Origin of the sequence: Pseudomonas sp. Irchel s3f19, assembly GCF_900187555.1 — a bacterium.
GTDB lineage: Bacteria > Pseudomonadota > Gammaproteobacteria > Pseudomonadales > Pseudomonadaceae > Aquipseudomonas > Aquipseudomonas capeferrum.
The window spans coordinates 57062-138235 of record NZ_FYDW01000014.1; the positions used below are offsets into that span (position 1 = coordinate 57062).

Below are 81174 nucleotides of genomic sequence, written 5' to 3' on the forward strand. Positions count from 1 at the left end.
CGCTGCTGCTCACCACCCACCAGGGTGACGTGGTGGAACTGGCCCCCAGCCGCATCGACGGCCAAGGCCTGGGCAACATCACCGAAGGCACTGGCAGCTACACCACCGGTGGCTCGACCACCGCGACCAAGCTACCGCTGACCCTGCGCGAGACGCCCCAGTCTGTCAGCGTGATAACCCGCCAGGCCATCGACGACCACGGCTCGCAAGACATCGGCGAAGTGCTGCGCAACACCCCCGGGGTTTCGGTGCAGGCGTATGACAGCGAGCGCATGGAGTATTCCGCGCGCGGCTTTGCCATCACCAACTACCAGTACGATGGCGTCAACACCATCTATGACGGCGTCTACGACGAGGGCGCGACCCATGTCGACATGGCCGCCTACGACCGCGTGGAAGTCATCAAGGGCGCAACCGGGCTGATGACCGGCTCCGGCGACCCCTCCGCCACGGTCAACCTGATCCGCAAGAAGCCTACCCACGACTTCAAGGCCTCGATCACCGCCAGCGCTGGCTCCTGGGACAACTACCGCACCGAAGGTGACATTTCCGGCCCGCTCAATGCCAGCGGCAGCGTGCGCGGCCGTTTCGTCGGCGCCTACCAGGATCGCAAGTCGTACCTGGATCACTACAAACAGAAGAAGGACGTCTACTACGGCATTCTCGAAGCCGACCTGACGCCCGACACGCTGCTCACCTTCGGCATCGACAACCAGACCACCACCCCGCGCGGCTCCTCCTGGACCGGTAACCCGACGTACTTCTCCGATGGCAGCCGCACCGACTTCTCGCGCTCGCACAACCCCGGGGCCGACTGGAGCCGCCGCGACTTCCAGTCCACCACCTACTTCGGCTCGCTGGAGCAGGCGCTGGCCAACGACTGGAAGGTCAAGCTCAGCCTCAACCACATGATCAGCGACCATGACACCCGTCTGGCATCAGCCAGTGGTGGCAACCCCGACGCCACGACCGGCGAAGGCATGTTCTTCTATTGGGGGCGCTGGGAAGGGCATCGTGTGCAGAACACCGCAGACCTGAGTGTGTCGGGGCCCTTCACCCTGTTCGGCCGTCAGAATGAGCTGGTCGCAGGCTTCATGACCTCGCATTCGCGCCTGACCGGCGACACCTACGACGGCAGTGCCTTCGCCCAAGTACCGGGCTCGATCTTCGACTGGAACGGCAAGGTTGCGGAACAGGACTTCCCGAAGAACGGCGACTACACCACCACCCAGAGCCAGAACGGCGCTTACGTGGCCACACGCCTGAAGCCGACCGACAACCTCTCGGTGATCCTCGGCACCCGGGTCAGTACCTTCAAGTACAACGACGACCAGGACTACTACCCGACCTCGCCCCTGGATGACACCCACGCCAGCTACAAGCAGCACGGCGTCGTCACCCCTTACGCCGGCGTGGTCTATGACCTGGATGACACGTACTCGGTGTACGCCAGCTACACCTCGATCTACCAGCCGCAAGTCTACAAGGACGTCAGCGGCGCCACCCTCGACCCGGTGGAAGGCGATGGTTATGAGGCAGGCCTCAAAGCGGCCTATTTCGATGGCAGGCTGAACGCCACGCTGGCGTTCTTCCGTATCGAACAAGACAACGTCGCCTCTTCGGTGGGCACCAACCCGGTCACCAACGAGGGCATCTACACCGCCATCGACGGTGCCACCACCCAGGGCGTCGAACTGGAACTGGCAGGCGAACTGGCCCCGGGCTGGAACATCACCGCCGGTTACACCTACGCCCGTACGCGCGACGCTGACGACAACCGCCTGTTCGGCTTCCCGCTGGCGACCACCAAGCCTGAGCATGTGGCGCGGCTGTTCAACACCTACCGGTTGCCCGGCGTATTGGACCGCATCACCGTCGGCGGTGGGCTGCGTTGGCAGAGTGGGTTCTACGGCAGCATCTACAGCCCGGCCGCCAACGACTACACACGCATCAAGCAAGGCGGTTACACCCTGGTGGACCTGATGACCCGCTACCAGTACAGCGAGCACCTGAGCTTCACGGTCAATGCCAACAACGTGTTCGACAAGGTGTACCTGACCGGGCTTGGCAACTTCGGCACCACCTACTATGGCGAGCCACGCAACCTGATGGTCACCACCCGCTGGGACTTCTGAGCAAGCCCCCACCTGCAGCGCCCCTCATGAATCAATGGCTACGCATTGATCGCGGCCAGATCGGGCTAGCTGGCCTGTACGATGATCTGGCTCTGCAGGTCCCTGACCATCGCCTCGATGGCCGGCTTCATGGCGGCAAAATCTTCAGGTGAGCAGACCACATCCGGGCGGCTGAACTTGAAATGCCGCTCGATCACTACGGCATTGCCCTCCTGGGCATACTGCGCGCTGTACTCAACGTTGGCGTCCTGCAGACGCACTTGTTTGGGGATCGCCAGCACACTGACCTCAGGCGGGAATTCGAAGCGCGACTTTTCCACGGTGTCATTGGAAATGCACACGAAGCGCTGGCTGCGTTCCTTCTCCATGGCAAAGCTGTAGACGTTCTGTGAGATACCCCCCGCCAGGCTGCTCAAAGCCACCATGCCCACAGGCCCTGGCAGGTTGACGAGGTTTTCCGTGCGCCCATCGACGGCGCTGACAAAGTCGCCATTGGCGTTGCTCGGGCGCACCTCGAAGGTACCGCTGCCACGCTGCCCATAGGCACCGAGTACCTTCTCGACGAGCAGGTCGCGGTCCGCCGGTTTCATCGATTTCACACCGTAGCGGCTGACCTCGCTGGCCCAGCCTTGCACGGTCGCGACGTGGGTGAAGTCTGCGCCACCATCGCCCTTGACCTTGAACTGCAAGTCACTGGAAACCTTGTTGAGCTGGATGGCCGGGGTTCGCCCGAACTCACCCGTCGCGGTCAGCAGCACCCGCTTGTTCAACACGGCCAACGGCAGGTAGCCTGCGGCGATCGACGGGTCGGTGGAGTCCAGGTACAGGTCCAGGCTCGGCACATAGGTGATCACATGGTTCAACACCCCCAGCGCGGGCACCTTGGGGAACACGTAGGCGTTGCCCAGGTTGATCAGGGCCGGCGTGCTTTTGATCCCCGCCGCCGTCAGCAGCGCCTCAAGCAGGGCAACATGGTCCTTGCAGTCACCGTAACGGTTGTCCAGCACGGTTTGCGCCGCGTGCGGCACTACCCCGCCAGCGCCGACATACACGGCGACATAACGGATGTTTTCACGCACCCAGTCACTGAGCGTCAGTGCCTTTTCCCGCGTGGTGGGCAAATGGGCCGTGAGGCGTTGCGCCAGTTCGCGGATCGGTGCCGTAACCTCGACCTTGGCGCGTGCCTGGTAGGCCTGGGCGAACGCTTTGAAATCGGTGAATGTCGACACCGCCAGGTAGTGCCCGTAGTCCAGGTAGGACACCGCACTCGCCTCGATCCGCGCACGGTCCGCCGGCACGTAATCCCAGCGATAGACCTTGCGCCCTGGCGCAGCCGCCGGCAGCGACGCCTTGAAGTTGCGCGCATCAGCCTGCAGGGGCATGCCCTCAGGCATGTCATAGATGAGCGTGAACTGCCCGACCGGGTGGAATTCCGGCACGGTGATGTCTTCGAACTGGCCAGGGAACAGCGGCGTGAAGCGGTTGCGCTGATAACGCAGCACCAGACGGTCCCCCACCGCAACCTCAGGGAAGATGATCACCTTGTTGACGCTGTCCTGAAACATCGGCGCCTGCGCGGATGCCTGCTCCTGCTGCTCCTTGATGTGCGCGGCGTCCACCATCACCTTGCGCCCATCGGGCTTTTGCGTGTACGCCTCGATCACATCCAGGGTTTCCAGCGCCCGGTTGTAACTCACCGGGCGCTGGGCACTGGCCTTGATCGCGCGCTCCTCGTTGATCAACAGCACACTGTCGACATCCAGACGATTACTGCCATCCATCTGCACCACGAAGGTCTGCTCGACCTTTTCCAGGGTCGCGGAGTGGTCGGTGCCGTCGGTGAAGGCGTGCGCCAGGGCGCACCAATTCATGGTAACCGGCAGCAGCACAGCCACAAGGTAAGACTTTTTCAGCATGGAGTTCCTTCTCGATCCAGGTGTATCAAAGTTGCCATCAATCGACAATGATACTCATTGACGAATACAGATGGCAAAATGATTGCACCGCTAGCGCCTTTTGCCCTCACCCGTGCAGCGAGGCCAGCACTTCAGCAGCGGTCGTCACTTGGCCAAAGTGATGCTTCCACAGGTCGATGCCCAACTGGCCGGACCTGTCCAGCGATGACCCTACCGTCATGTCGGTCACCAGCGTAGGCGCCAGCCCTGCATCGAACAGGGCGAAGCCAGCGGCAAGCACGCAGGTTTCGGTTTGCATGCCACACACCAGTACCCGCTCCACGCCCAGCTGCTTGATGTACTCGAGGGTTTCGACGGTCTGCCCGTAGCCATGCTTGACGAACACCTGGTCCGCCTCGATCAGGCTCTCGTCCTCGGCCGCCGGGTGCCAGCCAAGCTGGCGCTGAAACGGCGTGATCTGCTCATCGTGCAGCTCGACCGAGGCGACGGTCGGGATGTTCGCCGACAACCGCCGCAAACCGTCTACCAACCATTCGGGCGGGCTGAAGGTGGATTGAACATCGACGATAAGCAAAACCTGGCGCATAGGGCTCTCCGGCCACGGGCAAAAGGCGCCAAGTATAACGTGGCGCCCGTGCTGGGGTTTGTTGATAGCACGGGCGCTCTACCCTCATCGAGGCTACCGACGATGCGCCCTGCATCGTATACGGTGCATTTTTCTGAAAACTGCCTTATATGCATCGTATTTGATTCATAAGAACCTGCAGTTTTTACATCGCGCACGCACGCGTAGAGGTGAACAAAAATGGACTTGCGATCAACCATACGACTCGCCCAGCCCGAGGACGTCGAGGCGCTTTTTGCGCTGGACGCGATCGCTCGGGGTGATCGGCAACGGCAAACATTCATTGCACACGCAGTCACCTGCGGCCAGTGCTGGGTGGCCGCAGACGCGCACGATACATCGCAGCTGACAGGGTATGGCGTGCTCAACGATACCTTCTTCGATCAACCGTTCATTGCGCTGGTCGTGGTGAAGGAATCGGCACGCCGCCGCGGTATCGCGGCGGCCATCATGCGCGCACTGGAGTCGCAGTGCCGGGGTGGCAAGCTGTTCACGTCAACCAATGCTTCAAATGCGCCGATGCAGGGTGTGCTGGCTCAACTCGGCTTCATCAGGAGTGGGCAGATCGACAACCTGGATGACGGTGATCCAGAGCTCATCTTTGTCAAATTCCTCTCCTGAAATCGCGCCGGTCACCAATCGTAGGTCATCTCCACCGAGGCCACGCGCTCCTGGCCATAGTAGCAACCGAACGCATAGTTGCAGTCCGACACGTACTCGCGGTCGAAGATGTTCTGCACGTTCACGCTGGCCTGCAGGCCGCGCAGGCTTGGGTCGAGTTTGCCCATGTCGTAGCTGACGGTGGCGTCGTACACCGCATACGCCGGTACGTCGAACGAGTTGGACGAATCACCCGGTTTGCGGCCGGTATAGCGTGCGCCTGCGCCGAATGTCAGGCCATTGAGCATGGCCTGGGTGAAGTGGTAATCCACCCACAGCGAGGCCGAAACCGGCGCTTGCGATTCGCTGCGGTTACCCTGGTCGCCATAGTTGCTCTTGGTATAGAACGAGTCGATGTAGGTTGCAGCGGCCAGCACATCGATATTGTCGAGGGTGGACTTGAGCTCCAGTTCAATGCCGCGCGAACGCACCTCGCCATCCTGCGCCTGGTACTGGGGGTTGTCGTCGTCCTGGGTAAGCACATTCTTCTGCGTGACCTGGAACACCGAGGCGGTCAGCAATGTGCCCTCGGCCGGCTGGTACTTCACCCCCACTTCGTACTGTTCACCCTCGGTCGGTTCAAACGACTTGCCCGCGGAGTCCGTGCCCAGCGTCGGCAAGAACGACTGCGAATAGCTGACGTAAGGCGCCAGACCAAACTCGGTGACGTAGGTCAGGCCGATACGGCCGGTGAACTTGTTGTCACGCTGTGAGGCGATGCTCTTGGCCAGCAGGTCCTTGTTGTCGATTTCGGCCCAGTCCTGGCGGCCGCCCACGGTCAGGATCCACTGGTCCAGCTTGATCTGGTCCTGCACGTATACACCGGTCTGGCGAACCGTGTTGTCCCATTGGGTGTCCAGCACCGGGGTCACGCTGCTGGTGTCGTAGTTGTTCTTGCCATACAGGTCGACCGGCAACACGTTGTAGGCGTTGTAGCCATCGTATTTGCGCGAGAAGTGGCGGTAGTCCACACCCGCGAGCGTGGTGTGCTGCAGCGCGCCGGTGTTGAACTTGTATTCCAGGTTGTTATCGAGGGTGTAGGCGATATTGTGCTGGCGCCAGTCGAGCTTGACCCGGTTGGCCCGGGTGTAATCGACGCTGTCGCCGTCCGAGACGAAGCTGCGCAGGTAGAACCCTTTGTAGCGATCCCGCACATCGGTGTAACGCGCCGTCGAACGCACGGCCAGGTCATCGCTGAAGCGGTGAGTGAAGTCATAGCCGAAGATGTACTGGTTGCGCTTGTAATCGTTGTAGTGCGAGTCGCCCGAGAAGAAGTCGCGGTCGATGTGCTGGCCCGTCGGGCCACGCTTGAGCGAGCCGATCATCGGCAGCGACTGGTAATCGGCAGCGCCATCGTCACGCTGCACCTGCGCCAGCACGGTGAAGGAGGTGTCCTCGTTCGGCGACCAGGTCAGGCTGGGTGCCAGCAGCAGGCGTTCGCTATGGGCGTGGGCCACCTGTTCGTTGCCCTTGTTGGCAACACCGACCAGGCGATAGGTAAACTCGCCCTGCTCATCCAAGGGGCCGCTGGTGTCGAAAGCACCGTTGGCGCGGTTGTAGCTGCCGGCGCCCAGCTTGACCTGGCTACGCTGTTCGCGGGTCGGGCGCTTGGAAACCATGTTGATCAGCCCGCCCGGCTGGTTTTGCCCATAGAGCACCGACGAGGGGCCTTTGAGCACCTCGATGCGCTCCAGGGTGTAGGGGTCGATCTGCGGTGCACCGCCCAGGCTGCCGGCATACGGCACGTATGCGCCGTCCAGGTACAGCGGGGTCGGGGCAAAGCCCCGGCTGGTGATTTCGTCGGCAATGGTGTTGCGGTCGGTGAAGCCGCCCGTGGCCAGCCCCGGCGTGTAGCGCAGTGCCTGGGTCAGGTTGCGTGCGCCCTGGGCCTGCACCTGGTCGGCGGTGATCACGTTGATGGCCTGGGGTATTTCCAGGATCGGTGTATCGGTCTTGGTGCCTGTCGCACTGCGGGTGGCGACATAGCCGTTTACCGGGCCATAGGCCGATTCCACGGCGGTGCCGGTAATGCTGGTGCTGTCCAGTTGCAGCGTCGAGGCATCGCCGACCATGGGCAGCAGCGAGTAGCTACCATTGGCCTGGCGCAGCACCTGCAATTTGCTGCCCACGAGCAGTTGGCGCAGGCCGGCCTCGGCACTGTAGCGGCCATGCAGGCCCGGCGAGCTCAGCGATTGGACGTAGGACGGCTCGAAGGAGACCGTCACCCCTGCCGCTGCCGCGAACTGGGTGAGCGCCGAGCCCAGCGGGCCGGCCGGGATGTCGAACGCGGCATCGGCGCGGGCCTGGGCGACGGCGGGCTGGGCAATCATCACCGCAGCCAGCGGGGTCGCCAGGGTGATGCTGAACAGTGCGCGATGGACTGAGCGGGCCAGTGCGGTTTTGGCGGCGTTGATGAGGATGACGGGGGTGCGAGTGTCTGTGGGGAGCATGGTATTCCTTTCGCCCTGCGGCAGTTTTTTATGGCGTCAGAGGCGCCTCTACTTACAAGTCGAATGAGAATCGGAATCGGTAACCCCCCTTATGTAAAAAAGGGCGCGTTTATGGAATGGGGCTTGGCTGCGATTTTCTGGTTGGGAGATGGGTAGAGGCGACCCTGTGTTTGCCACGGCATTTTCAGCGCCTGTGAGATCGAGCGCCGCAGGTGCCAGGCTTGGCATTTTCAGCGCCTATGAGATCGAGCGCCGCCCGCGCGGCGCTTCGCGGCGCAAGGCCGCTCCCACATCTGTTTCGGGCCAGTGCGGCCAGTGGCATTTGCGCGCGACCGCCTTGTTTGTACGACGCGATATTGAGGGGGGCACCAAGGGGCCGCGCGCCAATCCCCCAGGAATAATTGGCCCGAAACAAATGTAGGAGCGGCCTTGCGTCGCGATGCGCCGCGCGGGCGGCGCTCGATCTCATAGGCGCTGAAAATGTCGTGGCAAACACATGGCACCCCCTCAATACCCTCACCCTCAAACCGCCTCAACACGCGCCCAATAACGGCTGAACCGACGAACACGCACCGGCAAGGTAGTCGTGAGGTTATCCAGCACAGTGTCGATATTGCCCAAATGAAAAGCCCCAGACAGCCGCAGCTCACTGACCGCCTCATCACACCCAAGGTGCCCAGGCCGATAGCGTTGCAATTCGCTGACAACATCGCCAAGGCGCCAGTCATCCACCAGCAGCATGTCGCGGGTCCAGGCGTCAGGCAGCGCGGTGGCGGGCTGCACCAGCCCTACGCCATCGGCGCGAAAACTCAGTTGCTGGCCGGCCTCGACGCGCGTTGCGGCCAACGCATGCGCGCTGCGCACCTCCACGGCATGCTCCAGCACACAAACCCGGGTGCTATCGGCATCGCTGCGCACGGTGAACCGGGTGCCCAGGGCACGGATGCTGCCTTGATCGGTATGCACGATGAACGCTCGGGCCTGCTCGTCGCGGGCAGTTTCCACCGCTATTTCACCGCCCAACAGGTGCAATGCTCGCCATTGGGCGCTGTAGCGGATATCCACCGCCGTGGCCGTGTTCAACTGCAAGCGGCTGCCATCCTGCAAGCGCAGCGAACGGCGCTCGCCAACCCCTGTGCGCTGGTCGGCCATCAACCGCGCAACGCCCCCCTCGTTCCAGGCCAGCCCCCCTGCCCCGCCCGCAGCCAGCACGATCGACATCACCTTGAGCACCTCGCGGCGCTTGGCCCTGGCACTGCTCAGGGTCGGGCGGGCGATGCCCGGTGCCACCTGCTCGAACGTGCCCTGCAAGCGCGCCAGGCGTTCCCAGGCCTGCAGGTGCAGAGGATGGCTGTGCAACCAGCGCTGGTGCGCCGCGCGCGTGGTTTCATCCGCATCGCAACGCAACTCGACATACCAGCGCGCAGCGGCTTCGAGCACACGCCGGTCCAGGGGCTGAGCCTCGGCCACGGTTCAGTCCTCGGCCAGCATCAGGCAATGGGTCAGCGCACGCACGGCGTGCTTCTTGACGGTGGTGACCGAAACGTCCAGCCGCCGCCCGATCTCGACATAACTCAGCCCATCGAGTTGCGCCATCAGGAAAATTTCACGGGTGCGGGCGCCCAGGCCGTCGAGCAGGCGATCGATCTCCAGCAACGCTTCGATGATCAACGTGCGCGCCTCGGGCGAAACCTCGAACTGCTCGGGGCGGGCGGCCAGCGTTTCCAGGTAGGCCTGCTCAACGGCCCGACGCCGGAACATGTCGATCATCAGGCTGCGCGCGATACTGCTCAGATAGGCCCGTGGTTCACGCAGCTCGGCCGCCTTGCGCAGGGTCAGCACGCGGATGAAGGTGTCCTGGGCCAGGTCTGCGGCATGCTCGACACAACCGAGCTTGTTGCGCAGCCACCCACACAGCCAGGGATGGTGCTCGGCGTAGAGCGTGTGCACGGTTTTTTGCAGGGAGGGGTCAGCGCAGGACATGGAGTGAACCGGCAAGGGCGTCTTTAGTAATGACTCTCATTTAACCTGAGTCGTCTGGGGCTTCGCAACCCTTCATTCATGCCGCTACTGCCACGCCGCCAGGCTGTCTGCCAGACCGGCGGCTGCCCCTCACATCACGCCTTGGTCAACTCACCGATCTTTTCCAGCCGAGCCCGCACGATGTTGCGGCTGATGTTCAACAACCGCCCGGTCTGCAACTGGTTGCCGTGGCAATAGCGGTACGCGGCCCGGAACACCGTCTCCTCGATGTGCTCGTAGAGGTTCGGCACGTTCTGCTCAAACAGCGCCAGCAACGCACTCTCAAGGTTGGCCGGTGGGGCGATCGCCGGTGCTGCGCCGGGATGCGCGGCATACACCTGGGCCGCGCCTTGCGGCCTCATGTCCACCAGGTGCAGGTCCGCAGGTGCCACGACCTGATAACGGCACACCAGCAGCGCATGGTGAATCGCGTTTTCCAGTTCGCGAATGTTGCCCGGCCAGCTATGGGCCAGCAATTTGCGTTCGGCGTCCGGGCTGAGCGCGGCACGCTCGTAACCCAGGCGCCGGCAATGCTCTTCGATGAAAAATTCTGCCAGTGGCAGAATGTCACCCGGCCGCTCACGCAGCGGCGGCAGGCGGATGGTAGCAACGTGCAGGCGGTAGAACAGGTCTTCACGAAAATGCCCCGCCACCACGGCATCAGCCAGGTTGACGTTGGTCGCCGCCACCAAGCGCACATTGATCGGGATCGGCGTGCGCGAGCCCAGCCGCACGACCTCGCGCTCCTGCAGCACGCGCAGCAACTTCACCTGCATGTTCAGCGGCAAGTCACCAATCTCGTCGAGGAACAGCGTGCCGCCGTTGGCAGCCTCGAACCAACCGGCCTTGTTCGAGGTGGCGCCGGTGAAGGCACCTTTCTCATGGCCGAACAGTTCGCTCTCGACCAGGGTTTCGGCAAACGCACCGCAGTTCACTGCCACGAACGGCTCGCGGCCACGACGGCTCAGTTGATGGATATGGCGAGCGACAAGTTCCTTGCCGGTTCCGGTTTCGCCGATGATCAGGGTATTGGCCTCGCTGGGCGCCAGGCGCTCGATACGGCTGAGCAACTCCTGGGAGCGAGGGTCCTTGAACACAAGCACGGTGGCACGTACCGACTTGGTCAGCTCTCGGGCATTAGGATGGGTGATCAGCGACATGGGGGCATTCCTGGCAATTGACGCGCACCCCCATAGTGCCCGAAACAAATTAGATCAAAAAATTATTAATTAATCTTTATATATTCTAATTTGAAATATAAAAATTTCCAGCAACCGGCTGCTGCTGGAGCAGCAACCCGTCAACACTCCCCTGCCTGCCGATCAGCAGGCAAGGCTGCCCAACGTACCCTCCATACTCGCTGAAAGCCCCGCCGTTAAAGGCCTGCAGCGCGCTTTGCAAATCATGGCATGTATTTCGCTCTTGGCCTGTCAACGCCTGGTCCGCTGCAACACGCGGCCCAAACCTGTTGAACCCTGCCTGGAGCTGCACATGAACAATCTTTGGCGTTACGGCCTGGCCCTGCTGGGCGGCCTGCTCCTCAGCCTGACCGCACTGGCGGCCGAACCACCGGCTGCGGTGCGCATCGCCATCGTTGCCTTCACCCAAGGCGGCGCGCCGGTATTCGGTGGCATCCCGGGGCGGGTGATCGAAGACGGTTGGCTCGAACAGCAATTGACCGCCCGCGGCGTGAAACTGCAATGGACCGCCCTGCCCCACGCCGGCGCCGGCCCGCAAATCAACGAAGGCTTCAGCAACAACAGCCTGGACTTCGCCGTGCGCGGCGACCTGCCTTCGGTCATCGCCGGGGCCGGCCAGGTGCCCGGCAAGCTGATCGTGCCTGGCGGCAGCGGCAACAACATCTACCTGGTGGTGCCCAGTGACTCTACGGTAAACAGCATCCAGGACCTCAAGGGCAAGCGCCTGGCCCTGCACCGCGGGCGCCCCTGGGAGTTCGCCTTCAGCAACTTCCTGCAAAGCCAGGGGCTGACGCTCGGCGACTTCAAGGTCGCCAACCTCAACCCGCAGGTTGGCGCCGCCGCCGTGGCAGCCGGCAAGGTCGATGCAGCCGTGCTGCTCAACGAGGCCTATGCCCTGCAAGACAAAGGCGTGGCGCGGATCCTCTGGTCGACCAAGCAAGGCGCCAATGACTGGCGGCTGGTATCCGACCTGTGGGGCACCGACCGCTTCGTGCAGCAGCACGCCGACCTCACGCAGCTGGTCGCCACGGCCTGGGTGCGCGCGGCCTGGTGGATCTCCCAGGAGCAGAACCGCGATGGCTATTACGCGCTGTCCTCGCGCGCGGGCGTGGCCGAAAGCGTGCTGCGCCGTGACGACCAGGACGACCCGGTGGCGTGGAAGGCGCGCTGGGCACCGAAGAGCGATGCCCAGCTCAAGGCCCACTACGACGCGCTGGGCCAGTACGCCCTGGCCAACCGCCTGATCCGCACGCCCTACGACATCACCCACGACCTGGCCACAGGCTTCACCCGCCAGGCACTGATCGACCTGCAGCTCACCCACTATTGGCCGTCCCTGGACGCTCAAATCAGCCAACAACCTTGAGAACATCACCCATGAAACTGCCTGTTTCCGTCATCTTCGGCCTTAGTGCCCTGGCCTTTTCCATTGGCGCCTTGGCCGCCGACACCTACGCCCCCACACCCGACCCACAACAGGGTGACGGCCGCGTTTCGAGCTTCTACACCTGGACCAAGGCGATCCCCGCCACGCCTGGCAAACTGCTGCGCAGCGAAGCACTGGACCCGGCGCTGAGCCTGCCCAACGCCGCCAGTGCCCAGCGCATCCTCTACACCTCGCTGGACGGCATCGACGGCAAGACGCCGATCGTGGTGTCCGGCGCGCTGTTCATTCCCAAAGGCAAGGCGCCGGCCGGCGGCTGGCCGGTCGCCAGCTGGGGCCATGGCACCGTCGGTGTGGCGGATATCTGCGCACCGTCGTGGGCCGGGCGCTCCTACCGCGATGTGCAGTACCTGAACCGCTGGCTCGAAGAGGGCTATGCCATCGTCGCCACCGACTACCAAGGCCTGGGCGTGCCAGGTGGCCACCCGCTGCTGAACAACCGCATGGCCGCCTACGGCATTCTCGATGCAGCCAAAGCCGTGGTCGCGGGCGTGCCTGGGCTTGCCGACAAAGTGCTGATCGTCGGCCAGTCCCAAGGCGGCGCCGGTGCGTTCGCAGCCGGTGCCTACGCGGCAACCTACGCGCCGAAACTGGGGGTCAAGGGCAGCATCGGCACCGGCGTGATCTACACCGTGGGCCAGAAAAACGTCGGCGAACAGGACCCGAACAAGGTCGACCCGGCGCTGGCGTACGGCTTCTACACCCTGCTTGCCGCGCAGCAGTACGACCCGAGCATCAACCCGCGTGATTTCTATACCGACAAAGCCCTGCCGCTGTTCGAGCAAGCGCGCACCAGTTGCCTGTCATCGCTGGTCAGTGACGTGGTCGGCACCGGCCTGACCCCGGCCAACGCCAAGAAGGACTACCAGGGCGATAAGCTCAAGCCATGGCTGGCACAGGTGTCCTACCCCACCCTGAAACTGGCCCAGCCGATCTTCATCGGCACCGGTGCCGAGGACAAGACCCCCGCCGCCGCCACCCAGGTCGCGCTGATGCAGGACGCCTGCAAGGCAGGCTCGGTGGTGCAAGGCCATCTGTACAAGGGCCTGGGGCACAGCGAAACGGTCAACGCCTCGCTCAAGGACTCGATCCCCTTCGCCCGCCAGGTCATCAGCGGCCAGCCGGTCACGCCCAACTGCAGCCCCAGCGTCCAGTAAGGAAGCCACCTCATGAGCCTCGAATTCTTCACCCGCCTGCCGCTGCATGGCGAAACCCAGTACCTCCCAGGCGACCCCCGCAACCGTGGCGACTGGCACGCGGGCGGCGCCAGCAGCGGTGCCGTGTCCGGGTTTGCCGTAGGTGATCACTTCACCTATATCGACTACCTCGGCCAGATCGCCCGCGCAGCGGAAATCAACGGCTTCGGTGGCGCGCTGATGGTCAATGCGCCCACCGGCGAAGAGCCGTGGACCGTGTGCTCGCTGCTGGCGCGAGAAACCCGCACCCTCAAGTTCGTCACCGCGTTCCAGCCCTACCACTACACACCCTGGGTGGCGGTGCAACAGGCCGCGACCTACCAGCGCGCCACGGGCAACCGGCTGGTGTGGAACATCATCAACGGCGGCTCCGATGCCCTCCAGCGCCAGGTCGGCGACTTCGAAGACCACGACCAGCGCTACGCCCGCGCCACGGAGTTCATGGACGTGGTGCGCGGCTACTGGCACAACGAGCAGTTTCACTACGAAGGCCGCTACTACCGCGCCGAGGGCGGCGGCCTGCGCGGGCCGCTGAAAAAAGCCGAGCTGCCGCTGATCTGCACGGCTGGTTCGTCGGTGGCGGCGCGCGAGTTCGCTGCCAAGCATGCCGACTTCTACCTGATGCGTGCCGAACACCCGGACGAGATCGCCTCGCTGATCGCCGACATCCGCGCCCGCGCCTTGAAGTGGGGGCGTACCGACATTCGTTTCGGCCTGTCCATCGATGTGATCGCCCGCGACACCGAAGAGGCCGCGCGGGCCGAGGCCAAACGCTTCTTCGACGAAGGCGTGGCCAAGGGCACGGTCAAGGCCCGCGCCGCCCACGCCGGCCTGCGCACGGCACGCAAGCTGAGCTACGAGCACGGCTACAGCGACAACGACGAGCAACAGGCCTTCGACGACTTTTTCATCCACCCCAACGTGTGGACCGGCTTCGGCTACATCGGCATCCCCCCGGGCTGCGCGCTGGTGGGCAGCTATGCCAACGTGGTGGCGCGCATCCGCGAGTACCACGGCATCGGCATCGACCTGTTCTTCCTCGCCGGCTACCCGCACCTGGAAGAAGCCTACCGCATCGGCGAGCACATCCTGCCGCACTTCCGTGACCAGCGGGCCGCCCTCACCCGTCCGGCACCCACCCCTGTGCAACTGCACGCCAGCAACGGAGCCTGATGCCATGGCCTGGGACGGTTACCCACTGAACCGGCGCAGCTTCCTCGGCCATGCCGGCGTGCTGGCCGGCGGGCTGCTGGCCGGCTGCGGCCCAAGCGACAGCCCCGGCCACGCGGTTGCCGACCTGCCGCGTCATGGCGGGCGCCTGCGCCTGGGCATCATCGATGGCAACCAGAGCGGTAACCTCGACGCCCACAAGCCGGTCGGCAGCGGCATCGTGCGGGGCTTTGCCCTGTACAGCAAGCTGTGGGAGTGGGACGAGCAGATGCAGCCGCGCCTGGCCCTGGCCGAACTTGCCGAGCCCAATGCCGACGCCAGCGGCTGGACCCTGCGGCTCAAACCGGGGCTGGAGTTTCACCACGGCAAGACCATCGACGCCGACGACCTGATCTTCTCCATCCGGCGCCTGACCGACCCGCAGCTGGCCTCACCCTACGCGGCGCTGCTGCACTGGGTCGACCGCGACAACCTGGTCAAGCTCGACTCACGCACCGTGCGCCTGGGTTTTCGCGAAGGCCGTAGCTACCTGCCGCTGCCCGAAACCTGGGTCAACTTCGGCGGCATCGTGCCGGTCGATTACCACCCCGTCACCAACCCGGTCGGTGCCGGGCCTTACAAACTCAAAAGCTTCACCCCGGGCCAACGCTCGCTGTTCACCCGTTTCGACAACTACTACAAGCCCGGCAAGCCCTACGCCGATGAACTGGAAATCATCGACTTCAAGGACCAGACCGGCCGCCTGGCGGCCTTGCGCGCCGGGCAGATCGACATGGCCAACGTGATGTCCACCGAGCACCTTCAGGTGCTGCAGGCCGACCCGCGCCTGCGCCTGTTGAAATCGGTGAGCGGCAACTGGTTGTCGTTCGACATGAACACCGCCAAGCCGCCGTTCGACGACCCACGGGTGCGCGAGGCGTTTCGCCTGCTGGCCGACCGCGAAGAGCTGGTGCGCCGCGCGCTCAATGGCCAAGGCCGCGTGGCCAACGACCTGTACGCACCCTTCGACCCCACCTTCGACCACAGCCTCGGGCCACGCCCGCATGACCCACAACGGGCGGCGCAGCTGCTCAAGGACGCAGGCCAGGAAGGCCTGCAGGTGGAACTGGTGACGACCCCAGGGCCGGGGCTTGCCTCAGCGCTGGTGCTGGCCGAACAGGCGCGGCGCATCGGCGTGACGATCACGGTGCGTCAAGTGGACCTGGCAACGTTCCAGGGCCCGCAACGCGACGACTGGACCTTGAGCACCGGTGGCAGCATCGGCGCGCCGTTTCTGGCCAGCGCCATTCACACCGACGCGCCGTTCGCCGTGGCCAACAAGACCCACTTCCACGACCGCGCCTTCAGCGAAGCCTTCCTCGCCGCCATGGCTCAGCCTGACCTGGAGAAACGCAAGGCGCTGGTGCACCGCGCGCAGCGCATCCAATACGAACGCGGCGGCATGCTGATCTGGGGCTTTGCCGATTTGCTCGACAGCGTCAGTACCCGGGTGGGTGGGGCGCAGGCGGAGCAATCGCTGTTCAGTACCTGGAGGTTCGAGAGCCTGTGGCTGAGAAGTTGAGCATCAGGGGCGCTTAGCGCCCCCGGCAATCCGCCGATAAACCCATCAACCGCAGGCGCGGCTGCGCCCCTCGCTTTTCCCATTCCCCGAATAGTACGAGGCCCAGCCCCATGCCCCGCGTTGCCTTGCTGCACCCCAAATTCCAGCCCAGCTCGCTGGCCCTCGCCATCCTGGCCGCTACCGTGCCCATGGCGTATGCCGAAGACACCCCCCTGCAAACGGTCACCGTGCAAGCCGAACAAACTGACGACGACGCCCTGCCTACGCGCCCACCCGCCTCGATCTACGGCGGCCTGGAAACCAAGGTCCTCGACACCCCACGCTCGGTCACCCAGATCAACGCCGAGCAACTGGCCCGCGACCCGATCCAGAGCGCTGATGACCTGGTCAAGTACGCCCCCGGCATTACCCGCGGTGGCGGCCAGAACGCCGGTATCGCCCCGCAGATGCGCGGGCAGAACTCCGAGGTGTTCCAGGATGGCCAACGCGCCTACGGCGTACGCCACCCCGCCAACTTCAACGCCTACGAGGGTGCCGACATCGTTGCCGGGCCCTCCTCGGTCACCTACGGTTCGGTCAGTGGCAGCGGCGGCTACGTCAACTACCTGAGCAAGAAGCCCGACTTCAACCGCTTCCGTACCCGCCTCAGCGGCGAAGTCGGCAGTTGGGTCCCCGACGGCGAATCGCGCGATGCCAGCAAATTCAGTGTCGACCACACCGGCCCCATCAGTGACAGCCTGGCCTACCGGGTCAGCATCACCCGCCAGCGCCAGCAAACCTTCTACGACAACGTCGACAACAACTTCGACGCGTTCTACGGCGCACTCGCCTGGCGCAACGACAACCTGCGGGTGGACTGGAACGCCGCCTACGACGACTACTACGACTACAACATCACCCACGGCTGGAACCGTGCCACCCAAGACCTGGTAGACCACGGCAAGTACAACGCCGGCCGTGCCACGCCGATCATCCAGAACGGCAACAACCTGTGGTCGCCGGTGCTGTCGTCCGCTGCCAGCGACGCCCAGGTGCTGGGCTGGGTGCAGCGCCAGCGCAACGCGCAGGGCCAGTACCAGGTGGTCGATGGCAGCTTCCAGGGCGCCTCACCCAACACCCAGGCAAACCCAGGCAGCCTGCGCGGCTGGGTGTACGACCCGGCGCTGGCAGGCAATGGCCAGACCTCGCTGTCGGCGCAGACCGGCCAGCGCGCCGAGGACCAGAACCGCTCGCGGCGCTTCACCACACAACTGCGCGTCGAGGGTGACCTGACCCCGTCGATCACCCTGGCCAACAGCACCTTCTACCAGCGCTCGACCGACACCACCGATGCTGTGGGCGCGTTCCAGGTGCAAGGCAAGGACGACATCTTCGACAACCGCTTCGAGTTCCGCGCCCGCGGGCAATGGCAACTGGGCGGCCTGACGCTGGTCGACGACAGCAACAACGGGCTGATCTACCGCCGCGAAAGCAACGAGTCGATCGCTGCCAACAACAATTTCGGCTCCACCATCAACGCCTACGACCTCACCCTCGACCCGACCCTGAAAAACCCGGGCGACCTGCTTGGCCTGGCCGGGCGCAACCCCGCAGGCGGCAACGGCGCCTGGATCGGCCAACCCGGCGTGCCGCAGCTGTCCAGCTATTACGGCTGGCTCAACCTGCCGGCCATGTACCCGGCGGGGCACGGCCTGTACGCCGAATCGGTGGCGCCCTACACCGCCGACAGCACCTGGACCACCAAGACCCTGTTCAGCCAGCACAACCTGCGCCTGGGCGAGCGCGTGGGGTTGAATGTGGGGGCCAGCCGCAGCTGGATCGATGCCCGCATCGAAAACCCCTTCGTGCTCGCCGGCGGCAACCCGCGCAAGGACTCGGACAACTACCGGCTGTTCTCGGTACAGGTAAGCCCCTACTTCAAGCCCACCGACAACAGCACCCTGTACTACACCTTCGACCGCTCGCTGGCCGTCAATACCGGCTTCTTCACCAATGGCCTGGGCTGGGGCAGTGGCACCGGGGCCAACCAGCTCAACCCGCTGGCGTTCGAGAGCCTGAGCGTGCTGCACGAAGTAGGGTTGAAGGTGGAGGCCGTGCCCGACCAGCTGTTCTTCACCCTGGCCGCCTACAAGCAGGCACGCGACCAGGCGCCGGACAGCAACAACAATATCGCCCGGCTGATCGTCAAAGGCTGGGAAGCGACCCTGCGTTACCAGGACGAGCACCTGCGCGGGGGCCTCAACCTCAGCCGCATCAGTGCCTACAACGAGTTCACCAGCCAGGCCGGGTTTGCCTCGGCCGGTTTCATCGCCGACAACGGCACCGTGTTCGGCGACAACAACAGCCTCAACCAGCGCCCGTCCGGCAAGTTCGATGCGGTGCAGATCCCCGAGTACAACGCCGGCGGCTATGTCGACTACCGCTTCGATTCCGGCTTCGGCGTGGAGCTTTCCGGCTGGTGGACCAGCAGTTGGTACCTGAACCTGAGCAAGACGGTGAAGGTGCCCGACGAATACAACCTCGACCTTGCCGTGTACTACCGCCAGCCCCAGTGGGGCGTCACGGTGCGCATGCTCAACGTTACCGACGAGCTGAATTTCGTCAGTGGCCTGGCAGGTTCGACCAACACCTTCCTGCAACCGATGCCCGGGCGCACCTTGCTGGCTCAGGTCGATTACCAGTTCTGACCCCATCCTCACCGTAAAAGGCTTAAGCCATGTCCATTGAATTCGTCGGTATGATCTTCCCCCGCCAGTGGTCCGAGACGCGCGGCGTACGCTCACCCGACTTCGACCTGCCGTTCATCCGCCACCATGCCCGCGCCCATGAGCAGGCCGGTTTCGACCGCGTGCTGATCGCCAGCGGCCCCGGTAGCGCCGACAGCCTGCAGATTGCCGCCTATGCGGCCGCGCACACCGAACGCCTCGGCTTCATGATCGCCCACCGCCCGGCGCTCACCGCGCCGACGGTGGCTGCGCGGGCATTCGCCACCCTCGACCACACCACCGGCGGCGGGCGCATCCGCTTGCACGCGATCACCGGCATCACCGCCGAGCCGCAGGAAGGTGACACCCTGCTGGACAAGACCGAGCGCTACCGGCGTGCCGACGAGTACCTGGAGATTGTCCGGCGCACCTGGACGGCCGAGGAGCCGTTCGACTTCGAAGGCCGCTTCTTCAACATCCAAGGGGCCTTCTCGCCGGTCAAGCCGCTGCAGCAGCCGCATATCCCGATCTCCTTCGGTGGCTCGTCCGATATCGCTTACCAGATCGCCGTCAAACATGCGGACCTGTATGCCCTGTGGGGTGAACCGCTGGCCGGTGTGGCCGAGCAGATCGCCAAGCTCAAGGCTGCAGCGAGTGCCGCAGGCGTGGCGGCACCCCGGGTGAGTTTGTCGGTGCGGTTGATTCTGGGGGCCACCGAGGAGCTGGCCTGGCAGCGTGCCGAGCAGATCCTCGCGCAGATCAAGGCCAACCCGCAGTTTGCAGCGGACAGCCCATGGCAGAAGCGCATCAAGGGCACCGGCTCCGAGCGGCTGCTTGCCGCCGCCGCCCGCGCTGACCGGCATGACCGGGCGTTGTGGATGCCGACGGCGACGGCGGTGGGGGCTTATGGTGATACCACGGCGCTGGTGGGCACGCCCGAAACGGTGGCGCAGGCCTTGCTGGATTATGTTGATCTAGGCGTGAGTACGTTTCTCAACCGTGGGTATGACCCGCTGTATGACACGGTGGATTACGGGCGCTGGGTGATCCCGGCGGTACGCGAGGAAGTGCGCCGGCGCCAGGCTCGATTCGCCGGGTAACTGCAGTTTCCAGGGTGCTGTGGGAAAGGGGCGCACAGCGCCCCCAACGGTCACAACGAAAACGGATAACTCACGATCAACCGCGTCTGGTCGAAGTCACCACTGAAGCTGCGCCGGTTGCTGGCGTTGTTCAACCGAATGTTGAGGTTCTTCAAGGTGCCACTCTGGAAGGTGTAGTTCACCTCGGTGTCACGCTCCCACTCCTTGCCATTGCTGCCCGCCCCCGTGGTGGCATTCTCGCCGTGCCCATAGCGCACCATCGCCAACAACCCTGGCACGCCCATCGCGGCAAAGTTGTAGTCATAACGCACCTGCCAGGATCGCTCATCGGCGTTGCTGAAGTTGCCATTGAACATATCGTTGCCCAAGGTCCGGCCACTGCTGCCATACACCGACATCCACTGGCTGTCGCCGCTGACCTTCTGCAACCCAAGGTACACCGTGTGCCCGCTGTGCGAAGCCGACACCAAGCCATACGCCGTGCGGCTCTGGATATCGCCAATGCGCGCCTGACCGTCTTCCTTGTCGATGAAATAACCCAGGTTGGCCGCCAGCGTCCAGTTACCCAGCGGCTGCGTGTGCAGCAGGTTGAAGTAGCTTTGCTGGTAGATGTCTTCGAGCTGCGAATGCCAGGCACCGACCAGCGTGCGCTGCTGGTTGAAACGGTACTCGGCACCGGCGTAATTGAAGCCGTCAGCCATCACCCCCGGCGCCGCCCAGGCCGACAAGTCCTGCATGTTGGACGAGTTGCGCAGGCTCACCTCACGGTACTGGCCAGCCTGCAGGCTCAGGCCTTCTATCTCGCGCGAGTCGAGCATCGCCCCGCGAAAGGTCTGCGGCAGCAAGCGGCCATCGTCGTAGCGCAACAGCGGGATGTCGGGCATCAGCTCGCCCACCTTCAGCTCAGTTGCCGAAATGCGCAGCTTGGCCGCCAGCCCAGCCCGCCCATAGTTGTCTGCCGCACGCCCGTCATCGTGCACCGGCAGCAACTCGGAGCCACTGGCATCGCGGCTGCTGTCCAGCTTCATGCCGAACAGGGCAATGCCATCCAGGCCGACGCCGACCAGGCCAGGGGTATAGCCGGAGGTGAACTTCAGAATGAAGCCCTGGGCCCACTCGTCGACCTTGCTCTTGGCCGCACCCGAATCGCGAAAATCCCGGTTGAAGTAGTAGTTGCGCAGCGTCAGCCCAGCCTTGGCATCTTCGAAGAAGCCGCCCTCCTCGGCCCAGGCAGGCAGGCTCAGGCCTGACACCAGCGAAACGGCAACGGCCGTACGGGCCAGGGTGCAAGACGTGTCGATCATTATTATTGTTCTCCGCTTTTCATAGACGCAGCCGGCCCCTGCGGGCGGCTCGGCGCCCGTCATCGGGTGGCTGCTGGGGTGCCCGGCCGGGCCGGGCAGCACTCAGGGGTTCAGTGCATCAGAAGGGGTACGCGCGCGGCGTGTGCTGCACGCTGACCCAGTGATCGCGGGTGAACTCGTCGATCGCCCAGTCACCGTTGAAGCGCCCGAGCCCCGAGTTTTTCTCGCCACCGAACGGCGCATTGGCCTCATCGTTCACCGGGATATCGTTGATGTGCGTCATGCCCGCACGCACCTGGCGCGCAAAGCGCACGGCACGCTCCAGGTTGCGGCTGAACACCGCGCTGGAAAGCCCGAACTCGCTGGCGTTGGCCAGCGCCAAGGCATGGGCTTCATCGCGCGCACGCAACAGGCCGACCAGGGGGCCGAAGATTTCATTGCGGGCCAGGTCCATGTCGACCGTGACTTCGCCATACACGTGCGGCGCCAGCAGGTTGCCGGTCACCCCACCCTCGTACAACGGCTCGGCGCCCTCAGCCCGGGCCAGGCTGATTTTCTCTTGCAGGCCCTGCAGTTGCCGGGCGTTGATCACCGGGCCGATCACCGTTGCCGGCAAATTCGGGTCCCCCACCACCAACGCTTTGACGCGTGCGACGAAGCGCTCGGCAAACGCGTCGTAAAGGCTGTCATCGATAATGATCCGGTTCACCGCCATGCAGATCTGCCCCTGATGCAGGAACTTGCCGAACACGGCAGCGTTCACCGCCTGGTCGAGATCGGCATCGTCCAGCACCACGAACGGGCTATTGCCGCCCAGCTCCAGCGCAACATGCTTGAGGTGCTGGCCACCGCTGGCGATACGGCCGATGCCGCGCCCCACCGGGGTGGAACCGGTAAAGGTGATCAACGAGGGCAGCTCATGCTCGACAAAGGCATCGCCGATTTCACTGCCTGCACCGACCACCACGCTGAGTACGCCCGCCGGCAGCCCGGCTTCTTCGAAGATGCGCGCCAGCAGCAAACCGCCGCACACCGGCGTATCGCTGGCGGGCTTGACCACCACGGCATTGCCCAGCGCCAGGGCGGGTGCAATCGAGCGTTGGGTCAGGTGCAAAGGGAAGTTCCACGGGCTGATGACCCCGACCACGCCCAAGGCGCTGCGGTACACGCGGCTTTCCTTGCCCGGCACGTTGGAGTCGACGATACGCCCGTGCACCCGCGACGGAAACGACGCAGCCTCCAGCGCAATCGCCCGCGCCGCGCCCCATTCCAGTTGCGCCTTGAGCCGGGTGCTGCCGGACTCGCGAATGATCCACTCGACAATTTCTTCGCGGCGACGGTCAAACACCGCCACCACCTCATGCAGCACCGCCGCCCGCGCCGCTGGCCCCAGGCCCGCCCATTGCGGCTGGGCCTGGGCGGCAGCGCGGTAGGCCGCATCGAGGTCATCACGGTTGGCCTGTGGAATCTGCAGCAACAAGGCGTCGTCGAACGGGTTGTGCACGTTCAGGGTCTTGCCGGCAGCGCCGGCGCGCCATTGGCCGGCAATCGGCTGCAGGTGAAGGTCACGGTAACGCGGGCAGGTATCAGACATGAAAGGCTCCTTGGTCAAAACGTAGGTTTGTTGGCCGCTTCCGGCGCGTCGGCCGGTTGCGGTGCACGTACGTGGATGCAGACGATGGCCAGCGCACCGATCACCCCCGGCAAGGCGAAAGCCAGGAAGTTCTGCTGCAACGGCAACTGCATGGACAGCAGGCTGCCACCGAGCATCGGCCCTGCAATCGCACCCAGGCGGCCGATGCCGGCGGCCCAGCCGACGCCGGTGGAGCGGATGTGCGCGGGGTAGGCAATCGAGGCATAGGCGTGGATGACTGCCAGGGTGCCGATGGTGGTGGCCCCGGCAACCAGCAACAGCAGGTTCAGCAGCACAGGGCCAGGCTGCAGGCCCAATGCCGCCAGCGACAGGGCGGCCAGCACGAAGAACAGCGCCAGGGTGCGCTGCACCCCAAGCCGGTCGGCCAGCCAGCCGCCGAACAGCGCGCCCAGCGTGGCGCCGATGTTCAGCGTCACCAGAAACGCAAGGCTCGAGCCCAGCGGATAGCCACCCTGCGCCATCAACTTGGGCAGCCAAGTGTTGAGGCCGTAGCTCATCAGCATGCACATGGCGAAGGCCACCCACAGCAGCAAGGTTGCCAATGCCTGGCCCTTGCCGAACAACTGCGCCACGCGCGCCGTGCGCACTGGCTGGCCGGCGCCCTGCAGGCGCAGCTCGGTGCCTGGGCGGAACGTCGGGTCGACCTTGACCAGCAGCCGATCAAGCTCGTCACGGCGGCCCTTGAGCTCAAGAAACGCCGCCGACTCAGGCAAGTACCGCAGCATGAACGGCACCGCCAGCACTGGCAGCACGGCCACGTAGAACACCGCCTGCCAGCCCCACTGCGGGATCACCACGATCGCCAGCAGGGCCGACAGCACCGCACCCACCGAGTAGAAGCTGGACATTATCGTGATCATGGTGCTGCGCCGCCCCTGGGGGGCGAATTCGCTGATCAGGTTCACTGCGCTCGGCACCAGCGCCCCCAGCGCCAACCCCGTCACCAGGCGGCATGCACCGAGCTGCAGCGGGGTGCTCGCATGCCCGGTCATGAAGGCGGCGCAACTGGCCAGCAAGGTGGTCAGGATAATCAGCTTGCGCCGCCCGTAACGGTCAGCCAGCGGCGCCAGCAAGGTGCCGCCGAACAACATGCCGAACAGTGCACAACTGCCCAGTGTGCCGGCTTCGATTGCACTGAGTTGCCACTCTTGCATCAGGCGCGGCACCACCGAGCCGTAGATCACCATGTCATAGCCGTCGAACAGCATGATGAAACAGCCCCACAGCAGTATCAGCAGGTGGGTGCGATTAAAGGGTGCAGCATCGATCACTTCACTGACGGAAGTCGTCTTCATAGCCACCTCGGTTTTTTATTGTTGTTGTGTTTCGCGCCACGCGCGGCGGTTGCCCGATGCTTCAGGGAGCAATGGTCTGGGTCGGTACCTCGATCAGCACGGGGCGGTTACCCGCCAGGGCCGCGCTGAACGCACGGGCGAACTCGGCGCCGGTTTGCGCCTGCACAGCCTGTACGCCGTACCCCTGGGCGATGGCGCAAAAGTCCAGGCCTGGCACGTCCAGCCCTGGCGCATCGCTCACGTTCAGCACATCAGCGAACCAGCGCAGCGCCCCATAAGTGCCGTTCTTCAGAATGATGAACACTACCGGGATGTTGTACTGCGCAGCCGTCCACAGCGCGGTGATGCCGTAGTTCGCCGAGCCGTCGCCGATGATGCCGATGACGCGCCGCTCGGGGGATGCCAGCTGCACGCCGACCGCCGCTGGCAGGCCGAAACCCAAGCCCCCTGCGGCCGGGAAGAAGTAGCTGCCCGGCTCACGCATTGCAATACGCCGCCAGAAGGCACCGACCGTGGAGGTGGACTCCTTGACGTAGATCGCGTTGGCGGGGGCCAGGCGGTCGATCAGCTCAAAGACCGTTTCCGGGTGCAGCTGCCCGCCGTCGTCGGCCACCGGCTCCGGCTGCGGCAAGGCCACCGGCATGGGCCGCTCGCTCGGCGTCACCCCCGCCACCAGGGCTTCAAGTGTCAGCGCGATATCCGCGACCAGGGCATCACCCATCGGAGCGCGCGCGGCCTCGCCAGGGTCGCAGGTCAGGTGCAGCAGCTGGCAGTCGGCAGGCAGGTAGTCGCCCGGTGCATATTGGTGATAGCGAAACACCGGTGCCCCCACCACCAGGATGAGGTCGTGCTCCGCCAGGCAGCGGCTGATGCCCGCGATCGAGGCCGGCAGTACTCCACGGAAACACGCATGCCGCGTCGGGAACGGGCAACGTGAGGCCGACGGCGCCACCCAGGCGGTCATGCGCAGCTTTTCCGCCAGTTGCACCGCCAGGCCGTTGGCCCCGCAACCATCGACATCCGGCCCCAGTACCAGCACGGGGTTGCGCGCCGCCGACAAGCGCTCGCACAGCCCCTGCACCTGTGCCGGCGAAGCCAGCCCGGCACTGGCCACCTGTCGACGGGCCAGATGCTCGACGCCCTTCGGTGCTTCGCAGGCCCAGTCGTCATAAGGGATCGATACATACACAGGGCCGCGTGGCGGCAGGCTGGCAGCATGGATCGCCTGGCTGAGGGCACGCGGCACATCCTGCGCCGAGGCCGGTTCGTGGCTCCACTTGACCAGCGGCTTGGGCAACTGCGCCGCGTCCACATTGGCCAGCATGGCCTCCACGCCGATCATGCTGCGTACCTGCTGGCCGGCGGTGATCACCAGCGGGCTGTGGGAGTACCAGGCGTTGGTCAGTGCGCCCATGCCATTGCCGGTGCCGGCGGCGGCATGCAGGTTGACGAACGTCGGCTGGCCGCTGGCAAGCGCATAGCCGTCGGCCATGCCCACTACCGCCCCTTCATGCAGGCCCAGGACATAGCGAAAGTCTTCTGGGAAGCCCTTGAGAAACGGCAGCTCGTTGGAGCCAGGGTTACCAAAGATGGTGGTCAGGCCATGCTGGCGGAGGATGTCGTAGGCGGCGCTGTGAACAGTTTTCATAAAGACCCTTGCAGCTCGTTTTTAGAATTTGGGTTACTTTTGCAGCCGCTACCAAATTGATCAAATCGATACTATCTTTGGCAAAAATAAAACTGATCTATATGACCATGCACGACGCGAGTGCCCATGAGCCACATTGACCTGAACCTGATCCGCACCTTCGTCACCCTTTACGAAGCCCGCAGCGTCACCCTCGCTGCCGAGCGTTTGTTCGTCACCCAGCCTTCGGTGAGCTATGGCCTGGCGCGCCTGCGCGAGCTGTTCGACGACGCCCTGTTCAGCCGCACCCGTGACGGCATCCAGCCGACGTTCGTTGCCGACCAGCTGTACGCGACGCTGCGCGACGCACTGACGCGCATCGAAAGCGCCGTGCAGAGCACCCGCCAGTTCGACCCTGCCAGCACCGAGCGCAGGTTTCGCATCGCCCTCTCCGACCTTGGCGAAATGGGCTTTTTGCCGCTGATTCTGGCGCGCCTGAACCGCGAGGCACCGCAGGCCGAGGTCGAAGTGCTGCCCTTGCAGGTCGACCAGGTGGGCGACTGGCTGGCCAGTGGCAAGATCGACGCTGCGATTTGCCGCCCACCCGTGCCCGGCACCCGCAGCCAGGTGCTGATGCACGAGCGCTACGTCTGCCTGCTGAGCAGCGCCCACCCGCGCATCGGCGACAGCCTCAGCCTTGAGCAGTTCGTTGCCGAGCGCCACATCACCGTCACCCGCACCACCGGCCACGGCAGCGTCGAGGATGTGCTGAACAGCATGCAGGTGCAGCGCCGCATCAGCCTGCACGTGCCGCACTTCTCGGTGCTGCCCAAGATCATCCCCGGCACCGACCTGCTGGCGGTATTGCCAGCCCAGATCGCCAGGCTGTTCATGCAGGACGGCGGCTTGAAGATGCTCGAATTGCCCTTCCAGGTGGCCGCGTTCGATGTCTCGCTGAACTGGCACCCCAACAGCGACAACTCTGCCGCCCTGCAATGGTTTTGCGCGACGGTCGCCGAGGCGATCATCGATGGCCAGGCCTAGGCGTCGACCATGGCGGGCTGCGCCGGCCTTGCCGCTGGCCTGAGCAACAGCAGGCAACCTGCGGCCAGTACGAAGACAATGGCGAACACCCCGTACAGGTGCAGCGGTTGCCAGCCACCATCGAGCAACACGCCGGCCACGGTCGGCGACAGGATGGCGCCGATCCGGCCGATGCCGATGCCCCAGCCCACCCCGGTGGCGCGCACTGAAGCGTCATAAACCACCGGCGACAGGGCATACAGCCCCGCCACGCAGCCGTTGGAGAACAGCCCGATCAGCAGCCCCAGCGCCAGCGCTGCGCTGACCGATGAACCGCTCGCCACGAACAGCACCAGCAGCCCGGCGGTGATCAGCATGAACATCGACAACACGCGGCTCAGTGGCCAGCGCGACGACAAGCCACCAATCAGCGCCGCCCCGAGGATGCCGCCAACGCTCAGCAACACCCCGCCGGTGATGCCCTGCTGCGCCGACAGGCCTGCGGCAACCAGCAGTTTTGGCGTCCAGCTCATGACGAAATAGAACCCGAACATCACCAGGAAGAACAGCAACCAGATCACCAGGGTGGTGCGGCGCATGTCGGGTGTCAGCAACTGCCTGAACCCGGTGGCAGCGCCTGGCACCATGAGCTGTGGCGCCGGCAATGCTGACAGTGCCGGCTGCCCCAGTTTGGCCGCCAGGCGGTTGACCCGCGCCAGGGCATTACGCGGGCGACGCGCCAACAAGAAGTCCAGCGATTCCGGCAGCCACAACAGCACCAGGGGGATCACCAGCACGGTGACGATGCCACCGAACAGAAACACCGAGCGCCAGCCCCAATGGCCCAGCAACCATACCGCCAGCAAGCCGCCAAGCGTGGCGCCCAAGGCATAACCGGTGGACTGCAGGCTCACCGCCAGGCCGCGCCAGCGTTTGCTGGCATATTCGCTGGCAATCACATTGCTGCTGGCCAGAATGCCGCCAATGCCAAGCCCGGTCAGGCCGCGCAGCAGCGCCAGTTGCAACGGGCTCTGGCTCAAGGCCGAGAGCAGCATGCCAACGCCAGAAAGCGCCAGGCAGAACAGAATCAGCGGGCGCCGGCCGAAACGGTCGGCCCACGGCGCGATGAACAGCGACCCGGCCGCCATGCCGAACAGGCCGGCGCTGAGCAACAGCCCCACCTGCGCCCCGCTCAGGCCCCACTCTGCAGAAACCGAAGCCGCCGTGAAGGCCATCACCAGCACATCGAAGCCATCGATCATGTTCAGCACGATGCAGATACCAATGGCCAGGCACTGGAATCGGCCCATCGGGTCATTGTCCAGGCGCTGCTTGAGGTCGGTGTTCATGGGGTCACCTGCCGGCCGATGCTGACCACAGACGAGAGAGAAGACGTGCACACGCAAGGCGAGCAGCAGAAACCGTGACGGTTCCACGCCCGTGATAAGCCATTCATGACTGGACCCTTCTTGTAATTGTTGTCGCGCACGGCCGGAGGGCTCTGGCCGTCGTCAGGCGCTAATCAACCAGATAATGGATCCATAGACAATATGGTGAATTTTGGCTAAACCACCACACGGCACAGAAATTGGCAGTCACCCAAAAATATCTATTATTTTTACCAGTATTTTCAATTACTTATGAATTTAGCAATTTTTAGTTTTTCCGTTCGTTTACCGCACACCTGTTTTTATGGATCCACAAAGTACCTTTCTGCGAGCCATTCATCACGCCAACGAGCGCAGCCATGAACAAATCTTCATGTTGCCCGTAAGCACCCTGATCACGGGGGCCAACGGCCGATCGCCAGCCCCCGCCAACGCCTGCCTGCCTTGAGGGAAAAGGACGCGTTGCGTAGCATCGCCGGCCCTGGGGCCGCTGCCCGGCCACACCGCTACCCCTCAGAGTTCCCCATGCCCCAACCCATCCCCCTCAAGGACCACGAAAAGGAAAAGCACCTGGTCAATCGCCGGCTACTGGCCTGCGCTGCCCTGGTCTTCAGCCTGGTCGCCGTCCTGGTGGGCCGCCTCTATGTGCTTCAGGTCGTGCAGCATGACCAGCAAAGCGCCGTGTCGGAAAACAACCGCGTGCACGTGCTGCCCATCGCCCCCGAGCGCGGCCTGATCTACGACCGCAACGGCGTGGTGCTGGCAGACAACAAACCCAGTTTCGACCTGACCATGACCCGTGAACGGGCAGGCGATTCGGCCAAAGTGCTCGATACCCTGGCGCAGGTCCTGAGCCTGACCGAGGATGACCGTAAACAGTTTGACAAGGACCTGCGCCGCGGCCGCAAACCGTTCGAGCCGGTCACCCTGCTGGTCGGCTTGAACGAAGAACAGATCGCCCTGATTGCGGTCAACCAGTTCCGCCTGCCAGGCCTTGATGTAGAGCCGCAGTTCATTCGCGAATACCCCCTGGCCGAGCATTTCGCCCATTCGGTGGGGTATGTCGGGCGCATCAACGAAAGAGAAGCCAAGACCCTCGACAGCACCGAGTACCGGGGCACCCAGTCGATCGGCAAGACCGGCATCGAGCACTTTTACGAAAGCCAGCTGCACGGCCAGGTGGGCTACGAAGAAGTCGAGACCAACGCCCAGGGCCGGGTCATGCGTGTGCTCAACCACAAGGCACCGACCCCCGGCAAGGACATCACCCTGAGCCTGGATGCCCACCTGCAACTGGCCGCCGAAAAAGCCCTGGGCGATCGACGCGGCTCGGTAGTGGTACTGGACCCGGCCAACGGCGACGTGCTGGCGATGGTCAGCAACCCAAGCTTCGACCCCAACCTGTTCGTCAAGGGCATCAGCTTCAAGCAGTACGCCGCCCTGCGCGACTCGATCGACCGCCCGCTGTTCAACCGCGTATTGCGCGGCCTGTATGCGCCGGGTTCGACGGTAAAACCGGAAGTGGCCATCGCCGGCCTCGACAGCGGCGTGATCACACCTGGCAGCCGGGTGTTCGACCCGGGCTACTACGAACTGCCCAACTACGCGCACAAGTACCGCAACTGGAACCGCAGCGGCGACGGCTGGGTGGACATGTACACCGCGATCATGCGGTCCAACGACACCTACTTCTATGACCTGGCGCACAAGCTGGGGATCGAGCGCCTGCACGATTACATGGCCGAGTTCGGCCTGGGGCAGAAGGTGTCGCTGGACATGTTCGAAGAAGCGTCCGGGCTGATGCCGTCCGCCGAGTGGAAGCGTGCCACACGGCGCCAGGCCTGGTTCCCCGGCGAGACGTTGATTTTGGGTATCGGCCAGGGCTACATGCAGGTCACCCCGCTGCAGTTGGCCCAGGCCACCAGCCTGCTGGCGAGCAAGGGCGTGTGGCACCGCCCGCACCTGGCCATGACCGTGGGCGGCGAGACGCCGGTCGACCCCAACCCCATGCCCGACATCGTGCTGCACGACAAGCACGCCTGGGACCAGGTCAGCCAGGGCATGCAGATGGTCATGCACGACCCACGCGGCATCGCCCGCGCTTCGGCAGCCGGCGCCCAGTACCGCATCGCCGGCAAGAGCGGCACGGCGCAGGTGGTGGCGATCAAGCAGGGCGAGCGCTACAACCGCAACAAGACCCTGGAGCGGCACCGCGACAACGCCCTGTTCGTCGGCTTTGCACCGGCTGATCACCCGAGTGTGGTGGTGGCGGTGATGATCGAGAATGGTGAAGCGGGCGGGCGCGTGGCGGGGCCTGTGGTGCGTGAGGTGATGGATGCCTACCTGCTGGATGAGCAGGGGCATCTGAAACCGGAGTATGCGGGGAATGTGGCGAGCAAGGCGGTGCCACATAGTTAGAGGGGGTTGTCGCGCAACATCACACGAACCCGGCTGATTGCGATTGGGGAATTGATGGTGAACAAGCGGCGTGACCAGGCGCAGCAGGCGCTGGATAACCGGGTGGTGCGGCTGTCGATCTGAGAGGTGCGTTGCCAGTACCCGCGAAGAGGCCAGTACTGGCAACTCAAAATCTACGTGCGGTCACCTCCATGATCGTCTCCGACATCATGATCGGGACCGTCGTCCGCGCCGTGCCCTACACCGTGGGCCTCTCCCACATTGTGGTTGGCCTCATGGTTGGCACCATCATCGGCCCCGTTACGTCCGCTGTCACCCCGACCTGAGCTGGCATGTCCGCCGCCGTCGCCACTGTGTCCGCTGCCACTGCCGCCATGGCCACCGCCACCGCCGCCACTGCCGCCGCCACCACCGTGACCACCGCCACCGCCGTGGCCTCCACCTCCACCTCCGCCGCCATGGCCACCACCACCGCCACCATGACCGCCACCTCCACCGCCGCCATCCTTCGCATACGCACTGGACGCACCGCCCATGGAGTCAGGCACCAAAACTGCCGACGCTGACAAAACCGCGCCGATCGCCAAAGCCAACAAGTATTTCTTGAGCATGATGTGCCTCCGCTTGGAGTAGCACGGGGTTGCACAGGGCACCCCATGAGTTCCGGCACCCCGTGGGGCGACCTGCAACCAGTGCGGCCTTCCATCTGCAGCGAGTGAACGAGGTCCTTCAGGGCCAGCTGGCCAGTTATTGCAAAATGTTTCTTACGTCCTGAGCGTAGTCATGCCGCCCGGCTTGTCGCCGACCAGTCATCCGAATGGCGCCTAAACGGTCGCTGTGCGCGGCATCAGGTCGTACGGGTGCTTCCAACCGGGTGTGCCCTTGATACGCGCTTTCCAGGCCTCGATATGGGTGAATTCGGCCAGCGCGATACCGGTGTCTTCAGGCATGAACACATACCCCGCCAGCGATAGGTCGGCGATGGTCAACCGCCCGCCGACCATGAAGGGGGTTTTGGCCAAGTGCGCATCGACGATGCGATAGGCCGCCGTGGCGCGGTCACGCAAGAACTTGGTCACCTCCGTTTCGCCCATCTTTTTCAGGCAGTAGATGAACCGCAGCGCCGCGTAGTAGCTGGTGAACTTGTGGTTGTCGAACAGCATCCAGCGCCAGATTTCACGTTTCTCGTCCTCATCGCGCGGGCCAAACTGGCCGGTCTGTTCGGCCAGGTATTCGAGGATCAGCGCGGATTGGGTGAGCGACTTGCCAGCGTGCTCCAACACCGGCACCTCGCCCTGCTCGTTCACGTCATCGCGCCAGGATTGCTCGCGGGTCTGGCCGTTGAAGAAGTCGACGAACACCGGCTGCCAGGCCTGGCCGGTGAGTTCGAGCATGAGGGCGACTTTGTAGGCATTACCGGATTCTGCGAAGCAGTGAAGTTTGTATTCGGACATGGCAGACCTTCAGTTTCCTTTGAATGATCGTTGGCTGCTGGGGGCCGTTGCATGGGCCAATCACCGGCCAACCGAGCAAATCACGAGCAACTCGCAAAGGTCAATTCAAAACCTCCCACGACCCGTCACTCCCGTTATATGCCCGCCGCGTGCGTCGTGCGACAGTGAGGAAAACAACACGGATAAACCCCATGTACAGAAACACCTCTACCCCTGCGGACGACAACGGTTGCGGCTGGTTCCACCTCAGCCCCCGGCGCCAGCCCTGCGCCGCGCATCGGGGGCGGAGCGAAGCGCGCTGGGTGGTGCTCGGTGCCGGCTTCACCGGCCTTGCGGCAGCACGGCAAATGGCGCTGCATCACCCCGACGACGAGATCATCCTGGTGGAAGCCCAGGAAGTCGGCTTCGGCGCCTCGGGGCGCAATTCGGGCTTTGCCATCGACCTGCCCCACGACATCGGTGCGCCTGACTACATCGGTGAGCTGGCCACTGCGCGAATGAACCTCAAGTTGAACCTGCGCGCGCAGTCGATACTGCACAAGCTGATCGGCCAACACGGCATCGACTGCCAGTTACGCCCGGACGGCAAGTACCAGGCCGCCGTCGAAGACAAGGGCTTGGCCGTGCTGGAAGCCTACCGCAGCGGCCTGGAAAAACTCGGCCAGCCCTACCAGATGATCGATGCCCATGACCTGCCGGCACACCTCGGCACGTCGTTCTACCGCAAGGCGCTGTACACGCCCGGTACCCAGTTGCTGCAGCCGGCCGCCCTGGCCAAAGGCCTGGCGCAAAGCCTGCCCGGCAACGTGACACTGTACGAACACACCACCATCACCCGCCTTGAACAGGGCTCGCGCATCACCCTCAAGCACGCCCACGGCGAAATCGTTGCCGACCAATTGCTGCTGACCAACAACGCCTTCGCCTCATACTTCGGCTTTTTGCCGGGCCGGCTGCTGCCGATCTTCACCTACGCCAGCATGACCCGCCCCCTGAGCGAAGACGAACAGGCACGCCTGGGCGGCAAGGCAAGCTGGGGCATCATCCCCGCCGACCCGTTCGGCAGCACCCTGCGGCGCACCCCGGACCAGCGCCTGCTGGTGCGCAACAGCTTCAGCTTCAACGCCGACGGCCGTGCCAATCAGCGCCACTTGCAGCGAGCCGTTCGGCAGCACCGGGCGTCGTTCGAACGGCGCTTCCCGATGCTCTTGGGTACGCCGTTCGAGTTCACCTGGGGCGGCGCGATGTGCCTGTCGCGCAACCACCTGTCGCACTTCGGCACACTGGCACCCAATGTCCATGCCGCGCTGTGCTGCAACGGCCTGGGGATTACCCGGGGCACCGCTACCGGTACCTTGCTGGCCGATTGGCTGAGCGGTGAACGCGACGAACTGATCGACTTCCTGCTGAGCTCGGCGGGGCCTAACCGCAACCCACCGGAGCCGCTGCTGAGCATGGGCGTGAACCTGAACCTGCACTGGGGCCAGCGCCGTGCCGGCCTGGAAAGCTGACAAGGAGGCATCATGCATAGTCTGGGTATTCTCGGGGTCGGCGAGCTGACCGAAAAAGTGGTGATGGGCCTGCGCAGCAGTGGTTTCGACGGCGCGATCCTGCTGTCGCCACGCAACGCCCAGCGCGCCGAAGCGCTGGCCCACACGCAAGGTTGCCAGGTACTGCCGAGCAACCAGGCGGTGGTCGATCAGGCCGAGCTGGTGATGCTGGGCGTGCGCCCGGCAGCGCTGGCACAACTCGCCAGCGAGGTGCGCCTGCGCCCCGGGCAACGCTTGCTGTCGTTGGCGGCGGGTGTGGGCCTGGCACAGTTGCAAGCGGCCTTCCCTGCGGCCCACTGCGTGCGCGTGATGCTGTCTTACGCGGCGCAACACAACCAGGCCACCGTGGTGGTCTGCCCGCCGGACGTGCCTACCGAGCAGGGCCTGGGCGCGCTGGGCAACCTGGTGGTGCTGCAGGATGAAGCCGCGTTCGAGCTGGCCACGGTTGCCGCGTGCATGAACGGCTGGTTCTACTTCCTGTTGCACGATTTGCAGCAATGGCTGACCGACAAGGGTCTGCCGGCTGCCGAAGCGCGTGCTCTGGTGCTGGGCAACCTGCACGACTGTGTGACCAGTGCCCAGCGTCAGCCCGAGCACACGCTGAAGGCGTTGGGGCAGGCGATTGCCACGCCAGGCACCTTTACCGCCGATGGGCTGGCGGTACTGATGCATCAGCCAGTGAGTGCCAGCTGGGGCGCGGCCTGCGAGGTGGTGCTGGATGGGCTGTTGACGCGGTCCAGGTAACGTCCTCTTACGTACCGTCCGCTTGCCCGGCCAGTGCAACCTTGGGTGGCAGCTGCAACAAGCCACGCGGCAAGCGGAAGCCTTTGAAAGGCTGTTGGGTAATCGGGTTGAAGGCTTTTTCAGCATTCAGCCGATAGCGCATCACGCCGTCTCCGGTCCTGAAGCTCAGGTCCACGCTGGTTGCGGTGCGCCCATTGAGCGAGCCGCGGCTAAGCAAGCGGAACATCGACCAAGGCCCGCGGTACTCCAGGCTGCTGCTATTGCCGTTCTGCCGGAGCAACGTAAGGTTGCTGCGCACTTTGCGCCCCAGGGTATTGGGCCAGACAACCCCGCTGATCTGGCTTGGACCATGGGTGTAAGCAATCAACTGGCCATCCAGGTCCAGCAGACTGGTACGCTGATTGGCGCTGAGCCCCAACGGCTCGATGCTGAATTGCACACTCAGGTTGCCGCGCTGGTCGAAGAAGGTCTCGCGGATGCGGTCTGCCAGCGCCAACTGTTCGATCACGTCGCTGCGGATCAAGGACTGCCCCTGACCTGACTGCAGGGCTTCGAGGTTGTCGTTCAGGAACACCTTCAGGTACTGATCATTGAACTGTTGAAGGCGACCCTTCGGCCCAAAGAACGCCTCGAAGTCTTCCAGAGAGGCATCGGGCGCTTTCACCACGAAGGGGTAGCGCCCCGCCAGGCGTTGCTGGAAGAAGCTGTACACTTCAACGTCCCAGCGTCGCTCCAGTTCACGCAACGCTTCCACGTTCAACACCCGCGCGGTTTGATCCGCGACTTTTCTTACCTGGAAGTTGAGGGGTTCCGGCAACCCCGTCGCAACACGCTGCAAGGTACCGATCGGGTCGTGCCCCGTCATCGAGAAGCGCTGATGCACCGCTTGCAGGGCTGCCTTACCTCGGTCGGGGCTGTCCTGCACCGCCTTGGCATAGTCGTGGACGGCGGCAATGGCGGCGAGCGTTTCATCGTAGTAACTCGGTTTATCGCCTGTTGACTGCAACATGGCACTGAGGCCCGCGAATGCCCGCTGAATCGCTAACGTCTGTTGTTGCGCGGGTGGGCGACTTGCAGGCTGCAGCGCAGCAGCCTCACTCGGCGCTTCAATGCCTGCTGCCGAGGACAGCGACGTGTTTTCGCGCACGGTATCCAGCAGCCGCTGCAGCGGCGCCGCAGGCCCCGTCAGCTGTTGCAGGATCACGACAGCATGATCCAGGTCGCGAAAGTCAGCCACCGCAAACGCATTCAGGGCACGCCGCCAGCTATCGATGTAGTCGGTGCTGTACAGATTGCGCAAGCGTTCGCTCAGCGCCTCCCGGTCGGCGTCCGAATAGTCAAGTTGAGCGCGTTCGCCGAGGGCCCACTGGTCGATCATCGCCATCTCGGCGAACCGCTGGCTGCGCGGTTCAAAATACGCCGTGTAGCCTTTGGCGGTCAGCATGGGGGCCAGCAGAAGGTTATCCTCCCGTCCGGCCCCAGCAGACGGTTGGTAAACCACATCGAACGCCGGGCCCACCTGGTGACGCAGGTCCAAGCCGGTGTGTAGCTGCTCCTGGGCCTGTTGCTTGAGGCCCGCATACACCCGCTGTGGCAATGGCACCTTGCGCAATGCCTGCTGCACTTCACTGACCCGCTGGCGGAACTGCGGCAGATCTGCATCGGCATACGCCAAGGCATATTCTAGGTGCTGCATGAGGTCGCGCTGCAGCTGCCCCTGGCCTGGAAACGCCTGTTGCCACTGCCGTGCCATCCACTCCTCGACCCATTCAGGCCGGCGGCTCTTGCGGTCTTCGAGCATACGGTAAACCCTGAGCGCCGCCATTTGCTGCTCACTGCCGGGGGGCGCCGCGTTCATGGCATCGATCACTCCGCTGGCCAAGGCCGGCAAGAAGCGCTTGGAGAGCAAGCTCAGGTAGGCTTCGTCCACCCGGGGCCCGATGGCGCGGCCCTGATACAGGCCCAAATCCGCCACACCAGGCCACGCAGCACGGTAATCGCCAAACACCGATACTGCATCACGGATCTGGTCCAGTGGCTCCAGCAAATTGCGGCCGGTCGGGTCCAGGCGCTGATCCACTTCGTGATGGCTGTACTCCCGGCTCTTGGCAAGCACCCCGGCGGCCTTGGTGCCATTGATATCGAAGTAGCGTTGCCAACTGGCAATGGCGATGCAGAACGCAAGCAGGCCTACGCCAGACCCCACCCACAGCAATTGGCGCTTGCTGCGAGCCACCTTGACATTGTCCCCGGCAAGGCCGGCCTCCTGGTAGATCACCCGCGCAAAAGCCCGTTGGACGAAGTAGACCAGCGCCTTGCCTGGCGCCTTACCTTCACGCAAGGGAAGCTTCGTTTTATAGGGCTGAGCCGCTTCTCGGATGAAAGCGTTACGCATTTCGCCTTGCTGCGTGACGGATGACCAATACACACCACGGACCAAGGCCGGGGTGGTGAAACGGTCACTCGCCAAGGCCTCGCGTAGAAACCCTAGCAGTATCGGCCGCAGCCCGATCAACTGCGCATGCAAGGAAAACAGCCGTGCGCGCAGGGGTGCACTGCCCACTGAATCGATACGGTCCACGACCTGCTCGAACAGCTGGCAAATCAAGCGATCGTAGTGTTCAGCGTATTCGTCCAGCCAGGCGTCGAACGCTTCGACCGCATCCAGCTTGAACGTGAACCCCAGCATGTTTGCGCGGCTGGCCGCTGAGAGCTTGCTGTAGAAAGGATCAAAACCATCGAGCAGATCGAATTTGCTGAGCACCACATACAGTGGCAAGCGCGAACCCAGCTGACTGCTTACCTCGTGCAAGCGTGTGCGCAACACATGGGCCAATGCCGTGCGTTGCTCAGGTGACCCATGCAACAGCCCGGGCAGGTCGACAACCAGCAACAAGCCATTGAGCGCTCTCTGGCTTCTATTGCGCAGCAACCAGCCCAACAGATGGCTCCACAACTTGCCCTGGGTGCCTTCAGATACCGCGGGCTCACTGTTCGGCGAGCTTGCCAGCGCGCCCTGACTGATGAAGGCGCCGGGTGGGTCGATGATCACTGCATCATTGCTGATCCACCACCCCACCGGGTAAGCAAGCGTTTCGGCCTGCCGGCCGCGTGCCTGGGCCTTGTCGATACGCGTCAGGGAAAAACTCTGATCGGTGCAATCGATGAAGCTGCTCTTGCCGGCATGCTCATCACCCAGTACCAGATACCACGGCAACCGATACAAAGCCCGTCGACCGCCTGCATTGTCCAGATACCGCGCAAGGCCCTGGTTCAACGCCTTCTCTTGGGCGTGGACGAAGGGCAGCGCAGGGTCCGACTCGGCAGCCGTTGCCAGAGCCTGCTCAGCTTGCAGGCGGCGAAAGCGCGCACGCAGTATGACCAGCCAGCACACCAAGGGCACCAGCACGAGCACCAGGCTCGCCAGACTGCGATGGGCCACGCTCGCCAGTGGCTGTTGTTCACGCCATGTCCAGTGCGGGCCAAGCCACCAGATGGCAACCAACATCAGCGCAGCGCCAATAGCCAACAGCAGCGGCAGTGCCAGGCCAATGCGCGTAGCCACCGGCAAGCCCCAGCGTTTGAGTTGCTTCCATAGTTGATTCATGAGGGCTCCTGGTCCTTGTTCTGGTTGGCCAACGCTGGGGCTGTGGCGTACTGCTGGAGCCGCTGGAACACCTCAGGCTCCCAGGCGTCGGCGGTGGTTTGCTGCATCGTGCGGGCCACACCGGCGCACAGGTCCTGGGCCAGCCAGGACACGCCCCGCGCCGCCAGCAAGTCAGCAGCAATCACGGTGGTATGGCAGCGATCACGAGGGGCACGAAAATCTGCCTGCAGCGCTTGCAAGCGGAGCAGAACCGGCTCTACGCCGCCGCTTTCCAGTTGGCTGACCAACTCCTCGCGCAAGCCGCTGAACTCATGAGTGGGGGCACCCTGCTCGCCCTGCCCCTGACCGCCCTTGAGCCAAGCCAGGCATTGGTCATCGACAAATACCCTGCCGTCGCTGAAGCCCAACTGCTGCAGGGCGGGCATACGCTGTACGAACCGCGCGGTGGTCGCGCGGATCGCCTCAGCGACCTCGCCCATCGCCAGCCGCGAAGCGGTAGTCGCGGCCAGAAAACTGCCGCGAATCCAGAAGGGGCATGCCGCCACACTCTTTTCGATCCGCTGCAGCAACCCCGGGTCAATCACCGTGCCGGCGATAGCGTCTTCGTAGGCCCCTGCTATATCCAACGGAACCGCCATCAGTTCCGTACGGTTGCCGCCCTGCCTGGCTTGGGGTGCTGCCTGGAGGTGCGCCCACAAGCCAAAACGACGTAACTGATAGCCGGTCGGGTCGTACGGGTCCTGTTGATTGATGAGCTCGGCCATGGTCAACACGGACCGCCGTGTCTCTCGCTCGTTGCCCATTGATACACGTGGCATGGGTGTGGCGATGACCTCGGCCAGCGGCGCAACATCAATGCTTGCCGCAGGCGCCTTGGGTGCAGCAGGCTCGCCGACGCCGTCGGCAACCGCCGTGTGTTTACTAAGCAAGCGCTGCAGTTCGCCCAGCAGGCCCGCGTCCAGTTGGGCGATGCCCTGCTGCTGTTGCAGGCACGTCAACGCTTGCTGCGCCGCCGCCGCAAGCGCCGGCGTATAGGTGAAGCGGTCAAGGCGCGGCAACGCTTCGATCAAGCGGTTGAGCATCAAGGCCGCCAGCTTGCGTTTGCCCAGGAAACCTTTAGGGCCGGGCTTTGGATGAGCGGGTTCCCAGTAGTGTTCGACCATGCCGGCCAACAACGCCAACGTGTAGCCCCAGCGCTCCCAGCAGCCACTGCGCAACCACGCAACACTGAGGTGAGAGACGATGCGCAGGTGCTTGCATTGCTGGCTCAGGTAAAGCCGGGACGCCTCTTCAATGTAAACCCAGTCGATCGAAGCTTCCTGCAGCCCGCCCAGCTTGACCATCTCCTGGTCAATGGCCTGGTAGGTTTCGTCCTCCACATCGAACAGCCCAGCAGGGACCGCCGGATCAATCGGTGCAAGCAACCCAGTGATGTGCTGCGCAGGCACTTGCGCTACCACCGGCATGTGCTTCGCACCTGGCGGATCAAAGGGTCCAGACCTTGCGCATCAAAAATCAGCCCATCGACTTCGTTGTGATCACTCACAACTTCGATGCGCTGCGCCCCTATCAGCTGCTTGATCTGCTCGATCGCCGGCAAACCTCGCCCCGCGTCGAGCACTTGCCCGTTCTCCATCACCTGCCAGGGCGTCGCATTCGTAGACCCGCCTTCCCCCTTCAGGCGCACAGTCACCCAGCTGGCGCCGATGGGCTGCCTGGCAATCAACTGCAGGCGGGAGATGTTCTGTATGCAACTGATGGCCAGATAGGAAGGGTCATCGCCTGAGGCAATGGCGGGGGCCGAAATGACCCATTCAGGTGCGCGTTCACTGCCCTCGCTTTGGCTGCCAATGCGAAACGTCAGGTCATCTGCCGTACGTGTGGCCTCATTTGCCATCACCCGTAACACGCTGGTTGCCTCCAGCTCCGGTGCTGACCACTGTTTTTTCGCCTTGTGCGCAGGTGTGCCGGCCGCCTGGTCGAAACAGGCCAACCGCTCGATGTTAGACACGATCGCGGGGCAGTCCTGAATAGGGCTTGCCAGCACCGGCTGCAGGAAAAACACCAACGAAAGACCGGCGCCATAGGCACAGCGCATATTCATTCCCCTCCACTCTCTGCAAATATTCTTATGACCACGGCCACTTGTTAAATGTAAAAACTTCGCAAGCGCACACACGCACACCACCAACTAAATCGAAGTGATCACGAGCCTAGTACACAGTACCAACCGCACACAAACAAATATTTTCTTACACTTTCTCACTCGACCAAAAGACACACCTGCATGCATGTTTTTATAAAGAGCGCATCAACCGCCGCGAAAAATAACAATATGTAGGAAGCCTCCTACACAACAACTAATAACATTAAACACATGATAAACATTGCCTTGCATGGACCCATAAAAAAACAATCAAGGAGTTGAGTTTCGATGTCAAAAAACACAGGTTCCGTAGCGCCTAAAGAGCGCATAAACATCAAGTATGTTCCTGCCACCGGTGACGAACAGGCCGAAGTAGAGCTGCCCCACAAGATGCTCGTCCTGGGCGATTTCGGCTTGGATGACAGCCGGGCGCTAGAAGACCGCGCGGTCATGCGCATTGATAAACACAGCTTCAACAACGTCCTGAGCGACGCCGATGTGCGCTTGGACATGTCAGTGCCCTCCCTGCTCAGCACCGCCCCCGACGCCGAGCTGGCGGTCAGCCTGCAGTTCAAGTCCATCCATGACTTCGGGCCGGACCAGATCGCTCGACAGGTACCCGAACTGAACAAACTGTTGGAGCTGCGCGAGGCGCTGGTCGCCCTGAAGGGCCCGCTGGGCAACGTGCCGACATTCCGCAAGCAACTGCAACACCTGTTGAGCAATGAGCAGACCCGCAAGCAGCTCGCCAAAGAACTGGACCTGGTGCTTGAGGCGCCGAAAGAAGACTGAGACAACGGAGCGAACCCATGCCAAAGCAAAACAGCACTACCGTCGCCGTTGATACCCCTGCCGAAACGTTGAGCCCAACCACGCTGCTTGACCAGATCATGGCGCAAACCAAATTGGTGCCTGCGCAAGAAGGCTATCAGGTCGCCCGGCAGGGTGTATCTGCCTTTATTGCCGACATCCTCAAAAACCATGACCCAGAGCAACTTATCAATAAGCACCGTGTCGACCAGATGATTGCGGAACTGGACCGGGTGCTCAGCAAGCAGATGGACGCCATCGTGCATCAGCCCGCGTTCCAGCAGCTTGAGTCTTCATGGCGCGGGCTGAAACTTCTGGTCGACCGCACGGACTTCCGCGAAAACATCAAGCTCGAAGTGTTGCATGTCAGCAAAGCCGATTTGCTCGATGACTTCGAACATGCGGCTGATATCACATCCAGCGGCATGTACAAACACGTTTACACCGCCGGTTACGGCCAATTCGGTGGCGAACCGGTTGCGGCCATGGTGAGTGACTATAACTTCGGCCCGTCCTCACCGGACATCAAACTGCTGAGCTACATGGCCTCGGTGGGCGCCATGGCGCATGCGCCCTTTCTCGCAGCGCCGTCCCCCGAATTCTTTAACTTGAGCAGTTTCGAAGAGCTGCCCAATCTCAAGGAAATCAAAGACATTTTTGCAGGGCCTCGGCATGCCAAGTGGCGGGCTTTCCGTGAAAGCGAGGACGCCCGTCACGTGGCCCTGACCGGGCCGCGGTTCATGCTTCGCTCCGTCTACCACCATCAGGACCAGCCGATCAGCAGCTTCAGCTACGACGAGAACATCGACGGCCGGCATGACAATTATCTCTGGGGCAGTTCCGCGTTCCTGTTGGCCAGTTGCATCAACGACAGCTTTGCCCGCTACCGCTGGTGCCCGAATATCATCGGCCCGCAGTCGGGTGGCGCCGTCGAAGACCTGCCGGTTCATTTGTACGAATCCCTGGGCCAGTTGCAGGCCAAGATCCCGACCGAAGTGCTGATCTCCGATCGCAAGGAATTCGAGCTGGCTGAAGAAGGCTTCATCGCCCTGACCATGCGCAAAGACAGCGATAACGCGGCGTTCTTCTCCGCCAACTCGGTGCAGAAACCCAAGCACTTTCCGAAAACCGCTGAGGGCTTGCAGGCCCAGACCAACTACAAGCTTGGCACCCAGTTGCCCTACCTGTTCATCGTCAACCGGCTTGCCCATTACATCAAGGTGCTGCAGCGCGAACAGATCGGCAGCTGGAAGGAACGGCGGGACCTTGAATCCGAGCTCAACAAATGGATCAAGCAATACGTCGCCGACCAGGAAAACCCTTCCGCCGATGTTCGCAGCCGCCGCCCGCTGCGTGCGGCCAGGGTTGAAGTCTCGGACGTTGCCGGTGACCCGGGTTGGTACCAGGTTTCACTCGCCGTGCGCCCACACTTCAAATACATGGGTGCCAACTTCGAGATCTCCCTGGTCGGGCGGCTCGACACGCAATGAGTGGTCTTTTCAGCCGTTTGAAGGTGGATCAGTCAGTTAGCCGCGAACCCTCCCTGCAGGAGAACGCTTCCCAGAAGTTCGCCGCCATCAAGTGCCACCTGGAAACGTTGCTCAACGCTCGCCAGGGTTGCTCACAAAGCAGCCCTGAGCTGGGCCTGCGTGACTTCAACGGGCACGACGTCAGCAGTGGCGACCTCCTGAAGCAAGTGGGCGCAGACATCCGCCGCACCCTTCAGCGCTTTGAGCCGCGTGTGCACGTGCGAACGCTCAAGGCCATGCCCGATTGTCATGCCCCGCTGGAACTGCATTTCAGGCTGGACTGCCTCGTGCAGGTCAACAACCACACGGAGCAGCTGCAGCTGGAGCTGCTGGTCAACGGCCACACCCGCCACACCCGCGTGAGGTGAACCATGTCACTCAAGGATCGATTCAGCGAAGAGTTGCGTTACCTGCATGAATTGGGGAACGACTTCGCGCAGGACAACCCACAGCTTGCCCGGCTGCTCGGCAAGGGTGGCAGCGACCCGGATGTCGAACGCCTGATGGAAGCCTTTGCGTTCCTCACGGCCAAACTGCGGCTCAAGCTGGAAGACGATCTGCCGGAGCTGACGCACCCGATGCTGCAGCTACTCTGGCCCAATTACCTGCGGCCTCTGCCAAGCGCCACGATCATTCAGTTTACGCCGCGCAAGCAGTCGCTCAGCCAGTCGCATCGTATCCCACGGGGTTCACGGCTCTTTTCCAAACCCGTGGACGGAGTGCCCTGCGAGTTTCGCACCTGCACGGCGGTGGACATCCATCCATTCGAGATCGACGCGGTGGGTGCAACCCAGACACTGGACAGTTCGGTGGTTCGGCTCGACTTGCGAACCTTGGTCGAGCGCCCATTGAACACCCTGGGCTGCGCGAGCCTTGAGTTTCATCTGAGCGGTGATATCCAGACTGCCCGCACGCTGTACCTGTGGATCGCTCAATACCTCAAGCATGTAGCAGTGACAGTCAATGGCGAGGTCCGCCGGCTGCCGGCCGACAGCATCGTCTTCCCCGGCTTCAATCCAGACGAAGCGCTGCTGCCTTACCCACAGAACGTCTTCGACGGCTACCGAATTCTGCAGGAGTACTTCATATTTCCCGAGCGTTTCCACTTCTTCAACGTAACCGGGCTGGAGAAGGTCTGGCCCGACCAGGCGACTCAGCAGGTCGTCCTCGAATTTCACTTCACCCGCCAGTTACCTGATTCACTGCGTGTCGGCAGCACCGACTTCAGCCTGTTCTGCACCCCTGCGGTAAACCTGTTCAGCCACAGCGCAGAGCCTATCGACCTGTCCAGCCGGCACGCCCAGGTCGAGCTTATGCCCCGAGGCGAGCAGCCGCACGCCTATGAAATCTTCAGTGTCGATCAGGTCATCAGCACCCGCACCACGACCGACGGCAGCACCGGCCAGCACCTGCGAACCTTCCGCCCGTTCGAGTCGTTCGCCCATGAAATCGAGCATGTGCAAGGTCGCACCGCGCTGTACTACCGCTACAGCATCGAAGACTCATTGCGGGGCGATAGCGTCACGCACCGCATCGCATTTGTACGTGCCGACGCCAATGCCTACATCGGCGAGCTGGAAACTGCGTCCATCGACCTGACCTGTACTAACCGCGACCTGCCGCTGGCGTTAACCGTCGACGACATCAATGTGACTTCCGAGGTCACGCCGCCCTTGGCCACCTACACCAACCTCTGTCCTCCCACCCGCCCCTACCGGCCGGTACTGGACGGCCAGTTGCAGTGGGCCCTGATTTCCAACATGTCGCTCAACTACCTGTCGCTGCTCTCGGCCGAGCCGCTGAAAGCGGTCATCAACGCCTATGACTTCGCTGCCCTGCATGACATTCAGCAAACCCGCACCACCCGCAAACGCCTCGATGGCATCCGCGATGTTCAAACAGAACCCCTGGATTGGCTGATCAAGGGCCAGCCCATTCGCGGCTTGCGCACACGGCTGAAGCTGGATCAAAGCGCATTCCTCTGCGAAGGCGACCTGTACCTGTTCGGTTGCGTGCTCGCACACTTTTTTGCCCTGTACGCCAGCATCAACTCCTTCCACCAGCTGGAAGTGATCAACACCACCAATAACGAGCACTACACATGGCCCATCCAGACCGGCAAACAACCGCTGATCTAGCCGACAAGCTGCTCGCCGAGGCGCACCAGTACAACTTCTTCCAGTTGCTGGAACGCCTGCACGGCTTGCACGGGGATGACCTGGAACCGCGTTGGCCAGCCCCCACCGTACGCCGGCGCGTGCGGCTTGCCAGCGACCCGCGGCTGACCTTTCCCGTGTCCGACGTGTACAAGGCCGAACGCATGCCTGGAGCAGAAGATCGCTACCGCGTGTGCACCACGTTCATGGGGCTGCACGGCACAGACTCGCCCTTGCCAACCTATTACCTGGAAGAAGTGTCGTACGAGCATGCCCACGGCATCGGTGTGCGGCCAGCCTTCTTCGACTTCTTCAACCACTACCTGCTGAGCCTGTTGCACCGCATCTGGCGCAAGTACCGCTATTACATCCGCTTCCAGCCGGGCGCGACCGATGGCTTCTCGCAGTACATTTTTGCCCTGCTCGGCTTGAACGACAAACAGCTGCGCGGCGACACCCCGCTACCCTGGAGCCGGCTGCTCAGTTTCGCCGGGGTCATCGCCAGCCGCAGCCGTGCACCGGGCACGGTCGCCGGCATCATTGCCCACTGTTTCGACTTGAAGCAGGTGCACATCCGCGAGTTCGAAACACGCTCCGTCCCTACCATGGCCACGCAACGGGTGAGCCTTGGCCGCAGCAACGGCGAACTGGGCAGCTCGTTCATGGTCGGTAGCCGCACGCGAACCCGCAGCAGCAAGTTCACCATCGTGATCAGCGAGCTTGATCAGGAACAGTTGCGTGACCTGTTGCCCAGCGGCATCAACTTCAATCGCTTGCGTGCTCTGATCGACTTCCTATTGCGTGATGGTCTGGCCTACGACCTGGAACTGCGCCTGAAGCAGAACGCATTGTCGCCCTTCTGCCTGCACCCTACCAAAGGCGCCTACTTGGGCTGGACCAGCTTTGTCGATGATCGCCACGGCCAGATCAGCCCTGTCGTGCGATTCCGGGGGCGCTCATGAGCACATTGACCTTGAGCATCACCAACCTTGATCAGTTGCAACACAACGTCACTGGGCGACACCAGTTCGATTGCACAGGCGGCACCATCGGCAGCGCCAGCGCCACTTGGCGGATCAACGATCGGGAGCAGACCGTTGCACCGATTCACTGCGAGATTCGCTGGATCGAGGGCAGCTTCTGCGTCATTGACCGCTGTCAGCGGACCTACCTGAACGACAGCCACGACAGCTTGGGAGCGCTCGCCCCCAGACGACTGCTGGAGGGTGACCAACTGCGCGTTGGCGCCTATCGACTACAGGTTCAACTTGCGCAGGCCGATGCACGCTCTCTGGAGGACCTGTTCAGTCCTGAACAGCGAACCCTTGATCACTGGCTAGTAGAGGTTCCAGCCAACGCCCGGCAACCCACTTCAAGCGCCACGCAGGTTGTCGCAGACATCTGCTCGGCCTTCGCGCCAGGTATCGGCAACGATCCCTTGGCGGCACTGAACACAGTGACAGGACCTGCCCAGGAAGACCCGCTGGAACAGCTGATTGCAGGAGAACGCCCATGATGCGTCATTCATTCGTGGTCGTTCTACTGACGGCACTGATCGGACTCTCGGGCTGCACTGCTCTGAGCAAAATCGGCCAAGTGATCAAGGATCCCTCGGTGCCCGTCGGGGCGACCAAAGAGCATCCCACCCAAGTCGCGTTCAGCATCAACGCCAGCCCGACGCTCAACGGCAACCCTCACAGCGTCGAAGTGCCAGTTGAGCAGCCTGGCGTTCTGGAACCCAGTCCCTACGCCGTCAGCTTAAGCGCTGGCGACCCTTACGCTTTGACCGAGAAAGTCGGGACGCTGCTCGAATACCTCCAGGAACAGTTCCCGGCAATGTCGCCCGTCGCAATGCCAGTGGACGAGGACACTGAGCTGGCGCGTTCGCCCATGGAGGAAAGTACGCCCGGCCGCTACGAAGACCCGACCGTGGTGTTGACCCTACCCCATACCACCACTGTAGCCAGCGAGCCTGTCGCTACGCCCATGGCCATCAAGATCCTGCAGCTGCGCGACGACTCCCTGCTGCGCAACAGCGTCTACGCACTGCTGGACAAGGACCCGGCGAAGGCGCTGCGCAGCACCTACATCCGCGATGACGACTACCTGCTGCGGCCTGGCCAGTTCAAGTTCATCCCCTTTGCGCCCATCGAGCCCGAAACGCGCTTCGTTGCGGTGATCGCCGACTACCGCAACCAGGAAAACGCCACCTGGAGCCAGGTGCTGCGCATACCGCCGCGCGGCCACCAGATCATCCTGTCGGTGTTGCTCAACGACACGCAGGTCCTGCTCAAGGAAGAAGACTGATGGCACCCAGTCCTTCTCACTTACTCACGCTGACACGGAGCGCTCATGAGTTCACGTAATCCCGTTTTGTGGCCTGAAGGCCTGTTCGTCAAACCGCAGCATTTCCAACAAGCAGCCAGAGCCAGCGAAGCGGCCCTGCACCAACGCCTCGGTAGCCTGAATGCCGCCTTTTACGGTTTCAGCGAACTGCAGTTGAATGACGAGTACCTGAGCCTGGGCAAGATCGCCATCACCCGTGCGCGGGGCATCATGCCGGACGGCACGGTGTTTGATATTCCTGCTGACCTGCCGCCCCCTCCACCGCTGGAAATCGAGGACGACGGCGCCAAAGACAGCGAGATTTTCCTGTGCCTGCCGCTGCGTACCGAGGGTGGCCGCGAGGTGAGCTGGCCCGACAATGCCGCCAACTTCCGTTACCGCGCACACGCAGAGGAAATCAAGGACACTCACAGCGCCGACGGCGACCTGGTGCAGGTTGACTTGGCAGTGGCCAACCTGCAGCTCAAACGCAAGGCTGACGATAGCAGCGCTTACACACGGCTGGCCATGGCACGCATATTGGAGCGCCGCCCCGATGGCAGCTTGCAGCTGGACGAAGGGTTTTATCCCACCAGTGTTTCGGTGCATGCCGTGCCGGCGCTGCAACGCCTCCTGGAGGAGATCACCAACTCCCTGCGCGAACGGGCACGCAACCTAGCAGCCCGTATCGGCGCCTCAGGGCAATCCGGCATCGCGGACATCCGCGACTTCAACCTGCTGCAAGCCATGAACCGCTGGTGGCCGTGCTTCCAGCACCTGGCCAGGCAGGGGCAAACGCACCCCGAGCAGCTTTATCTGTGCATGAGTCAAGCCTGTGGCGAGTTCGTGACGTTTACCGACGAAAGCCGGCTGCCGCAGGAATACCCTGCCTATCACCACACAGCGTTGCGCACGTCGTTCAAGCCGTTGGAAGACACCCTGCGCCGGGCACTGAGCACGGTCCTGCAACCCCGCGCCGTTTCGCTGCCACTGGAGACGCTGGAGTACGGGGTGATGACGACCACACTGGAAGACCGTCGCCTGATCGACCAAGCCGATTTCATCCTGGCCGTGCGCGCCAATCTGCCACCGAAAACGTTGCGCCAGATGTTCGTGCAGAAGGCCAAAGTCGTTTCGCTGGAATCGTTGAACGAGGTCGTGCCGCTGCAACTGCCGGGTATTCCACTGGTGCCGCTGCCCGTGGCACCACGGGACCTGCCTTTCCATGCAGGCTTCATCTACTTCGAGCTGGACCGTCGCGACCCGACCTGGGCAGGCATGAAGACCTCCAATGGCTTCGGTATCCATGTTGCGGGTGAATTCCCTGGGCTTGAGCTGCAGTTCTGGGCAATCAGGAGTGAATGACGTGACAGACAACAACCCCACTGATGCTGCACAGATTGAAAGTAAAAAACTGCAGACGATGCTGGAGGAGTCATTGTCCGGCGACTCACCCGCAGAAGCTGAAGGTTCCGAACAAAAACCCAAACCAGATCCTGTGTATGCAGGTTACGCAGCCGACCCAGACTTCCAACTGCGAGGCGGCTTCGCAAACCTGATGCTGGACGCTGCCGCCCCCTTGTTCGGCTTGGTCATGCGTCTGCGCACTTTGGATGAACTACCCAACATCCGGGACGTGCACCGACAGGTGCGCAATCAGGTTGAGAACATCAGGGAAGAGATGCGTCAGCACGGCTATGAGCACACGCAGCTGCTGGCCTACTCATACGCTTTGTGTCTGTACATCGATGAAGCGGTCATGGAAACACCCTGGGGCCAGACCAGCTGCTGGAGCCAGGAACCGCTGCTCAGCATCTTCCACGACGACACCTGGGGTGGGGAGAAGATCTTCACCGTGCTCTCGCGCCTGATGCAGGAGCCCGAACGCTACCCGGACGTGCTTGAGTTCATGTACTTCGCGCTGTGCCTGGGCTTGAAGGGCAAGTACGCCATCGCGCCGAAAGGCGAAGAGTCACTGAATGGGCTTATTCACCAGCTTCACGGGATCATTCGCGAACTGCGCGGCCCCGTGCCGGAATCGGTCGGCGATCCCTACACCAACGTGGCCCCGCGCAATTTCCGCATGACCCGGCAATGGCCGTGGTGGAGCCCGCTGGTGATTTCCGCCCTCGCCATGGCGGTGGCCTACGGCATCTACAGCTACCGCCTGCACCTGATTACCACCGAGGTGCTGGAGTCGCTCAACGGCATTTTGCAGCAGTAAACAGCCGGCAACCGATGCAATTGAATTCAACGAATTGACGAGGCATTTGCTTCGTTGACAAGCCCATCGTTCCCGATGGCCACGCCACTCCGAGTGCGCGTGATTTATCCACATGGACGCAGGAGAGACTGCCATGCCAACACCCGCTTACATCAAGATCACTGGAGAGAAACAAGGCAACATTACCGCAGGCGCATTCACTGCGGACTCCGTTGGTAATGTTTACCAACAAGGCCATGAAGATGAAATCCTTGTGCAGGAAATCAATCATGAGGTCACTACGCCTACTGATCCACAAAGCGGCCAACCCAGCGGTCAGCGCGTACACAAGCCGTTCAAGTTCACCAGTTCGCTCAACAAAGCCACGCCGCTGATGTATCAAGCGCTGGCCAACGGCGAAATGCTGCCGACCGTCGAAGTCAATTGGTACCGCACCTCGACGGAAGGCAAACAAGAGCACTTTTTCACGACAAAGCTTGAGGATGCAACCATCGTTAGCATCAATACCGTCCTGCCCCACGCTCAAGACAAGGAGAACGAAAACTATACGCAGCTGATCGAGGTGGCACTGGCCTACAGGAAGATCATGTGGGAACACGGTGTAGCCGGTACCGCTGGCTCGGATGACTGGCGCGCACCAGCCGCCTGACAGTTGCGAATGCTCCGGGCGGGTTTACCTGCCCGGACTTTGTGTCACCTCAGACGGCGGACAAGGACTTCTCATGCCTAGCCAATCTGACTTGCGTTACAGCTTCCAACCCCTGGTTGGCCAAGCTGAATTCGAAGTGGTGTCATTCGAACTCCGTGAGGGGATCAGCATGCCCTTCGAATTGGAGCTGACACTGATCAGCTTCGAAAATGATATCGACTTCGGTCATCTGCTCGACAAGCCCGTGCTGTTCACCATCTGGGATGGCGAACGCCCAGTGCGTTACGTGCACGGTCTGGTCAGTCGTTTCAGCCAGGCGGAAAGTGGCTTCTACCGCACCTACTACCACGCGCTGGTCGAGCCACAGCTGGCCCGTGCCGGCCTGCGCTCGAACTGGCGCATCTTCCAGCAGAAGACCGTGCCGCAGATTCTTGAGCTGATGCTCAAGCGACAAGGCATCAACCAGTACGAACTGCGCGCCAGCATGGACCATCAGGTCCGCGAGTTCTGCGTCCAGGCCGGTGAGACGGACCTGGCGTTCATCGCCCGCCTGGCTGCTGAAGAAGGCTTCGTCTACCGCTTTGCGCACAGTGAAAAGCTGCACAAGCTGATCATTACCGATCGGCTGCAATCATTCGGGCTGATCAGCCATGGGACCATCAAGGGCGAGGAGGAAGACGAGGGCTTCTTTGATGGCGACGAGCCTGTAGACCCAAATAGCGTGCTCTACCAAGCCAACAGCGGTGGCGATCAAGCCAAACCCTGCCTTCGCCGCTTGCGCTACAGCGAGCAGGTGCGTACCGCTCGCCAGGTTCAACGCGACTACACCTTTACCAACCCGGCCTACCGCCAAGAGCACAGAGCCGCCGGCCCCTTTCTGGAGCATCAGTCCAAAGAGTACGAGCGTTTCGACTATCCCGGCCGTTACAAACGCGATGCGGTCGGCAAGCCGTTCACCGAAAACCGTATCACCGCGCTCCGCCATGATGTCCGTATTGCCGAGGTCCAAGGTGACGATGTTCGCCTGCAACCAGGCCTGAGCTTCACTCTGGCAGGCCACCCACGTGATGACCTCAACGCGCATTGGCGGGTGAACACGGTTACCCACAAAGGCAAACAGTTCACCAGCCTGCAGGAAGAAGCCGCCGGCGCAGATGTAAGCACGCGCTACGAGCAAACTGCCGTGCTGGTGCCCGGCCGGGCCGAATGGCGCCCTGCCCCATTGGCAAAACCACGCGTTGACGGCCCGCACATGGCAACCGTGGTCGGTCCGAAGGGAGAAGAGATCTATTGCGATGAGTGGGGCCGGGTCAAGGTCAGCTTTCCCTGGGACCGTGAAAGCCAGAACAACGAGTTCAGCTCTTGCTGGGTGAGGGTTTCACAAGCCTGGGCCGGCGGCAGCTGGGGCGCGATGGCCATCCCGCGGATCGGCCAGGACGTGATCATCCAGTACGTCAGCGGTGACCCCGATCAGCCGATGATCACCGGCCGTACCTACTGCGGTGACCAACTGCCGCCCTACGACCTGCCCGACCACAAGACCCGGATGACCATCAAGAGCCAGACCCACAAGGGTGATGGCTTCAACGAGTTGCGTTTCGAGGATGAGCTGGGCAAGGAAGAAGTGTTCGTCCACGCCCAGAAGGACCAGAACACCCAGGTCAACAACAACCAGTCTCTCACCGTCGGTGTTGATCGGACCCAGAGCATTGGCCAGGACGAGTCCATTGCCATCGGCCGCAATCGCCTGCGCGTGGTGAAAGCCAATGACACCTTGAAAGTCGGCGGCGGCAAAAACGACCTCATCGCCGGCGACTACGAGATCGAAGCAGGCAACACCCTGCGCCTCAAGTGCGGCAAGACACTGATCGAGATGCAGGCCAACGGCACGCTCAATATCACCTGCGAGACCTTCAACCTCACCGGGCAACAGACCGGACAGATCAACACGCCCGCAGCGAAGCTCGACCTCAACCCTGACGGGGGAGTGGCAGGTGCCACAGCGGATGGACGCGATAGCAGTGCACTGAAAGCCGATGTGGATGGGCACTTCAAGTAGCTGCTTGCACTTGCCCGTACGTAAAGACCTCCTGAAAGGACTCCCACAATGACGGAATACCTGACTCACGACCTGATCCTCAATCTAGGCGAGGAAGCACCTGAAGACCTGACGCTCAACATCCTGCGCTTTCGTGCCCGAGACACCACATTGGTGATGGCCCGCAGCCCTGTCGCCAATGACAAAACGTTGGACGAGGCCATCGACGACCAGCTACGAATACTGCGTGAAAAGTCCAAGGCAATAGCCATCACGCCTGCAAAGATCGCGCATTTGGGTACTGATGAACACCCGATTGAAGCTCGCGAGATGGCCATTGAATTAATGGTGGGTGACAAGACTCAGTTCCAGCTCCAAGTAGCCTGCCTGATCCCAGGTCAGCACCGCCTGTTAGTGCTGAATTACAGCAAGCCAGGCCCACTGAGCACCGATGACATTGAGCACTGGCGCGCAATAAAGCAAAAGCTTCGATTCAACTAAGGCCCTCGCCTGCGCAAACGACATCTAACCCATCGCTTGGAGCTAACACCCCATGGCGCAGATCGTTCACGCCGCCCGCATGGGCGACGAAATACTTCATCCCTCCCTGCTTGCCGAAGTGGTCAGTGCGGTCGCCGAGGCGGTCATCTATGCTGCCGCTACCGCAGCAGCCGCTGCCGCAATAAGCCTGGCTGTGTTGGGCACTGTCGCCACTGCCGGCACAGGAGGCATCGTCATCGGTATCGTCGCAGGGGCGGCGATCGGTGCGTTGAGCACTCTCTCCGTTGATGACAACCAATCTATCGGCGATGCCATCTCCAGTTTTTGCGACGATCTAGGTAACAGCGTGCAAGGACCCACGCCCTTCGGAAAGATCGAGAGCGGATCAGATAAGGTATTGATCAACAGTAAGCCCGCTGCGCGGGCTGCTGGAATCACTGGGCCACCTGGCGGAGGAGCGGCCGATGCCGAGCAGGTCGAACCCACAATTCTTGAGAACGTGGGTTCCATGGCCATGGCAGCGGTGCCGTACCTAGTCCCGTTTGTGGGTTTAGGCATGGCGATCCGCGATATCTTCTATCCACCCGTCACCACCCGAAAGGACGCTGGCGCGCAAGACAGAAGCAAGGATCAGATCTCCTGCAGTCGCCACCCGCCCATGCCCGAAACCTATATTGCACAAGGGTCGGACAAGGTCTTCATCGACAGTCAACCTGCAGCGCGCTCGGGTGACAAAACCACCTGTGATGCCAAGATCGATGTAAACGAAAATGTCTCACCGAATGTGCGCATTGGTGGCGGCACAGCAACGGTACGGGATATTCGCAATGGCAAGAGCAAGATTGCGATGTTTACGGGGATCATCGCAGGCATAATCATTTCACGACGATTTGGGCGTATTAAAGGCTGCAAGGCTGGCAACCCTGTTGCTGTAGCCACGGGCAGCAAATTCCAGGGCGGTCCCGAAGACACTGACTTCAGCCTCCCTGGCCTGCTCAGTATCGAATGGGCTCGCCGCTACGATAGCAGGGACACTCGCAATGGCGGCTTGTTTGGCAAGGGCTGGAGCGTTCCTTATGAGGTGGAACTTGTCCGAGTCCCCCATCCTGAGGGTGGCGAGCTGTTGGTCTACATCGATGATGAAGGTAATCGGCTGGAACTAGGCCGCATGAAGGCCGGCGATGCCTTTGTCAGTGTCCTGGATGGCTTGGCTTTCTTCCAGCTGGAGGATGGCCAAACAGTTGTCGAGGACATTTACGAGGGGCGCTACAAAGTCTTTGATATCGACCCTCACCAGCCCAGCCGTTCAAGACTCATCAGGCTGGGCGACCGCAATCTCAACTACGTTGATGTGCTTTACGACAAACAAGGTCGCCTGCAAGCGCTCTATGACAAGTACGGCCAAACGGTTGTCCAGCTTCACTATGAGGCTGCGCATACAAATCGTGTATCCAAGGTCTCGCGGATCTTCCTGTCGAACAACGGTGCCCCCGCTATCGAGCGGAACGAGCTACTGGTCAGCTACAGCTATACCGACAGAGGGCAGCTGCAGGAAGTCCAGGATGCGACAGGTCAGGTGGTGCGCCGCTTCAGCTATACCGAAGAGGGCTATCTGAAGCGCCACCAATTGGCTAGCGGCGCCGTTCGCGAGTACGAGTGGGAGTGCTACACCATTCCTGAAAAACGCCCTTTGCCTGTAAGAGCAGATGGCACACCCTATCGCCTGCCACCTTTGCTTGAGCCACAACCTGACCACGAATGGCGGGTCGTTCGCCACTGGGGTAGCGATGGTGAGGAATACAGGTTCAAGTACAACCTCGAAGAAGGCGAAACCCTCGTAACAGACGGACTGGGACGCACGGACCGTTATCTCTGGGGCCCACTGTACGACGTTTACAAGCATGTCGACGCACTGGGGAACTGCTGGCAAGCAGAGATCATCGCTGGGCAGTTGATCAAACGAACTGATCCACAGGGCGGCGAGTGGCAATACAGCTATGACGATATCGGCCGTCTGATCGAAACGCGCGATCCCCTTGGGCGAAGCGAACGCATCAGCTATCTGCGCCACTGGGCGCTACCCGTTCAGGTCACCGACGGAGCCGGGCGTACCCGACGCTACGGATACGATGCTCATGGCAATCTGTTATGGGAGCAGGATCCACTGGGCCGCAGCACCCACTATCAATACAACCCGGAAGGTCGCGTTACCCGCGTCACCGATGCCCTCGAAAAAGCCAAGCACCTAAGTTGGAACACCCGTGGCCAGTTGCTCAGCTATCGCGACTGCAGCAACAACCAGACGCTTTACCACTACGACTTGCAGGGTCGCTTGAGCGAAAGCATTAACGCGCGCGGTGAGCACACCCGCTTCCGATATGACGCTCGTGGCTACCTGATAGAAAGCGAAAGGCCCGATGGTCGTATTGACCGCTACGAAGTCGATACTGCTGGCCAGTTGACGCGCTACATCGACCCTGCGCAAAAAAACCTGCAATTTCGCTACGACCTCAGTGGGCGCATGGTCGAGCGCCTGGACGCCATGGGTCATAGCGTCAGATTTCGCTATGACGCCTATGGCCGACTGCTACACCTCACCAACGAAAACGACGAATCATATCGCTTTGGCTGGGACAAGCTTGACCGCCTGATTGCGCAGGAAGACCTGGATGGCAGTGGTCGCATTTATGAATACGACGTGTTGGATGGGGTCACCAGCCTTACTCACGTACCCTCTCCCCATGAACAAGCACCATTGTCCGAGAACGCCCCAGCAACGCGGACAACGCCGATTCGCCAAGATTTCGAACGCGATGCAGTCGGCCGCCTGCTGAGCAAGCGCACCGAGGATGGCATCACCGACTACAGCTACGACACCGCCGACAATCTGTTGTCCATCACCTTCACCAATAATCAGGGTGAAAAACAGCAGCTTGAATACACCTACGACCCCGCAGGGCAACTGTTGAGCGAAACTAACAGCGCCGGGCTGTTGCAGTACCGCTACGACGAGTTGGGCAACCTGCAGACGCTCACCCTCCCCGATCAACGCAATCTCAATTACCTCTACTACGGCAGTGGGCACCTGCACCAGATCAACCTGGACGGCCGGGTCATCAGCGACTTTGAGCGTGATGCCGTGCATGACGAAGTCATGCGCACCCAAGGCAACCTGATCACACGCACACGCTATGACAAAAGCGGGCGCTTGAGTGGCAAGGCAATCCACTATCGAGATGCCGCCGCTGAAGTCCTACCACTATTGGACAAGACCTATCGATATGACGCAGGCGACAACCTCATCGCCGAAGTGCTGACTCAGACCCAGCGCAAAGGCATGTCCAGCGCTGCAAACGATGAACATGCCGACCTCGAAAAAATAATTGGCCGATTCCACAGCCTGCCCCACACAGGCAGAAGCTATTCGGGCAGCAATCGATATGGCTACGATCCCAACGAACAACTTCAAACCGTCCAGCACTACCGTCCCGATTGGCAGGCTTCACAGGTAGAGGATTTCAAGTACGACAAGGCCGGTAATCTGTTTGACGGGCCCAAGCTCAATGGATTCATCAAGCACAACCGTGTACTGGTTTACCAGGACAAGCGCTACCGCTACGACCGCTTTGGCCGCTTGTGCGAGAAGCGAATCGGTAGCCATCGGGTTCAGCGCTTCGAGTATGACGCCGAACGGAGGCTGGTGTGCGTAGAGCAGGAGCGGTATGGTGAGATAGAGCGCATTGTGTTCGGCTACGACCCGCTGGGACGACGGATCAGCAAGGCGATCTACAAGCCAGGCGAAGCCGAGCCGATATACCGGACGCTGTTTCACTGGCAGGGATTGCGCTTGCTGCAGGAAGTTCAGAGCGGGCTGCCCAGCCTGTATGTCTATACGAGCCCGAACAGCTATGATCCGCTGGCACGGATAGACGGGAAACCGGGTCAGGAAGACATACAGTATTTCCACACCAATCTGGCCGGACTGCCCGAACAGTTGACGGATCAACAGGGTCATACACTCTGGTGCAGCAATTATCACGGCTGGGGCACCACACGGGATGAGTGGCGTACTCAACGGCAAGAGCGTGAGCAGAACTTACGGCACCAAGGACAGTATCTCGACCAAGAGACGGAGCTACACTACAACACATTTAGATATTACGATCCTGACATAGGTTGTTTCATTCAAATTGATCCGATAGGGCTAAACGGCGGATTAAACCTTTACCAGTACGCACCGAATCCGCTGAACTGGATCGACCCGCTGGGTCTTACTAAATGTTCGCCTGGGAAAGATGATAGTGCTCACAACGATGACAGTGCTCACAACGCAGCGGACTACCAGAAGCTTAAAGATTATTATACTCAGCATGAAAAATATGGTTCTGGCGGCGTAAGAGAATTACAGAATGGCCGTTACCGTTTTTATGACGAAATTAAACCGTCTCGAAATCCAGGCGAAATGAAAGGTGCCAGATTAGTTAGAGAATGGGATCCTTCTACCGGCAATAAACGTACATGGTATGAAACAATAGACCATACTGGAAATATATGAAGCGTGGCTCCAAAGCCCGTTACCCATGAAAAGAACCATCATATATTTGATATTGATGGTAGTTATAAAGGAAGGAGATAGCACTTTGAGCACTCAACTTCAACGTATTGATATAATTCATAAAATATCAGACATATTAGCAGGTAACGCAAAGAGAGACGATGTTTCCGAATGGGCATTTAATATATTTGATGATGACTCATTAAGACTGGAAGATCCCGTAGTTTTAAAATATCTAAAATTGCTAGGAGCTGTTGATTTACCTTCTTCAGATCGAGATTTTTTATATACGGATGATGATCTTCGCCACTGGATAACTGAAATCGAGAGTCAATAATAAAAGCCGGAAGCGATCTCTACGATTCTTCCGGCTTTTTACCTTCAGCCGCTGACCTGAGCCAGCAACGTCGGTCGCGGTAGGAATGGCAGTCACCTGCCACCCCCCGCACAGATCCGTACGTGCAGAATTACCGCATACGGCTCCTGCCTTGGGTTTTGACGCCGAAGCGGGTTATGGGATAAAGATGCATTGTTAGCTCACGCGGATACGGGATGAACAGCCTTGCCAGCGCAGTCATGCGCTCCCAATTCAGTCGGTGTCGCTGACTCCTTCATTTGAGGGCCTACCTCCATGCTCCGATAACTTCACGGCGAAAAGCATCCAGCCGTTTTGTATTACCGGGCACATGATAGTAATTGCAGTAACCCGTGAACAGTCGATTCAGCCACTTTCCGATCACGGGAACCGGTTCGTGCCTACGCTTATGCAGTTGTCTGCGTATCTCTTTGAGTGTTGCTCTCATACGCTTGGCGATGGTCTCCCGCCCGACCTCGAACATCCCATTCTTGGCTTGACTACAGAAATGCGTGAACCCGAGGAAGTCGAATGTTTCTGGTTTTCCTTCCCCACGCCTCTTGCGATCTTCCACCGCGAACCAGCCAAACCGCAGCAAACGTGTTTTCTCTGGATGTAGCGTCAAGTTGAATTGAGCGAGTCGAACGTCCAATGCACGGCGAAAACTCCATGCATCTTCACGCTTTTCAAACCCGATTACACTGTCGTCTGCATACCGCACGGCAATCATCTGCCCCCCTGCAGTACGCTCGCGCCATTGCCTGACCCATAAGTCCATCACGTAGTGCAGGTAGATATTGGCCAATAACGGTGAAATGGGCGCACCTCGTGGTGTGCCCTGCTTCGCAGAAATTCGCTTCCCGTTTTCGAGAACACTTGTGCGCAGCCATCGTGCTATCAGTGCTCACTCTCGTCTATCCGCAATTCGGTGTTGCAGGAAACACATCATCCACTCGTGATCAATGGTGTCAAAGAACGCACGAATATCCACGTCCAATATCCACTGAACTCGACGACCAGGGCGAAACCCATACGAGAGTCCAAGGAAGCTCTGCTCATAGATGGCGTTGAGCACTTGTACGACGGCGGCTTGGACGATCTTGTCCTCCAACACCGTTACGCCCAGCGGACGCTCGCTGCCATCTGCCTTTGGGATAAATACCCGCCGAACAGGTTTGGCTCGATAGCGGCCACTGTGCACGTTGTCATGCAAAGCTTTCAGCTTCTCCTGAAGATCTTGCTCGTAATCTCGCCACGATATTCCGTCTACACCACAGGCCGAGTCTCGCTTGAGAGTATAAAAACTCTCGCGCAACAGCTCGACCGTTACGTGGTGCAGCAGGTTCGTGAACTTGACTCGGTAATCCCGCCGAGCTGCTTGACGTACAGCGAGCAACCCTGACAACACACTTGTCCGGCTCTGCGTCCGAGATGCGGAAGTCTGTTCACTGTTCCCCTTGGCTAACTCCCTTTCCTCCATCACCTCCGCCGGGACAAGCCCGTTGTTCGGCAACTTCTCAGGTACTACGGAGTTATCCGACTTCTCGCTCGCGTAGGCGGCAGGCTTTTGGCTTGTGGCCTTTCCTGCCCCGTCTGGACTGTCACGACCAGACACGAGCGAGATCTCCCAGCTTCCGTGAAGTTGACTTCCCAGCATGCTCAGGGTCTACGACCGCGCAGGGCGTGAAACATGACTTGCGATTATCGTCATGCACACTGTGGCCTTCCGCTTCGCATAACAGTGTCGGCGCCATGGACTCATGATTTCGCGGATCAATGGCTGGCCTGCTGGTTTCCCCTGCCAACGCTTCTCCGTATACCTCACGGTGCACAACGTATGGCTCGGGGTCGAGGTGTTTCGCCATAACTTCTCTCGTAGGGACTTTCACCCTTTATCACCTGCCGGCTTGGCTGGCGCACTAAGCGCTCCATGAACCCCACATTCAAAGCGCCTACTTGATCCCTGATGCTGTGCTCCCGATTTTTTCTGGAGCTCGCCCACATGATGCGACCTGACGCCAAAGTCGAAAAAGTGTACCTCTACCCCAAGCCCGGGCTCGCTCGATCAGCGCCTTCTTGAACGCCGCAGAGGCCTCTTCGATGGCTTCTGCAGTCATCAGCGTGTCGGGTAATTGATCAAGCAGTTCCTTCGGGAGCTTCGGCAGCTCACGCGCCGGTTGGCGCTCAGATTTCTTTTTGGTTGGCATACATGCACCTCTTACTCATGTTATGCCCGAACACAAAATTTCTGACACCCCCGGCCAGTGAGGCCTGTGGCATTTGCGCGCGACCGCCTTGTTTATACGACACGATATTAAGGCGGGCGCCAATGCCCCCCAGGAACGAAACAAATGTAGGAGCGAGCTTCGCTCGCGATGCGCCGCGCGGGCGGCGCTCGATTTCACAGGCGCAAAAGCCCTCAAGCCCCCCCAAACTCACGCTAAATCCCCCCTAATACCCCGTCATCTCCAGATACCCCCGCCCCCCCACACGCCCCTGCAAGCGCACCGGCCCTTCCCAATATGCAAACCGTGTCCGCATCCACGCACGCGGTTCCACGGCATCAGCCCGCACATCAACCCCATACTCCACCACCCGCACCCGCCAACGCGTCGGTACCGCCCTCCCGTCCTCCTGCCGATTCCAGGCCAACGCCTCCAAGTGAATCTGATCCCCCCGCAGCGCCACCACCTCCCCCTGCGGGCTGACCCACGTCCCCGCCCGGTACGGCAATCCCCCGGTGTCGCGCACCTGGAACAGCATCAGCTTCGCACCACTGTCCAGGTGCAGTGAAAACCAGTCCCACCCCGTCTGCCCGGCAGCCAGCGGCTGGCTGCTCCATTCCCGGTCAAGCCAGGCCTGGCCGGTCACCGCAATGCACTGGCCATCACGCTCTACCTCACCACTGACCCGATAAAACGGCTGACTGTAGTAATACGAAGCTTGCCCCTTGCCCGACTTTTCGCTGTAGCCCTGGCTGCCGTGCAACACCAGCGGCCTGTCACTGCGCAGGCTCAGGTCGTAGCGAAAGCCTTCACCAGTTGCCTTCATCTGCAACCCCGCGATACCCTCGTGCCCCTGCAATGACCAGTCATTGATCCAAGCCCGGAACGGCTCGGCCACCACGCCTGCCTGGCCGACACCGCCGCGCGCCAAGGTCTCGCCAGAACGATGCCCACCTGGCCCGGTCAGGGCCGCGTGCCCCATCCACAGGTTTGGGCTGTTCCAGTCGCGGGTCTCGGCCCCTGGGCGCAGCGCCGAACGGAACAGCGTCCACTGCGCCCCCCAGTCACGGCCCTGGCTATCCTTGAGGTTCGCGGTGACGTACCACCACTCGATGCGAAAACCATCGTGGGCCCCGTGATCACGCGGGAACACCAAGGGGTGATCACGCGTCACCTGGCTGAACCCGCTAACCTGCTGCCCCAGCCCGGCAAAGCTCTCGGGCGCAGGCTCATCACACCCGCACAGCAACAGGCACAACAGCACAGACGCGCTACGTTTCATCGGCAAACTGCCTCAACAAATCGCTTGGCTGGCGCCGCGCCAGTTGCCACAACGGCCAGGCGCTGGCCAGCAGGCTGGTCAGGATGCCCAGCACGGCCAGTTGCATCAGTTGCGCAGGGAAGACATACAGCGGCAATCGCCAGCCGAACGCCTGCACGTTCACCACCGCCACCAGGCACCACGCCAGCAAAACCCCTACCGGGATCGCCAGCAGCACGGTGAGGCTGCTCAGCATCAGCGTCTGGCCCAAGCTCAGCCAGACCAGTTGCCTGCGGCGCACCCCCAGCGCCCAAAGCGGCGCCAGCTGGCCCAAGCGGCTCTGGCCCAGGGTCAGCAGGTTGATGAACATGGCCACGCCAGCAACACCCAGCGTGAGGCTGTTGAGGGCAGCGGTGGCGGCGAAGGTGCGGTTGAACACGTCAGTCGACCAACCCTTCAAGCGCGACTGCTCGACCACGCGGCTGTCGTCCAGGGCAAAACGCTGCTGCAGCGCGGCCTTGAGGGCCGGCACGTTCGCGGGGGCGCTATCCAGGCTCAGGCCGGTCAGCGTTGCCTGCGGCCAGTGCTTGCGCAGCCAGTCGGCATTGACCAGCACATGCCCCTTGGGGTTGCCGTAATCGGCATACACCCCCACCACCGTCATGGGCGGCGCGCCATCGGTTGCCAGTGCCAGGGTATCGCCCACGCCCAGGCCGAGGCGGCGGGCCAACTGCTCGCTGAGCATTACTCCCTTGCCCTGTGCCAATTGCTGCCAGGCCTGCGCGTGCTGCTCCATCAAGGGCCAGCGGCTGCGGTAGGCCGGGTGGTCGACAACCCCCTGCACCTGCACCGGCCAACCCTGCAGGCGCGTTTCCACACGCCAGCCTGGCAGTACCACCTTGGCCGCAGGTTGCTGCTGGAGCCATTGGTACATCTGCTCACCTTGCGCAGTATCCCGGGGCGTCACGTAGAGATCGGCGGCCAAGCGCAGGTCAAGCCAGCCAACAAAGGTCTTGCGAAAGCCCTCGGTCATGCTGCCCACGCCGACACTGGCGGCCAGCGCAAGCAGCAAGGCCATCAACGCCAGGCTCAACGCGGGCAACTGTTGGCGGCTGTCGGCGATGAACCACTGCGACAGGGGCCGACGGCGCCCGCGCGCGGCCCAGGCCAATACACCGTCTAGCAAGGCTGGCAACACCAGTGCCGAAGCCAGCAGCAGTGCCGCCACCGTGACAAATGCACTGACCAGGCCCTGGCCCAGTTGCCAACCGCCCAGCATCACCAGCAGCAAAAACACCGCCAGACAGCGCTGGAGCCTCAACCAACGGCCTTGTGCCAGCCGCCAGGCCTGGGGTTGCGCAAGCGCCAGCAACGGCAGGCGGGCGGCCTGCAGCACACTGCCGACCCCGGCCAGCAGCGCCCCCAGCACACTCACCAGCACCCCCGCCAACCACCACCACGCTGGCAGGTGCAACGCTGCGCCAACTTGAGCGCCATACAGGCCACGCAAGCTGGCTGCGAAGTCCGGCAGCAGCAGCGCCGCCAGCCCATAGCCGCTGGCCACCCCGGCCAGACCACCCAACACGGCGAACAGCCCCAGCTCCAAGGCCAACCCAAACAACAGGCTGTGCAAGCTGACGCCACAGGCACGCAGGCTTCTGATCAGGTTGCGGCGTTGCTCCAGTGCCAGGCCAATGGCGGCATGCGCGATAAACAGCCCGACCACGAACGCCAACAGGCCGAGGGCCGTCAGGTTCAGGTGAAAGCTTTCGGTCAGCCGCTGCAAGCCACCGTCGTCACTGGGGGGTTGCAGTTCGAGCTGCGCGGCAATATCTGCAGGCAGTGGCTCGACAGGCCCCGTCAGCAACAGCCGCGACAGCCGCCCAGGCGCCTGCAGCAAGGCTTGGGCATGGCCGATGTCGACCACGATCACGCCTGGCGCCAGCTCCGGCTTGAGCACAAAAGGCGGCAGCACCTGCCCCTCACTGCTCACGGCCTGGTCGGTAACGGCCTTGCCCAACTGGCGCAAGGTATCCGGCCCTACCCAGGCTTGCCCCGGCGTACCGATAAAGGCCTGCAGATCGAAGTCTGCCGCCCGCACACCGGCAACGGCGGTGGTCGATGGCAGGCTCAGCGGCTCGATGCCCACCAGCCGAACACTCACGGGCTGCTCCCCGGCAAACCGCAACCGCCCTTCCAGCACCGGGGCAACCGGCCAGCCCAACTGGCGCAATTGCAGGTACAGCGCCTGATCGAACCGCTCCCCCTCACGCGGCACCAACTGCGCTTGCAGCGGCCCCGCCAACACCGCACTGGCGCGCGCATAGTCGCTGCGCGCCTGGGTGTTGAGCGCCTGGACACCGGTCCATAGCGCAGTGGCCAGCCACAAACCGGTAAAAATGCTGAAGCACTGCACGCGATGACGCTGCCAATGGCTCAACAGCGCCCGCAAGGTGAGCATCAGCGGGTTCATGGGCCGTGCTCGTCGCGCACACGGCCAGCTTGCAAGTAGCAGCAATGCGCCAACCGCGCTGCCAGGCGCTGGCTGTGGGTCACCATCAAGACACTGCTGCCGGCCTCGGCCACCAGTTGCAGGAACAGGCCCAGCACCTCGTCGCTGCTGGCTTCGTCCAGGCTGCCGGTGGGCTCGTCGGCCAGCACCCATGCGGGGCGAGCCGCCAGGGCGCGGCCGATGGCAACCCGCTGCTGCTGGCCGCCGGACAACTGCTCGGGGTAACGCGTCAACAGCTCGGCCAGGCCCAGACGCGCAGCCAGGTACCCCAGCCAAGGCCGATCATGCCGGCCGGCGAGCCGTGCCTGAAAAGCAAGGTTCGCCCCCACATCCAGGCTGCTGATCAGGTTGTACTGCTGAAACACCAGGCCGATGCCTTCGCGTCGCCAGCGCGCCAGGGACGATTCCGAGCGGCTATCGAGCGGTTCACCGTCAATCAGGATGCGCCCACTGTCGGCACGGTCCAGCCCGGCAATCAGGTGCAGCAACGTACTCTTGCCACTGCCGGACTCCCCCATCAGCGCCAGGCTGCTGCCGCGCGCCAGGCACAGGTCGATGCCCTGCAGCACCGGCAGCGGGCCTTGGGGCGTGATGAACGACTTGTGCAGTTGCTCGACCACCAGCATCGGGAGTGTTCCTCGTGGCGCCACCTCGCAAGCGGTGGCTGAGTGCCCCCTTAGGAATAGCACAGCCAGGCACTACAACCGCCAGGCAACGAGCTAATGGATCCATAAAAACAAGCCAAGCCCCATCAAGGTTCGATAATCGCCCATAAAACGGCGAATTACAGGCTTATTAATTTGACCAAACCATCAGGCGCCCTATTTAATGGATCCATTAAATAAAAACAATCGCTACTCCGGAGAGCCTCATGTACCCGAGAAACACTTGGTATGTCGCCTGCACCCCTGACGAAATCGCCGACAAGCCGTTGGGCCGGCAAATCTGCGGGGAAAAGATCGTGTTCTACAGAGGCCACGAGAACCGGGTGGCGGCGGTGGAAGATTTTTGCCCGCACCGCGGCGCGCCACTGTCGTTGGGCTATGTCGAAAACGGCAACCTGGTGTGTGGCTACCACGGTTTGGTAATGGGCTGCGACGGCAAGACTGTCGAGATGCCAGGCCAACGGGTCAGGGGCTTCCCCTGCAACAAGACTTTCGCCGTGGTCGAGCGCTATGGCTTCATCTGGGTCTGGCCGGGCGACCAGGCACAGGCAGACCCAAGCCTGATCCCCCATCTGGAATGGGCGGTAAACGATGACTGGGCCTATGGCGGCGGGTTGTTCCACATCGGCTGCGACTACCGCCTGATGATCGACAACCTCATGGACCTGACCCATGAAACCTACGTGCACGCCTCCAGCATCGGCCAGAAGGAAATCGATGAAGCACCGCCCGTGACCACCGTCACCGGCGATGAAGTGGTGACTGCACGGCACATGGAAAACATCATGGCACCGCCGTTCTGGCGCATGGCCCTGCGCGGCAACGGGCTGGCCGACGATGTACCGGTGGACCGCTGGCAGATCTGCCGCTTCACCCCGCCCAGCCATGTGCTGATCGAAGTCGGCGTGGCCCACGCGGGCAAAGGTGGCTATCACGCCGACGCGCAGCACAAGGCATCCAGCATCGTGGTCGACTTCATCACCCCCGAAACCGACACCTCGATCTGGTACTTCTGGGGCATGGCCCGCAACTTCGCTGCGCAGGACCAAGCGCTGACTGCAAACATCCGCGAGGGCCAGGGCAAGATCTTCAGTGAAGACCTGGAAATGCTCGAACGCCAGCAGCAGAACCTGCTCGCCTACCCCCAGCGCAACCTGCTCAAGCTCAACATCGATGCCGGTGGCGTGCAGTCGCGCAAGATCCTCGAGCGCCTGATCGCCAACGAGCGCATGCCCCAAGCCGAACTGATCGCGACCAGCGCAAGCCCAGCCTGACGAGGAACGGACATGATCGATGCCGTAGTGGTTTCCCGTAACGACGAAGCACAAGACATCTGCAGCTTCGAACTGGCCGCCGTCGATGGCAGCCTGCTGCCGCCCTTCAGCGCCGGGGCACACATTGATGTGCACCTGCCTGAAGGGCAGGTTCGCCAGTACTCGCTGTGCAACCACCCCGAAGAACGCCACCGCTACCTGATCGGCGTGCTCAAAGACCCCGCCTCACGCGGCGGTTCGCGCAGCTTGCACGAGCAGATCCACAACGGCGCCCGCCTGCGTATCAGCGCACCGCGCAACCTGTTCCCACTGGCCCAGGGCGCCCGCCGCAGCCTGTTGTTCGCAGGCGGTATCGGCATCACCCCGATCCTGTGCATGGCAGAGCAGTTGGCCGCCAACGGCGCGGATTTCGAACTGCATTACTGCGCCCGCTCCAGCGAACGCGCAGCCTTCATCGAGCGTATGCGCGGCGCCGCCTTTGCCGATCGCCTGTTCGTGCATTTCGACGAGCAACCCGAGACCGCGCTGGACATCGCCCAGGTGTTGGCCACCCCGCAAGCCGATGTGCACCTGTATGTGTGCGGCCCGGGCGGGTTCATGCAGCACGTGCTGGAAAGCGCCAAGGCGCAGGGCTGGCAGGAGGCGTGCCTGCACCGCGAATACTTTGCCGCCGCGCCGGTCGATACCCAGGGCGATGGCAGCTTCTCGGTCCAGCTGAACAGCACCGGCCAGGTGTTCGAGGTGCCCGCCGACCAGAGCGTGGTGCACGTGCTTGAGCAGCACGGCATCGCGATCGCCATGTCATGCGAACAAGGCATCTGCGGCACCTGCCTGACACGCGTCCTGTCCGGCACGCCCGAGCATCGCGACCTGTTCCTCACGGAGCAGGAGCAGGCCCTGAACGATCAGTTCACGCCCTGCTGCTCGCGGTCGAAAACCCCGCTGCTGGTGCTTGACCTCTGAGGGGCCTCACGCCGAGGGCAGGATGACCTTCATGCGCGCGTCTGCCGTTGCCGCGCCGAAGGTCTCGGCATAACGCAAAGTGGCATTGGCGTGCTCGCGCATTATGGCTTCGGCGCGGGCACCCTGCCTGCTGACCAGGGCATCGAACACCGAATGGTGCTGCATGTGGGCGTAGTTGAAGCGCCGGTATTCACGCGCCAGGTCATGGCGATCCACTGCCAGGGCGGTGACCGAGGCGAACGGCAGGTGGTCATTGCGCGCCAGGGCATCGGCGATCGCCGGGTTGTGGCTGGCTTCGACGATCACCTGGTGGAAGCGCATGTTGAGGTCATGGTAGGCCTGCAGGTCCTCTTCGGTGACGAAGCCTTTGCCGAACAGCTGGTCGCCTTCGACCAGGCAGCGCTGCAGCGCCTCTTGTGCTTCGTGCGACAGGCCACGCTCTGCCGCCTGGCGGGCGGCCAGGCCTTCGAGCACACCGCGAACCTCGACTGCGCCGGCGATGTCGTCTGCGCTGACCGAACGCACCTGAAACCCACGCCCGCCAAAGCGCACCAGCAAACCTTCCTGCTCAAGGGTGCGGAATGCCATGCGCACCGGCATGCGCGAAACACCGAAGCGTTCGGCGGTGGGGATTTCCATCAGACGCTCGCCGGCGGCCAGCTCGCCGGAGGCGATCATCTTGCGTAGCGTAACCAGCACCAATTGACCGGGCTTGCTCATCCAGGCAGTTTCCAGAGACGTGGGCGGCCATCTTAGCGTAATGGGAAAGCTTGTGGACCGCCTGGGGTGTGGCTGAGGGCGCAGAGGTGCTCGCCTTGATGCATTGGGTGGTTTTGAGATCGAGCGCCGCCCGCGCGGCGCTCGATCTCACAGGCGCCAAAAGCACCAAGCCATGCCCCTACCCCCCCAAATGCAACCGAGGCGAATGCGCCACCAACGTTCGGGTGTAATCATCAACCGGCCACCCAAGCACCTGCTCCACAGACCCCTCCTCCACCACCCGCCCCCGCCGCAACACCAGCACCCGATCAGCAATCGCCCGCACCACCCCAAGGTCATGGGTCACAAACAACACCGCCAGCCCCTCCCCCTGCAACCCCCGCAGCAACGCCAGAATCGATGCCTGCACAGACACATCCAGCGCCGAGGTGATCTCATCGCAAACCAACAACCGCGGCTCGCAGATCAGCGCACGGGCAATCGCCACGCGCTGCCGCTCGCCACCCGACAAACTCTGCGGGTACAGGCCTGCCACACGCGCCGGCAGCGACACCCGCGCCAGCACCGCCTCGACCCGGCGATGCGCCTCATCACCGCGTACACCAAAAAAATGCGCCAACGGCGCGCTGAGGGTTTGCGCGATCGTCTGGCATGGGTTCAAGGCCCGGTAAGGGTTCTGAAACACATACTGTATCTGGTGACGCAGCCGCGCATCACGCTGACGCGCCGAAAACGCCAACGGCTCGCCGCCATAGCGTAGTTGGCCCTGCACGTTCTCGCCCAACCCGGCGATGGCCCTGGCCAGGCTGGTCTTGCCCGAACCGGACTCGCCCACCAGCGCCAGGCACTCGCCTGGCGCCACCTGCAAAGACACATCGAACAGCACCTGGCGGTCGTACGCCACATCCAGCCCCTGGACCTCCAGCAACACACCTTCACCCGGCGCCGTGACCGACTCGACAGCGACGTCGCCACGGGGCAATACCTCACGGTGCGGCACCAGGCAGGCGACCTGATGACCCGCGTCGAGCGCCGACAGCGAAGGTTCTATCACCGCACACTCGGCACGCCGCCGGGCACAGCGCGGGGCGAAGGCACAGCCCGCAGGCCGCTGCCCCGGTGCCGGTGCGTGCCCGGCGATGGCTTGCAGCGGCTGACGCCGGGCAATGTCAGGGATCGCCGCGAGCAAGGCGCGGGTGTAGGGGTGCGCCGGGGCGCTGAACAACCTCTCGCGGCCCGTCACTTCAACCAGCCGGCCGGCATACATCACCATCACCCGGTCGACCAGGTCACGGACCACGGCCAGGTCGTGGGTCACGTACAGCGCCGCCACACCATGGCCTCGGCACAGGCGCTTGAGGGTGTCCAGCACATGCGCCTGGGTGCTGACGTCCAGCGCCGTGGTGGGCTCGTCGAGCACGATCAGCCTCGGCCGCAGCACAAACGCCAGTGCCAGCATCACCCGCTGCTGCTGCCCACCGGACAACTGGTGGGGGAAACGCCGCAGGAAGGCCGCATCATCCGGCAAGCCGACATCGACCAGGGTCTCCTGGATACGCTGCTGCACTGCATCGCCCGGCAATTTCGGCAAATGCGCCAGCACGGTTTCGCGCAGCAATGCGCCAATGCGCAGGGCCGGGTTCAGCGCGGTGGCCGGGTCCTGGGCGACGTAGCCGACCAACCCGCCGCGCGCCAGGCGCAGGGCCTCGCCCTCGAGTTCGAGCACCGCCTGCCCGGCCACCGCAATGTGCCCACCGGTAATCCGCGCACCCTGCCGCGCATGGCGCAACAAGGCGGTGGCCAGGGTGGTCTTGCCCGAACCGGACTCGCCCACCAGCCCAACGATTTCACCCGCTGCCAGGCTGAACGAGACATCGGCCAGCACATCCACCTGCCCGGCCAGCTCCACCCGCAGGTCACTGACCTGCAACACGTCGCTGGCAATCTTCACCGCCGCCGTCATGGCTGCTTCTCCCCGATACGTGCACTGACCCGGCCGATACCCTCGGCCAGGATATTGGTGCCATAGGCGAACACGGCAATCAGCAGTGCCGGCGCCAGCACCGCCAAGGGCTGGACCAGCAGGCCGGCCTGGTTCTCGTTGATCATCAGGCCCCAATCGGCCGCAGGCGGCGCTACGCCGTAGCCCAGGAAGCTCAAGCCCGAGAGCATGCCCACCGCCCAGGTCAACATGTTGCCGAAGTGCACCAGCAGCGGCGTAAGAATGTTCGGCAGGATTTCGTTGAACAGGATGCGCCAGCGGGAGTAGCCCATCATCTGCGCGGCCTCGACAAACTCCTGACCTGCCACCGCCACCGCACTGCCACGCGCAAGGCGGATGACCCCGGGGGTGAAGGCGATGGCCACGGTCAGCACAATCAGCCACGGTGCACGGCCAAGCATCGACACGATCAGCAGCACCAGGATCAGGTCCGGGAAGGCCAACGAGACATCCGCCGCCCAGCTGATCGCCTGGTCCAGCCGACGGCGCGAGAACCCGGCCAACAGGCCCAGGCTACCCCCGACCAGCAACGCCAGGGTGGCCGCCGCCACCGACATCCACAGCACCGACACGCCGCCGCTGAGCAGGCGTGACAGCAAGTCGTGGCCAAGAAAATCATGCCCCAACGGCGCACCGGCAGTCGGCGGGCCATACACCGGCCCGACCATGGCCGTGGGGGCATGGGGCGCGAGCCAGGGGCCAAGTACAGCCACCAGCACCACCCACGAGGTAATCACGGCGCCGCGCCGCACCTGCGGGTCGGCCAGCCAGCGTGCGTCAGTCATGAGTAGCCTCCTGGGCAGGTGTGCTGCGTGCGCGCCGCCACCAGGGGCGGATGCCGCGCCGGTTACGGCGGATCATCTTGACCCGGCGCGCGGTGCGCAATTTGGGGGTGAGCAGAACGGTGAGCAGATCCGCCAGCAGGTTGATCAGCACCACGGCCAGGGTGATGACCAGCACCACGCCCTGGATCATCGGCAAGTCGCGCATCTGGATCGCCGCATTGAGGGCGGTGCCGATACCGGGGTAGCTGAAGATCACCTCGGCCAGCAGCGCGCCGCCTACCAGCGTGCGCAGGGTCAGCGCCACGCCCTGGATCGCCGGGGTCAGGGCGTTGGGCAAGGTATGGCGCCAGACGATAAGCCGCTCCGGTATGCCGCGCAGGCGGGCGGCAACCACATAATCGGACTCCAGCGCCTCGATCATCGAGGCACGCACCATCCGCGTCAGGTACGGCAGCGCCGACAAACTCAGGGCAACCACCGGCAGCACCAGCGACGGCAGCTGCCGCCACAGGGGCAGTTGCGGGTCAAGGATCGACACCGCCGGTAGCCAACCCATGCCAGGCATGGAAAACAGCAGCACCAGGCCGACGGCCAGCAGAAAGCTCGGCGTGGCCTTCAACAGGATCAATGCCGACAAGCCCCAGCGGTCCAGCGGACGATCACGCCGCAAGGCCAGGCTCACGCCGAGGGTGAGTGCCAGCGGCACCACCAGCGCCAGCACGCCGGCCAGCAGTGCCAAGGTATGACCAAGACGACCGAACAGCAGCTGCGCCACGGGCACCTGTGAGTCCAGCGAAATACCCAGGTCACCGCGCAGCGCCGCGCCCATCCAACGCAGGTACTGGACCAGGATCGGCTGATCGAGGCCCAGTTGCTGCTGCAAGGTCAGGATGCTTTGCAGCGGCGCATCGGGGCCAAGAATGACCCGCGCCGGGTCCGAGGGCAGCGCCTGGGTGGCGATGAACACCACCAGGCTGATGACCCACGCGGTCAGCAGGCCGTAGCCCAGACGGCCTATGAACCAGGCCAGCCAGGCCGGCGTACGTGGGGAACGGTGAGCGTGATCAGGCATGGTTCAACCAGAGTTCATCGAAGCGCCAGGAGGCGAAAGTGGTCTGTTCCGGGGCAAGCCCACCCACCTTGGCGGACGCCGCATCGAGCACGTCGGAAAAGCCCCAGATCAACAGGCCGCCGCGTTCGTGCTGGATCACCTGGGCCTCGTGCACCAGCGCTTTACGCCGCTCAAGATCCGGTTGGGCCAGGGCCTGGTGGAACAGTTCGGTAAAGCGAGGGTCATGGAAGTTGCTGCGGTTGTAGATGGCCTGCGGGGCATCGTTGTGCAACGCCGAGGCGAGGAAGCCGCGGGCCGGCGTCGACCCCGGCGACAGCTGCCACTGCTCGCGCTGCGGGCCGTTGAATACCGAGCCATCGACCTGGTTGACCTTGACCTGAACGCCCGCCTTCTGTACTTGCTGGGCAAACACCAGGGCGGCATTCACGCCGGGGCCTGGCGTGGTGGTCAGCTCGACGCGCAAGTCGTCCTGCCCGGCCTGGCGCAGCAGCGAACGGGCCTGATCGAGGTCGTAGGGGCGCTGGGCGAGCGCATGGTTGTAGGTCGGGTCGTGGGGCGAATACAGGTCGTTGGCGATGCGGCCGAAGCCATTGAGCCCGCGCGCTACCAGTTCCTGGCGGTCGGCGAGCAGGCGAAATGCCTGGCGCACGCGCACATCCTGGAAGGGTGCCTTGGCCAGGTTCAGGTTGAAGCCGGTGAACGACGTGCTGGGCGAGGCGTACAGGCGCAGGCGCGGGTCGGCCTTGAGCAAGGCGCTGTGCTCGGCCTGCACCCCGCTGGCCACGTCCACTTGCCCGGCACGCAAGGCGGCGGCCCGCGAGACCTGGTCCTTGAATTCGATGATTTCCAGCTCATCGGCATAGGGGCGGTTGGGCTTGTAGTAGTTTTCGAAGCGGGTGTAGAGCGAGCGCTGCCCGGGGATGAAGCTTTTCAGCTTGTAAGGCCCCGCCCCGACCGGGTTGGTCACTGGGTGGTAGTCGGTGGGCACGATGCCGCCGAAGCTGATCAGCGTTTCATCCAGCGGGTAGAAACTCTGCCCGTGTTTGAAGCGGATCTCGAGGGTGCGGGGGTCGACTTTGCGCAGCGCCTGACGGTCGATGGCACCGACCAGCCCGGCAAACGGCGACGCCAACTGCGGGTCGGTCAGGCGCAGGATCGAGAACAGCATGTCGTCGGCCGTGATGCTCTTGCCATGGTGAAACTCCAGCCCCGGCTTGATGCGGATTATCCAGGCGCTGGCATCGGCATTCGGTTCGGCGAATTCGGCCAGGGCCAGGCGCGTGCTGACATCCGGGTTCCATTCCCAGAACTTGGCGTACAGCGCCCAGCCGCGGATGATCCCGCCGCCCACCGGTTTGTGAGCATCGAGGTTGCCGGCCTGGTCACCGTCGATGATGCCCACGCGCAAACGCCCACCGTGCACCGGCGTGGCCGCCAATGCGGCGGCGCCAGCCGTTGCCGCAGGCGCGCCGCCGTCGCAGCCGCTGAGCAGCCCGCCACCGAGCAGCAAGCCTCCCCCCACGGCCAGGCTGTTGCCGAGAAACACCCGGCGCGAAAACAGCTCACTCATCACCCTCTCCTTACGCCGGTTGCGCCACAGTCGGTTTGGCCTGGGCGCCGAGGCGCGGCACTTCGAAACCATGGTCCAGGTCGAGCAGCGGGAACAGCAGGTCTGCCACCCGGTGGGCTTCGTCGATCAGCGGGAAGCCCGACAGGATGAACGCCGAGGTGCCCTGGGCTTCGTATTCGCGGATCCGCGCGGCCACCTGTTCGGCGCTGCCGACCAGGTAGGTGCCGGCAGCCGGGCCCAACAGGTTGAAACCGAACAGGCTGGGGCCCAGCCAGACGTTGGGGTGGATTTCCAGCTCACGGGCGGTGGGCAGGCGCCCGGCGCGAATGCTGTCAAGGTTGCGCTGGATGCGCGGGTCGTCGCTGACATAGCTGTCCAGGGTCTGCCCCGCCGGCAGCTGGCGCTCGATGGCCGCCCGGGCGGTGGCCAGCGAGGTGCGCTGCAGCAGCCGCTCGGCATGGGCCCAGGCTTCTTCTTCGGTCTCGCGCACGATGATTTGCAGGCGCGTGCCATAGGTCAGCTCGCGGCCGATTTTTGCGGCTTCTGCCGCCACCCGGCGGAACTTGTCGCCGAGTTTTTGCGGGGTATCGGCGAAGCTCAGGTAGACGTCGAGCAACTGCACCGAATGGGCTACGCCCGGCGCTGAAGTGCCTGCGCCCCACAGCGGGATGCCAGGTTTCTGCCTAGGGGGGTGCCAGCCGCCCAGCGGGTGGCTGGCCGCCGCTGGCGCACGTGGCGAGAGCTTGACGTAGCGCCCGTGGTAGCCCGCGGTTTCGCCGGCGTAGAAGCCCTGGAACGCGCGCCAGTATTCCAGGCTGAAGTCGTAGCGTTCATCGTGCGGGTAATGTACGCCCAGTGTGGCCAGGCCTGCGTCGTTGCCATTGACCACATTGAACAGCAGGCGGCCGTTGGAGAACTGGTCGAAAGTGAGTGCCCACTTGGCCAGTACCGCAGGTGACAGTTCGCCTGGGTGCTGGGCGACCAGGAAGCGCAGCCGCGATGTGGCATCGATCAGGGCGGCCGACACCGCGAGGCTTTCGTTGGGGCTGGAGCCGAGCAGCGAGCCGTAGAAGCCCAGGCGATCAGCCGCGATGGCCAGTTGCTTGAGGTGCTCGAAATCGGTGTTCCAGCGGCCTTCTGGCTCCCAGGGATAGGGGCCGTCGGGGGTGGTGAGGTACCAGAGAATTTTTACTGCCATGGGGCTGTTCCTTGAGCGGGTGAGTAGGCCTTGGGGGGCTGCTATGCAGCCCCAGCTATCGCATCAGCTACGCCGATCGATGCCTGGCACCAGCCCCAGTTCGGTTGCGCGCTCATACAACCCACTCATCTTCCACTGCTGGGTCAGCACCCCAGGGCCATAGGGCCGCGAGCCGCCCAGTGCATCAGCCAGCAACTGAATCTGCGCGCCCTCCTCCAGCAACAAGATGAACTCGGCCGTTGCCCGCAGCCCCTGCTTGCCCCACACGGTGGAGCCGCCGTTGGCTTCCAGAATGGCCAGGTTGAACGGGTTTTCGGCAATCTTGTCGAGGATGAAGTCCACCTCGGCCTGACGCCGGTCGATGTACACCGGCAACTCCCTGGCCAGCTGATAGCGCTGCACCGGCACATAGTGGAACGGCAAGGTGCGGTGGGTCTGGGCCCAGGCGCCGAGGTAAGGGCTGTGCACATGCGAGACCGTGGTGATGTCAGGGTGCGTATGGAACAGTTTGGTGTAGCGGCCCAGGCCGCCTTTGCCCTTGCCGACGATGACGTTGCCAGAGAAGTCGGTCACGGTGGCCTGCAGCGGCTTGCGGTGGTTCCAGGGGCCGCCGTAGTTCACCGACACCAGCAGCTCTTCACCGGGCACGCGCTCGATGAAACCGACCGTGCCATTGGCGGTGATGGTGTTGGTCTCGCGGAACACGGTAAACGCAGCTTCGGCTTCAGCCACCACCTGGTCGATGAAGGCTTGCAGTTCGGCAGTGACGGGGCGTTCGTTGATCAGTACGGTCATGTTCAATCTCCGGGTGCTAGTGCAAGGTCAGGCGCGGCGCTGGGCCAGCAGTTCATGGGCAGCTTGCAGGGGCCGTGGGTCGACCCAGTCGGCGAGGCTGAAATCGGCTTCCAGGAAGCCATGCAGGTACAGAAAGTCTTTTTGCCTGCCGAGGAAGGCCAGGCGTTGCTCGGACAGGTCCGGCGCCAAGGTGGTGTGGAAGGCCCCGCGGTAGGCGTCGGCCACACCCTGGCTACCGGCGCGGGTTTCGTCTTCGAGGAAGCGGTTCAGTGCCTCGCGGTTGCCCGCGGCCCACTCGGCAGCGCGCAAGGTCTGGGCGAGGAAGCGCGCGACCAGGTCGAAATGGTTGTCGAGCAGGCTCTGGTGCACGGTGATCGGCCTGGGCGTACCGTTGTTGATGCGGTGGCGCGGGTCGGGCAGCAGGTCGAGGTCGACGCCCACCACCAGGCCCAGGCGCCGCGCCGCATCGGCAGCTGCCGCGCCCTTCACGTAGACGGCGTCGACTTCGCCGCGCACCAGGTAATCAAGGCCAGACCACAGGCGCTGCAGGCCCAGTTGCGGGGTAGCGGCGCTCGCCTGGTCGAGCAGCGCCACCTCCACCAGTTGCACGTCATCCAGCTGCAGGCCGGCCGAGGCCAGGGCGCCTTTGTAGCCCTGCAGGCTCATGGCGCGGGCAATGCTGCCGGGGCGGCTGTCGCCCCAGGCCGGCAGGGCCAGGCGCTTGCCGCGCAGGTCGGCGGCGCTGCGGATGCCTGCGTCGGGGCGCACCAGGATGGTCTGCCATTCTTCGATCCAGGTCAGGCCGATCAGCCGGCTTGGCGAACCGGCGGCACGGGCGGCCAGTGCCGGCACGTTACCGCCTTCGCGAAACAGCCCTGGCAGCTGGTGATCGTAATGGTGGTGGCCGAGCTGACGGGCCTCTTGCAGGGTCGAGACCGGCAAACCGTCACGGGCGAACTCTTCGTCCAGCCAGCCAAGCTTGTAGGCAATGCCCGAGGCGGTGGGCACAGGGCAGCGGGTGAACCAGATGCGGTCCAGGGCGGTAGGGTCGTCGGTTTGCGTTGCGGCAGTAGCACGTGTCATGGGGTGGCTCCTTGGGCGTCGTGAAAGCCCCATTGCAGCGTGCGTGCCAACCGCTGGAGGCCTTGATTTACGCGGAACTCGTAGTCGCTCGCAGGCCCTGGCTGCTGGGCACGGAGCAGGATTGCGGGCGGGCTGCTGCCAGACCAGCAGGGGCACTGCTGCTGGGGCAGCAAAAGCTGGCGAGGGCCACGTGGAATGGGGCCTGGCGAGGGGTGGCAAAGATATTGCTCAAGGGCATTTGACCGCGGTGTAGCCATTCGCGGGTAAACCGCCCCCACAGGGGCCGTGCACGCCCTGTGGGGCAGGTTTGCCCGCGCAGCAGGCGCACTGGCCCCTCAAGCAAACCGAGACCTTTCCATGAGCGCCATAGAACCCAGCCCCACCCACCGCTTGACCAGCGAGGCCGAAGCCATCGCTGCTGCCCGCGAGGTCGCCGCACAGATCGCGGTACTCGCCGCCGACCCGGCCAACAACGGCCAACTGCCGCGCCGCCAGGCCGAACTGCTGTCCAGCAGCGGCCTCACCGCCATTGGCGTACCGGCCGAATTCGGCGGCCTGGGTGCCTCGGTGCAAACCCTCGTCGAAACCGTGCGCCTGATCTCCATTGCCGATGGCGGCGTCGGCCAGTTGCTGCAGATTCACAACGTGATGCTGCGCGGCATTTTCACCGGCTACGCCAGCGAAGTACGTGACCGCCTGATCGCCGACGTGCTGGCCGGCAAGCGCTTTGGCAATGCCCTGGCCGAGGTCGGCGGCAAGAACAAGTTCGCCCTCAAGACCCGCGTCGAGCGCCGCGCCGATGGCAAGCTGGTGCTCAATGGCAGCAAGTTCTACTCCACCGGTTCTTACCTCGCCGACTGGATTTCGCTGACCGCCGCCAGCGAGGACGGCGGCGTTGGTGTCCTGCTGCACCGCGACACTCCCGGGCTGACCCTGGTCGACGACTGGCAGGCCTTCGGCCAGCAGAACTCGGTGAGCGGCACGGTGAACTTCGACGAAATCGTGCTCGACGAGCGCTACCTGTCGCGGCGCAGCGGCCCGATGAAGCGCACCGGCCTGACCTTCCCGCAGATTCTCCACGCGGCCATCGACACCGGCATCGCGGCCGGCGCGCTGCAGGCGGGCGTCGACTACCTGCGCGAGCATGCGCGGGCCTGGGTGGAAAGTGGCGTCGAGCGCGCCAGCGACGAGCCGCATGTCATTCGCCAGATAGGCGAGTACGCGGTGGCCCTGCGCGGGGCCGAGTCGGTGCTGCGTGATGCTGCGCGGGTGTTCGACGCGCATGAGCGTGACCCGGAGGACAAGGCCCTGCAGGACGAGCTGATTCTCTCGGTGGCGACTGCCCGTGCGCATTCCGATGGCGCGTCATTGAAGATCGCCAGCGACCTGTTTTCGCTGCTGGGGGCCAGTGCTTCGTTGAGCAAGTGGAACCTTGACCGATTCTGGCGAAACGCGCGGGTGCATACCACCCATGACCCGATTCGCTGGCGGCTGCATAACGTGGGTAACTATTACCTCAATGGTGCCGATCCGGGGGAGTACACCGCTGTGCTCAATGCCAAGGAAGCGCAGGGCGCGACGCGCCGTTGAGCTTATGAACCCGGGGGGGCGCTTTGCGCCCCCATCGCGACGCAAGGCCGCTCCTACAGGGGCCGTGTCGCTTTTGATCGAGCCTTTTCATGAACCATCCGCTTCTTCGTGCCTTGGCCATTTATCGTGAAATGCCCTGGCGCTTTGCGCTTGTCACCACGTTGTACATCGCTGGCAACCTTGGCCTGGTCTGGCAGCAATGGCTGATCGGACACGCCGTGGACGATGTCAGCGCCGGCCGTGCCGTGGTGCGCCTGGCTGATGGCGGCCTGGACGCCGCCGTGGCCTGGCACTGGCTGTGGCTGCTGCTGGCCATCGCGCTGGGCCGTGGCCTGCTGCAGTACGCGGCAGCGGTGCTGTCGCTGGTGCTCAGCCAGGCCCTGCTGACGCGCCTGCGTGAACGTATCCTGACCCAGGTGCAGCGCCTGCACCTGGGCTACCACTGGCGCCACGGCATGGGTGAGTTGGTAACCCGCACCACCCGCGACGCCGACAAGGTGCGTGATGCGCTGATCACCTTCTGGCGGCAGATCATCGAAACACCCCTGGTGGTGATGGCGGCCGTGGGGCTGCTGAGTGGGTACGACCCGCTGCTCGGCCTGGTGCCACTGTTGCTGACCGGGGCCGGGCTGTGGCTGTTCGTCGTGCAGACCGATCGCCTGGTCAGCCTTGACCGAGCGGTAGGCGCCGCCTACGACCAGGTCAGCCAGGACCTGGCCGAAGGCATCGGTGGTGTACGGGTGATCAAGGCATTCGGTCTGGAGGGCCAGCGCATCGAGCGTTTCGCCAGCCAAGTGAACGTGTTCACCGGCCACGCACGGGCAGCCCTGGCCTACGCCAGCTCGCGCATTCCGCTGCCACAGGCGGTGGTGGCACTGGGGCATGTGTGGATCCTGGTGTACGGCGCCCATTGTGTGGCAGCGGGTACGCTGGGCATCGGCGAGCTGGTCACCTCGCTGCTGGTGGCCACCACGCTGGTATTCCGTATCGAAGGCATCGGCCGGGTCATGCAGACCTTCGCCGACGCCCGTGCCAGTGCCGAACGTATCTGGCAGTTGCTGGACGAGCGCCCGGCGATCGTCGGCGGCCAAGCCACCCTGCCCCTGGGGCCGCTGGGGCTGAAACTGGCCCAGGTACGGGTCGGTGCGCCAGCGGGTGAGCGCGACATCCTGCATGACTGTTCGCTGACCCTGCAGCCCGGCGAGGTGGTGGCACTGGTCGGCGCCACGGGCACCGGCAAGAGCCTGCTGGCCAGCCTGCTGCCGCGCCTGGCCGACGTGCAGGGCGGCGCTGTGCTGGTCGGCAGTGACGCTGCAGGTTGGCACGATGTGCGTGAACTCGACCTGGCCGATTTGCGCCGGCGTGTGCAGGTACTGCCACAAGAAAGCTTTCTGTTCTCCGACAGCCTGGCCGCCAACCTGCGCCTGGCGGCCCCGCAAGCCAGCCCTGTACAACTGCGCGAAGGGCTGCGCCTGGCGGCGGCAGAGGACGTACTCGAACGCCTGCCCCACGGCCTCGACACCCCGCTGGGCGACCGCGGCGTGACCCTCTCCGGCGGCCAGCGCCAGCGCCTGTGCCTGGCCCGGGCACTGCTCGGCGCGCCCGACATCCTCTGCCTGGACGACGCCACCAGCGCGCTGGACGCCCTGGGCGAGCGCCAGGTGCTGCACAACATCCGCCGCCTGCGCGGCAGCACAGGCCAGGGGCCGACCTTGCTGCTGATCACTAGCCGCCTTTCGACCCTGCTGTTGGCCGACCGCGTGCTGATGCTGGAAAACGGCCACATCAGCGCCAGTGGCAGCCATGCCGAGCTGAGCGCGAACAATGCCCACTACCGCGACCTGCTGGGGATCGACCATGACTGATACGCGCAACAAGACCCCCAGCGACATCGAGATCGAACAACATCTGGCGCGCCAGGCCTTGGACCGTGGCATGTTGCACCGCCTGCTACCACTGCTGCGGCCGATTCGCCGGCAGATCCTGGTAGTGATCGGCATCGAACTGCTGCTGGTGTTCACGGTGTTTCTGCGGCCCTGGTTCGTGCGCGAGCTGCTCGACAAGGGCCTGGTACCCAGCGCCGATCACTGGTTGCTGGACGAACGCCTGGTGCTGTGGCTGGGCTTGGGTCTGGCGGCCAGCTGGCTGGGGCGCTTCCTGCTGGCGGGGGTGTCGCAGTTCATTGCCGGGCGGGCGGCGATCCGCGTGCTCAACGACCTGCGGGTGAAGGTATTCGCCCATGTGCAGGCGCTGTCGGTGAGCTACTTCGACCAGACGCGCGCCGGGCGCATCATCTCGCGCGCCGATCGTGATGTGGATGCTCTGGAGCCGCTGCTGGTGCAAGGCCCGCCGGAGCTGCTCGGTGCCCTGCTGCGCTGCGGCCTGGCAGCGGTGATGCTGTGGCGTATCGAGCCAAGCTTCTTCTACAGCCTGGCCGCCACGGTGCCGCTGCTGGCCCTGGCTACCTGGCGTTTCAAACGGGTTTCGCAACGCAACTGGGCCAAGGTCGCCGAACAGCGCAGCCGCTTCACCGCCCACTTGGTCGAGAGCGTGAGCGGGGTGCGGTTGATTCAGCAGTGCGGCCAGGAACAGACCAACCAGGCGCGCTACCGGCGCCTGCTGGAGGACTTCAACCAGGCACTGATACACGGCAGCCTGCGCGCCGGCTGGTTTGCGCCGTTCACCGCACTGCTGAGCACGGCCGGCATGGCGGTGTTGCTGCTGGTCGGCGGCCATGGCCTGGCCGAAGGCAAGGTCAGCGTCGGCCAGGTGGCCGAGAGCCTGTTCTATGTGTTCCTGTTCCTGGGGCCGCTGCAAGAGCTGTCGGACCTGTTCGAACGCTATGCCACCGGCAGTGCCTCGGCGCAGCGGATCTTCCTGCTGCTCGACACCCGGCCACAGGTCCTTGACCCACCCTCGCCCCGCCCGCTGGCCAGGGCACGCGGCCAGGTGGACTTCGAACACGTGGGTTTTGCCTATGCGCCGAACAGCCCGCGCCCGGTGATCGACGGGCTCGACCTGCATATCCGCGCCGGCGAAGTCCTGGCCATCGTCGGCCCGTCCGGGCATGGCAAGAGCACCCTGGTGCAGTTGCTGACGCGGTTCTACGAGGTGCAAAGCGGCGCCGTGAAACTGGACGGCATCGACTTGCGCGAACTGGCCCAGCATGACCTGCGTCGCAACGTCGGTGTGGTATTGCAGGACAACGTGCTGTTCAGCGGCAGCATCCTCGACAACCTGCGCCTTGCCGCCCCCGGTGCCGACGCTGCACGGCTGGTAGCGGCAGCCCGCGAGCTGGGGGCCGACGAGGTGCTCGAACGGCTGCCCCAGGGTTACCACACCGAAGTCGGCCCGCTGGGCGCGCACCTCAGCCACGGCCAGCGCCAGCTGGTGTGCCTGGTGCGCGCCTACCTGGCCGACCCGGCGGTGCTGGTGCTGGACGAAGCCACTTCAGCGGTGGATGTGCATACCGAACGGCGCATCCAGCAAGCCCTGCGCCGGCTGTGCCAGGGCCGCACGGCGATCATCATTGCCCATCGGCTGGCGACCATCCGCGATGCCGACCGTATTGCCGTGGTCCGGCATGGGCAGGTGGTGGAGCACGGCGTGCATGCTGAGCTGATGGAGCGTGGGGGGGCTTATGCGGCGCTGTATGAGGCGTATTTGCGCAGTGCCGGGGAGGTTGTTGCAGGGGCGCTGGTGTGATGTAGCGGCTGGCATGCCTTGAATTTCGTAGCGCCTGTGAGATCGAGCGCCGCCCGCGCGGCGCTTCGCGGCGCAAGGCCGCTCCCACATTTTGGACTGCCCCCAAAAAGTTGGACAGTTCTATGCTGCCGCCTGGGTCCTGTACTCGACAGGGCTCAGGCCATTGAGCCTCAGCTTGATGCGGTCATGGTTGTAGTAGTGGATGTACTCATCCAAGCC

60 protein-coding genes and 3 pseudogenes (1 of these 63 running past the window's edge) are annotated in these 81174 nt (G+C 63.0%); 34 read left to right on the forward strand and 29 right to left on the reverse strand.

Going from position 1 to position 81174, the window contains the following annotated elements:
* A protein-coding gene (locus tag CKW22_RS23380) for a TonB-dependent receptor (RefSeq protein WP_033697259.1) crosses the window boundary here: on the forward strand, nt 1-2135 show its 3' portion. Its footprint begins 316 nt before the window's first position; only the last 2135 of its 2451 coding nucleotides appear in the window; its start codon lies off the left edge, out of view; the stop codon is at nt 2133-2135.
* 65 nt (nt 2136-2200) lie between these two features.
* Here the strand turns inward: CKW22_RS23380 and CKW22_RS23385 are convergent, their stop codons facing one another.
* Nucleotides 2201-4051: a DUF3857 domain-containing transglutaminase family protein gene (locus tag CKW22_RS23385; RefSeq protein WP_095065216.1), complete on the reverse strand. Its 1851-nt coding sequence runs from the start codon at nt 4049-4051 to the stop codon at nt 2201-2203.
* Between the two features lie 106 nt (nt 4052-4157).
* Complete coding sequence (locus CKW22_RS23390; protein WP_033697255.1) at nt 4158-4637, reverse strand: isochorismatase family protein; 480 nt, start codon at nt 4635-4637, stop codon at nt 4158-4160.
* Nucleotides 4638-4856: 219 nt separating this feature from the next.
* Between CKW22_RS23390 and CKW22_RS23395 the strand changes: the two genes are divergently transcribed.
* Entirely contained in the window at nt 4857-5297 is a 441-nt protein-coding gene (locus CKW22_RS23395) for a GNAT family N-acetyltransferase (RefSeq protein ID WP_033697253.1), read from the forward strand.
* 11 nt (nt 5298-5308) lie between these two features.
* Here the strand turns inward: CKW22_RS23395 and CKW22_RS23400 are convergent, their stop codons facing one another.
* The 4 genes from CKW22_RS23400 to CKW22_RS23415 form a co-directional block, all read right to left on the reverse strand.
* Complete coding sequence (locus CKW22_RS23400; protein WP_081874701.1) at nt 5309-7786, reverse strand: TonB-dependent siderophore receptor; 2478 nt, start codon at nt 7784-7786, stop codon at nt 5309-5311.
* 522 nt (nt 7787-8308) lie between these two features.
* A complete protein-coding gene (locus tag CKW22_RS23405) occupies nt 8309-9256 on the reverse strand; it encodes a FecR domain-containing protein (RefSeq protein ID WP_033697251.1) in 948 nt (315 codons plus the stop codon).
* 3 nt (nt 9257-9259) lie between these two features.
* Nucleotides 9260-9769, reverse strand: coding sequence for a sigma-70 family RNA polymerase sigma factor (locus tag CKW22_RS23410; protein WP_033697249.1), 510 nt, complete (start codon nt 9767-9769; stop codon nt 9260-9262).
* Between the two features lie 134 nt (nt 9770-9903).
* The gene (locus CKW22_RS23415; protein WP_033697246.1) at nt 9904-10968 is read right to left on the reverse strand and encodes a sigma-54-dependent Fis family transcriptional regulator; all 1065 of its coding nucleotides are present in this window, start codon (nt 10966-10968) and stop codon (nt 9904-9906) included.
* A 331-nt stretch (nt 10969-11299) separates the two neighbouring features.
* Between CKW22_RS23415 and CKW22_RS23425 the strand changes: the two genes are divergently transcribed.
* From CKW22_RS23425 to CKW22_RS23450, 6 genes are all read left to right on the forward strand, one after another.
* Nucleotides 11300-12373, forward strand: a complete 1074-nt coding sequence (locus tag CKW22_RS23425; RefSeq protein ID WP_095065218.1) for a PhnD/SsuA/transferrin family substrate-binding protein — start codon at nt 11300-11302, stop codon at nt 12371-12373.
* 11 nt (nt 12374-12384) lie between these two features.
* Complete coding sequence (locus CKW22_RS23430) at nt 12385-13608, forward strand: lipase family protein (protein ID WP_033697239.1); 1224 nt, start codon at nt 12385-12387, stop codon at nt 13606-13608.
* A 12-nt stretch (nt 13609-13620) separates the two neighbouring features.
* Complete coding sequence (locus CKW22_RS23435) at nt 13621-14820, forward strand: LLM class flavin-dependent oxidoreductase (RefSeq protein ID WP_095065220.1); 1200 nt, start codon at nt 13621-13623, stop codon at nt 14818-14820.
* A gap of 4 nt (nt 14821-14824) precedes the next feature.
* Nucleotides 14825-16378, forward strand: a complete 1554-nt coding sequence (locus CKW22_RS23440) for an ABC transporter substrate-binding protein (protein WP_033697235.1) — start codon at nt 14825-14827, stop codon at nt 16376-16378.
* Between the two features lie 110 nt (nt 16379-16488).
* Complete coding sequence (locus tag CKW22_RS23445; protein WP_095065221.1) at nt 16489-19065, forward strand: TonB-dependent siderophore receptor; 2577 nt, start codon at nt 16489-16491, stop codon at nt 19063-19065.
* Between the two features lie 29 nt (nt 19066-19094).
* On the forward strand, nt 19095-20183 hold the full coding sequence (locus CKW22_RS23450) for an LLM class flavin-dependent oxidoreductase (RefSeq protein WP_033697231.1): 1089 nt from the start codon (nt 19095-19097) through the stop codon (nt 20181-20183).
* A 50-nt stretch (nt 20184-20233) separates the two neighbouring features.
* On the opposite strand, the gene CKW22_RS23455 is transcribed toward CKW22_RS23450, so the two are convergent.
* The 4 genes from CKW22_RS23455 to mdlC form a co-directional block, all read right to left on the reverse strand.
* Nucleotides 20234-21487, reverse strand: coding sequence for an OprD family porin (locus tag CKW22_RS23455; protein ID WP_033697229.1), 1254 nt, complete (start codon nt 21485-21487; stop codon nt 20234-20236).
* Nucleotides 21488-21605: 118 nt separating this feature from the next.
* A complete protein-coding gene (locus CKW22_RS23460) occupies nt 21606-23081 on the reverse strand; it encodes an aldehyde dehydrogenase family protein (RefSeq protein ID WP_047583524.1) in 1476 nt (491 codons plus the stop codon).
* A gap of 14 nt (nt 23082-23095) precedes the next feature.
* Complete coding sequence (locus CKW22_RS23465) at nt 23096-24436, reverse strand: aromatic acid/H+ symport family MFS transporter (RefSeq protein ID WP_033697225.1); 1341 nt, start codon at nt 24434-24436, stop codon at nt 23096-23098.
* Between the two features lie 61 nt (nt 24437-24497).
* Nucleotides 24498-26084, reverse strand: coding sequence for a benzoylformate decarboxylase (gene mdlC, locus CKW22_RS23470; protein ID WP_095065223.1), 1587 nt, complete (start codon nt 26082-26084; stop codon nt 24498-24500).
* A 126-nt stretch (nt 26085-26210) separates the two neighbouring features.
* Between mdlC and CKW22_RS23475 the strand changes: the two genes are divergently transcribed.
* The gene (locus CKW22_RS23475; RefSeq protein ID WP_033697222.1) at nt 26211-27107 is read left to right on the forward strand and encodes a LysR family transcriptional regulator; all 897 of its coding nucleotides are present in this window, start codon (nt 26211-26213) and stop codon (nt 27105-27107) included.
* On the opposite strand, the gene CKW22_RS23480 is transcribed toward CKW22_RS23475, so the two are convergent.
* Complete coding sequence (locus CKW22_RS23480; RefSeq protein WP_095065225.1) at nt 27104-28435, reverse strand: MFS transporter; 1332 nt, start codon at nt 28433-28435, stop codon at nt 27104-27106. The two genes, CKW22_RS23475 and CKW22_RS23480, sit on opposite strands and share 4 nt — an antisense overlap.
* A 564-nt stretch (nt 28436-28999) precedes the next feature.
* Between CKW22_RS23480 and mrdA the strand changes: the two genes are divergently transcribed.
* From mrdA to CKW22_RS28215, 4 genes and pseudogenes are all read left to right on the forward strand, one after another.
* Nucleotides 29000-30892, forward strand: coding sequence for a penicillin-binding protein 2 (gene mrdA / locus CKW22_RS23485; RefSeq protein WP_033697218.1), 1893 nt, complete (start codon nt 29000-29002; stop codon nt 30890-30892).
* Nucleotides 30893-30895: 3 nt separating this feature from the next.
* A pseudogene (locus CKW22_RS23490) lies at nt 30896-31015 on the forward strand (sigma-54-dependent Fis family transcriptional regulator); the annotation flags it as partial.
* Between the two features lie 68 nt (nt 31016-31083).
* Entirely contained in the window at nt 31084-31218 is a 135-nt protein-coding gene (locus CKW22_RS27995) for a hypothetical protein (RefSeq protein WP_256577332.1), read from the forward strand.
* 6 nt (nt 31219-31224) lie between these two features.
* A complete protein-coding gene (locus CKW22_RS28215; RefSeq protein WP_033697217.1) occupies nt 31225-31458 on the forward strand; it encodes a hypothetical protein in 234 nt (77 codons plus the stop codon).
* A gap of 258 nt (nt 31459-31716) precedes the next feature.
* Here CKW22_RS28215 and CKW22_RS23500 read toward each other — a convergent pair whose 3' ends face one another.
* On the reverse strand, nt 31717-32346 hold the full coding sequence (locus CKW22_RS23500; RefSeq protein WP_033697216.1) for a glutathione S-transferase family protein: 630 nt from the start codon (nt 32344-32346) through the stop codon (nt 31717-31719).
* 191 nt (nt 32347-32537) lie between these two features.
* Here CKW22_RS23500 and CKW22_RS23505 point away from each other — a divergent pair, with 191 nt between their 5' ends.
* Complete coding sequence (locus tag CKW22_RS23505) at nt 32538-33857, forward strand: FAD-binding oxidoreductase (protein WP_095065227.1); 1320 nt, start codon at nt 32538-32540, stop codon at nt 33855-33857.
* A gap of 12 nt (nt 33858-33869) precedes the next feature.
* Nucleotides 33870-34640, forward strand: coding sequence for an NAD(P)-binding domain-containing protein (locus tag CKW22_RS23510; RefSeq protein WP_033697213.1), 771 nt, complete (start codon nt 33870-33872; stop codon nt 34638-34640).
* 7 nt (nt 34641-34647) lie between these two features.
* On the opposite strand, the gene tssM is transcribed toward CKW22_RS23510, so the two are convergent.
* The 3 genes from tssM to vasI are packed head-to-tail and all read right to left on the reverse strand — an operon-like array spanning nt 34648 to nt 40351.
* Nucleotides 34648-38247, reverse strand: a complete 3600-nt coding sequence (tssM, locus tag CKW22_RS23515) for a type VI secretion system membrane subunit TssM (RefSeq protein WP_095065229.1) — start codon at nt 38245-38247, stop codon at nt 34648-34650.
* The gene (gene tssA / locus CKW22_RS23520) at nt 38244-39713 is read right to left on the reverse strand and encodes a type VI secretion system protein TssA (RefSeq protein ID WP_033697209.1); all 1470 of its coding nucleotides are present in this window, start codon (nt 39711-39713) and stop codon (nt 38244-38246) included. Before tssA ends, tssM begins: the two co-directional genes overlap by 4 nt.
* Entirely contained in the window at nt 39701-40351 is a 651-nt protein-coding gene (vasI, locus tag CKW22_RS23525; RefSeq protein ID WP_095065231.1) for a type VI secretion system-associated protein VasI, read from the reverse strand. The genes tssA and vasI overlap by 13 nt, the downstream gene beginning before the upstream one ends.
* Before the next feature lie 330 nt (nt 40352-40681).
* On the opposite strand from vasI, the gene tssB reads away from it, so the two are divergent.
* From tssB to CKW22_RS23595, 14 genes are all read left to right on the forward strand, one after another.
* Nucleotides 40682-41185: a type VI secretion system contractile sheath small subunit gene (gene tssB / locus CKW22_RS23530; RefSeq protein WP_033697208.1), complete on the forward strand. Its 504-nt coding sequence runs from the start codon at nt 40682-40684 to the stop codon at nt 41183-41185.
* A 17-nt stretch (nt 41186-41202) separates the two neighbouring features.
* The gene (gene tssC, locus CKW22_RS23535; protein WP_047583517.1) at nt 41203-42693 is read left to right on the forward strand and encodes a type VI secretion system contractile sheath large subunit; all 1491 of its coding nucleotides are present in this window, start codon (nt 41203-41205) and stop codon (nt 42691-42693) included.
* Nucleotides 42690-43100: a type VI secretion system baseplate subunit TssE gene (tssE, locus tag CKW22_RS23540; protein WP_033697204.1), complete on the forward strand. Its 411-nt coding sequence runs from the start codon at nt 42690-42692 to the stop codon at nt 43098-43100. Before tssC ends, tssE begins: the two co-directional genes overlap by 4 nt.
* A 3-nt stretch (nt 43101-43103) precedes the next feature.
* Entirely contained in the window at nt 43104-44870 is a 1767-nt protein-coding gene (gene tssF, locus CKW22_RS23545) for a type VI secretion system baseplate subunit TssF (RefSeq protein ID WP_047583516.1), read from the forward strand.
* Nucleotides 44834-45850 (forward strand): type VI secretion system baseplate subunit TssG, encoded by a 1017-nt coding sequence (gene tssG / locus CKW22_RS23550; protein ID WP_033697198.1) that lies wholly within the window; start codon nt 44834-44836, stop codon nt 45848-45850. The genes tssF and tssG overlap by 37 nt, the downstream gene beginning before the upstream one ends.
* Nucleotides 45847-46404 carry an FHA domain-containing protein gene (locus CKW22_RS23555; protein WP_033697196.1) on the forward strand — a complete coding sequence of 186 codons (558 nt, stop codon included), beginning with the start codon at nt 45847-45849 and terminating at the stop codon, nt 46402-46404. The genes tssG and CKW22_RS23555 overlap by 4 nt, the downstream gene beginning before the upstream one ends.
* A complete protein-coding gene (tssJ, locus tag CKW22_RS23560) occupies nt 46401-47195 on the forward strand; it encodes a type VI secretion system lipoprotein TssJ (RefSeq protein WP_095065233.1) in 795 nt (264 codons plus the stop codon). Before CKW22_RS23555 ends, tssJ begins: the two co-directional genes overlap by 4 nt.
* 45 nt (nt 47196-47240) lie before the next feature.
* Nucleotides 47241-48578 (forward strand): type VI secretion system baseplate subunit TssK, encoded by a 1338-nt coding sequence (gene tssK, locus CKW22_RS23565; RefSeq protein ID WP_033697193.1) that lies wholly within the window; start codon nt 47241-47243, stop codon nt 48576-48578.
* Between the two features lies 1 nt (nt 48579).
* Entirely contained in the window at nt 48580-49437 is an 858-nt protein-coding gene (gene icmH, locus CKW22_RS23570; protein ID WP_033697191.1) for a type IVB secretion system protein IcmH/DotU, read from the forward strand.
* A gap of 133 nt (nt 49438-49570) precedes the next feature.
* The gene (locus CKW22_RS23575) at nt 49571-50086 is read left to right on the forward strand and encodes an Hcp family type VI secretion system effector (protein WP_033697188.1); all 516 of its coding nucleotides are present in this window, start codon (nt 49571-49573) and stop codon (nt 50084-50086) included.
* A 73-nt stretch (nt 50087-50159) separates the two neighbouring features.
* Nucleotides 50160-52145 (forward strand): type VI secretion system Vgr family protein, encoded by a 1986-nt coding sequence (locus CKW22_RS23580; protein WP_033697186.1) that lies wholly within the window; start codon nt 50160-50162, stop codon nt 52143-52145.
* Between the two features lie 48 nt (nt 52146-52193).
* Nucleotides 52194-52625: a DcrB-related protein gene (locus tag CKW22_RS23585; protein ID WP_033697184.1), complete on the forward strand. Its 432-nt coding sequence runs from the start codon at nt 52194-52196 to the stop codon at nt 52623-52625.
* Nucleotides 52626-52677: 52 nt separating this feature from the next.
* On the forward strand, nt 52678-57180 hold the full coding sequence (locus tag CKW22_RS23590; protein ID WP_256577331.1) for an RHS repeat-associated core domain-containing protein: 4503 nt from the start codon (nt 52678-52680) through the stop codon (nt 57178-57180).
* A gap of 25 nt (nt 57181-57205) precedes the next feature.
* Nucleotides 57206-57517, forward strand: a complete 312-nt coding sequence (locus CKW22_RS23595) for a hypothetical protein (protein WP_218192464.1) — start codon at nt 57206-57208, stop codon at nt 57515-57517.
* Between the two features lie 286 nt (nt 57518-57803).
* On the opposite strand, the pseudogene CKW22_RS23600 reads toward CKW22_RS23595, so the two are convergent.
* The 5 genes and pseudogenes from CKW22_RS23600 to CKW22_RS23620 all read right to left on the reverse strand — a co-directional run bounded on the left by CKW22_RS23600 (nt 57804) and on the right by CKW22_RS23620 (nt 64159).
* Nucleotides 57804-59192, reverse strand: a pseudogene (locus CKW22_RS23600) (reverse transcriptase domain-containing protein).
* Between the two features lie 397 nt (nt 59193-59589).
* A pseudogene (locus CKW22_RS23605) lies at nt 59590-59742 on the reverse strand (IS256 family transposase); the annotation flags it as partial.
* Between the two features lie 244 nt (nt 59743-59986).
* A complete protein-coding gene (locus CKW22_RS23610; RefSeq protein WP_095065234.1) occupies nt 59987-61042 on the reverse strand; it encodes a lipocalin-like domain-containing protein in 1056 nt (351 codons plus the stop codon).
* Entirely contained in the window at nt 61032-63494 is a 2463-nt protein-coding gene (locus CKW22_RS23615; protein WP_095065236.1) for an ABC transporter permease, read from the reverse strand. The genes CKW22_RS23610 and CKW22_RS23615 overlap by 11 nt, the downstream gene beginning before the upstream one ends.
* On the reverse strand, nt 63491-64159 hold the full coding sequence (locus CKW22_RS23620; RefSeq protein ID WP_033697177.1) for an ABC transporter ATP-binding protein: 669 nt from the start codon (nt 64157-64159) through the stop codon (nt 63491-63493). Before CKW22_RS23620 ends, CKW22_RS23615 begins: the two co-directional genes overlap by 4 nt.
* A gap of 245 nt (nt 64160-64404) precedes the next feature.
* On the opposite strand from CKW22_RS23620, the gene CKW22_RS23625 reads away from it, so the two are divergent.
* Together CKW22_RS23625 and CKW22_RS23630 are read left to right on the forward strand one after the other, a co-directional pair.
* On the forward strand, nt 64405-65472 hold the full coding sequence (locus CKW22_RS23625) for an aromatic ring-hydroxylating dioxygenase subunit alpha (protein WP_033697176.1): 1068 nt from the start codon (nt 64405-64407) through the stop codon (nt 65470-65472).
* A 12-nt stretch (nt 65473-65484) separates the two neighbouring features.
* Complete coding sequence (locus CKW22_RS23630) at nt 65485-66435, forward strand: PDR/VanB family oxidoreductase (RefSeq protein WP_047583505.1); 951 nt, start codon at nt 65485-65487, stop codon at nt 66433-66435.
* Nucleotides 66436-66441: 6 nt separating this feature from the next.
* Here the strand turns inward: CKW22_RS23630 and CKW22_RS23635 are convergent, their stop codons facing one another.
* The 8 genes from CKW22_RS23635 to CKW22_RS23670 form a co-directional block, all read right to left on the reverse strand.
* Nucleotides 66442-67155 carry a GntR family transcriptional regulator gene (locus CKW22_RS23635; RefSeq protein ID WP_033697173.1) on the reverse strand — a complete coding sequence of 238 codons (714 nt, stop codon included), beginning with the start codon at nt 67153-67155 and terminating at the stop codon, nt 66442-66444.
* A 178-nt stretch (nt 67156-67333) separates the two neighbouring features.
* Nucleotides 67334-69118 carry an ABC transporter ATP-binding protein gene (locus CKW22_RS23640; protein WP_033697168.1) on the reverse strand — a complete coding sequence of 595 codons (1785 nt, stop codon included), beginning with the start codon at nt 69116-69118 and terminating at the stop codon, nt 67334-67336.
* Complete coding sequence (locus CKW22_RS23645) at nt 69115-69942, reverse strand: ABC transporter permease (protein ID WP_033697166.1); 828 nt, start codon at nt 69940-69942, stop codon at nt 69115-69117. The genes CKW22_RS23640 and CKW22_RS23645 overlap by 4 nt, the downstream gene beginning before the upstream one ends.
* Nucleotides 69935-71014, reverse strand: a complete 1080-nt coding sequence (locus CKW22_RS23650; protein ID WP_033697165.1) for an ABC transporter permease — start codon at nt 71012-71014, stop codon at nt 69935-69937. The genes CKW22_RS23645 and CKW22_RS23650 overlap by 8 nt, the downstream gene beginning before the upstream one ends.
* A complete protein-coding gene (locus tag CKW22_RS23655; RefSeq protein WP_095065238.1) occupies nt 71007-72584 on the reverse strand; it encodes an ABC transporter substrate-binding protein in 1578 nt (525 codons plus the stop codon). The genes CKW22_RS23650 and CKW22_RS23655 overlap by 8 nt, the downstream gene beginning before the upstream one ends.
* A 10-nt stretch (nt 72585-72594) precedes the next feature.
* Complete coding sequence (locus tag CKW22_RS23660; protein WP_033697161.1) at nt 72595-73782, reverse strand: LLM class flavin-dependent oxidoreductase; 1188 nt, start codon at nt 73780-73782, stop codon at nt 72595-72597.
* A gap of 63 nt (nt 73783-73845) precedes the next feature.
* A complete protein-coding gene (locus CKW22_RS23665) occupies nt 73846-74577 on the reverse strand; it encodes a class II aldolase/adducin family protein (RefSeq protein ID WP_033697159.1) in 732 nt (243 codons plus the stop codon).
* Nucleotides 74578-74604: 27 nt separating this feature from the next.
* A complete protein-coding gene (locus tag CKW22_RS23670; protein WP_047583975.1) occupies nt 74605-75660 on the reverse strand; it encodes an ABC transporter substrate-binding protein in 1056 nt (351 codons plus the stop codon).
* 357 nt (nt 75661-76017) lie between these two features.
* On the opposite strand from CKW22_RS23670, the gene CKW22_RS23675 reads away from it, so the two are divergent.
* The 3 genes from CKW22_RS23675 (at nt 76018) to CKW22_RS23685 (ending at nt 80955) form a co-directional block, all read left to right on the forward strand.
* Nucleotides 76018-77250, forward strand: coding sequence for an acyl-CoA dehydrogenase family protein (locus tag CKW22_RS23675; protein ID WP_047583974.1), 1233 nt, complete (start codon nt 76018-76020; stop codon nt 77248-77250).
* Nucleotides 77251-77339: 89 nt separating this feature from the next.
* Nucleotides 77340-79115, forward strand: a complete 1776-nt coding sequence (locus tag CKW22_RS23680) for an ABC transporter ATP-binding protein (protein WP_095065240.1) — start codon at nt 77340-77342, stop codon at nt 79113-79115.
* Complete coding sequence (locus CKW22_RS23685) at nt 79108-80955, forward strand: ABC transporter ATP-binding protein (protein ID WP_095065241.1); 1848 nt, start codon at nt 79108-79110, stop codon at nt 80953-80955. Before CKW22_RS23680 ends, CKW22_RS23685 begins: the two co-directional genes overlap by 8 nt.
* A gap of 120 nt (nt 80956-81075) precedes the next feature.
* On the opposite strand, the gene CKW22_RS23690 is transcribed toward CKW22_RS23685, so the two are convergent.
* A partial coding sequence (locus CKW22_RS23690; RefSeq protein WP_143500713.1) for an IS3 family transposase occupies nt 81076-81174 on the reverse strand: 99 nt, incomplete at its 5' end.

What these genes read in the sequence shown, in the direction of transcription:
- CKW22_RS23385 (WP_095065216.1), bottom strand. Translation starts at nt 4,051, where the DNA reads ATGCTGAAAAAGTCTTACCTTGTGGCTGTGCTGCTGCCGGTTACCATG.
- CKW22_RS23390 (WP_033697255.1), bottom strand. Translation starts at nt 4,637, where the DNA reads ATGCGCCAGGTTTTGCTTATCGTCGATGTTCAATCCACCTTCAGCCCG.
- CKW22_RS23395 (WP_033697253.1), top strand. Translation starts at nt 4,857, where the DNA reads ATGGACTTGCGATCAACCATACGACTCGCCCAGCCCGAGGACGTCGAG.
- CKW22_RS23400 (WP_081874701.1), bottom strand. Translation starts at nt 7,786, where the DNA reads ATGCTCCCCACAGACACTCGCACCCCCGTCATCCTCATCAACGCCGCC.
- CKW22_RS23410 (WP_033697249.1), bottom strand. Translation starts at nt 9,769, where the DNA reads ATGTCCTGCGCTGACCCCTCCCTGCAAAAAACCGTGCACACGCTCTAC.
- CKW22_RS23415 (WP_033697246.1), bottom strand. Translation starts at nt 10,968, where the DNA reads ATGTCGCTGATCACCCATCCTAATGCCCGAGAGCTGACCAAGTCGGTA.
- CKW22_RS23425 (WP_095065218.1), top strand. Translation starts at nt 11,300, where the DNA reads ATGAACAATCTTTGGCGTTACGGCCTGGCCCTGCTGGGCGGCCTGCTC.
- CKW22_RS23430 (WP_033697239.1), top strand. Translation starts at nt 12,385, where the DNA reads ATGAAACTGCCTGTTTCCGTCATCTTCGGCCTTAGTGCCCTGGCCTTT.
- CKW22_RS23435 (WP_095065220.1), top strand. Translation starts at nt 13,621, where the DNA reads ATGAGCCTCGAATTCTTCACCCGCCTGCCGCTGCATGGCGAAACCCAG.
- CKW22_RS23440 (WP_033697235.1), top strand. Translation starts at nt 14,825, where the DNA reads ATGGCCTGGGACGGTTACCCACTGAACCGGCGCAGCTTCCTCGGCCAT.
- CKW22_RS23445 (WP_095065221.1), top strand. Translation starts at nt 16,489, where the DNA reads ATGCCCCGCGTTGCCTTGCTGCACCCCAAATTCCAGCCCAGCTCGCTG.
- CKW22_RS23450 (WP_033697231.1), top strand. Translation starts at nt 19,095, where the DNA reads ATGTCCATTGAATTCGTCGGTATGATCTTCCCCCGCCAGTGGTCCGAG.
- CKW22_RS23455 (WP_033697229.1), bottom strand. Translation starts at nt 21,487, where the DNA reads ATGATCGACACGTCTTGCACCCTGGCCCGTACGGCCGTTGCCGTTTCG.
- CKW22_RS23460 (WP_047583524.1), bottom strand. Translation starts at nt 23,081, where the DNA reads ATGTCTGATACCTGCCCGCGTTACCGTGACCTTCACCTGCAGCCGATT.
- CKW22_RS23465 (WP_033697225.1), bottom strand. Translation starts at nt 24,436, where the DNA reads ATGAAGACGACTTCCGTCAGTGAAGTGATCGATGCTGCACCCTTTAAT.
- mdlC (WP_095065223.1), bottom strand. Translation starts at nt 26,084, where the DNA reads ATGAAAACTGTTCACAGCGCCGCCTACGACATCCTCCGCCAGCATGGC.
- CKW22_RS23475 (WP_033697222.1), top strand. Translation starts at nt 26,211, where the DNA reads ATGAGCCACATTGACCTGAACCTGATCCGCACCTTCGTCACCCTTTAC.
- CKW22_RS23480 (WP_095065225.1), bottom strand. Translation starts at nt 28,435, where the DNA reads ATGAACACCGACCTCAAGCAGCGCCTGGACAATGACCCGATGGGCCGA.
- mrdA (WP_033697218.1), top strand. Translation starts at nt 29,000, where the DNA reads ATGCCCCAACCCATCCCCCTCAAGGACCACGAAAAGGAAAAGCACCTG.
- CKW22_RS27995 (WP_256577332.1), top strand. Translation starts at nt 31,084, where the DNA reads ATGATCGTCTCCGACATCATGATCGGGACCGTCGTCCGCGCCGTGCCC.
- CKW22_RS28215 (WP_033697217.1), top strand. Translation starts at nt 31,225, where the DNA reads ATGTCCGCCGCCGTCGCCACTGTGTCCGCTGCCACTGCCGCCATGGCC.
- CKW22_RS23500 (WP_033697216.1), bottom strand. Translation starts at nt 32,346, where the DNA reads ATGTCCGAATACAAACTTCACTGCTTCGCAGAATCCGGTAATGCCTAC.
- CKW22_RS23505 (WP_095065227.1), top strand. Translation starts at nt 32,538, where the DNA reads ATGTACAGAAACACCTCTACCCCTGCGGACGACAACGGTTGCGGCTGG.
- CKW22_RS23510 (WP_033697213.1), top strand. Translation starts at nt 33,870, where the DNA reads ATGCATAGTCTGGGTATTCTCGGGGTCGGCGAGCTGACCGAAAAAGTG.
- tssM (WP_095065229.1), bottom strand. Translation starts at nt 38,247, where the DNA reads ATGAATCAACTATGGAAGCAACTCAAACGCTGGGGCTTGCCGGTGGCT.
- tssA (WP_033697209.1), bottom strand. Translation starts at nt 39,713, where the DNA reads ATGCCGGTGGTAGCGCAAGTGCCTGCGCAGCACATCACTGGGTTGCTT.
- vasI (WP_095065231.1), bottom strand. Translation starts at nt 40,351, where the DNA reads ATGAATATGCGCTGTGCCTATGGCGCCGGTCTTTCGTTGGTGTTTTTC.
- tssB (WP_033697208.1), top strand. Translation starts at nt 40,682, where the DNA reads ATGTCAAAAAACACAGGTTCCGTAGCGCCTAAAGAGCGCATAAACATC.
- tssC (WP_047583517.1), top strand. Translation starts at nt 41,203, where the DNA reads ATGCCAAAGCAAAACAGCACTACCGTCGCCGTTGATACCCCTGCCGAA.
- tssE (WP_033697204.1), top strand. Translation starts at nt 42,690, where the DNA reads ATGAGTGGTCTTTTCAGCCGTTTGAAGGTGGATCAGTCAGTTAGCCGC.
- tssF (WP_047583516.1), top strand. Translation starts at nt 43,104, where the DNA reads ATGTCACTCAAGGATCGATTCAGCGAAGAGTTGCGTTACCTGCATGAA.
- tssG (WP_033697198.1), top strand. Translation starts at nt 44,834, where the DNA reads ATGGCCCATCCAGACCGGCAAACAACCGCTGATCTAGCCGACAAGCTG.
- CKW22_RS23555 (WP_033697196.1), top strand. Translation starts at nt 45,847, where the DNA reads ATGAGCACATTGACCTTGAGCATCACCAACCTTGATCAGTTGCAACAC.
- tssJ (WP_095065233.1), top strand. Translation starts at nt 46,401, where the DNA reads ATGATGCGTCATTCATTCGTGGTCGTTCTACTGACGGCACTGATCGGA.
- tssK (WP_033697193.1), top strand. Translation starts at nt 47,241, where the DNA reads ATGAGTTCACGTAATCCCGTTTTGTGGCCTGAAGGCCTGTTCGTCAAA.
- CKW22_RS23575 (WP_033697188.1), top strand. Translation starts at nt 49,571, where the DNA reads ATGCCAACACCCGCTTACATCAAGATCACTGGAGAGAAACAAGGCAAC.
- CKW22_RS23580 (WP_033697186.1), top strand. Translation starts at nt 50,160, where the DNA reads ATGCCTAGCCAATCTGACTTGCGTTACAGCTTCCAACCCCTGGTTGGC.
- CKW22_RS23585 (WP_033697184.1), top strand. Translation starts at nt 52,194, where the DNA reads ATGACGGAATACCTGACTCACGACCTGATCCTCAATCTAGGCGAGGAA.
- CKW22_RS23590 (WP_256577331.1), top strand. Translation starts at nt 52,678, where the DNA reads ATGGCGCAGATCGTTCACGCCGCCCGCATGGGCGACGAAATACTTCAT.
- CKW22_RS23595 (WP_218192464.1), top strand. Translation starts at nt 57,206, where the DNA reads ATGAAAAGAACCATCATATATTTGATATTGATGGTAGTTATAAAGGAA.
- CKW22_RS23610 (WP_095065234.1), bottom strand. Translation starts at nt 61,042, where the DNA reads ATGAAACGTAGCGCGTCTGTGCTGTTGTGCCTGTTGCTGTGCGGGTGT.
- CKW22_RS23615 (WP_095065236.1), bottom strand. Translation starts at nt 63,494, where the DNA reads ATGAACCCGCTGATGCTCACCTTGCGGGCGCTGTTGAGCCATTGGCAG.
- CKW22_RS23620 (WP_033697177.1), bottom strand. Translation starts at nt 64,159, where the DNA reads ATGCTGGTGGTCGAGCAACTGCACAAGTCGTTCATCACGCCCCAAGGC.
- CKW22_RS23625 (WP_033697176.1), top strand. Translation starts at nt 64,405, where the DNA reads ATGTACCCGAGAAACACTTGGTATGTCGCCTGCACCCCTGACGAAATC.
- CKW22_RS23630 (WP_047583505.1), top strand. Translation starts at nt 65,485, where the DNA reads ATGATCGATGCCGTAGTGGTTTCCCGTAACGACGAAGCACAAGACATC.
- CKW22_RS23635 (WP_033697173.1), bottom strand. Translation starts at nt 67,155, where the DNA reads ATGAGCAAGCCCGGTCAATTGGTGCTGGTTACGCTACGCAAGATGATC.
- CKW22_RS23640 (WP_033697168.1), bottom strand. Translation starts at nt 69,118, where the DNA reads ATGACGGCGGCGGTGAAGATTGCCAGCGACGTGTTGCAGGTCAGTGAC.
- CKW22_RS23645 (WP_033697166.1), bottom strand. Translation starts at nt 69,942, where the DNA reads ATGACTGACGCACGCTGGCTGGCCGACCCGCAGGTGCGGCGCGGCGCC.
- CKW22_RS23650 (WP_033697165.1), bottom strand. Translation starts at nt 71,014, where the DNA reads ATGCCTGATCACGCTCACCGTTCCCCACGTACGCCGGCCTGGCTGGCC.
- CKW22_RS23655 (WP_095065238.1), bottom strand. Translation starts at nt 72,584, where the DNA reads ATGAGTGAGCTGTTTTCGCGCCGGGTGTTTCTCGGCAACAGCCTGGCC.
- CKW22_RS23660 (WP_033697161.1), bottom strand. Translation starts at nt 73,782, where the DNA reads ATGGCAGTAAAAATTCTCTGGTACCTCACCACCCCCGACGGCCCCTAT.
- CKW22_RS23665 (WP_033697159.1), bottom strand. Translation starts at nt 74,577, where the DNA reads ATGACCGTACTGATCAACGAACGCCCCGTCACTGCCGAACTGCAAGCC.
- CKW22_RS23670 (WP_047583975.1), bottom strand. Translation starts at nt 75,660, where the DNA reads ATGACACGTGCTACTGCCGCAACGCAAACCGACGACCCTACCGCCCTG.
- CKW22_RS23675 (WP_047583974.1), top strand. Translation starts at nt 76,018, where the DNA reads ATGAGCGCCATAGAACCCAGCCCCACCCACCGCTTGACCAGCGAGGCC.
- CKW22_RS23680 (WP_095065240.1), top strand. Translation starts at nt 77,340, where the DNA reads ATGAACCATCCGCTTCTTCGTGCCTTGGCCATTTATCGTGAAATGCCC.
- CKW22_RS23685 (WP_095065241.1), top strand. Translation starts at nt 79,108, where the DNA reads ATGACTGATACGCGCAACAAGACCCCCAGCGACATCGAGATCGAACAA.